We start from the raw sequence: 110,221 nt of genomic DNA, 5'->3' as shown, positions 1-110,221 counted from the left end.
GAGGGCGATTTTTCGCGCCGCGTCACGACCGCAGGCAAGCCCGAGGCGCTGGCGCGTATCGCCGAGGGCATCAACAGCATCAACGCGCTGGTCGAAGATGCCGTCGGCGAATTCGCGGACGTTCTGGGCGGGCTCGCCGAGGGCGACCTGACGCAGCGCATGAGCGGCGATTATCGCGGCCGCTTCGCGCAGCTCAAGCAGAGCCTCAACGGCACGCTGGCGCATCTGGGCGAGACCGTCGCGACCATCCAGTCCACGGCCGGCAACGTTTCGCGCGCCGCGACCGAGATCAACGCAGGCGCCGGCGATCTGGCCAGCCGCACCGAACAGACGGCGGTCAATCTCGAGGAAACCGCAGCCACGACCGAAGAACTTGCGGCCTCCGTCAAGCAGAGCGCGGCCCGTTCGCGCGAGGCGACGGCGCTTGCCGGCGAGGCGGCGGACGTCGCCAGTGACGGCAAGGCCGTGGTTGCGCAGACGGTCGGTGCGATCGAGCGGATCGAGACGTCCTCGTCGCGGATTTCCGAGATCGTCGGCGTCATCGACGAGATCGCCTTCCAGACCAATCTGCTGGCGCTGAATGCGGCCGTGGAAGCGGCTCGGGCGGGCGATGCCGGCAAGGGCTTTGCCGTGGTCGCCTCCGAGGTGCGCGCGCTGGCGCAGCGTTCGAGCCAGGCCGCCAAGGACATCAAGGGGCTGATCGCCAGCTCCAACGAACAGGTGGGCGAAGGCGTCCGCTTCGTGCGCAGCACCGGCGAGGCGCTAGATCGCATCGTCGCGGCGGCCGGGAAAGTCTCGGCCACCGTGGTCGAGATTTCGTCGGCCGCCGCCGAGCAGGCGCATGGCATCGAGGAAATGAGCCGCACGGTCGCGCATATGGATGAGACGACGCAGCAGAATTCGGCGCTCGCCGAGCAAAGCGCGACGTCGGCCAGCGCGCTGATGGACGAGATTGCAACGCTGGAAACGCTGGTCGCCTTCTTCCGGACCGAGACGGCCTCGGCGTTCGGGGCCGGCCGCGGCGTCGGCGAACTGGCACGCGTGCAGCGCTTCGCCGCCGCCGAGTTGGCCGAACAGGCCCGCCCGGCGTCCCGCCGGACCGAAACGCGCCGGCCGGAGCCGGTTGTGGCTGCGTCGCGGCAGGAGCCGCGCCGGCGCGCCATCGCCGGCGGGCGCGCAGATAATTGGGCGGAGTTCTAATATTAATGTCGAGATCCAGTGCCATGCCCGCCCCCCAGGCCCTCGCCGACGCGACGTTGACGCGCGACGATATGGGGTTCATCGCCAAGCTCGTTTACGAGCAGGCCGGCATCGTCATCCGTGAACACAAGGAAGCGATGACGCGCGGGCGTTTGGCGCGTCGCGTCAAGGCGCTCGGTCTCGGTTCGGTCGCCGAGTACTGCGCCTATCTGAAGACGCCCGGTGCGGTTGACGAGATCCCCGAACTGATCAACGCCGTCACCACCAACCACACGGCGTTCTTCCGCGAGCGGCATCATTTCGACCATCTGCGCAAGGACGTGCTGCCGAGGCTGATCAGCGAGCGCAGCGGACGTCGCGGGCGCATCCGGATCTGGTCATCGGCCTGCTCGTCGGGCGAGGAGCCCTACAGCATCGCCGCGACCTCGCGCGACGTCATCGGATCGCGCAGCGACGTCGATTTCCGCATCCTGGCGACCGATATCGACACCGATATCTTGGATCGCGCGGAGGCCGGCCTCTATCCGGCGGAGCTGTTCGAGCGGTTGCCGCCGGATTTGAAGCCGCTGCTCAAATTCGACGGACCGGCCGGCCGAAGCGAGGTTCGCATCAGCGACGACCTGCGCCGGCTGATCGCCTTCAAGCGGCTGAACCTGATCGAGAAATGGCCGATGGGTGGGCCGTTCGACGTCGTTTTCTGCCGCAACGTCTTCATCTATTTCGATACGCAGACCAAGGCGTCGATCCTGGACCGGTTCGTGACCCTGCTGGCGCCGGGCGGATTCCTCTATCTCGGCCATTCGGAATCGCTCCCGCAGCCGCATCCGCAACTCCGGTTGATCGGCCGGACCATCTACGAGAGACTCCCATGAGCGTCGCCCGGTCCTCTCGCCGCTATTTCGACCCGCGCTTCGAAGCGACGATCATCACCGTCGCGCCGGGCGAACACGAGATCACTGCCGCCAAGGACGAGATCGTCGCCACCGTGCTTGGCTCCTGCATCTCGGTGTGTATGCGTGATCCGGTCGCCGGGGTCGGCGGCCTCAACCATTTCCTGCTGCCGAAGAACAATGGCGGCTCCGACACCAGCGCCGGCGAACGCTATGGCGACACCGCGATGGAAGTCCTGATCAACGGCCTGCTCAAGCGCGGTGCCAAGCGCAGCGGGCTCGAGGCCAAGGTCTTCGGGGGTGCGCGCGTCCTGTCTGGCGCGACGATGCTGGCGATCGGCGACGGCAACATCGCCTTCGTCACCGAATTCCTCAAGGTCGAAGGGATTCCCGTCGTCTCCCAGGATGTCGGCGGCACGCGCTCGCGGCGCATCCACTACCAGCCCTCGACCGGCCGCGCCTGGGTCCAGCACGTCCAGTCGACCTCGCGCGACAGCGGTCACGAGCAGGAAGTCGCGTATCTCAATCGTCTCAAGACCCAGCCCGTCGCCGGCGAAGTCGAGGTCTGGTGATGAGCACGCAAACCGCCTCCGCCAGCCCGGTCAAAGTCCTGGTCGTCGACGATTCCGTGCTGATGCAGAAACTGATGACGCAGATCATCAATTCCGCGCCGGGCTTCAAGGTCATTGGCGTCGCCGGCAGTGCCGAGGAAGGCTGGGATGCGATCCAGGAGCTACGGCCCGATGTGGTCACGCTCGACCTCGAACTGCCGGGCCGCCATGGTCTCAAGCTCCTGGCCCGGGTGCTGAAGCAGGATCCGTTGCCGGTGCTGATCGTCTCCGCCTTCGGAGGCCCCGGCGCCGACAATACGATCCAGGCACTGGAACTGGGCGCGATCGACTTCATCGAGAAGCCCGACGGCACCACGCACACGCTCGACAGCTTCATGAAGCATCTGGTCTCGGCGCTGTCGCGGGCCTCGGCCAGCCGTCGCATGTTCGCGGCCAGGCGCGAGACTGCCCCAGTGCGTCCAGTGATGGCCCGCGAGCCGTCGCGCGCGGCGGGCCGCCCTTCGCTGATCGCGATCGGCGCTTCGACCGGCGGCGTTCCGGCCGTGCAGGTGGTGATGCGCGACCTCGCCTATCTGCGTATCCCGATCGTCGTGGTCCAGCACATGCCGCCGGGCTATACGGCGAAGTTTGCGGCCCGACTTGCCAGCGCCACGGGCCTCGACTGCAAGGAGGCCGCCGATGGTGACCGGCTGAAGCCGGGCACGGCTGTGGTGGCTCCGGGCGGGCCACGGCATCTCGAAATCGAGGAGCGCCGCGGCGAACTGGTCTGCGTTTTGAAAGAGGGGCCGCTCGTCAGCGGTCACTCTCCATCGGTCGATGTGATGTTCCATTCGGTCGCCCGCAGCTTCGGCGCCCATGCGATCGGCGTGCTGCTGACGGGAATGGGTCGCGATGGCGCTGACGGTTTGTTAGCCATGCGAAAGGCAGGGGCCGAGACGTTAATCCAAAGTGGGGAAACCTGCGTGGTAAACGGGATGCCGAAAGCGGCGTTCGAGATCGGAGCCGCCGACCGGGTTGTCGCGCTCGACCAGATCGGCGCCGCCGTCGGCAATCTGATCGGCGAACGCCCCCATCTGCGCACCGCTTGAGGAGAGCGTGATGAAAGCGAGAAGCGAATACAGGATCCTTGTGGTCGATGACCAGAAGAGTATGCGCGGGCTCGCGACATACTTCCTGAAGCAGATCGAGTTCCAGGACATCGACGAGGCCGAGAACGCGCGCGAAGCCCTGATGAAGATGCAGAGCAAGCGCTACGATCTGCTGCTGCTCGACTGGAACATGGACGGCATGAGCGGCATCGACCTGCTGCGCGCGATCCGCTCGGTTCCCGAGCTGAACCAGATCAAGATCATCATGGCGACCTCCGAGCGTTCGGTGGACAAGATGGACGAGGCGACGACGAACGGCGCCGACCATTACGTCGTGAAGCCCTATGAGCTGCGCGACCTCGAAGTCCGGGTGAAGAAGGTTCTCGCCTGCTGATGTCCGGCGCGACCTGAGCGCCGTAGCTGTATTCTGCCTGCGGAAATCCTTGCGCCCCACTGCCATCGGCCGTGGGGCGCTTCCGTTTCCGGTTCGGGTCATGGACGACGGCATCTGCCAGTGCCGTGCACGCATAGTCAGAATTGCAGGTGGGCCGGGCGCCGGTCGCATGACGCCTGAATAGGCGGCTGGCACCGTTTTCGCTAAGGCTGCTCGCGCCGTGGCGGCTTGGCCCGACACTGGCCGTGTCTGCAATCGTCCGCCCCTCGAGGTTCCATGTCGCGCATCCTGACCGTCGCCGCCGCCCAGCTCGGGCCGATCCAGAAAGCCGAGACGCGGGAGCAGGTTGTCGCCCGAATGCTCGCACTTATGGAGCAGGCCAAGGCGCGTGGCGCCGACCTGATCGTCTATCCGGAACTGGCGCTGACGACCTTCTTCCCGCGCTGGTATCACGAGGACCGCGCGCAGGCCGATCCGTGGTTCGAGGCGGCGATGCCCAGCCCGGAGGTGCAGCCGCTGTTCGACAGGGCGCGGGAGTACGGCATGGGGATGAGCTTCGGCTATGCCGAGCTGACGCCGGAGGGCCGGCATTTCAACAGCTCGATCATCATCGACAGGGCCGGCGCGATCGTCGGCAAGTACCGCAAGATCCATCTGCCGGGCCATGTCGAGCTGGACGAGACGCGCTCGCACCAGCATCTCGAAAAGCGTTATTTCGAGCCTGGCGATCTCGGCTTCCCGGTCTGGCGGACGATGGGCGGGCTGCTCGGCATGTGCATCTGCAACGACCGGCGCTGGCCCGAGACCTATCGGGTCATGGGGCTGCAGGGCGTCGAGATGATCGTGCTCGGCTTCAACACGCCGTCGGTGAACTCGCAAAAGGGCGGCGAGGGCATTGCGCAGCGGCTGTTCCACCACCGGCTGTCGGTGCAGGCCGGCGCCTACCAGAACTCGTGCTGGGTCGTCGCCGTGGCGAAGGCCGGCGACGAGGACGGCAACCACCTGATGGGGGGCACGCTGATCGTCAATCCAGACGGCGAGATCGTCGCGGAGCTGGAGGGCGAGGCGGACGGCATCATCGTCGTACCCTGCGATCTCGACGATACCCGCTTCGGCAAGGAGACGATCTTCGACTTCGCGCGGCATCGCCGGATCGAGCATTATGGCCCGATCACCGGCCAGGTCGGGGTCGTCGAGCCGGAATGAGCGCCGCCATGACCGACTTCACCGCCGCTTCTGCCGATCTCGACCCGCGCGAGCGCTACAAGCTGCTCTGCGCCAGCGTGACGCCGCGCCCGATCGCGCTCGTCACCTGCGTCTCGCCGCAGGGCGTGGTCAATGCCGCGCCCTTCAGCTTCTTCAACGTGTTCTCGGAAGCGCCGGCGTTGGTCGTGCTCGGCCTGCAGCACAAGCCGGGCAACCATCCCAAGGACACCAGCCGCAACATCGCGGCTGCGGGCGAGTTCGTCGTCAATCTGGTCGACGAGGCGCTGGCCGAGGCAATGAACATCTGCGCCATCGATTTTCCGCCGGAGGTCAGCGAGATCGATGCGGCGGGGCTCTCGCTGTTGCCGGGCATAAGCGTTTCGGTGCCACGCATCGCGGAGGCGCCCTTCGCGCTGGAATGCCGCAAGCATACCGCGATGAGCTTCAGCCCCACGCGCGAATTGCTGATCGGCGAGGTCGTCCGCATCCATGCCCGCGCCGGGCTGGTCGATCCGGCGACGCTCAGGGTCAGCATGACCGACTACAAGCCGGTCGGCCGCATGTTCGGCGACGGCTATTCACGCCAGAACGACCGTTTCGACCTGCGGCGCGGGACGTATGCGGAGTGGGTTGCGAAGCAAGGGTGACGCCTCGGGCAGGTTCACCCCTTCGGCTTCTGCCCCGGCCTGAACGCCACGATAACGGCCGGGTCGGTCTCCAGAAAGGGCCCCTCGATCAGGTCGATGCAGTAGGGGATCGCCGGCATCACGGCGTCGAGGCACTCAGTGATGGCACGCGGGCGGCCGGGCAGGTTCACGATCAGGGATCGGCCGCGGATGCCGGCGGTCTGGCGCGAGAGGATCGCGGTCGGCACCTTTGCGAGGCTGACCTGGCGCATCAGTTCGCCGAAGCCCGGCATCGGCTTCTCGATTACATCCACCGTCGCTTCGGGCGTGACGTCGCGCGGGGCAGGACCCGTGCCGCCGGTGGTGACGATCAGGCAGCAGCCCTCGTCGTCGGCGAGCGCGATCAGCGTTTCAGCAATGCCCTTGCGGTCGTCGGGGATGATTCGGGCGACGGGCGTCCAGGGCGTCGTCAGCACCTTGACGAAATAGGCCTCGATCGCCGGGCCGCCCTCGTCGGCATAGATGCCGGCCGAGGCGCGGTCCGAAACCGTGACGATGCCGATCCTGATCTGCGCGCTCATGCCGTCCGATCCTGCCCTGCCGATGCGTGCCAGATGTGGCCGATCGGCCGGGCCGGCGCCACTGAAAATACGAATGAACACCGACGTCGTTCCGGGGCTTCGCGCAGCGAAGAGCCCGGAACCCATATGCATTGCCGATGTCGGATAAATTGACGACGCTGGGCACTTTTATCGAGGCGAGCTGTGGTTATGGGTTCCGGGCTCGGCCCTGTGGGCCGCCCCGGAATGACGGCGGTGCCTGCCAGCGTCGTTCGCAGACGCTCAGCGCTTGAGGCGGGTGCGCAGCCGGCGGAGCGCCTTGCGGGCGTGGGCGGCGATTTGCGGCAGGCATTCGCGCCGCCGTCCGAGCCCGATGACGGCGTTTGCCATCGTTCGGCGCTCGCCCCAGACATAGGTCGAAGGATCGACGCCGTCGCCGGCGCCGCTGTCGAAATGAACGGGCGGTCGGCCGGCGAAATCGGCGCGGATCATGGCGATCGTCAGGGCGCGGCCGGGCGAATGGCGGCTTTGCGTCTCGTCATAGGCGATCTTGAGGAAGTGACGGCTGCCGGCGCTTTCGATCAGCACGCCCATCGCGATCGCCTGGCCGCCGAGCAGCAGCGTGTCGACCTGAAGCGCGTCCTGCGCGGCGAAGAGCGCGACGAGCTTGCGGAAATAGGCCGCATCCGCCGGCAGGCAGGCAATCGCGGTGCCGGCTTTACCCTTCCAGCCGGCCGCCTCCAGCGTCAGGAAGGTCTCGAAGGCCTCGCGCGCCTTCTCGGTGCGCAGCCGCCGGACGGTCACCTCGCCGTCGCGACCGATGGCGCGGAACTGCTGCATGCGCTTCTTGTAGCCCGGGCCGAGCGAGCGCCGGATATAGCGCTCGGCATCGTCGCCCGGCTGCGGCAGCATCATCGGGCGGGACCAGGTCTCGTAGGTCGAGAGTTTGCCCGCCACGATGCGGCAGGCTTCCGCGAGCGCCTCGTAGACCGGTCCCTCCAGCGGCAACAGCGGCAGGGCGAGGATCTTGGGGAGGTCGCGCGAGGCCTTGACGTGCCGCAGGAGCGCGCAGGCGACATCCTCGGCATGGTCGCGGTCGAGCACCGGGCCCGACGAGACCTCATAGAGCGGCAGAAGCGGGGCCGAGAGCACGGCGGCAAAGCCGCTGCGCCAGTCGCGCTGGCGGCGCAGCACCCAGATACCGGCGAGCCGCTCCGACCCCAGCGCCTCGCTCAGCCAGGCGGCGAGGATAACGATCGCGCCGTCATCGACGAACAGCCCGGCGGCTTCGACGGCGGCGGGCGCCATATGCGGGTTGGGTTCGGGCGCGCGCCTTGCCAGTTCGGCGAAGGCCGCGCTGAATCCGGCATAGTCCGCCGGGCTGATGCGTCGAACGACGATCGATGTGGTCAAAGCGCTTTGCCGCCCTGATTGCCGTGCCTCGCCGTCGCGTCGCGCATCTCGCCGCGCAGCGAGAGCACGAAGGCAATGACCTGTGCCACGGCGCGGTAGAGTTCTTCCGGAATCTGGTCGTCCAGCTCGACGGCGGAGAGAGCCTGCGCCAGCACGGCGTTTTCCTCGATCGCGACGCCATGCTCGCGGCCGGTGTCGACGATGCGCTGGGCGAGTTCACCACGGCCCTTGGCGGTGACGCGCGGTGCGCCCTGGCCGTCATATTCGAGCGCGACGGCGATCTGGCGCGGTGTTGGCGTGGTCATGACAGCCGGTCCAGGAATTGGCCGGCGGTGGGCTGCATCACGCGCGGATGGCCGGTGTGGATGTCGAACGTGCCGGGCTCGAACTGGGCATCGACGAGGGCCGTTTCGAGCCCCGGCGTGGCGGCGCGCAACTGTTGGCTGGTGCCCTCGCGTTCGGCCCAGAGCGTCACGCCGACGCTGCGACCCTGCAAGGTCACGATGCCCTGAAGCGGCCCGAGCGGCTCGACATCGAGCGCGAAACGCAGGCGCCAGAGCGGCGGCTCGCCGGCAGGCGCATCGCGGCGCGGCGGCTCGCGCTCGATCTGCAGCGGCAGGATCGCGGTGCCGGCCTGGAAGGCGAGGGGCAATTCGGTAAGCCAGCGCTGGCCCTGCTGGGCGTCGGCCCGTGTCCCGTCGGGCGGCAGCGAGGCGTATTGTCCAAGGGTCAGCCGGTCGATCGCCGCCTCGGTCTGGTCGAGCAGAGTCTGGGCGATGACCAGCGGGCGGTCGCCTGCGGAAAGGCTCGGCTCCACGATCGGCTGGGGCGTGAGCGTACCGTCGCGGCGCGGCGGCGCGGGGCGGAGATGGGTGGCCTCGGGGTTAGCGGGAAGCGGTACTTCGTCCGCGGCCTGCGCCGCATCCGGGCGGGCGTGCGCGCCGATCAGCGGCTCCAGCACGTCGCGCAAGGCGAGCAGCCCGGCCTTGAGATCGCCCTGGGGCGTGGGCCGCTGGACGCCGGCCTCGACCGCTTCGTGGAAAAGGCCGGATTTGGCCACGGCTTCGCGCAGCACCTGTGCGGTCAGGGGCTTGCGCTCGACCGGGATCGCCTGAGCCAGAACCTGGCCTATCAGCGCCAGCAGCGGTCGCGGCAACGTCAAGGCGACCGAGCCGGAGGCGAGGCCGCGCATATTGGCGAAGAGCGGGGCGAGGCTATCCTGATGGGCGAGTGCCGAGCCGATCAGCGGGCCGGCCAAAGCGCGCGGCGACGCGACGACACCCGGCTGCGCGATATCGGGCGACGCGATGGCGGCCTGCCGGGGCTGTAGCTGCGGCGCAACCTCGGGACGCTGCTGTGCGAGGCCGGTGGCTGGGCCCGTGCCTGCCGCCAATGCGGAGGTCGCGGGGGAGACGATGACCGTGTCGGCTGGAAGCGCGGCGGCGGCGGCTGCCGGCGCGACCGGCGGGGCGAGGGCGGGCGCCCTGGGCATCGCCGACAGGGACGGATCGGGGGGCGGGCGGGTCTCGATCAGGGTGGCGCGCAGAGCAGCGCCCGGCGTCTCCGGCGGATCGAGCCTGAGCGTCAGGGTAGCCCCGGGCTGGAGTGCGGCCTGCCTCGCTTCAGGACCGGCGAGTTTCAGCGAAACCGGGATGCCCTCGACCAATGCGGTCGCCGTGCCGTCGCCGTCGATCGAGACCAGTTGTGCCGCGATCGTCTTGCCGGCGACGAGCCCCGTCGCAGGCGCCAGCGCCTGCAGTAAGGTGGCCAATGTCTGGCTCTGAACCAGGGTTGCGATGTTCATCGAAGTCGACCGGGGTCTGCAATACAAAACCGTGACATAGAAGGTTAAGCATTTCCTTGCCGGCCCGGATTTTTGCGTGAACCAGCTGCTTCGGGCGCGGGCCGCAGGGCGCGGCTGCGTTGCCGGTGCTGGCGCAGCGGCAGCGCCTCGGGCAGGCTGACCGCACACGCAAGGAGCAGTTTCGATGGATTATCGCCAACTCGGCCGGTCGGGCCTCAAGGTTTCGCCGTTGTGCCTGGGCACGATGATGTTCGGCGGCGCGACGGACGAAGTGCAGTCGCGCGAGATCATCGACCATGCCCATGCCGCCGGCATCAATTTCATCGACACGGCCGACGTCTACAATGAGGGGCGTTCGGAGGAGGTCACCGGGCGCGCGATTGCGGAAAAGCGGCATTCATGGGTGCTAGCGACCAAGGTCGCCAATGCGATGGGTTCCGGACCCAATCAGGTCGGACTCTCGCGCAAATGGCTGATGCAGGCTTGCGAGGACAGTCTGCGCCGGCTCGGCACCGACTTCATCGACATCTATTACCTCCACAAGGAGGACCACACGACACCGCTGGGCGAGACCGTGCGGGCGATCGGCGATCTCGTCGCGCAGGGCAAGATCCGGCATTTCGGCGTCTCGAACTATCGCTCCTGGCGGGTCGCCGAAATCTGCCGGCTCTGCGACGAGCTCGGCATCGACCGCCCGGTCGTCAGCCAGCCCTATTACAACGCGATGAACCGTATGCCGGAGGTCGAGCATCTGCCGGCCTGCGGTTTCTACGGGCTCGGCGTCGCCTCCTATTCGCCTCTGGCGCGGGGCGTGCTGACAGGAAAATACGAGCCCGGACAGGCGCCGCAGCAGGGCACGCGCGCGGCACGCGGCGACAAGCGCATCATGCAGACGGAATGGCGCGAGGAGAGCCTCGTGATCGCGCAGACGATCAAGGTCCATGCGGAACAACGCGGCTTGACGCCGATCCAGTTCGCCGTGCGCTGGGTCCTGAACAACGCCTTGCTGACGGCGGCGATCGCCGGGCCGCGCACCCTGGAGCAGTGGCAGGCCTATCTCTCGGCGCTGGATGTAGACTTCACCGCCGAGGACGAGGCGATCGTGGATTCGCTGGTTCCGGCCGGGCACCCCTCGACGCCGGGCTACAGCGACCCGGCCTATCCGCTGGAGGGGCGGCGGGCGCTGGTGGGGTGAGGCGACTGATCGCTCTCAGTTCCCAGGCAGAACGATGATCGTCGGCTGGGCGGGGAGGGCGGCCTTGGCCAGCGTGATCGTCGGCTCGCCCTTGCGTTCCGTCGGCCAAAGGCCTTCCGTGCGGCTCAGGAAGCGCGCGAGACTGGAGCCGCCGAAGAAGTGCATGGGTATCATGACCTTGGCCTGCAGCGTCTTCAGCACCTCCAGCATGCCCTCCTGATCCAGCGTGTAGCTGCCGTCGACGGGGAACAGCACGACATCGACGCGGCCGAGCGCGCGCAGATGGCCGGGCTCGAGAGGATGATGCAGATGGCCGAGATGGGCGATGCAGAGATCGCCGATCTCGAAGACGAACATCGAATTGCCGTCGAAATCGGTCGCGCTGGAATAGGAGCGGATATTGGTCGGGACGTTGCGCACGCGCATGTCGCCCAGCGTCAGATCATGCTTTGCCGCGCCGGCGCCTGTCGGATCCCAGCCCGGCAGGACGTGCTTGATCGCAGGGTCTGGACTGCGGGAATTATGCGTCGAATGTGCCTTGTTCATGGTGGCGATGTCGGGCGTTTCGCGCGGCCGGACATAGTCGTTGTAGTCGGTCACGGCCTTGATGCCGGCGGGCGTCTCGATCACGAAGCTGGCATGGCCCACAAAGGTCAGCCTGACCTCGTCCTTGGCGAGCGCAGCGCGCTGGATGGGCAGGCGCAGCGAGGCCATTTCAGGGCGGCAGCCGGGTTCGTCGGACTGGGCGCGGGCGGGCAGAACGGGCGGGAGGATGGCTCCAGCCAGAAGAGCCAGCTTCACAAGGATCTTGGGCAGCCTCATCCGACACTCCCGCATTCGTCCCAGCAGATCAAGCTTAGGCAATTGCCGGGCCGGGGAAAGCGTGCAGATGCGAGGCTGGCGCGTTTGTGAAGCGCAAGGCAAGCTCGCGCGGCGCGATGTGGGAGCCAATCTCCCGCTCACCGTCGATTTGAATGTCGCGTCAGTGCAGCGGGTCGAGGAACGGGGTGTCCCGGCTGCTGACATAGAAGATCACGACCTTGGTCAGCTCCGTAGTGCTGCGGTTGTAGCCGGTCATCTCGACGAGCGGCGGCTCGACATAGGCTTCGCCGGCTTTCACGACGACCGGCGGCTTGCCCTTGAGCTCCAGCGTAAAGGCGCCTTCCAGCACATAGACCGTCACGGGGAAACGATGGGTATGGTGGACCGTCTTGTCGCCGGGCTGGAAGGTCGCGGTCAGCACCCGTACTTCCTGCCCGGACTCCCGCGGCATGGCCTCGACGAGTTGCCGCAGGACGAGATTGGGCTTGGCGAGGCCGGCTTCCTGTGCCTGCGCGGCTGCACCTGCGAGCAAGCCGACACCCAGCATTGCGGTTGAACAGAATGATTTGCGCATGGCGCCTTCCTCCCGTGACAGGCGTCGACAGCATGTCGATGCAGCCGGAAGGGTAGGCCTGTGCCGCGGAGTGTGGCAGCCTCAGCTTTGCGTCGTGGGGCCTCAGGACTGCAAGGTCATCGGCAATGTTCGACTGGAACGACCTGAAGCCCTTCCTTGCGGTCGCGGAGCACCAGAGCATGATCGCAGCGGGGCGGGCGCTCGGTCTCAGCCAATCGACGGTGCAGAGACGCCTGTCCGAACTGGAACGGCGCATCGGCCGCAAGCTGGTCGTCAGGCATACCGCCGGTTATCGGCTGACCGAGGACGGGCAGAACCTGCTTCCGCTCGCGCAAGGCGTGGCGCGCGCCGTCGCCGAACTCGAGCATCATCTCGACGACACGGCGCGCGAGCTCGAGGGCGTGATCAGGGTGACCTGTCCCGAGCCGATCGTACTTCGTATCGTCCGGTCGAAGCTGCTCGACACGTTCCATGCGCGGTACACCAGGCTGCGCGTCGAATTCGTCACCAGCGACCGCTATCTCGACCTCGCCAAGGGCGACGCGGACGTGGCTTTTCGCTCCGGCGATACCGACGACGAACTCGTCGGGCGCAAAATCGCGGACTCGCTTTGGGCGATCTATGCCAGCCCCGACTACATCGCGCGACACGGCCGGCCGGCGAGCGTACAGGAGCTGGCCTTGCACCCACTCGTCGGTTTCGAGGCCACGCTGGCGGATCATCGGATGCTGACATGGCTCAAGGAGGTCGCGCCGGCGGCACGTTTCGCGGTGCGTAACAACAGCGTCCTCGGACTGGTCTCTGCAGTAAAATCCGGCGTCGGCATCGGACCCTTGCCGACCGCGCTCGGCGACGCCGAGGACGGTCTGGTGCGCGTGCTCGGCCCGATCCCGGAGCTGACGCGCAGCTGGCGGATCCTGGCGCATCCCGATGTGCGGCGGACGCCTCGCGTTGCGGCGTTCTTCGATTTCATCCTGGAGCAACGGGCCGTTCTGAAGGGCATTTTTACCGGATAGCAGACGTCGTTCGTCGAAGCCGTCTGACAAGCTTCATACGGCCCCGGTTGCGGCTTCCGCGCCGCCTCGCTACATACGCGCCATCATTCCCGACACGCCCGAACGCTTGTCCGTCAGCGGAGCCCGCACGCCCATGTCCCGTCAGTTCATCTACCATATGCGCGGCCTGTCGAAGACCTATCCGGGCGGCAAGCAAATCCTCAAGGACATCCACCTGTCCTTCTATCCCGATGCCAAGATCGGCGTGCTCGGCGTCAACGGCGCGGGTAAATCCACGCTGCTCAAGATCATGGCCGGCTTCGACAAGGAATGGACCGGCGAGGCCTGGGTCGCCGAGGGCGCGCGCGTCGGCTACCTGCCGCAGGAGCCCAAGCTCAATGAGGAGCTGAACGTCCGCGACAACGTCATGCTTGGCGTCGCCCCGCAGAAGGCGATCATGGATCGCTACAACGAGCTGGCGATGAACTACTCCGACGAGACCGCCGACGAGATGACCAAGCTGCAGGACGAGATCGAGGCCAAGGGCCTGTGGGATCTCGACTCCAAGGTCGATCAGGCGATGGATGCGCTGCGCTGCCCGCCCGACGACTGGGAGGTCTCCAAGCTCTCGGGCGGCGAGCGCCGCCGCGTCGCGCTCTGCAAGCTCCTGCTGGAGCAGCCGGAGCTTTTGCTGCTCGACGAGCCGACCAACCATTTGGACGCCGAGACCACCGCATGGCTCGAAGGGCATCTGCGCTCGTATCCGGGCGCGATCCTGATCGTCACCCATGATCGCTACTTTCTGGACAACGTCACGAGCTGGATCCTGGAGCTCGATCGCGGCCAGGGCATCCCCTATGAGGGCAACTACTCGGCCTGGTCGGTGCAGAAGCAGAAGCGTCTTGCCCAGGAAGGCCGCGAGGACGTCGCCCGGCAGAAGACGCTGGAGCGCGAGCAGGAATGGGTGCTGGCCTCGCCCAAGGCGCGCCAGGCCAAGAGCAAGGCGCGCATCCAGCGCTATGACGAGCTCGTCCAGAAGGCCAACAACAAGGGGCCCGACGGCGCGCAGATCATCATCCCGATCGCCGAGCGGCTCGGCAACAACGTCGTCGATTTCGAGGACCTGTCGAAGGGTTTTCAGGACAAGCTGCTGATCGACGGGCTGTCGTTCAAGCTGCCGCCGGGCGGCATCGTCGGCGTGATCGGCCCCAACGGCGCCGGCAAGACCACGCTGTTCCGGATGATCACCGGGCAGGACAAGCCCGATTCCGGCACGATCAAGATCGGCGAGAGCGTCACGCTGGGCTATGTCGACCAGAGCCGCGACTCGCTCGACGACAAGAAGAACGTCTGGGAGGAGATCTCGGGCGGCAACGACATCCTCTATCTCGGCAAGCGCGAGATCAATTCACGCGCCTATTGCTCGACCTTCAACTTCAAGGGCGGCGACCAGCAAAAGAAGGTCGGCTCGCTCTCGGGCGGCGAGCGCAACCGCGTCCACCTCGCCAAGATGCTGAAGGCGGGCTCCAACGTCCTCCTCCTCGACGAGCCGACAAACGACCTCGACGTCGACACGCTGCGGGCGCTGGAGGAGGCGCTGGAGGACTACGCCGGCTGCGCCGTGATCATCAGCCATGATCGCTGGTTCCTGGACCGGATCGCGACCCACATCCTCGCCTTCGAGGGCGAGAGCCATGTCGAGTGGTTCGAGGGCAATTTCGCGGAGTATGAGGAAGACAAGAAGCGGCGGCTGGGGATCGATTCGACGATCCCGAAGCGGATTCAGTACAAGAAGTTCTCGCGCTGAGGGGTTTGGCGGCGTTTGGCGTGATGTGGTACGGTCGATGCTCCATCGCAGATGTTCGGAGCGCTGCCATGACCATTCAAACCCGAGTCACGATCGAGGAAGCGCAAAGCGGCCTAGCCCGGCTGATCGAGCAGGTACGCCAGGGCGAAGAAATCGTGTTGCTGAAGGATGGCGTCGAGATTGCTCGGCTCCTGCCGCCACACTCGTCCGCGTCGGAGACAGGTGACGGGGAAGCCGGCCAAGCTTGGCGGACGCCGGGCGCGCTTGCGGGCCTGATCACCGAAATCGACCCCGACTGGTGGAAGCCGGATGACGAGATGGCTGATCTGTTCGAAGGTAGCGATAGCTTCGAAGGTGCTCGAGGAAATTGGGGGAACCCGACTGAATGAGGCTTCTCCTCGACAGCCATGTGATGCTGTGGTGGACGGGCTTGTATCCGGGTTTTATCAGCCAACGGCTTCATGATGCGATGGCCAAGGCCGACAGCGTCGCCATCAGTGCTGCAACGATCTGGGAGCTTGAGATCAAGCGCAACGCCGGCAAGCTTGCGCTCCCCGCCGATGCCTGGGTCCGCGTTACGGGGCTTGGGATCGCATGCCTGCAGATCACGCAGGAAGACGCAGTCGCGGCAGGCGGCCTTCCGCCGATCCACCGCGATCCGTTCGACCGAATGATCGTCGCGCAAGCCATACGGCGCGATCTCGTTCTGGTGACGGGCGATGCTATCCTCGCAGATTATAGCGTCGCGCTCATCCGGATTTGACCATCACCGCACCCGCCGCTGCCGATTGCCGTCTACAAGAATACGTCCATCGACATCGCGTACATCGCGCAGCCCGCACAGCGCCATGGTGATGTCGAGCTCCTTCCTGATGATGTCGAGGCAGCGGGTGACGCCTTCCTCGCCCATCGCGCCCAGCCCGTAGAGAAACGCGCGGCCGATGAAGGTGCCGTGGGCGCCGAGCGCCAGCGCCTTGATCACGTCCTGGCCGGAACGGATGCCGCCGTCGAACAGGATTTCCATGCGGTTCCCGACCTGCTCGACGATCGCCGGCAGGGCGGCGATGGAAGAAAGTGCGCCGTCGAGCTGGCGGCCGCCATGGTTGGAAACGATCAGGGCATCGGCGCCGCTTTGGACCGCCATCTCGGCATCCTCGGGGTCGAGGATGCCTTTCAGAATCAACTTGCCGCCCCATTGCTCCTTGATGCGCTTGATGTCGTCCCAGTCGAGCTTGGGGTCGAACTGGTCTGCGGTCCAGGAGGAGAGCGAGGACATGTCGGCGACGCCGCTGACATGTCCGACGATGTTGCCGAAGCTGCGCCGCGGCGTGTCGAGCATCTTCAGGCACCAGCGCGGCTTGGTGGCGAGATTGATCAGGTTGGCCAGCGTCGGCTTGGGCGGGGCGGACAGGCCGTTGCGGATGTCCTTGTGGCGCTGGCCGAGGATCTGGAGGTCGAGCGTCAGCACGAGGGCGGTGACGCCGGCGCGCTTCGCCCGCTCGATCAGGCGGGCGCTGAAGTCCCGGTCCTTCATCACATAGAGCTGGAACCAGAAGGGATTGCCGACGTGGTTGGCGATATCTTCGAGCGAGCAGATGCTCATGGTTGAGAGCGTGAAGGGTACGCCCGCCTTGGCTGCTGCCCTGGCGGCGAGAATCTCGCCATCTGCGTGCTGCATCCCGGTCATCCCGGTGGGCGCGATCGCGACCGGCATCGCCACTTTTTCGCCGATCATGGTCGATTCGAGCGTGCGATCGGTCATGTCGACGGCGACGCGCTGGCGCAGCTTGATGGCTGCGAAATCGGTCTCGTTGGCGCGATAGGTGCTCTCGGTCCAGGCGCCGGAATCGGCGTAGTCGTAGAACATGCGCGGCACGCGACGCTTGGCCAGCAGGCGCAGGTCTTCGATGGTCAAGGGCTGGGCCATGGTCGTCGCCTCCACGCTTTGGCTTCGGAGCGGAGGAACCATGGAATTCTGCCCGAGGCAACCAGCCTCTACGACACCCCCATATACCGCCCCGGCTTATGGTTGATCGCGAGGATGAGGTTCAGCACGGCGGCGCCCAGCAGCGAGACCAGCACCTTGTCGGGCGGCAGCAGGAAGAGCGCCCCGCACAGGATCAGAATGTCGACGCCGAGCTGAAACCAGCCGGCGCGGATGCCGTGCTTCTCTTGCAGGTAGAGCGCCAGGATGTTGACGCCGCCGAGCCCGGTGCGGTGGCGAAACAGCGCAAGCAGCCCCAGCCCCATCAAACTGCCGCCGGCGAGCGCGGCATAGATCGGATCGACCGTCTCGATCCTGAGCCACCCCGGCGTCGCCCAGGTGAAGGTGGAGACGAGCCCGACCGCGATGAAGGTACGGGCCGCGAAGCGCCAGCCCATGCGGCGGATCGCCAGCCAGTAGAAGGGCAGGTTGATGGCGAAGAACAGGATGCCGAAATTGATGCCCGTGGCCGCCTGAAACAGCAGCGCGAGGCCAGCCGCCCCGCTCGTGACCAGCGTCGCCTTGGTGTAGAGAACGATGCCGATGCTCACCAAAAGGGTGCCGAGCAACATGGCGAAGACATCTTCGTAGAAGCGATGGCGCTCGCCTGTTTCCATCGCAGTGGTGGCATCCGTCATCAAGACATCCCGATCTTCCGGCCCGGTGCGACATGATGCAACGGTTGAGCCATGCCGGGCGATCCTGTAGGGCCGGTTCGTCGTCTCCGCCAGCCTTGCGAGAACCTGTTCCATGATGTTGCGGCTCGTCGCTGCCTTGCTTGCCTGCCTCGCTTTGCCGCTCGCGGCCCTTGCCGATGATGCCGTCGCCTGGAAGACCGGCCGTGAAGCCGCGGCGATCGAGCGGCGGATCGATGCGCTGATCGGCAAGATGACGCTGGAGGAGAAGGTCGGCCAGCTGCATCTGTCGGGGCGCGGCGACGGTTTCGACATCGGGCAGATCAAGGCCGGCCGCATGGGCGCAGTGATGAACTTCGTCGTGCCCAGCGAAGTCCTCGCGGTGCAGAAGGCGGTGCGCGAAACGCGGCTGAAGATCCCGCTGATCATCGGGCTCGACGCGGTCCACGGCTTCTCGACCTATTTCCCGCTGCCGCTCGGCCAGGCCTCGACCTGGAATCCGGCACTGATCGAGCAGGCGGCCTACTGGACCGGCCGGGAAGCGTCTGCGGCCGGCATCAACTGGACCTTCGCGCCGATGGTCGACATGTCGCGCGATCCGCGCTGGGGTCGAGGGTTGGAGGGCGCGGGTGAGGACCCGTATTTCGCCTCGGTCGTGGCGGCGGCGCGCGTCCATGGCTATCAGCGCGGCGGGGTCGCGGCCACAGTGAAGCACTTCGTCGGCTATGGCGCAGGCGAGGGCGGTCGCGACTACAATTCGACCTGGATCCCGACGAGCCAGCTGCACGATTTGCACCTGCCACCATTCAAGGCCGCGTTCGAGGCCGGGGCGATGACGGTGATGGCGGCGTTCAATGCGCTGAACGGGCTGCCGGCGACCGCCCATCGCGGGATGTTGACCGATCTTCTGCGTGGCAAATGGGGCTTCCGCGGCTTCGTCACCTCGGATTTCGGCTCGATCACGGAGCTGAGACTGCACGGCATCGCCAAGGACGATGCCGAGGCGGCGCGCAAGGCGCTGCTCGCCGGCATCGACATGGATATGATGGGCGATGTCTATCTCAAGCATCTCGGCAACGAGGTGAAGGCCGGGCGCGTGCCGGTGAAGGCGCTCGACGAGGCGGTGCGCCGGGTACTGCGGGTGAAATTCCATCTCGGCCTGTTCGAGCGCGCCGATGTCGACCCCGCTGCGGCGCCTGCCCTGATGCAGACGGCGGAGGCACGCGAGGTCGCGCTGCGGGCTGCACAGGAAAGCGTCATCCTGCTCAAGAACGCCGATGGCACGTTGCCGATCGCGCCGACGGTGAAATCCGTCGCGGTGATCGGCGCGATGGCGCGCCCGGAAGACGAGCGGGTCTGGACGGACCCTGCAGGCCTCGGCCGCCGCGTCATCCAGGCGCTGCCCGAGGCACTGAAGGAGCGGCTGCCGGGCGATGTCGTGGTCGCCTACGAGCCGGCCTTCACCAAGGCCTGCGGCACGGAGTTCGCCGACAAGGACGCGGCGCTAAGGACGGCAGCCGCCAGCGATCTGATCGTCGCCATGCTGGGCGAGGATTGCGAATTCATGGGCGAGGGTGCCTCGCGCACTCATCTTGGCCTGCCGGGCGTGCAGCAGGAGCTGCTGGAGGGCCTGGTCGCTACGGGCAAGCCGGTGGTGCTGGTGCTGGCGACCGGCCGGCCGCTGGTGCTGACCTGGGCGGATGCGCATGTCGCGGCGATCGTCCAGACCTTCCATGGCGGCACCGAGGGGCGCACCGCCGTCGCCGACGTGCTTTCGGGCAAGGTCAACCCGTCCGGGCGCACGCCGATGAGCTTTCCCCGCTCGGTCGGACAGATCCCGGTTTATTACAATCAGCTGCCGACCGGCCGGCCGCAGAAGATCCGCCAGCGTTATGAATCGATCTATATCGACGAGGCCAACGAGGCGCTCTACCCGTTCGGCTTTGGCCAATCCTATTCGGGCTTTTCCTACGCAAATGCGCGTGTCGCGCAGGGAACGGTGCCGCTGAACGGCACGATCGAGGTCTCCGTCGACGTCAGCAACACCGGCACCAGGGACGGGCAGGAGGTCGTGCAGCTCTATATCCGCCAGCCGGTCGCCAGCCGCTCGCGCCCGATGCGGGAGCTGAAGGCGTTCGACAAGGTCATGATCCCGGCAGGGCAGATGCGGACGGTGCGGTTCCGGATCGAGGCGTCGCGGCTCGGCGTCCATGACGATGCCGGGCGCTATCTGGTGGAGCCCGGCGCGGTCGAGATCTATCTCGGCGGCTCCTCGACCGCTGCGACGAAGACTGACGTGCTTCTGACCAAGTCTTGACCGTCCGGGTCTGCGACATGCCTTCCCTTTGGTCTCGACAAGAGTGAGGTTTCGGTCAATTCTTGAGCCGTTCGGCCTTCGGACGCTTTAATCCATCGGTCGGCAAGACGCGTTGGCTCCAAAGGATGCGGCTATGGCGACCGGAACCGTAAAGTGGTTCAATACCGAGAAGGGCTTTGGTTTCATTCAACCAGCGGATGGCGGCAAGGACGTGTTCGTGCACATCACTGCCGTAAAGGAAGCGGGATTGATGACGCTGACCGAAGGACAGAACGTCTCGTTCGATCTCAAGACCGAACGAGGCAAGACGGCCGCGGGTTCGCTGCAGCTGCTCTGATCCTTCCGGCCTCATTGACGGTTCCGGCGATCGCGCCCATTCAGCCGCGATGACGTATCCTTCTGTGCCCGGCGTCGTTGCCGGGATTTTTACGGCGACCGGGGTAGTCCCCAAGCCGCATGACTTCGTAACGACCGCCGTTCTGTCGCTGCAACTCGACCTGGCCGGCATCGTCGGCGACCTGCATTCAGGTGCGACGCGGGCCTCCGGCCCTCGCGAGCCGTGGCTGCCGCGCGGCACGACCCTGCGCAACGACAGACAGCTTTCGGCGCTCTGCCCGGCCGAGCTCACCGAGGTCGCGGGGCGGCTGGGTATCGTCGAACTCAGGACCGAGTGGCTCGGCGGCAATCTGCTGATCGAGGGTCTGCCTGCCTTTTCGCGGATCGCTCCGGGCAGCCGGCTTGCGATCGGCGGCGCCTGGGGCGGCAAGGGGCGTTTCGATGGCGGGGCCGTGCTGCGTGTCGAGGGCTACAACAAGCCATGCCGGCAGGCGGGGCGGGCGCTTGCCGCCGCCGTGGGCCAGCCGGATCTCGAATTCGCCTTCGTCAAGGCTGCGGCCAGCCTGCGTGGACTGGTGCTGTCGGTTGACCGCGCGGGTGAGGTGATGTCGGGTGACGCGGTCATTGTCATTCCGCCGACAGTGCCGAAAAGTTGAGGTCTGCGATCGGCCTCAGCGGGGTGCCGCGAAGCGCTTGGCTCCGGCGACGCAGAGCGCCACAGCCGCCGAGACCGCGACCATCTGCCAGCTGACCGCTTCGTGCAGCAGCGCGGCTGCAAGGGCCAGCCCGAAGAAGGGCTGCAGCAATTGCAGTTGCCCGACGGCCGCGATCCCGCCCTGGGCGAGGCCGCGATACCAGAAGACGAAGCCGATCAACATGCTGAACAGCGAAACATAGCCTAGCCCGAGCCATGCCGGCCCGCCGACGCCGGCAAGGCTCGACGGCATGGCGAAAAGCGCCAGTACCAGCATGACCGGCAGCGCCAGCACCAGCGCCCAGGAGATGACCTGCCAGCCGCCGAGCCGGCGCGACAGGGCGGCGCCTTCCGCGTAGCCGAGACCGCAGACGATGATGGCGGCGAGCATCAGCAGATCGCCCGACAGCGACGGGCCGAAGTCCTTGCTCAGGGCGAATCCCGCGACCAGCGCGCTGCCGAGGCATGAGAACAGCCAGAAGGCGGGCCTTGGCCGCTCGCCGCCGCGCAGCACGCCGAACAGCGCCGTCGCCAGCGGCAGCAGTCCGATGAAGACGATGGAATGCGCCGAGGTGACATGCTGCAGCGCCAGTGCGGTCAACAGCGGAAACCCGATGACGACGCAGAGCGCGACGGTCGCAAGTGGTGCGATATCGGCCCGTGCCGGGCGCTTCTCGCGGAAAGCGAGCAGCAGCGCGAGCCCGACGAGCCCGGCGATGGCGGCGCGCGCGACCGTCAGGAAGACCGGATCGAAGGCGGCCACCGCCACCCGCGTCGCCGGCAGCGAGCCGCTGAAGATCAGCACGCCCAGGAATCCGTTGATCCAGCCGCTGGCTGTCTTGTCCATAATCGGTGCTCCGCTTGTGCGGTTGCATCTGATGGAGTTCGCGGATTGTCCAGAACATTTCGATACAGTTCGAGCCAAGCCTTCGCGGAGTGATGCGTTGGGCCTGTCGAAGCCCAACGAGCGGGGTCATCATCTTCCGCGTCGCCGATCGTTGGCTTGCTCCGGTCAACCGTGCCGAAGCAATGACGCCGTCAGTCGGTGCAGCCGTCGGTACCAGTCGATCACCAGGCTTGCGTTCATGGCAAATTTGACATAAACATATCTTTATATCTGTTTTGCACAGTCTCGGAGATCACGCGCTTGCGCCAGCTTCCTACGCTCTCGTCGGGCGTCCTGCTCGCCGGTCTGCGGGCCGCGGGGGAAGAAACGCGTCTGCGCATCTTGGCGTTGCTGGCAGAGGGCGAGCTTTCCGTTTCCGACCTGACCGACATTCTCGGGCAATCGCAGCCGCGCATCTCGCGCCATCTCAAGCTGATGGCGGAGGCCGGGCTGGTGCGGCGGTCGCGGGAGGGGGCGTGGGCCTTCTTCCGCCTCGACGAGACCGGGGCGGGCGGCGCGTTCGCGGCGTCGCTGGCGGCGTGGCTCGACCGGCGGGACCCCGTCCTGACCGCCGACCGCGAGCGGCTCTCTGCGGTGCGGGCTTCGCGGGCTGAGGTGGCGCAGAGCTATTTCGCCAGTGTCGCGCGCGACTGGGACCGGCTGCGGACGCTGCATGTGCCCGACCATGCCGTCGAAGCTGCCGTCGAGGCCGCCGTCGGCGAGGGGACGCCGGGCGGCGTGCTCGATCTCGGCACCGGCACGGGGCGCATGCTGGAGCGGATCGCGCCCAAATTCGGGCGGGCCGTCGGCGTCGATGCCAACCACGCCATGCTCGCGGTGGCGCGGGCCAATCTCGAAAAGGCGGGGCTGTCGCGCGTCGAGTTGCGCCAAGGCGACATCTATGCGCTGCCCTTCGCGCGCGGCGCCTTCGACGTCGTCATCATTCACCAGGTGCTGCATTTCCTCGACGATCCGGGCCGCGCGGTGCGGGAAGCCGCCGCGATGCTCAGCCCCGGGGGGAGGCTGATCGTGATCGATTTCGCGCCGCATGAGATGGAATTCCTGCGCAGTGAGCATGCCCATCGCCGGCTCGGATTTTCGCGAGCGCAGATCGAAGGCTGGTTTTCCGAAGCCGGGCTTGCCTGCGACCTCGCCGAAGAGGTGACGCTCGCCGGCGGCGGGTCCGGACAACTGCCCGTCATGCTGTGGCGCGGGCGCGACCGGCGCGTGCAGGGCGACCTGCCGCTGCGCCAGAACAATCTTGAGGTGGCCTGATGAATGCGTTTCGCCCCAGTCGGCACGGCACCCGCCGGCCGAAAGTCTCCTTCGAGTTCTTCCCGCCGAAGACCCCGGAGATGGAGACGTCGTTGTGGGAGAGCGTGCGCCGGCTCGAGCCTTTGGGGCCGAGCTTTGTCTCGGTGACCTATGGGGCCGGCGGCTCGACGCGCGAGCGCACCCATTCCACCGTCAAGCGTATGGTCGAGGAGACGGCCCTGAAGCCGGCAGCGCATCTGACCTGCGTCTCGGCGTCGCGCGACGAGGTCGACGAGGTCATCCGCGCTTATTGGGACGCTGGCGTACGTCATGTCGTGGCGCTGCGCGGCGATCCGGCCGGCGGGCTCGGCACGACCTACGAGCCGCATCCGCAAGGCTATCACCAGACTTCGGATCTGGTCGCCGGCTTGAAGCGCATCGGCGATTTCGAGGTCACGGTGTCCGCCTATCCGGAGAAGCATCCGGAGGCCGCTTCGCTGGATGCCGACATCGACGCGCTGAAGAAGAAGGTCGATGCCGGGGCGACCCGCGCGATCACCCAGTTCTTCTTCGATAACGACGTCTATTTCCGCTATCTCGACAAGGTGCGGGCGGCGGGGATCGATATCCCGATCCTGCCCGGCATCGTGCCGGTACAGAACTTCAGGCAGACTGCGAATTTCGCCCGCAAGACCGGGGCGAGCGTGCCGCAATGGCTCGCCGACCGCTTCGAGGGGCTGGAGGAGGATGCGGCGACGCGCCGCTTGGTGGCCGCCGCCGTCTGCGCCGAACAGGCGCTAGACCTGATCGATCGTGGCGCGGGCGACCTACATTTCTACACGATGAATAAAGCCGATCTCGTCTATGCCATCTGCCATCTCGTCGGGGTAAAACCCGAAGCTGCCGCAGCGCGGGCCGTGGCCGCAGAGTAGTTTTACAAGCCCTCATCCTGAGGAGCCGCCGAAGGCGGCGTCTCGAAGGATGCTCCAGATGTTTCTGGAGCATCCTGGAGCATCCTTCGAGACGCGCTCTACGAGCGCTCCTCAGGATGAGGGCTGAGGGAAGCATAGGGCGATGGGGAAGATCGAGCACATGAGCCTCAGCGAATTGTTCGCGTTCAGGGAGCGGCTCTGGGCCGAACCTGTCGCGGCGTCTTCCGAATTGGTCGCAAGCTGGCGCACGCCGGCTGTCGAGAAATTCATCCAAGGCGAGGCAATTCTGGTTCGCAGCCTTGCCAATGGACTGACCAAGCGCGTCGCAGCGCTGGAGAGCCGCGTCAAAGCTCTCGAAACCGAGCATTGAGATCGAAAGCCATCGACATGTCAGACTTCCAACCCACACCCGTCGATGGCGCCGAGATCGAGCGTGCTCTGCGGCAGTCCGCGTCCGAGCGTATCCTCGTACTCGATGGCGCGATGGGCACGCAGATCCAGAACCTCAAGCTCTCCGAGGCCGAGTTCAGGGCTGAGCGCTTCAAGGGCTGGAACCACGATCTCAAGGGCAACAACGACCTTCTGGTGCTGACCCAGCCCGAGGCGATCCGCGACATCCACCTGGCTTATTTCCAGGCCGGTGCCGACATCGTCGAGACCAACACCTTCTCCTCGACCCAGATAGCCCAGGCCGATTACGGCATGGAGGCGCTGGCCTATGAGCTGAACGTGGCCTCGGCGAAGCTGGCGCGCGAAGCGGCCGTGCTGGCGCAGAAGGCCGATGGCCGGCGGCGCTATGTGGCCGGTGCGGTCGGGCCTACCAATCGCACGCTGTCGATCTCGCCCGACGTCAACAATCCCGGCTTCCGCGCCGTGACCTTCGACCAGGTGCGCGAATCCTATGCCGAGCAGGTGAGGGGGCTGATCGATGGCGGCTCCGAGATCATCCTGGTCGAGACGATCTTCGACACGCTCAACGCCAAGGCCGCGATCGTCGCGATCGAGAATGTCTTTCACGAAAAGGGCATCCGCCTGCCGGTGATGATCTCCGGCACGATCACCGACCTGTCGGGCCGTACCCTTTCGGGCCAGACCACTGAAGCGTTCTGGAACGCGATCCGGCACTCCGCACCGATGACGGTCGGGCTCAACTGTGCGCTCGGCGCGCGCGAGATGCGCGCCCATATCAAGGACCTGTCGCGCGTCGCCGACACGCTGATCTGCGCCTATCCTAATGCCGGCCTGCCCAACGAGTTCGGCCTGTATGACGAAAGCCCCGAGGCGACGGCTGCGATGCTGGCCGAATTCGCCGATGCGGGCCTGGTCAACGTCGTCGGCGGCTGCTGCGGCACGACGCCGGGGCACATCAGGGCGATTGCTCAGGCGGTCGCGGGCAAGGCGCCGCGCAAGGTGCCCGAGATCAAGCGCTATCTGCGGCTGGCCGGCCTGGAGCCTTTCACGCTCGACGAGACGATCCCCTTCGTCAATGTCGGTGAGCGCACCAACGTCACCGGCTCGGCCCGCTTCCGCAAGCTGGTCAAGGAGGGCGATTTCGCCGCCGCGCTCGATGTCGCTCGCGACCAGGTCGCCAATGGCGCACAGGTCATCGACATCAACATGGACGAGGGCCTGCTCGACTCGCAGGCGGCGATGACCGAGTTCTGCAACCTGATCGCCTCGGAGCCCGACATTTCGCGGGTGCCGATCATGGTCGACTCGTCGAAATTCCATGTCATCGAGGCCGGGCTGAAGACGATCCAGGGCAAGCCGATCGTCAACTCGATCTCGATGAAGGAGGGCGAGGCCGCCTTCCTCGAACACGCACGCATCTGCTGCAACTACGGCGCAGCCGTCGTCGTGATGGCCTTCGACGAGACCGGCCAGGCGGATACCTATCAGCGCAAGATCGAGATCTGCTCGCGCGCCTACAAGCTGCTGACGGAGGAGATCGGGTTCCCGCCCGAGGACATCATCTTCGACCCGAACATCTTCGCGGTGGCGACGGGCATTGAGGAGCACGACAATTACGGCAACGATTTCATCGAGGCGACGAAGACGATCCGCGAGACCCTGCCGCACGCCCATATCTCGGGCGGCGTCTCGAACCTGTCCTTCTCCTTCCGCGGCAACGAGAAGGTCCGGGAGGCGATGCATTCGGTGTTTCTCTACCACTGCATCAAGGTCGGCATGGACATGGGCATCGTCAATGCGGGCCAGCTCGGCTCCTATGACGGGCTCGATCCTGAGCTGCGCGAGCTCTGCGAGGACGTCGTCCTCAACCGGCGCAAGGATTCGACCGAGCGGCTGCTCGACGCTGCGCCGCGCTTCAAGGGCGACGGCTCCGTCGTGTTCTCCGGCAAGGACATGGCCTGGCGCGAGGAGCCGGTCGAGAAACGGCTGGAATATGCGCTGGTCAACGGCATCACCGCCTTCATCGACGTCGATACCGAAGAGGCGCGGGCCAAGGCCGAGAAGCCGCTGCACGTCATCGAAGGGCCGCTGATGGCCGGCATGAATGTCGTCGGCGACCTGTTTGGCGCCGGCAAGATGTTCCTGCCGCAGGTGGTGAAGTCGGCCCGCGTGATGAAGCAGGCGGTCGCCTATCTGATGCCGTTCATGGACGAGGAAAAGCGCCTGAACGGCGGCGGCGAACGCTCGGCCGCCGGCAAGGTGCTGATGGCGACGGTGAAGGGCGATGTCCACGACATCGGCAAAAACATCGTCGGCGTCGTGCTCCAGTGCAACAATTACGAGGTCATCGATCTCGGCGTGATGGTGCCGACCCAGAAGATCCTTGATGTCGCGCGCAAAGAGAAGGTGGATATCATCGGGCTGTCGGGGCTGATCACGCCTTCGCTCGACGAGATGGTGACGGTGGCGTCGGAGATGGAGCGCGAGGGCTTCGACATACCCCTGCTAATCGGCGGCGCGACGACCAGCCGCGTGCATACGGCCGTGAAGATCCATCCGGCCTATGAGAAGGGGCAGACGGTCTACGTCACCGATGCCTCGCGCGCTGTCGGCGTCGTCTCCAGCCTGCTGTCGCAGGACCAGAAGCCGGCCTATGTCGAGGGCATCCGGGCCGAGTACGCGAAGGTCTCTGCCGCGCATCGGCGCTCCGAGGCCGACAAGCAGCGCCTGCCGCTGGTGAAGGCCCGCGCCAATGCCTTCAAGCCCGATTGGACGAGCTATGTGCCGCCCAAGCCGAGCTTTCTCGGCACCCGCGTCTTCCGGACCTACGACATCGCCGATCTCGTGCCGGTGATCGACTGGACGCCGTTCTTCCAGACCTGGGAGATGAAGGGGCGCTTCCCGGCGATCCTCGAAGACGAGAAGCAGGGCGAGGCGGCGCGCGCGCTCTGGGACGATGCGCAGGCGATGCTCAAGCGCATCGTCGAGGAGCGCTGGTTCAATCCCAAGGCCGTCATCGGCTTCTGGCCGGCCAATGCGGTGGGCGACGACATCCGCCTCTATACCGGCGAGAGCCGGCAAGAGCGACTGGCGACCTTCCACGGCCTGCGCCAGCAGCTTTCCAAGCGTGACGGCAAGCCGAACATGTGCCTGTCGGACTTCGTCGCGCCCGAAGGCATCGAGCGGCCCGACTATGTCGGCGCCTTCGTAGTCACGTCGGGCGCCGAGGAAGAGCGCATCTCGGAGAAGTTCGCGCGCGACAATGACGATTACCGTTCGATCATGGTCAAGGCGCTGGCCGACCGTTTCGCCGAGGCGATGGCCGAGCGCATGCACCAGAAGGTCCGCACCGAGTTCTGGGGCTATGCGACCGACGAGAACCTCGCCAATGAGGACCTGATCCGCGAGGAGTATCGCGGCATCCGGCCGGCGCCGGGCTACCCGGCCCAGCCCGACCACACCGAGAAGGCGACCCTGTTCGAGCTGCTGCAGGCGGAGCGCCGCGTCGGCGTGAAGCTGACCGAAAGCTTCGCGATGTGGCCCGGCTCCTCGGTGTCGGGCATCTATCTCTCGCATCCGGACGCCTATTATTTCGGCGTCGCCAAGGTCGAGCGCGATCAGGTCGAGGATTACGCGGCCCGCAAGGGCATGGCGATCCACGAGGTCGAGCGGTGGCTGGCGCCGATCCTGAACTATGAGCCTGCGGCCTATCGGCTGGAGGCGGCGGAATAGAGCGCAAGCCGCCGAGTTCTACCCGTCTGAAGAGATGGCGCTTGTTTTACAGCCCGCTCGCGTTGAATTCCCGGCCCGGCTCGTATAGGCGATCCGGGCCGGGCTCGACCGGCATTTCGTGCTGCACGGGGCGGACATGGCCGGCGATAACGACGACTACGTCTATGACGAGGTGACGGGCGAGTGGCGCCCGGCTTCGGAGATGACCGCTGCGGCGGCGCCCCAGCGCGCCGAAGTCAGGGACGCGGCCGGGAGCGTGCTCGCCGATGGCGACTCGGTGGTCCTGATCAAGGATCTCAAGGTCAAGGGCGCTGGACAGACGCTGAAGCAGGGCACGGTGATCAAGTCGATCCGCCTGACGGACGATCCCGAAGAGATCGACTGCCGGCATGAGGCGATCAAGGGGCTCGTCCTGCGCACGGAATTCGTCCGCAAGCGCTGAGATGGCAGTAGCCTCCGTCCCCATTCGCAAGGCGACCCCAGCCGATCAGCCCCGCATCCACGCGATCCGGATGGGCGTGAGCGAGAACGTGCTCTCCGATCCGTCCAAAGTGACGGATGAAGAGGTCGCCTGGTATCGCGAGCAGGCGATTTTCCTGGTCGCGGAGAAGGCCGGGGTGGTGGTCGGCTTCGCCTGCGCCAACCATCAGACCGGGCTCGTCTGGGCGCTTTTCATCGATCCTGCGCATGAGGGGCGCGGCCATGGCCGGGCGCTGCTCGATGCGGCGCTGGCTGGACTGAAGATGGCCGGCCACGCTCAGGCCTGGCTCACCACGGGCGCCGGCACGCGGGCGGAGCGCTTCTATCGCGCCCATGGCTGGCGCGACATGGGCCACAGCCTCGACGGGCAGGTCGTGTTCGTCAAGAATCTGTAGCGTCGCGGCGGACATGGTGGGCTTAGCGGACACGGGTTTACCCGCCGCCATCGCTCGCGCCGACATAGCGCTGAACCGTCTCGCGCCATTCTCGGCCCTGGGTGATCATCAGCAAGGTGCGGTTGATCTTCTCCTTGACAGCGCTGTCATGGGGAAAGGCGAAGGCATAATCGCGCACGGCCAGCGTCTGCGGCAGCACGACCAGATCCTTCCAGCCATATTCCTTGATCATGTAGCCGAGGATCGGGCGCTCGAAGACCAGCGCCTCGACCTCGCCCCGGCGCAAGGCCTTGCTGGCCTGGATCACGAAAGGATAGCTGCGCGCCGTCATCCCCTGGAGGCCAAGCCATTGCTCGCCGATGGTTCCCGAGACCGCCGCGATCCGGGCGCGCGGCAGGTCGGCGGGGCCGGTGATGCCGGTCCTGAGCTTGCCGACGACGAAGGAGGAGGCCAGCGTCGCAGAGAACAGGGCGATGCAGAAGATGCTGGCGAACATCCAGACCAGCCCGATGCTCCGGCCGCGCCAGGTCAGCGGCGTTTTGTCGCCATAACCCGTGGTGGTCATCGTCACGGCCGCCCACCAGACGCCATCGGCGATGCCATGGGCCGGGCGCGGATCGAAATGCTCCGGGTTGCGCCGTCGCTCGAACAGCCAGATCAGCGCACCGACCGTCACCAGCAGGCACAGAAGGCCCGCGACCGAGGCGAGCGATTGCCAGGTGACGATGCTGGCGAGCGAGGCGAAAATGCTGCGCTGCGGTTCGACCTTGACGGCGATGCCCAGCCCGGCGGCGAAATAGGGATGGGAGTAGTCGAAGCGCTCCTCGCCTTCGGGCGTTACCGGCAGGGCCGCGACGGCTATGTCGATCTCCTTGCGCTCGACCGCGTTCAGCAGGCCGTCGGGATCGTAGTCGAATTCACGCAGCTCGTAATCGACTTTCAGCGCGGTCGCGATCTGCTGCCAGAGCTCGATGCTGAGCCCGCTCCAGACGCCGTCATCGCCGCGCAGAACGAACGGCGGCGCTCGCATCGTGCCGACCACGAGCTTGGCCTGCGGCAGCGAAGGCTCGGGCTTGGCTGGCGCCTGCGCATGTGCGCTGCTGCAACCCAGCCAGAACAGGATAGCGACGGCGAGCAGGCAGGCAGGCCATCCAGGGGCCGTGGCAGATGGCTGGCGCAGGCTCATCGCGATGCTGCCTGGAGGGGGACATAACCGGCGCGCTGGATCAGCGCCTGCCCGGTCTGGCCGGCACAGGAATCGATGAAGGCGCGGGCGGTTGACGAGACGGTCCCGGCGACGCCGAAGGAGAGTTTGCGGCCGAGCGGGTAGGTGCTGTCGCGCAGCGTCGTGGGGGTTGGCATGACGGCGGCCGAACCAGCGTCGATGCTGAGTGCGACGAGCTTGATCCGGTTGCCGGCATTGCGCACCGCGCCGAGGCTGGTGTAGCCGATCGCGTCCGGTCGCGCCGCCACCTCGGCCACGATCGCCTCGTTGGTGGCGAGCTTCCGGGCGCCGAGCACTTCCGCGGCGCCGTCGAGAACGTGGTCGGTGAAGAGCGTGGCGGTCCCCGACCCGGCGGCGCGGGCGAAGACGAGGATGGCACGATCATCGCCGCCCAGATCGCGCCAATTGCCGACAGCGCCGGTGAAGATCGCCTTTAGCCGGTCAATCGACAGCGCCGTCAATGGGTTGCCGCCATTGACGATGACCGCGATGCCGTCGATCGCGAGGTCCGACATCGCCAGATCGATACTGCGCGTCGCCGCGAAATCGCGTTCCTTGTCGAGCAGCGGGCGCGATATCATGCCGATATCGACCATGCCGTTCAGCAGGGCCGCGACACCATCGCCCGAGCCGCCGCCGCGCACGACGATGTCCGCCTGCGGATTGCGCGTCATGAAGGCCTCGGCGCAGGCCGTGACGAGGGGGCGCATCGTTTCCGAACCGAGGATCTGCAGCGAGCCGGAATCGGGGGCGGCATTGCCGCCGTCGTCCAGCAGATAGACCGCCGCCAACGCGGCGATGGCGAGCAGCGGCAGGGCCAGAAGAGCGGTGCGCCTGAGGAGGCGGACATCTTGGCTTGCCGTCGTCTGCGCAAGTTCGGGCATCTGCGCAAGTCCGGATTATGGTGAAGCGGGGCGACGCGCCTGGGGCACGGCGAAAAGCGAACGGGCGGCCCGATGATGAGCCGCCCGCCTTGTCGTTGCTTCGATCAGGCCGGGACCGCAGCCCCGAAACCGCCCGCATTGCGCGCCTGTTCGCCGGTGGCGGCCGTAGCCGGTACCGAACGCGACACCGATTTGCGCTCGGAGTCGATCCGCTCGATCAGGTAGAAGGCGCGCTCGGCGCTGCCGAGCAGGGCCAGGATCGCGCCACGCTCGACCCAGGGAAGCTCCGCGCCCAGGCGCAGGCAGCGCTCGCGCAGTTCGAGCAGACCCTTGAGGCGTGGTTCCGCGTCGGCGGTGACCGGCGGGTTGACCTGGTCGATCGGGATGATCGCGCGCAGGGCGTCGGCGACCTGGTCGACGACCGTGTCGACGAGGCCCCGGCCGATCTCGCCGAAGGGCTGGCGCTCGATCCGGCGGGCGATCTGGTAGAGCGTCTCGCCGAGGCTCGCGGTCTGATCCTCTTCCTCGATCAGGCTCGCGACGAGATCAGCCCGGGCATAGGGCATGTCGGCCTTGAACATGCCCGAGGTGTAGGAGCGGATCTCGCGGTTGAGGATGTCGATCGCGGCATAGTGCTCCTCGATCTTGTCAGGCGCGTTGGGCGTGCCCTTGGCGATGTCGAGGAACTTGCGGGCGGCTTCGAGATAGCGCCCGGTTTCGCGCTGCACGGCGGGAACCGCCGTGGCCGGGTCGCTGGCGGCGGCAGCCGTGAGATACATCGGCTGGGTGTAGTCTTCCTCCTCGTTCGTCGCGGTCGCGCCGACCTTCATCAGAATCCGCTCGAAGACACCAAGGAAGGGAAAGAGCAGGGCGGCGTTGAAGATGTTGAAGAAGGTCGAGTACAGGCCGATCGCAACCGGGATCAGCGGGAAGGTTTCCTTGCCGCCGACGATGACGGGAACACCAGGATCGCCGCCGAACCACTGCATCGCCCAGGTCAGGATGTCCATCGAGACGAAGAACAAGGGTATCGTGATGGCGACGCCGATGATGTTGAAGGAGATATGGAAGTATGCCGCTCGTTTGGCGTTCTTGGTCAGGTTGAGCGAGGCCATCCAGGAGGTGATGGTGGTGCCCAGATCGGCGCCGAGCGAGAAGGCGACGGCCGTCTTCCAGTCCAGGATGCCGGCGGCGCCGAGACCCATGACGATACCGATCGTGGCCGAGGAGGAGTGGATCATCGCCGTGATGCCGGCCGCGATCAGCACACAGTAGAGCAGGCCAAGATAGCCGTCGGCCTTGAGCGACGAGATCACGCCCATGACTTCCGGCATGGCGCGCAACGGACGCAGGCCGCCGGTCATCAGGTTGAGGCCGTAGAAGATCAGCGCGAAGCCCATGCAGGCGAGCGAGATGTTCTTGACCTTTTCGGATTTGGCGAAGATGTGCACCAGCGCGAAAATGCCCGCGAGAAACAGGCCGAGCGGGCCGAGCGGCAGCGCGATCAGGCCGTTGCCGAGCGTGGTGCCGATATTGGCGCCCATGATTACGCTGATCGCGGGCCGCAAACCGATGACGCCGGCATTGACGAGGCCGACGACCATGACGGTCATCGCGGTCGAGGACTGGATGATGCCGGTGATGAAGGTGCCAGCGAGCACGCCCTTGACCGGCGTGCCGGCGATCTTGGCCAGCAGCGCGCGCATCTTGTTGACGGCGAGGTTCTGAATGCCGTTGCTCATGAACTCTAGCCCGAGCATGAAGATGCCCAAGCCTCCGATCACCGGCACGATGACCTGCGTGAATATGTCGATCTGCATCTCGCGTTTCCCTGCCGAACGGGCGCGGCGGGCGCCCGGTTAAGCCTTGACCGGGCAGCCGTCCGTTTTCCCGGTGGGGCCGGGTCGGGAATGGCTCTCGATGTCCAGCACGTGGTCCGGGGGAATTTCTACCGGTTCCGTTGCGACAGTCGTGTGACTGCGCGCAGCATTATGACAAAAGGTCGATCATTGCGCAGGTGCCCAATCGATGCTGCACGGCCGCAATGGGCTCGGCATTGCGGTCGTCATGTGCTGACAACATCTTGGCGTCGCGAAACGGCTTCCCCTTACTGAGGTTCGACCATGACCAAGATCGCCATCGTCTTCCATTCCGGCTACGGCCACACCAAGAAAGTCGCCGAGGCCGTGCAGGCCGGCGCGGCCTCGACCGGCGCCGACGTCGATCTCGTCCCGATCGATGCAGAGGGCAATCTGCCGGATGCCGCGTGGGAGACGCTGAAGGCCGCCGACAGCATCATCTTCGGTTCTCCGACCTATATGGGCATGGTGTCCTGGCAGTTCAAAAAGTTCGCCGATGCCTCCAGCAAGCCCTGGTACACCATGGACTGGAAGGGCAAGGTCGCGGCGGGCTTCACCAATTCGGCGACGCTGAACGGCGACAAGTTCTCGACGCTGGCCTATCTCTCGACGTTCGCCGCCCAACACAAGATGCTGTGGACCGGCACCGGCATGCACCCGTCCAACGCCAAGGCCTCGACCCGCGACGACCTCAACAATCTCGGCGGTTATCTTGGCCTGCTCGTGACCTCGCCGTCGGATGCCGGCGTCGACGAGATGATCCCCGGCGATCTGAAGACCGCCGAAGCCTTCGGCAAGAACGTTGCCGAGGTGGTCAAGAGCGTGAAGGGCTGATCGGCCTCACGGCCTGCCTCTCCCGATTGGGCCGCGATGCGAGAGCGTCGCGGCCCTCATTGCGTCCGAGGCGATGGACTTAGTTGAAGCGGCCGGCCGATAACGGCGTCTGCGGTTTCCTGGGCGGAAGAGCGTCTTCGACCGCACCGTCGAAGATCCGGACGCGTCTGCGGCCTGCCGTTTTCGCCAGGAGCAGGGCCGAGTCGGCTTCGGCGAAGAGTTTCGTCGGGTCGTCGCGATGCGTCGGAGTCAGGATCGTCGCGCCGATCGAGAGCGGAACTTCGATCGAGTGGTTGTTCCACTTCAGCGGGCGGGACAGAAGCTGCAGCGCTGCGTTCAGGATCGGCGCAAGCTGCGAATGGCTGGACGGTAGGCGCAGCAATATCGCGAACTCGTCTTCACCGATGCGCGCAACCAGCATCGCATCACCGAAAATGCGTTCGAGTCGGCCCGAAATCTGGCGCAGGCATTCATCGCCGGCGGTGCGGCCGAAGCGCTCGTTGATCGTCGCGAACCGGTCGAGATCGACCACGACGAGTGCTGTCGTGCGATCGTCCTCGAAGGCGGCGTCGCGGAAGGCGGCATCGAAGCCCGGGCGGTTGGCGAGGCCGGTCAGCGGATCGCGATGGGCCATGCGGGCAAGCGCGTCCCACATCTCCTTCTCATGGGTGATGTCCTGCTTCGCGCCGAAGATCCGGACCGGGCGACCATGTTCATGAGCGATGTCGGCGCTCAATCGCATCCAGCGATCAATGCCGGATGTCGTTCGAATTCGGGCATCGAGCGTAAAACCCTGGCCGGTGCCGATCATGGTGGCGCGGAGACGCTCCATCCGGGCGCGCGAGGTGTCATGATAGAGATCGACGGTCGAGGGTCGGTGCAGGGTCGTGCCGCGCTTGAAACCGAAGAGGTCGTAGACGCCGTCCGTCCAGGTCAGATTCGTGGTGGCGAGGTCGCACTCCCAGGCGCCGATGCGCGCCAGACCGGCTGCCTGGTCGTAAAGTCGTTTGGCGTGTGCGATGGATGCTATCTCGCTGCTCACCGGCGCCAGGTCTCCTGCCCACCCCGGCGGTCCGCAATCGGTCCACGCCGTATCGGCGGGACGCTAGGCGAGAAGGGTTAATCTTGGATTGCTGTTGCCGCGTCCGGCCGGTCGAAGTCCGCCGGGCTATTCGCGCCTCAGCGCCTCGATCGGGTCGAGGCGTGCCGCCTGGCGGGCCGGGTAAAAGCCGAAGAAGACGCCGATCAGGCCCGATACGCCGACCGCGATCAGGATCGTCTCGATTGAGACCACGGACGGCCAGCCGGCTATGCGTGCGATCGTCAGCGCCGCGCCGATGCCGAGCGCGATGCCGACGGCACCGCCGATGGTCGCCAGCGTCGTCGCCTCGATCAGGAACTGGGCCAGCACGTCACGCTGGCGGGCGCCGACGGCGAGCCTGAGCCCGATTTCGCGGGTGCGCTCCGTCACCGAGACCAGCATGATATTCATGATACCGATGCCGCCGACCAGAAGCGAGACCGCCGCGACCGCTGCGAGGAGCCAGGACAGCGTGTTGGCGGCGGCGGTGGCAGTGTTGGCGATCTCGGTCAGGTTGCGGACGATAAAATCATCGTCCTGCTCGTCTCCGAGGCGGTGGCGCTGGCGCAGCAGCGAACTGGTCGAGGCGATGCCGGGACCAATCGCCTCCTCGCTTGCGAATTTCACCATGATGGTCTGGACCGAGCGATCGCGTGCGTAGTTCCTGCCGACGATGCGGCGGCGGCCGGTATCCAGCGGCACGAAGATCACGTCGTCCTGATCCTGTCCCAGCGCCGACTGGCCCTTGGGCGCCATCACGCCGATGACCTTGAAGGGGACATTGCGGATACGGAACTGCTGCTCAAGCGGGTTCTGCTCGCCGAACAGGTTTTTCGCCACGGTCTGGCCGATGACAGCGACGATCTCGCCGCGGCGCAATTCCTCGGGCTCGAACAGGCGACCTTCCGCAATGTCCCATTCGCGGGCGGCGAAGAAGTCGAGATCGGTCGCGGTGATCTGGGTCGACCAGTTTGTGCCCTGATAGACGGCCTGGGCGCGGGTCACGAGGACGGGCGCGGCTGCGACGACGTCGTCGATCTCCTTGAGGATCGCGGAGGCGTCCTCGTCGGTGAGGGTCGACGATGCGCCGGCGCCGAGCCTGACGCCGCCCTGCGTGACATTGCCGGACTGAATGATGGCGAGATTGGCGCCCAGCGACTTGATCTGCGAGGTGACGCGCTCGCGTGCGCCCGAGCCGATCGCGACCATGGCGATGACGGCGGCGACGCCGATGATGATGCCGAGCATCGTCAGGGCCGAGCGCAGCGCGTTGGCGCCGATCGCCGACAGAGCCGAACGGATGGCTTCGAGGATGCTCATGCGGCCTCCGCCGGGTGGGGGGCATCGAGCCGTGCGAGCGCGGCACGGGCGTCGGCCGCATCCTGGCGCTCGTCGGAGAGCAGGTGGCCGTCGCGGAAGCGGATGACGCGGCGGGCATGGCGCGCGACCTCGGCGTCATGCGTCACGATCACGACGGTGACGCCCTCGCGGTTGAGGTCCTGGAACAGGGCCAGGATCTCGAGCGCGGTGCGGCTGTCGAGCGCGCCGGTCGGCTCATCGGCGAGCAGCAGGCGGGGCTGGTTCACGAGGGCACGCGCGATGGCGACGCGCTGCTGCTGACCGCCCGAGAGCTGCATCGGGCGGTGATGGGCGCGCTCGGTCAGGCCGACCCGGCCGAGCGCGGCAAGCGCACGTTCGCGACGCATCTTGCGGTCGGTCCCGGCATAGACCATCGGCAGTTCGACATTGGCGCAGGCATCGACGCGCGGCAGCAGGTTGAACTGCTGAAAGACGAATCCGAGCTTGCGGTTGCGCAGTTCGGCCAGACCGTCGCTCGAAAGCGTCTCGACGGCGACATCGTCGAGCCGGTAATGCCCGCCGGTCGGCCGGTCGAGGCAGCCGATCAGGTTCATGAAGGTGGATTTGCCCGAGCCGGAAGGACCCATCACGGCGACGAGTTCGCCGGCATCGATGTCCAGCGAGATGCGGTCGAGCGCCGTGACGCGGCCGGAATCGAGGTCGTAGACGCGAGAGAGTTCGCGCGCTTCGATCAGGGGCATGGGAGCGATCCCTCTGTCATTCCGGGGCGTCGCGCAGCGGCGAACCCGGAACCCACGACCGGGCGCAGCAGTCTCCGCAGCCGGTCGATCGCGCTCACCCTGTCGTGGGTTCCGGGTTCGGCCCTTCGGGCCGCTCCGGAATGACGAGGGAGGTCGGTCGCGCGCGCCATCAGAACAATCTCGGGCCGCCGCGGGGCGGCGGGCCGGCTGCCGGGGTTGCGGCCGGGCGGGGCCCGCCGCCGATGACGACCTGCGTGCCATCCTTGAGCTCGCCCGAGACGATTTCGGTGAAGGCGCCGTCGGTTGGACCGAGCATGACCGGAACGGCCTTGGGCTGGCCGTCGGCGTCGAGGATGTAGGCGCGGCCGGGCACGCCCTGTTGCGTGGCGGCCGACGGGCGGCCCTCGTTCATAAGCGCCTCGAACTTCGCTTTACGCTCGGGGTCGAGCGCGGCAGCGATCTTCGTCATCATCTCGGTGCGGGCGGTGCGGAAGGCGGCGCGACGCTCCTCTTCCGCCAGTCCGGCCATGGCCTCGCGGCCGCCTGTGCGCCGCTCCTGCAAGATGGCGGCGATGGCCTGCTTCTGCTCCGGCGTCGGCTGCAATTCGGTCTCGATCCGCTCGCGCAGGGCTGCGGCGCCAGTGCGACCGCCGCTGGTCCGCGGGCCTGGTGCGGTGGCGGGAGCCGCGGCCGGAGCAGATCCTGCCGCCACTCCGACAGGCCGGAAGCGCAGGGCCGCGTTGGCGACGCGCAGCACGTCGCGGCGGTCTTCGGTGACGACCTGGAGATTGGCGGTCATGCCCGGCAGCAGGGCCATGTCGCGGTTTTCGACGCGGATCACGCCGGTATAGGTGACGACGTTCTGGATGGTCTGGGCGCCGAGCCGCACCATCTCGACGCGGCCCTCGAAGGTGCGGCTCGGATAGGCGTTGACGGTGAAGGTCGCGGGCTGGCCGGGCTTCAGCCGGCCGACATCGGCCTCGTCGATATTGGCGTAGATGTCGATGACACGCAGATCCTGCGCGATCTGGAACAGGGTAGGGGTCGAGAGCGAGGCCGCGACCGTCTGGCCGAGATCGACCTGCCGGAGGACCACGACGCCATCGACCGGCGAGCGGATGTCGGTGCGTTCGAGATCGATCAGGATGTCCTTCAGCTTGGCGTCGCGCTGCAAGATCAGGGCCTCGCCCGACTGGACCTGGCCCTCGGCCAGCAGGATGTCGGCATCGAGGCCGTTGAGCTCGGCCTTTGCCGAGGCGATCTGGGCCTCGCTGGAGGCCAGCGTGGCGATCTGGACCTCGACCTGGGTGCGGGCGGTGTCCAGGGCCTGCTGCGAGCCGGTGCTGCGGCTGAAGAGTTCGTTCTGGCGCTCGAAGGTGCGCCTGGCATCGGCAAGCTGGGCTGCGGTGCGGTCGCGCTGGGCTTCGAGGTCCTTGACCGTCGAATTGGCCCTGATGCGGGTCGATTTCGCGCGGTCGAGCTGGGCGCGCTTGACCATCAAATCGGCTTTGGCCTGGGCGACGTCGGCGGCGGCCGCATCGCGCCGGGTCTTGATCTGGTCGCTGTTCAGCCGAGCGACGACCTGGCCGGCTTTAACCTGCGAATTGTAGTCGGCCAGGATCTCGACGATCTGGCCCGAGAGCTGGGAGCCGACGAGGACGGTGGTGACGGGGGTGAGCGTGCCGCTGGCCCTGACGGCGGCCGTGATCTGGCCGCGATCGACTGCCGCCAGCCGGTAGGCGGCGTCATTGGCCGAGCCGCCGCTTGGACGCAGTGTCCAGTAGCCTGCGGCGACGGCCGCCAGGGCGATGCCCGATCCGATCAGCCACTTGCGCAAAGCTCGTCCCCTGGTCCTGCGGGCCCGCCTACAACGCAGGGCTCCAACGCTCGCAGAATGCCAGAATCCCTACCCCGCCGCGAGTTAACTTACTGCAATGTTGCGGAGAGGTTCGCGTGATGCCTTGAGGGTCGGAAGCAGAAGCCTGGGGCATTCCTTCACTGATGAAGCGGTCGCACTACCCGAGTTGCGCGAGCGCGGCATCTGCCACCACCACCGGGTCGTTGAACGTCCATCTGGGGATCGTGCGCATCCGGTCGAGCCCGGCGAAAACACCGGCGAAGCCGCCATCGGGAGATATCTCGCGGAGCACCGCATCGAATGCCTGGCCAAATCCCTCGAAACCGTCTGCTCCGACCTCGCAGAGGTGGATCTGGTTCCAGTCGATCGTCAGCGCAGGGTCGCGGTAGATCACCGCCGCCGTCTCCATCGTCCTGAAGGTCCCGACCTTGTCGGCCGCGACGAGTCTCGCGGCGGCAGGGCCGATATAGCTCCGCATGATCGTCCTGTATTCGTTCAAAAACTTCGGCCTCACGTCGATATATTCCAGCGACACCTGTCGTTCGGGGCGGTTGGCTGAGCCTGTCCATGCTCGCGGCATCACGAATGCCCCGGGGGTGGTCAAAAGGATCTCTGCTCGCAGCAACTGGATGTCAGCCGGCTGCTGCTTGACGACGAGGTCGTGAATGGCGTCGGCCGGAACGATATGGCGAAAGTAACTCAGCTCAAGATGGCTCCAGAGCGGCGCGTCCGACGCATTCTGAAACACCGAGCGATGCTGATAGAGCGCGTGCCCGAGGCATGTCTCGCCGTATCGAGCCCGGTTGAGCGCTGCGTCCTTCAACGTCGTTTCCGACGCGGGGCCATCCGCCTGCAATGTGCGAGCGAGAACGACAAGGCGCTCTTCGGGCTCGATCCGGGCCAGATGCGTCAAGTCAAAGGGATGCGTACCGTCAGCCATTGCAATTCCCCCGGCTTGGCGAGCAGCACTTTAGGCCTAACGGGAATGACTGTAATATGTCGTTAGCGGAAGCTCGGCCGGGCACCCGCAGCATGGTTGTTTGCGAGCCGAGTATCAGGGCGCCTTCGTCTAGACATTTCGAGCTCGTCAGATGCCTTGTGGGTTCAGCAATACCCATAGGCCGGCGATCTTGCCATCTACGATCTGCGCGGCATCTGCGCCGGTGACAGAAATGGGTCCTCCCTCGGGACCGGCCTCCCAACGAAGCACGCCGAGCCCGTGATGTCCGACGCCTTGGCCGACAGGAGTGAATCGGAAGCTGGGGCCAAACTGTTCCAAGAGCTTCCCTGCCACGGCCGAGATTGCTGCTTGCCCCCTAACCACATTGTCGGGCTCGTACATGACTGGATCGGCACTAAAAAGTTCGTCGATAGCTGCGGCGCGCCGACCAGCATTCCGCTCGTTGAAAACTCGCTCAAGATTTGCGCGCAGGAGGTGATCGTAATCAGTTTCATTGATGGGCATGAGGACGGTCCTTAGCTTGGTTCTTGGAGGGCCAGCAATACAGGCGACCTGCCGCCGCAGTGGGGTTGATAGCCATAGCAGAGTGGGTCGGCTATGGGTCGCAGGGGAAACTTACTTGGCGGGCGTCTCAGATGAGCCTCACCCCGTCCGCCCCCCTTGCGTCGCCGCCAGCAGATCGCGCAGCGTCGTGATCGTCGAGGCGTCGGCGACGCCGTCGACCTTGTCCTGGCGCCAGTGGCGCTGGAAGGCGGCGACGACGGCCTCCAGCTTCTCGTCGAAGATGCCGTCGACCGCGACGCCGTAGCCCAGCATCGCGAACATCGCCTGCAGCGCCTCGACCGGTTGGCCGCCGTCGCCCTTGGCGAAGAAACGGCCGCCGCGGATCGGTGCCGGCCCGCTCCAGAGGCCGACGCCGCCTTGCGCGAAGTGCCGCCAGGGAAATTTCTCGCCGGGATCGATCTTGCGGCCGGGCGCGATGTCGGAATGGGCCAGCACGCGTTCGGGCGGGATCTGCCAGCGCTCGCAGATGTCGCGGCAGAGATTCAGCGTCGCGGCAATCTGATCGGGCGGGAAGTCGGGGAGGCCGCCGGGATGGCCGGGATTGGCGATTTCGATGCCGACCGAGCAGGAATTGATGTCGGTCTCGTCGGCCCAATGTGAGGCGCCGGCGTGCCAGGCGCGACGCGCCTCGGGAACGAGCTGCAGGGTGTGGCCATTCTCGAAGACGAAATAATGCGAGGAGACCTGAGAGGCCGGGTTGCATAGCCATTGCAGCGCTGCTCCCGCATCGGCCATGCCGGTGTAGTGCAGGATCAGCATGTCGGGCTGCCGTCCGGACTTGCCATCTGACGATGTCCGCTCGCCGTGGTTGGGGGAGGGGAAGATCTTGGCGGCGAAGCGGCTGTCGGGTTCCAGCGTGACGCTCATGCGCTCTGGCCGGCGACGGCGAGGCTGCGCTCGCGCTCGATAGCGTCCCAGGCGGCGTTGATCGCGGCGAGGCGCCTTGTGGCGATGGCGATGGCCTCCTTCGGCAGGCCACGCGCGATCTGGCGGTCGGGATGGGTTTCGATCACCAGCTGGCGGTAATGCCGCTTGAGGGTCGCGTCGTCGGTTTCGCGTGAGACGCCGAGCACGAGATAGGGGTCGTCGGGCCGGCGCATGTGGCGGGCCTCGATGCGGGCGAAATCGGGCTCGGAGACGCCGAAGATGGTAGCGACGTCGCGCAGATAGGCGTGCTCGTCCTGATGGATCGCGCCATCGGCGGCGGCGATCAAGAACAACCCGTCGAGCACGCCCTCCAGCAGCGCCGGCTCCTCGCGAAAAGCCTCGGCGATCTGCGTCGCATAGGCCTCAAAGCCGGCGCTGGTCTGCTTGGCGAGGTCGAACAGGCGCTCGATCCCGGCTCGCTCCTCCGGCGGCACGATGACGATGCGCTGGAAGGCGGCGACCTCGTCGCGGGTCACCACGCCGTCGGAGCGGGCCATCTTGGCCGAGAGCGCGACGAGGCCGGTGGTGAAGACGAGTTCACGCGGAGCCGGGCCGAAGGGCGCACCTTCGCGGTCGATCAGCACATGGCCGGCGAGCGCGCCGATCAGCGCACCGAGCGGGCCGCCGAGCGCAAGACCCAGCCCTCCGCCGCTCAGCACACCCCAAAAAGACGAAACCATGATCGAGTTAGCTCCCGGGACGGTCGTGGCTGCCAGCATAGCGCCGCAGGTAAGGGGCGGACAGGCCGGGCCGGGGCATTGATTGTGCCTGTAACGGTGGAAAAGCGACATTGTGACGGCAATGTGGCAGTTGGGGAGGCCATGTTTTGGAGCCGGCTCGATATTGCACCCGCGCGGCGCGAGTCGGTGCAAATACATGATGATTACTTTTTAGTTTAGTACAGCATAGTTTCCTGTTGATGGCCGGAGTCGACCGTTTTTCTGTACTCACGGTCAGATTCTGAACATATTTACTGGTCACATCCCTCGACCCTTCAGCCATGTTCGGGAACGAAGGGTCCAGTTGATTATGAGATATACCTCCAGTTGCGTCGCTGCATCGCTCGCGATTTGCCTCGTTGGGCTCCAGCCGGCCCAGGCTACAGTGATCAACGATGAGACGGATGCTCGCTCCTTCGCCGTCCGCGAAGGCGAACTGGCTCGCGAAAGGGCCGCAGCAGCTGCGGGTCAGACATCGCCCAAGGCCGAGGAAAAGACCAAGGGTGCCACTGTTCCCGTCGCCGAAGCCGGCAAGGTCTCGACTCGTGCGGCTCGCGCGCTTGCAGCGCCGGCCGGCTCAGACGGCCTTAAGGCGCTCGTCGCGCGTCACGCGGCCGCCAACGGCGTCCCCTTCAGCCTTGCCGATGCGATCGTGCGCGTCGAGAGCCGCTACAATCCGCGCGCATCCAGCGCTGGCAATTTCGGCCTCATGCAGATCCGTCACCAGACGGCTCGCGGGGTCGGCTACTCGGGCGGGGCGGGCGGCTTGCTCGACGCAGAGACCAATGCCCGCTACGGCATGAAATATCTCGCGCAAGCCTACAAGCTGGCCGGCGGCGACACCTGCCGCACCATCATGAAGTACCAGAGCGGCCATATGGCCATGCGCATGAGCGGGGCCAATCGGACCTATTGCGCCAAAGTCCGGACCATTACCGCTCACAACTGAGCAGGTCGGCGAAGGTTCCCCGTCGCTTGACGTTGCGCGGTGGAACGCGCACTAGCCGCAACGCCAGTCGGCCGGACGGCCGCTCCCGCGAGAGCTCAGGTTCTTTTGGGGGAGGAAAGTCCGGGCTCCACGGAAACACGGTGCCGGATAACGTCCGGCGGGGGCAACCCCAGGGAAAGCGCCACAGAGATCGAACCGCCCGCCTTCGCCCCTTGGGGCTTCGGCGCGACAGGCCCTCGGGCTTGCCGTGCCGTAGCAGCGCAAGCTGCGAAGGCAGGTAAGGGTGAAAAGGTGCGGTAAGAGCGCACCGCGGACCCGGCAACGGGGACGGCATGGCAAGCCCCACCGGGAGCAAAACCGAATAGGGACGATGCTTTTCGCGCAAGCGGGGAGGGGCCTGTTTCTGGGCCTTGTCGTCCGGGTTGGTTGCTCGAGGCGCGTAGCAATGCGCGTCCCAGAGGAATGGCCGTCACGTCGGGGGAGAAATCTTCCGGCCATCCAGAACCCGGCTTACAGGCCGGCTGGCACCTTGATCTTTTGCACAACAATGGGGTCATCCCGGGCGACCGCAGGGAGACCCGGGATCCATGCCTGAACCGTTCAGGAATGGATCCCGGATCAGCGCGTCTTTGCCGCTTGTCCGGGATGACGCCCTGCGTTTGGATCAGCAGACGATCACGCGACCTGCAGATCGACCGGGATGTTGCCCCTCGTCGCGTTCGAATACGGGCAGACGATGTGAGCCTTCTGGACGAGGTCCTCGACGACGGCCTTGTCGACGCCCGGCACCGAGATTGTGAGCTTCACTTCGAGTCCGAAGCCGCCGCCATCGTCACGCGGGCCGATGCCGACATCGGCGCTGACCTTGGCGTCATCGGGGATCGTCACCTTTTCCTTGCCGGCGACAAACTTCAGCGCGCCGAGGAAGCAGGCGGAATAGCCCATCGAGAACAGCTGCTCGGGGTTGGTGCCCTCGCCGCCGCCGCCGCCGAGCTCCTTCGGGGTGTTCAGGACGACGCTGATGTTGCCGGTGTCGGTCGCGGCCTTGCCTTCGCGGCCGCCGGTGGCGGAACCATGCGCGGTGTAGAGAATTTTCATCGTTGAACTCCTTGCAGTCCGTCGCGGACGCATCGTCCGCGAACTCCGATCGTTCACTTGCACGAAGAGATTAGATCGTGCACAATTGAATTGTCAACGATCAAAGTCGATTTCACGCGGAGTTGATCGAGATGCGACTCGGGTAGGGCTGGGCGGTCCAGCTTGATCAGCGCGAATGCAGGGGATGCGATGTCGACAGCGACAGGTTCCGAGCCGGACGCGCTCAAGCTCGACGGGCAACTGTGCTTCGCGATCTACCAGGCGAGCCATGCCTTCAACCGCGTCTATCGGTCCGTGCTGGCCGATCTCGGCCTGACCTATCCGCAATATCTGGTCATGCTCGTGCTGTGGGAATGTGACGGTCTCACCGTGAAAGCGATGGGCGAGCGGCTGATGCTCGATTCGGGCACGCTGACGCCGCTGCTGAAGCGCCTGGAGGCAGCCGGGCTGATCCGGCGCGAGCGCAGCCGCGAGGATGAGCGGCGGGTCCGGCTGCATCTGACGGCGGAAGGCGCCGCGCTGCGGGAGAAGGGGCGCTGCGTTCCCGACGCCATCGGCTGCGCCATCGGCCAGTCGTCGCAGCAGAATGCGCGGCTGCTGACGGATCTGCTCGCCTTGCGCGACGCGCTGCTGAAGGCGGCCGGGCCGACTTGAGCCAAGTCGGAAAATATTTTCGCGCAAATCGCGTGACCCGCAACGACTGAGGCAACGCTCCGTGCTCGCACGGGCGGCAAATCACCCGCGCTTACGGATACTTAACCTTAACGGGTTGTGATGCTGCGGCGAGCTTGCGCCAACCGCTTGGCGCGTCCGATTCCATTGACGCCCATATAGGCCCATGCTATCCCAAATTATCCCGTCGAAGCCGGCAGGCGATCGTCAGACCAGGGTCCGTGTGCCGCGCGGATTTCGGCCGATGCTTTCGCTTTGCCTGCTTCGACGGGAGGCTTCGACTCCGCCTGCTCCGCGGTGCGACGGGAGTGTGAAGAGCAGGCCGGGAGGCGGCGTTGACGGACCGCTTCGTCTCGAACTTCACCAACCGGCTCGACGCCAAGGGCCGCGTCTCGATCCCTGCAAGCTTTCGTGCGATCCTGGCCAAGGACGGCTACGAGGGGCTCTATGTCCATCGCGCCATCGACCTGCCGGCATTGGATGCCGGCGGCCATGCTCTGCGCGCGACGATCGACGACATCCTGGCGCGCTTCTCGCCCTTCTCGGACGAATGGGAACTGCTCTCGACGGCGCTGAACGGCGCCTCGGAGGTGCTCAAGGTCGACCCAGAGGGCCGCATCATGCTGAGCGAGGCGCTGAGAACACATGCCGGCATCGGCGAGGCGGTGACCTTCGTCGGGCTCGGCCACAAATTCCAGATCTGGGATCCGGAGCGCTTCCAGGCGCATCTGGAGACCGCACGGACGCGGTTGCGCGACGTCAAGCGCGTGCTCGGCTCGCAGCCGCTTTCCGTGCCGCCTGCCGGGACGGCGACCTCATGAAGGGGCGGGTGCGGCGGGACGAGGCGGCGGTCGATCCCGATGCGCGGCACGTCCCCGTGCTGCTGGCCGAGGTGCTGCAAGCGCTCGCGCCCAAGGCAGGCGGGCGCTATCTCGACGGCACCTTCGGGGCCGGCGGCTATGCGCGCGCCATCCTCGACAGCGCATCCGACATCACTCTGCTCGCGCTCGACCGCGATCCGACCGCGATCACCGGCGGCGCCGATATAGTCGCTGCCATGGATGGTCGCCTGACGCTGGCGCAGGCCCGCTTCGGCGAGCTCGCCGAAGAGGCGCAACGTTTCCAGATGGCGCCGCTCGACGGCGTCGTGCTCGATATCGGCGTGTCCTCCATGCAGATCGACGAGGCGCAGCGCGGCTTCTCCTTCCGCTTCGACGGGCCGCTCGACATGCGCATGGCCCGCGAGGGCCAGAGCGCGGCTGATCTCGTCAACGAGGCCGAGGAAGGCCTGCTCGCCAACATCATCTATCACTATGGCGAGGAGCGGCGCTCGCGTGCGGTGGCCCGGGCGATCATCGAGGCCCGGCGCAAGGAGCCGCTGACGACGACGAAGCAACTGGCCGATCTGGTGGCGAGCATCGTTCGCGGTGAGCCCGGCGGCGCGCATCCGGCGACGCGGACGTTCCAGGCGCTGCGCATCGCGGTCAACGACGAACTCGGCGAACTGGTGCGGGCTCTTCACGCGGCCGAGACCGTGTTGAAGCCCGGCGGCCGGCTGGTGGTGGTGACCTTCCATTCGCTGGAGGACCGCATCGTCAAGCAGTTCATGTCGACCCGCTCGGGTCGTGCGCCCGCCGGCTCGCGCCACGCGCCGGTCGTCAGCGTGGCGGAACCGACGTTCAGCCTCGTCAGCCGGGGGCCTGTCGCGCCCTCGGAAGCCGAGATGCGGGCCAACCCGCGTGCCCGCTCGGCGAAGCTGCGCGCCGCTCAGCGGACGGAGGTGCCTGCCCGCGCCGCCGAAGCCGCTTTGACGGCGCTCGCGGACGTGCCCGATCCCCAACCCCGGCGGAGGCCCTGAGCGTGATCAAGCTGCTGCATGTGGTTGCCATCGGCGCGCTGGTCTCCTCGGCGCTCTATGCCTACACGATCAAATACGAGACGACGCTCGAGGCCGAGCAGCTGCAGAAACTGCGCAGCAAGGCCCAGCGCGAGCGCGACGCCATCGCGGTGCTGAAGGCCGAATGGCAGTTCCTCAGCCGGCCCGACCGGCTGCAGACGCTGGCCGACCGCCATCTCGACCTGCAGCCCTTCTCGGTGACGCAGGTCGTGCGTGCCTCCGACATCCCCAATCGCGGCCCCAAGGTCGATGCGATCGGCCGCAAGCTCGAGGATCTGGGCCTCGGCCTGCCGACCGAGACGCCGCGGGACCGCAAGGCCAGCGGCCCGACCACGCCTGGAGGCCGCCCATGAGCCGTAACACCCCCGGCGGCGCATCGCCCGACGTAACCGCATCCGCAATCGAAATGCCGTCCCGCCCGCGGCGCCTCGCCTTTCTGCGCGACGTCTTCCGGATGAGCGGCGAGAAGAGCCAGCCGCGCGTCGGCCTGGTGATCCTCGGCTTCGCTTTGCTGTTCTCTGCCATCACCGGCCGGCTCGTCATGCTGGCGACGGTGCCCAACGAACAGGTCGGCCTGCGCCGCGCCACCTCGACGGCGATCTCGGCAGCGCGGCCCGATATCGTGGACCGCGCCGGCAACGTCATGGCGACCGATATCCGCACCGTCTCGGTCTTCGCCGAGCCGCGCAAGATCCTCGACAAGGACGAGGCGACTGAACTCCTCACCGCCGTCCTGCCCGAACTCGACGCCAAGGACCTGCGCGACAAGCTCGGCACCAAGAAGGGCTTCGTCTGGGTCAAGCGCGAGATCACGCCGCGCCAGCAGGCCGAGGTCCACCGGCTCGGCATCCCCGGCGTCGGCTTCGTTCCGGAGAACAAGCGCGTCTATCCCAACGGCACGGCCGCCGCCCATGTGCTGGGCTTCGCCAATGTCGACAATGTCGGCATCGCCGGCATGGAAAAGTACATCGACTCGCAGGGGCTGCAGGATCTCAACGGCGCCGGGCTCGCGACGCAGGCCTCCGACCTCAAGCCGGTCCAGCTCTCGATCGACCTGCGCGTCCAGCACGCACTGCGCGATGAACTGTCGAAGGGGATGGAGCGGTTCAAGGCGATCGCAGCGGCGGGCGCGATCCTGGACGTCAACACCGGCGAGGTGCTGGCGCTGGCTTCGCTGCCCGATTACGATCCGAGCAATCCGGTCGATGCGCAGGAGAAGGATCGGATCAACCGGATGAGCGTCGGCGTCTACGAGATGGGCTCGACCTTCAAGGCGCTGACGATCGCGATGGCGCTCGATTCCGGCAAGGCCAACATCAATTCGAGCTATTCGACCGCCGGCGGCATGATGCGGTTCGGCCGGCAGGTCATCAAGGAATATCACGGCACGGGCCGCACCCTGACGGTGCCGGAGGTCTTCCTGCACTCGTCGAACATGGGTTCGATCAAGATGGCGCTGTCGGTCGGCGTGGAGGGCCACAAGGCCTTCCTGCGCAAGATGATGCAGCTTGACCGGATGCAGACCGAACTGCCCGAGAGCGCCGCGCCGATCGTGCCGGGCCGCTGGGGCGAAATCAACACCGCCACCATCGCCTTCGGGCACGGCCTCGCGGTTGCGCCGATCCAGGCGATGGCGGCCGTCGGTGCGCTGGTCAATGGCGGAACGCTGATCACCCCGACCTTCCTGAAGCGTTCCGAGGAGGACGCGAAAAAGGGTGGCATCCGGGTGATCAAGCCCGAGACCTCGGAAGCGATGCGCTTCATCATGCGGCTCAACGGCGAGAAGGGCTCGGCCCGCAAGGCCGACGTCGCCGGCTATTTCGTCGGCGGCAAGACCGGCACCGCCGAAAAGGTCATCAACGGCCGCTACGCCAAGAACCGCAATTTCACGACCTTCACGGCGATCGCACCGTCCGACAAGCCAAAATACCTTTTCCTCGTGATCTACGACGAGCCGAAGGGCTACGCCGAGAGCGGCGGCTACTCGACGGCCGCCTGGAACGCCGGCATCACCACAGGCAAGGTGATCGAGCGCGTCGCGCCGATCCTGGGCCTGGCACCGCGCTTCGAGCCACCGGTCGCGCCGTTCCCGCTGATGGCGCGGCTCGGGGCCTGGGGGACGCGGTAAGAGCGGCTTGCGGCGGTTCTTCCTCTTGAGCCCTCATCCTGAGGAGCGATCCGAAGGATCGCGTCTCGAAGGATGCTTCAGAAAATGCCAGCTAGCGAACTGGAGCATCCTTCGAGACGCAAGGCTTCGCCTTGCTCCTCAGGATGAGGGCTGAGATGGTCGTTTCCAGCCGAATCGAGACGTGATCATGCCCTCCTTCCACATTGGCCATCTCTTTCCCGAGGCGTTTTCGCCCGGCGAGGCCGACCGCGCCGCCTCCGGCGTCGCCTTCGACAGCCGCAAGGTTGTGCCCGGCCAGGTCTTCGTCGCGCTCGCCGGCTCCAAGGCCGATGGCGGGCGCTTCATTGCGGACGCGGTGGCGAAGGGGGCAATCGCCGTCGTCTCCGGCCAGCCGCGGCCGAGCGATCTCGACCCGGCTGTCGCCTTCGCGCAGGTCAATGATCCGCGCCTGGCGCTGTCGCTGGCTGCGGCCGTCGTCCATCCGCGCCAGCCCGGCACCATCGTTGCTGTCACGGGGACGAGCGGCAAATCTTCGGTCGCCGATTTCGCGCGCCAGATCTTCCAGGCGCTCGGCCATGAGGCGGCAAGCGTCGGGACGGTCGGGATCGTGACGTCGAAGGGCGCCAAATACGGCTCGCTGACGACGCCCGATCCGCTCTCGCTGCATGCTTCGCTCGACACGCTGGCGAGCGAGGGCGTCACGCATCTGGCGATGGAGGCGTCCTCGCACGGGCTCGACCAGCGCCGGCTCGACGGGGTGCGGCTCGCTGCCGGCGCCTACCTCAATCTCGGCCGCGACCATCTCGACTACCATCCGACGGTCGAGGATTATCTCGCCGCCAAGCTGCGGCTCTGGGAGCTTCTGCCGGCCGGCGCCCCGATCGTGATCAATCGCGACGGCGCATATGCCGCCGAGGCCGCCGCCGCCGCGGCCGGCCATCCGATCATCGGGGTGGGGCGGCAGGGCGAGACGCTGACCCTGCTCGACGTCGAGCGGGACGGATTCTCGCAGCGGCTGCTGGTGCGCGCGGATGGCCGCGACATCTCCGTCACACTGCCGCTGGTCGGCGACTTCATGGCCGGCAACGCGCTCGTCGCCGCGGGGCTCGCCATCGCGACGGGAGCGGAGCCTGCTGCGGCCATCGAGGCGCTTGCCGGCCTGACCGGCGTGTCGGGGCGGCTCGAGCGCATCGGCTCGGTCAATGGCGGGCTCGCCGTCGTCGATTTTGCGCACAAGCCCGATGCGCTGGAGGCCGTGCTTCTCACGCTGCGGCCCTATGCGACGGGTCGGCTGATCTGCGTCTTCGGCTGTGGCGGCGATCGCGATCGCGGCAAGCGGCCGGTGATGGGCGCAATCGCGGCGCAACTCGCGGATGTCGCGATCGTCACCGACGACAATCCCCGCACCGAGGATGCGGCGGCGATCCGGGCCGAAATCCTTGCCGCATCGCCCCGGCTCACGGAAATCAGCGGGCGGGCGGAAGCGATCCAGTTCGCGGTGCGGGATCTCAAGCCGGGCGATCTTCTGGTCGTGGCCGGCAAGGGCCATGAAACCGGCCAGATCATCGGCGATCGGACCTTGCCGTTCTCCGACCAGGACGTGGTGCGGACGGCAATTGCGGAGATCGCATGATTAGCGCGCCCCTGTGGAGCGGAGAAGCCCTGGTTGCGGCGATGGGCGCCAGAGCTGCCGGCGCAGTGCCGCCTGCCGTGACCGGCATCTCGATCGACACCCGCACGCTGGAGCCGGGCGACGCCTTTTTCGCCATCACCGGCGAGGCGCGGGACGGGCATGAGTTCGTCGCCGGGGCTCTGGCGAAAGGTGCGGCGCTCGCCGTGATCGACGAGGCGCATGAGGCGCAGTTTGCGGGCACCGGCGCCTGCGCGGTCGTGCCCGACGTGCTGAAGGCGATGGAGCAGGCCGGCATGGCCCGCCGCGCCGAATTGAACGCCCGCGTGGTCGCCGTCACGGGCTCGGTCGGCAAGACCGGCACCAAGGAGGCGCTCAGGCTCGTGCTGTCGCGGCAGGGGCAGACTCATGCGCCGGTCGCCTCCTACAACAACCATTGGGGCGTCCCGCTGACGTTATGTCGGACTCCAAGCTCCGTGGCATATGCGGTCTACGAGATCGGGATGAGCAATCCCGGCGAAATCCTGCCGCTGGCGAAGCTCGTCACGCCGGACGTCGCGGTCGTTACCACGGTGCAGCCGGTGCATCTGGCCGCTTTCGACTCGATCGAGGGCATCGCCGAGGAAAAAGGTTCGATCTTCAAGGCGCTGAAGCCGGGAGGCACAGCGATCGTCAATGCCGACATCCCGCAGGCAGCGCTACTGCGCGAGATCGCGGAGGCGAGCCCGGCCGGGCGCATCATCAGCTTCGGCGAGAGCGCGCATGCCGACGTTCGTCTGATCTCATGCGCGCTCAGGCCCGACGTCTCGACGGTCGATGCGGTCGTCCTCGGCCAGCCCGTGACCTACCGGCTGGGCAGCCCCGGCAAGCACATCGTGTTGAACTCGCTCGCGGTTCTCGCGGCCGTGACGGCGACGGGGGCGGACCTCGCCTTGGCCGCGCTATCGCTCGGCGATCTCAAGCCGCCGGCGGGGCGCGGCGCGCACCAGACCCTGCACGGGCCAAGCGGGGCCTTCACGCTGATCGACGAAAGCTACAACGGCAATCCGGCCTCGATGCGGGCCGCGATCGAGAATCTCGGCCGGATGCCGGTCGCGGGGCGGGGGCGTCGTGTCGCGGTGCTGGGCGACATGCTCGAACTCGGTCCGAGCGCGCCGCAACTGCACAAGGATCTCGCCAGAGTCGTCGTCGAGAACGGCATCGACAAGGTTTTTGCCTGCGGACCGCTGATGCGCGGGCTCTACGATAGCTTGCCATCTGCCCTCAGGGGCGCTTATGCCGGCCAGGCGAGCGGGCTGGAGCCCCTCGTGCTGGATGCGGTCCGGGCCGGCGACGTCGTCACGGTCAAGGGATCGCTCGGTTCGCGCATGGGACCGATCGTCAAGGCGGTCGTGGCGCGCTTCCCGGCCGTTCCAGCCGACGACTGAGAACGAGAGACGCAAAAATGCTCGTCTGGCTGGCCGATTTCTCGGGCACGTTCCCGATCCTGAACGTGTTCCGCTACATCACCTTCCGTGCCGGCGGGGCTACCGCCACGGCGCTGCTGTTCGTGTTCTTTTTCGGGCCGGCGGCGATCTCATGGCTGCGACTCAAGCAGGGCAAGGGCCAGCCGATCCGCACCGACGGCCCCGAAAGCCATCTCGCCAAGCGCGGCACGCCGACCATGGGCGGGCTGATGATCCTGTCGGGCCTGTTCGCTGCGACCTTGCTCTGGGGCAATCTGCGCAATCCTTATGTCTGGATCGTGCTCTGGGTCGCCGCGAGCTATGCCGCGATCGGCTTCTATGACGACTTCCTCAAGGTGACGAAGCAGTCTCACAAGGGTTTTTCTGGCACGGCGCGCATCCTGATCGAGGTCGTTATCGCGCTGATCGCCTGCAGCCTGATCATGCGGCTCGGGCCTCCCGCGATCTCGTCGGGCTTCGCGATGCCGTTCGTCAAGGAACTCGTCGTGCCGCTCGGCATCCTGTTTCCGGTTGTCACGGCCTTCGTGGTGGTGGGCGCCGGCAATGCGGTGAACCTCACCGACGGGCTCGACGGGCTCGCCATCGTGCCGGTGATGATCGCGGCGGCGACCTTCGGCTTCATCTCCTACCTCACGGGCAACGCGATCTTTGCCAACTACCTGCAGATCCACCACGTGCCCGGCGCCGGCGAACTCTCGGTGATCTGCGGCGCGATCATCGGGGCGGGCCTCGGCTTCCTCTGGTTCAACGCGCCTCCGGCCCAGATCTTCATGGGCGATACCGGCTCGCTTGGCCTGGGCGGCCTGCTCGGCGTCATTGCGGTGGCGACCAAGCACGAGATCGTGCTCGGCATCGTCGGCGGGCTGTTCGTGCTGGAGGCGCTCTCGGTGATCATCCAGGTCGCCGTGTTCAAGCGCACTGGCAAACGGGTCTTCCTGATGGCGCCTATCCACCATCATTTCGAAAAGCTTGGCTGGACGGAGCCTCAGGTCGTGATCCGGTTCTGGATCATTTCGGTGGTGCTGGCGCTGGTCGGCCTCTCGACCCTCAAGCTGCGCTGATGACACCGGTCACGGTTTTCGCCGGACGGCGTGTCGCGCTGTTCGGGCTCGGCGGCTCGGGGCTCGCGACCGCGCGCGCGCTGGTGGCCGGCGGAGCCGAGGTCGCAGCCTGGGACGACAACCAGGCGAGCCGCGACAAGGCGGCGGGCGAGGGAATCGCCGTTGTCGATCTCGCACAGGCCGACTGGAGCGGCTTTGCGGTTCTGGTGCTGGCGCCCGGCGTGCCGCTGACCCATCCGCAGCCGCACTGGACGGTCGGCAAGGCGAAGGCCGTCGGCATCGAAATCATCGGCGACATCGAATTGTTCTTCCGCGAACGGGCGAAAATCGCGCCTGCCGCGCCGGTCGTCTGCATCACCGGCACCAACGGCAAGTCGACGACGACGGCACTGATCGCCCATGTCCTGCGCAGCGCCGGGCGCGACGTGCAGATGGGCGGCAATATCGGGACCGCCGTGTTGGCGCTGGCGCCGCCGGCAGCAAACCGCATCCACGTTGTCGAATGCTCCAGCTACCAGATCGACCTCGCGCCTTCGATGGCGCCCAGCGTCGGCATCCAGATGAACCTGACGCCGGATCATCTCGACCGTCACGGGACGTTCGAGCATTACGGCGCGATCAAGGAGCGGCTGGTTGCCGGCGCCGACATCGCCGTGATCGGGGTCGACGACGAGCCCTCCAAGCAGATGGCGCGGCGGCGCGCGGCGACGGGGCGGCTGCTGGTGAAGATCAGCGGCGAGCAGCCACTCGACGAGGGCGTCTTCGCTGGGATCACGGCCAACGCCGGCACGCTCGACACCCGCATCGTGCAGGTGAGGGCCGGCAGGCCGAAGGTCGTGGCGAACCTCGCCGGCATCGGCTCCCTGCGCGGTTCGCACAACGCCCAGAACGCGGCAGCGGCCTTCGCCGCCTGTTTTGCGCTCGGCCTGACGGCCGAGGAGATCGCGGCCGGCTTCAAGAGCTATCCCGGGCTGGCGCACCGCATGGAGGAGATCGGCCGCATCGGCCGGGTCGTCTTCATCAACGATTCCAAGGCGACCAACGCCGACTCGACCGAGAAGGCGCTGACCTCCTTCCGCGACATCTTCTGGATCCTGGGCGGCAAGGCGAAGGAAGGCGGCATCGAGAGCCTGACCCGCTATTTCCCCAACATCGCCAAGGCCTACCTGATCGGCGCGGCTTCTGACGCGTTCGCCGCCACCTTCGATGAGGCCGGCGGCGTCGCCTATGAGCGCTCCGGCACGCTCGATGTCGCAGTGGCCGCGGCGACGCGCGACGCGCAGATGCATGGTGGGGAGGGCGAGATCGCGGTGCTGCTCTCGCCAGCCTGCGCCTCCTTCGACCAGTTCCCGAATTTCGAGGTGAGGGGAGAGGCGTTCAGGGGGCTGGTGACAGGGTTGCCGGGGTTTGTGGGGTTTGGGGCGGGGTAGGGCTGCGATCTGTGCGATCGGCGCCGTCGCTACAGCGAGGCAAGCGATGGCGCTAAAAGAATTCATTTAGGAACGACGCTGATTCGTCCGTGAGTGCGACGATCTTGTTCGTGGCTTGACGGTAGAACTTGAAATTGAGTTCGGTCTCCGGCCGACCGTCGTTCCAGTCGGTGAACTGTTTGAGTTCGCGCCTCCCCAGCCTCTGCTTCGCACGTGCGATATGCTCGATGGTCAGACTTACTCGCGGCGTCTGCCGTGCGATGCCGGGCGTTTTCTCGATCGCTTCGGCGGACGCGACTATGCCGCGCGCAACAAGACCCTGGCCGCCTTCGTTTTCGCTCGCGAACACGAAAACCGTATCGCCTCTGGCGATATGCTTGCCGCCGTACATCGTCTTTTGAGCCATGAACGCGAATGTGCTCGCTTGCGGCTCGCCGATCTCGGCCTTGATCGCGAAGGTCATGCTGTCCTCCTGCGTCTCGCAACGAATGCGGTGTTCGCCATGATATCCGCCCGCATCTTGCCAGCACATGGAATCATTCCGTTAACCCTTTGTTGACAGAGTGATTCGTCATTGAGGCGCGTCTCGCCGCGCCAGTGCTCGATAGGAAACGAAGCATGGTCTCGCGCGCCGAACCTTCTCTCAGCGGCCGCTGGTGGTGGTCGATCGACCGCGTCATCCTGTCGACGCTGGTCGCGTTGATGGTGTCTGGCGTCGTTTTATTGATGGCCGGCGGGCCGCCCGTCGCCGAGCGGCTGGGCCTCAGCACCTTCCATTTCGTCAACCGGCAGGCGGTCTATCTGCTGGCGGCGCTGGCGATCTTCCTCAGCGTCTCGTTCATGACGCCGCGTCAGGTCCGCCGAGCCGCGCTCGTGATCTTCTTTGTCTCGCTGGCGATGGTGGTCGCGACGCTCTATCTCGGCGTCGAGGTCAAGGGCGCGCGGCGCTGGCTGACGCTGGGGCCGCTCGGCTCCGTCCAGCCCTCGGAATTCATCAAGCCTGCTTTCGTCGTCATCGCCGCGTGGGCCTTCTCGGAGGGCGGCCGCAAGCCCGAGCTGCCGGGAACGATTCTGGCCTTCCTGCTGCTGCCGATGACGATCACCCCGCTGATCCTGCAGCCGGATTTCGGCCAGACGGTGCTGATCAGCCTGGTCTGGTGCGGGCTGTTCTTCGTCGCCGGGCTGCACTGGTTCTGGGTCATGGGCCTGGGCGGGGTCGGCGCGGTCGGCATCCTGGTCGCCTATCAGCTCGTGCCGCATGTCCGCGCCCGCATCGAGCGCTTCATGGACAAGGGCTCGGGCGACACCTTCCAGATCGACACGGCACTGGAGAGCTTCACGCAGGGTGGCTGGCTCGGGAAAGGGCCGGGCGAGGGCACGGTCAAGCGCATCCTGCCCGATGCGCATACCGACTTCATCTTCGCCGTCACGGCGGAGGAATTCGGCATCGTCGTCTGCATCATCCTGGTGGCGCTGTTTGCGCTGATCGTGCTGCGCTCGCTGTTCGTCGCGCAGAAGGCCGAGGATCCGTTCGTGCGCCTCGCGGTGACGGGGCTCGCGCTGCTCTTCGGCGTGCAGGCGGCGATCAACATGATGGTCAACCTGCACATGATGCCGGCCAAGGGCATGACGCTGCCGTTCATATCCTATGGCGGCTCGTCATTGATCTCGCTGGCGATCGGCACCGGTTTCCTGCTGGCGCTGACGCGCAAGCGACCGCGCGCCGAGAGCTTCGGCGATTACGGGCGCTGACGCGATGGCACAAGCACCCCTGATCGCTCTCGCCGCCGGCGGTACGGGCGGCCATCTCTTTCCCGCCGAGGCGCTGAGCCATGCGCTGCGCGAGCGCGGCGCGAGGGTCGTGCTGATCACCGATGAGCGCGCCGTCGAGTATGCTGGCGATTTTCCGGCCGAGGCGGTCCATGCCGTGCCGGCGGCGACACCCTCGGGGCGTTCCCCGATCCGGATGGCCGCTGCCGCGATCGTGCTCGCCAAGGGCGTGTTCGCGGCGCGCCGGGTCCTGAAACAGGTCAAACCCGCCATCGTCGTCGGCTTCGGCGGCTACCCGACGGTGCCGCCGGTGCTGGCGGCGTCGCTGCTTGGCATCAGGACCATGGTGCATGAGCAGAATGCCGTGATCGGCCGGGCCAACCGCTTCCTGGCCGGGCGCGTCGATGTGATCGCGACCGGGTTTTCCGAGGTCGGCGGGCTGTCGGAGACGGCGCAGGCGAAATGCCGGCAGGTCGGTAATCCGGTCCGGCCTGCGGTGGTGGCGGCGGTTTCGCCCTATCCCGAGCCGGGGACCGGTGTCGTCGAACTCCTCGTCTTCGGCGGCAGCCAGGGCGCGCGGGTGATGGCAGAGACGGTGCCGCCTGCAGTCAAGCTCATGTCCCGCGAGGAAATCGCCCGGCTGCACATCGTCCAGCAGGCCCGGACTGAGGACGAGGAGCGGGTGCGCGGCATCTATGCCGGTCTCGGCCTCAGGGCGGAGATCGCGCCGTTCTTCAAGGATTTGCCGACGCGCATGGCGCGTGCTCATCTCGTCGTCGCGCGTTCGGGCGCCTCGACTGTCGCCGAGCTCACGGTGATCGGCCGGCCGTCGATCCTGGTGCCGCTGCCGGGTTCGCTCGACCAGGACCAGGCGGCCAATGCCGCGGTGCTTGAAAAGGCCGGCGGGACGGTCCGCATCCTGCAGCCGGACTTCACGCCAAGGCGGCTGGCAACCGAGCTCTCCGACCTGCTCGCCGCGCCCAGCCGCTTGACGACCATGGCCGCAAACGCCAAGAGCGCCGGAATCCCCGATGCGGCCGATCGACTCGCCCGCCTCGTGATCGAGACCGCCGGGCTCTAGCCCGCAAGCGAGGATTTCCCTGCCATGAAGCTGCCGCCAAAACTCGGCGCCATCCATTTCGTCGGCATCGGCGGCATCGGCATGTCCGGCATCGCCGAGGTGCTGCACAATCTCGGCTACAAGGTGCAAGGCTCGGACGCCTCCGACAACGCCAATGTCCGCCGCCTGGCCGAGAAGGGCATCACCACCTTCATCGGCCATGATGCCTCGCATATCGACGGGGCGGAGGTCGTCGTGGTCTCGACCGCGATTCGGCGCGACAACCCCGAGCTGATGGCGGCGCGCGAGCAGCGCCTGCCGGTGGTGCGCCGCGCCGAGATGCTGGCCGAGCTGATGCGGCTGAAATCCTCGATCGCCATCGCCGGCACGCATGGCAAGACGACGACGACCTCGCTGGTGGCGACGCTGCTGGAGAAGGGCGGGCTCGACCCGACCGTGATCAATGGCGGCATCATCAACGCCTACGGCACCAATGCCCGCATGGGCGAAAGCGACTGGATGGTGGTCGAGGCCGACGAGAGCGACGGCACCTTCCTGAAGCTGCCGGCGGACGTCGCGATCGTCACCAATATCGACCCCGAGCACCTCGACCATTTCGGCACCTTCGACGCGATCAAGGCGGCGTTCCGGGCCTTCATCGAGAACCTGCCGTTCTACGGTTTCGCGGTGATGTGCATCGACCATGCGACGGTGCAGGGGCTGGTTGGGCAGATCGAGGATCGGCGCGTGATTACCTATGGCGAGAATCCGCAGGCCGATTTCCGGCTGATCGACATCGATCTGTCGGGCGGGCAGGCCAAATTCACGCTACTGATCCGCGATCGCAAGCGCGGCCGCGACGAGATCGTGCGCGACCTGATCATGCCGATGCCGGGCCACCATAATGCGCTCAACGCCACGGCGGCCATCGCGGTCGCCTATGATCTCGGCATTCCCGTCGAAAGCATCCGCGCGGCGCTGGCAGGGTTCGGCGGCGTCAAGCGGCGTTTCACAAAGACGGGCGAGTGGAACGGCGCGTTGATCTTCGACGATTACGGCCACCACCCCGTCGAGATCGCCGCCGTGCTGAAGGCGGCGCGCGCCTCCACGAAAGGCAAGGTGATCGCGATCATGCAGCCGCACCGCTATACCCGGCTCGCCAGCCTGTTCGACGATTTCGCCGCCTGTTTCAACGATGCCGATACGGTGATCGTGGCGGAGACTTATGCAGCCGGAGAAGCACCGATCGCGGGCGCCGACCGCGATTCGCTGGTTTCGGGCATAAAGGCGCGCGGCCATCGTCATGCGCTGGCGCTGGAGGGGCCGGAACAGCTCGCCGGCATCGTGGCGGAGCTTGCGGGGCCGGGCGACTACGTCGTGTTCCTGGGTGCGGGAAACATCACGCAATGGGCCTACGCCCTGCCGGGCGAGCTGGCTGCCATTCCTTCCTCCCGAGGGGAGAAGGGTTAGCGCGGTGCTCACCATGGCATTCCCAGACATCACCCCCGATATCCGTGCTGCGGCTCCCGAGCTGCGTGGGCGCCTTCTTCCCAATGCCGACATGTCCAGCCTGACCTGGTTCCGCGTCGGCGGGCCCGCGCAGGTCCTGTTCACGCCGGCCGACGAGGCGGATCTCGCCTATCTGCTGGCCAACCTGTCCGCCGATGTTCCGGTCACCGTGGTCGGGCTCGGCTCCAACCTGATCGTGCGCGATGGCGGCATCGCCGGTGTCGTGATCCGGCTCGGCGGCAAGGGGTTCGGCGAGATCGTGCTGGAGGATGGCGATCGTCTGCGCGCGGGCACTGCCGTGCCGGACGTCAAGGTGGCGCGCGCGGCGGCCGATGCGTCGCTGGATGGGCTCGCCTTCTATCGCGGCATTCCCGGTTGCATCGGCGGGGCGCTCCGGATGAATGCCGGCGCCCATGGCGGCGAGACGACCGACGTGCTGGTCGAGGCGCGCGGCGTGACGCGGGCGGGCGAGATCGTCACCTTCAGCCATGCCGAAATGGGCTTCACCTATCGCAACAGCGCGGCTGCGACCCATGAGATCATCTTCACCTCGGCGCTGTTCCAGGGTCGGCCGGGGGACAAGGCCGAAATTCAGGTCGAGATGGACCGCGTCACGGCGGCGCGCGAGGCGGCTCAGCCGATCAAGGAGCGCACCGGCGGCTCGACCTTCAAGAACCCGCCTGGAGGAAAGGCCTGGCAATTGATCGACGCAGCCGGCTGCCGGGGCCTTCGCAGAGGCGGGGCGCAGGTCTCGGAGATGCACTGCAACTTCCTGATCAACGCCGGCGGGGCGACGGCGGCCGATGTCGAGGGTCTGGGCGAGGAGGTCCGGCGCCGGGTCAAGGAGCAGTCAGGGTTCGAGCTTCAATGGGAGATCAAGCGGATCGGCGTGGCGGCCTGAGCCTCACGCCGCCGGCTTGTCGATCCATTCGCGCAGAGCCTCGTTGACGCGCGACTGCCAGCCCGGACCCGAGGCGCGCAGCTTCTGGACCAGATCGATGTCGAGCCTGATCGAGATCGATTCCTTGGTCTTTGCCGGGCCTCGCTTGCGGAGTTCCTCCTGAAGGACGGCATAGAGCCCCGGAAGCGCCTCCTTCATCGGGCGAAGCCCGGCGATTTCCTCGTCGGTCAGTTCGGGGCTATCAACGGCATCCCAATCGGCCTTGGTGTAGCCTCGTCCGGGCACAAATTGTTTGGTCATACGCCTCTCCTCTCCCGGTTGGAGGCAGGTCTCATGCTGATGACGGATAGCGCCTCGGCCCCCAGCGTTACAAAAACGACGGTGACCACCCCGTTCAATTCTCCGACCGCGATCAGCCGCCCATCCTTTGCCGGTCCGATCGCAGCTTGCGCGAAGAGCCCCTCATCAAGCGCGGCAAAATCAAGCCCATGCTTGTCGAGATTGACCAGCCGCTTGCGCTCGTCCCACAAGATCTTCATCAACTCGTATACACGAGATTTCTGGGCTCCGTACAATACCATCGCCACACGCCGGCCAGGTCCGCGCGCACCAGGCAATGCCTTAACGCGCTGTTAACTACGTTCGGCCGAGTTTGCGGGCGAACGGAGCAACGATCTCGATGACCAAACACGTCGCAGTGCTGATGGGCGGCTGGTCCGTCGAGCGTGAGGTCAGCTTGAACACAGGCGCCGGCTGCGCCGACGCGCTTGAAAGCGTCGGCTACCGCGTCACGCGGGTCGATGTGCAGCGCGACATCGCGCAGGTGCTTGGTGCCCTGCGCCCCGATGTCGTGTTCAATGCCCTGCATGGCCGCTTCGGCGAGGACGGCACGATTCAGGGCCTGCTCGAGATCCTGGGCATTCCCTACACCCATTCGGGCGTGCTGGCCTCGGCGCTCGCCATCCGCAAGGACCGGGCGAAGACCGTGGTTGCGGCCGCCGGCGTGCCGGTGGCACCCGGAATCAACGTATCGCGCTTCGAAGCGGCCAAAAAACACGTGCTGCCACCGCCTTATGTGCTCAAGCCGATCGACGAGGGGTCCTCCGTCGGCGTCGTGATCGTGAAGAAGGGGCGCGAGCATCCGCCCCAGGAAATCGCGCGCGAAGACTGGCCCTGCGGCGAGACGATGATGGCCGAACCCTTCATCTCCGGGCGCGAGCTGACGTGCGCCGTGATGGGCGGCAAATCGCTCGGTGTGACCGAAATACAAGCCGCTACGGGCGAGTTCTACGACTACGACGCGAAGTACGCGAAAGGTGGCTCGATCCACATCTGCCCGGCACAAATTTTACCAAAAATTTACCAGCAGATCGAAGAGTGTTCGTTAACGGCGCATCAAGCAATCGGGTGCCGGGGCGTTAGCAGGTCGGACTTCCGATACGACGACGAGAGCGACACTCTCGTCTGGCTGGAGGTCAACACGCAGCCCGGCATGACCGAGACTAGCCTGGTGCCCGAATTGGCTGCCCATGCGGGCCTGAACTTCGGTGAACTCGTCAGATGGATCGTGGAGGACGCCTCCCTGGACCGATGAAAGCGGGAATGGCCATGGCCCCCTCACGCTCGTCGCTCCCTGCCGCCGGACCGCAATTGCTGGTCGGCGAGCGGTCGAACCGCTGGTTCCGCCGCTCGCGTCGCAGCGCGGCCGCGGTTCCGCTCGCCGAGCGCCTGCCGCGCAGCGTCGGCACCTGGCTGGCGCTGGCCTTCCTCGGCATCAGCCTCGGGACCGGTGCGGTGATGGGCGGCCATACCGAAACGCTGCGCCAGAGCCAGGGCGAGACGCGAAACATGATCGCGCGGCTGATCGGGCTGGGCGTCGATCGCGTCACCATCTCGGGGATCGCCGAGCTGTCGGAGATCGAGGTGCTGGTTGCGGCCGGCATCGATCCGAAGGGCTCGCTCGCCTTCTTCGATGCCGACGAGGCGCGCCGAAGGCTGGAGGCGACGCCGCTGATCCGGCAGGCGACCGTTCGCAAGCTCTATCCCGGCGAAATCGCCATCACCCTGGTCGAGCGCGAGCCCTTCGCGCTCTGGCAGGTCAAGGGCGACCTCTTCGTCATCGCCTCCGACGGAACCGTGATCGACAAGATGGATGATGGACGCTTCGCGCATCTGCCGCTGGTCGTCGGCCCGGACGCCAACAACCGTGCTCGCGAATACATCGCGCTGAAGGCGCAGGCCGGGCCGCTGGCGGAGCGTATCCGCGCCGCGACGCTCGTCTCGGGGCGGCGCTGGACGCTGAAGCTCGACAACGGCATGGACGTGCGCCTGCCCGAGGTCGCACCGGCCGACGCACTGAAAAGGCTGGTCGCGCTGGAAAACGATTTCCGCCTGCTCGACAAGGACCTGCTCGCCATCGATCTGCGCGAGCCCGACCGGGTGGTGATGCGGCTGACGGAGGAGGGCGCCAGCGCCCGCGCCGACCAGCTCAAGTCCAAGACCAAGAAGAAGGGAGGCGAGGCGTGAACCTGACCTCCCATGGCCTGACGCCGCGGATGCGGCCGCTGTCGTCGCGCAAGAGCGCGACGCTGTCGATTCTCGACATCGGAACCAGCAAGGTCGTCTGCCTGATCGCGGAGCTGAACCCGGCCGAGGCCAATGAGCGGCTGCGCGGCCGTACCCATGTGGCGCGCATCATCGGCATCGGCCATCAGCGCTCGCTCGGCCTAAAGGGCGGCGCGATCGTCGATCTCGAAAGCGCCGAGCGCGCGATCCGCGCGGCGGTCGATGCGGCCGAGCGCATGGCCAAGGTCGAGGTCCAGTCGGTGATCGTCAACCTGACCGGCGGGCGGCTCGGCTCGCAGCATTATGCCGCCGGCGTCGATCTGCGCGGCGGTTCGGTCGGCGATAGCGACGTGAAGCGCGTGCTGGCGGCGGCGGCGACCCACGCGCTGCGGCCCGGCAAGGCCGTGCTCCATGCCCTGCCAACGGGCTACGCGCTCGACGGATCTCCCGGCGTGCTCGATCCGCGCGGGCTGATCGGTTCCAAGCTTTCGGTCGACATGCATGTCGTCGCCAGCGAGGCCTCGGCGGCGCGCAACGTCATGCTGGCGGTCGAGCGCTGCCATCTCGAGGTCGAGGCCGTGGTCGCGACCCCCTATGCGTCGGGCCTCTCCGTTCTGGTCGACGACGAGGCTGAGATGGGCGTCGTCGTGGTCGACCTCGGCGGCGGTACGACCAGCCTCGGCGTGTTCTCCGGCGGCCACCTGATGCACGCCGACGCGATCGCCGTCGGCGGCAACCACATCACCATGGACGTGGCGCGCGGGCTTTCGACCCGCGTCTCGGCGGCAGAGCGGCTGAAGACGCTGCACGGCTCGGCCATCGCCAGCGCGTCGGACGAGCGCGACATGATCTCGGTGCCGCAGGTCGACGACGACGAACGCGACATGCCCAACCATCTCGCCAAGTCGCATCTCGTGCGGATCATCAAGCCACGTGTCGAGGAGATCCTCGAACTGGTGCGCGATCGGCTGGCCAATGCCGGCTTCTCGGCCCAGGCCGGCCGCCGCGTCGTGCTGACGGGCGGAGCCTGCCAGCTGACGGGCCTGCCCGAGACGGCGCGCCGCATCCTCGGCGGGCAGGTCAGGACCGGCCGTCCGCTCGGCATCAAAGGCTTGCCGGAGGCGGGCAAGGGGCCGGCCTTCGCGGCCTCGGTCGGGCTCCTGGTCTATCCGCAGGTGGCGCATGTCGAGCATTTCGAGCCGCGCGCCAGCGGAACGTATTTTGCGACCGGAACGGACGGCTACTTCTCGCGTGTCGGGCGGTGGCTGAAGGAAAGTTTCTGACGGGTATCGATGCGCGCGGCGCTCGCCGCGCGCATCCCAAGCGTAAATCATAGCAATCGGGACGGCTCCCGCCAGGCGCCGGACAAGGATCAAAAGAGGCAACCATGGCGATGAATCTGCAAGCCCCGGACATCCGGGAACTGAAGCCCCGGATCACGGTGTTCGGCGTCGGCGGCGCGGGCGGCAATGCGGTCAACAACATGATCGAGGCCGGTCTCGACGGGGTCGACTTCGTCGTCGCCAACACGGACGCGCAGGCGCTCGCCCTGTCGCGGGCCACGCGCATCATCCAGATGGGCCTGCAGGTCACCGAGGGTCTCGGCGCCGGCTCGCAGCCTGAAGTCGGGCGCGCGGCGGCCGAGGAGGTCATCGACGAGATCCGCGACCATCTGGCGGGCGCTCACATGGTCTTCATCACCGCCGGCATGGGCGGCGGCACCGGCACTGGCGCTGCTCCCGCCATCGCCCGGGTCGCCCGCGACATGGGCATCCTGACCGTCGGCGTCGTCACCAAGCCGTTCCAGTTCGAGGGCCACCGCCGGATGCGCATGGCGGAAGCCGGCATCGGCGAGCTCAACGAGGCGGTCGATACGCTGATCGTGATCCCGAACCAGAACCTGTTCCGGGTCGCCAACGAGACGACGGGCTTTGCCGACGCCTTCGGCATGGCCGACCAGGTGCTTTATTCGGGCGTCGCCTGCATCACCGACCTGATGGTGCGCCCGGGCCTGATCAACCTCGACTTCGCCGACGTGCGCGCCGTGATGCGCGGCATGGGCAAGGCGATGATGGGCACCGGCGAAGCGCAGGGCGAGAAGCGTGCGCTGGCCGCGGCCCAGGCCGCGATCAACAACCCGCTGCTCGACGACGTCTCGATGAAGGGTGCGCGCGGCCTGCTGATCTCGATCACCGGCGGGCGCGACATGAAGCTCTACGAGGTCGACGAGGCCGCCACCCGCATCCGCGAGGAGGTCGATTCCGAGGCCAACATCATCGTCGGCGCGACCTTCGACGAATCGCTGGAAGGCATCGTGCGCGTTTCGGTCGTGGCGACCGGCATCGACAAGCCCGTCACCACCCAGGCCGAGATGGACGAGACCGAGGCCCGCATCGCCCAGGTCGCCGAGCGTCTGAAGGCGGAAGCCCGCCTGCGCAACACGACCAGCGTGCCGGTGCGTCCCTTCGCCCCCGCGCCGGAGCCGGTGATGGAGCAGCACCTCCAGCCGCTCGTCGAGGCTCCGCGCCCGATGCCGGCCCCGGTCGTCGCCAGCCTGTCGGAGGATATCCGGATCGAGCCGGCGCAGCCGCCGCGTCCCGTCATGGCTGCCGCCCCGGTTCTCGCGCCCGCCGTCGTCGAACAGCCGATGATGCATTTCGAAGACAACTTCATCGCGCCCGTGCCGGAACGGGCCCTGCGCCCGACCCGGATGCCGCGGATCGAGGACCTGCCCGTTCCCGGACAGAACCAGATCAACGCCCAGCGCAGCGCGCAGCCCGGACCGGCCCAGCCGAGCCCGGTCGACCAGAAGCGCATGTCGCTGATGCAGCGCCTCGCCTCGGTCGGCTTCGGCCGCAAGGAGGACGAGATGACCGATGCGCCCGCACCGGCACCCGTGCGTCAGGTGCCGCCGCCGGTCGCGGCCGCTCCCAGCGCCGCTCATGCGGAGTATATGCGCCGTCCCGCGGCGCCGGTGTCGCGCCCGGCGCAGGGGCAGCTCGACCCGATGGGCCGTCCGACCCCGACCCGCGCCGGCGAGGACGACCATCTGGAAATCCCGGCCTTCCTGCGCCGGCAGGCGACCTGAAGGCGGCGGAACTGCCGTTACGCAACTGCGGAACAAAGGCCCGGAGCGCACTTGCGCGCCGGGCCTTTTAACGTTTTAAAAACCATATACCTCAACGGGTTGCTTAATTTTGTATGACCACATTGGTGCTGTAACACAGCGAAAGAAAGCGTGATTTTGTCGCTTTGTCCGCAGCGCTTATGTTGCAGATGCACTAACGGGGATTTCGGCGCGAGTATCACCTCCGCCGTCATCCAGGGATATCGCAGCGATTGTGGGTTTCGGCGCTTGCGCGGGCCTTGCGAGAACGGCGATCAGGATTGGGTAACGGAATGAGTTTCGATCGGCAGACGACCCTGCGCGCGCCCGTCACATTGACCGGCATCGGCGTGCACTCCGGGGCTCCCGCCACCATCTGCCTCAAGCCTTCCAGTGCGAATTCCGGCATCGTCTTCCTGCGCAAGGGCCTGGGTGACGATCCCGCCCAGTTGATCCACGCCAAGCATACCAAGGTCAGCGCGACCGAACTCTGCACCGTGATCGGCGACAAGGCGTCCGCCTCGGTCGCGACCATCGAGCATCTGATGTCGGCCTGCTCCGGCCTCGGCATCGACAATGTCCTCGTCGAGATCGACGGGCCGGAAATGCCGATCATGGACGGCAGCGCCGCCGAGTTCGTCACCGCCATCGAAGAGACCGGCGTGACGACGTTGAATGCGGCCCGCCGCTATATCAAGATCCTGCAGCCGGTGCGCGTCGAGAACGGCCGCGCGTTCGCCGAGCTGCTGCCGTCCGATGTCGACGGTTTCCGCCTCGACGTCGAAATCGATTTCGATACGGCCGTGATCGGCCGCCAGCGCAAGGTCTTCGATCTGGAGCCGGCGGCCTATGCCCGCGAGATTTCGCGCGCCCGGACCTTCGGCTTCATGCGCGATGTCGAGCAGCTCTGGAAGGCGGGTTTCGCGCTCGGCGCCTCGCTCGACAACACGGTCGCGATCGGCGACGACAAGGTGATCAATCCCGAGGGCCTGCGCTACGGCGACGAGTTCGTGCGCCATAAGGTGCTCGATGCGATCGGTGATCTGGCGCTCGCCGGCTATGCGATCATGGGCGAGTTCCGCTCCTATTGCGGCGGCCACCGCCTCAATGTTCGGATCCTGGAGGCGCTCTTCGCCGACCGTGCCAACTATGCCATCGTCGAGGCGCTGCCGGCCTATGTCGCGCCGCGCGCCGTGCAGATGGCCGCTGCCGCGCCGGCCGCCTTCGCGCCCGACGTACACTGAGCATCGGCGGAAGGTCGCAGCCAGGCGACTCACCGAAAGTTGGTTGGCGGCAATGCGTTGCGCCATCCAATTGCCCGTTTCCTGTCGAATAAACGCTGCCTTGGCCGCAGAACGCCGCCGTTTCGACAGTGGCGCAAGCACTGCGTCTGAGGTAAGGCATTCGTCCCCATGCGTGGGGACGACCGAAGGAGGACGGACGAGGTGAGCGTCATGCGGCTGAACAACCCGATATCCAACAGCGCCCCATCGACGCGCGAGAGCCCTGCTGCGCGCACAAGCCTTGCCCGGTACCGGAATCTCGGCCTGATCCTCGGCACCGCTATCTTGCTCGGCGGCTGCGATACGCTGTCCTCGCTCAATCCATTCGACCGGCCTGAGGTCTACAAGCCCGAGGTGGTCGAGGTCGTTCCGGCCGACAAGCTCTACAATGAGGGTCTGGCGCGGGCGCAGAACGGCGACAGCGAAGGCGCCGCCAAGAAGTTCGACCAGATCGACAAGCAGTCGCCCTTCTCGCCCTATGCCAAGAAGGGGCTGATTCTCACGGCCTATACGAATTATCAGGCCGCCAAATGGGAGGAGGCGATCACCGCCTCCAAGCGCTTCATCGCGCAGAACCCGGCGAGCCCGGACGCGGCCTACGCGCAGTACATCATGGCGATGTCCTACTTCAACCAAATCCCGGACGCGACGCGCGACCAGGAGCGCACCGAGCGCGCGATCGCAGCGCTGCAGGAGCTGATCGAGAAGTATCCCCGGTCCGAATACGTGCTGGACGCCAAGGAAAAGCTCCTGATCGCGCGCGACCAGCTCGCCGGCAAGGAGATGAATGTCGGGCGGTTCTATCTGGAGAAGCGCAACTATACCGGCGCGGTCAACCGCTTCCGCGACGTGATCACCAAGTACCAGACCACCCGCCATGTCGAGGAGGCGCTGATGCGCCTGACCGAAGCCTATATGGCGCTGGGCATCACCAACGAGGCGCAGACGGCGGCCGCGGTGCTGGGGCACAATTTCCCCGACAGCCCGTGGTACAAGGATGCCTATGTGCTGCTCGAAAGCGGCGGCCTGCAGCCGCGCGAGGATCGCGGTTCCTATATCAGCCGGGCTTTCAACGGATTCTCGAGGGTCGTGACCGGCATCGTCGGGTTCGGAAAGATCTAGGCGCTCAAAGCGTAAAGGCCGTCCGCCTATGCCACGACGTCCAGGACCGCCGCAGAGACATGACGGGACGATGATGCTCCGCGAAAGCCGGCTCCCGCTTTTCGCCGTCATGCTCTGAGCGCCATGCTGGTGCAGCTCTCCATCCGCGATATCGTGCTGATCGACAGGCTGGACCTGTCGTTCAGCGACGGCCTGAGCGTGCTCACCGGCGAGACCGGTGCGGGCAAGTCGATCCTGCTCGACGGTTTCGCGCTGGCGCTGGGCGGTCGTGGCGATGGCGGGCTGGTGCGTCATGGCGAGACGCAAGGGCAGGTCAGCGCCGTCTTCGACCTTCCCATGGACCATCCCGCGCGCCGGCTCGCCCAGGCGCAGGAGATCGACACCGATGGCGACCTGATCCTGCGCCGGGTGCAATATGCCGACGGTCGCACGCGCGCCTTCGTCAACGACCAGCCGGTCAGCGTCCAGATCCTGCGGATGATCGGGGCTGCGATCGTCGAGATCCATGGGCAGCATGACGATCGCGCCCTGACGGACCCGGCCCAGCACCGCGTCATCCTCGACGGTTTCGGCGGTCTCGACGTACATGCGGAAGGCGTCGCGAAGGCGAGCGAGTCGCTCAAACGTGCGAGGCAGGCCTTGCAGGCCCAGCGCATGAGGGTCGAGGCCGCGCGCAAGGAGGCCGACTTCCTGCGCCATGCCGTCGATGAGCTTGGCAGGCTCAAGCCGCAAGCCGGCGAGGAGGAGGCGCTGGCCGCCGCCCGCCAGGGCATGATGCAGGCCGAGAAGGTGGCGCGCGACCTGATCGACGCCTATGAGGCGGTGGGCGGGCAGGCCTCGCCGGTGCCGGCGCTGGCGGCCGTGCTGCGCCGGCTGGAGCGGCGGGCGGGGCAGGCGCCCGATCTGGTCGATCCGTCATCGGCGGCGCTCAACACCGCGATCGTGGCGCTGGAGGAGGCCGGCGAGGCGCTGGCCACCGCGATGCGCGCCGCGGAATACGACCCGCGCGAGCAGGAACGGGTCGAGGAGCGATTGTTCGCCTTGCGCGCGGCGGGCCGGAAGTTCGACGTGCCGGTCGATGGGCTCGACCTGCTGGCGCAGAGCATGGCGGCCGATCTTGCCGCGCTCGACGAGAGCGAGACTTCGCTGGCGCGGCTCGAGACGGAGCTGAAGGCGGCGGAGACCGATTTCCTGGCGCTGGCGAAGCTGTTGAGCGCGGCGCGCAAGGCCGCCGCCGCCCGGCTCGACGGCGCAGTGAAGCGCGAATTGCCGCCGCTGAAGCTGGAGCGGGCGCGCTTCATCACCCAGATCGATTCCGACGAGGCGGCGCGTGGGCCGGAAGGGTTCGACCGTGTCGAATTCTGGGTCGAGACCAATCCCGGCACGCGGCCCGGGCCGATGATGAAGGTCGCCTCGGGCGGCGAGCTGTCGCGCTTCATGCTGGCGCTCAAGGTGGTGCTGGCCGAGCGCGGCTCGGCGCCGACGCTGGTCTTCGACGAGATCGACACCGGCGTCGGTGGCGCGGTGGCCGACGCGATCGGCGAGCGGCTGGCGCGGCTGGCGACGAAGGTGCAGGTGATCTCGGTGACGCATGCCCCGCAAGTCGCGGCCAAGGCCGGCCAGCATTTCCTGATCGCGAAATCGGCATTGGCGGGCGACGCCGCCTCGCGCACGGTGACGCGGGTAACGGCACTCGAGGACCAGGCCCGGCGCGAGGAGATCGCACGGATGCTGGCGGGAGCGAGCATCACCGAAGAAGCAAGGGCGGCCGCCGGGCGTTTGCTGGAGGCGGCGGGCGTGCGGGGGTAGGGCGGTTCTTGCCGCTAAAAGCGCTGGAAAACCTTGCCTGAAAAGGAGAATCGGCCGAGCGCGAACCCTTCTCCCCCTGCGGGAGAAGGTGGCTCGGTGAAGCCGAGACGGATGAGGGGTCGCGCTGCGATATCCGCATTCCACCTGCTTGAAAGGGCACGACCACCCCTCATCCGCCGCCTCTTCCCTTCTCCCGCAAGGGGAGAAGGGAAGAGGCGGCGGTGATTCCATCAAAAAACTTATCCCCGGCTCGCAAACCTCACCTTAAATTGCCACCACCTCATCCCCGAGGGGCAGCCATCCGGAGGTATGCCGTTGGTGGGGATGAGGTCGGCGCCTGCGGCTGGTCTTACACGCCAGACTCGGGAGGCTTCGGGGCACCGCCCTGGGGGTACTACGGCCCCTGTGCGAGGAGCTCGCTATAAGGACGACGGGACGACGAACTGCCGGCGAAGGTCGCGACAAGCCTCAGGCGAACTGGCACCCAAGCTGGCAGATCGAACTCCCGAAATCCGAATAAGCGCGGCCCGAGGTCCGAAATCGCCGACGAGCGGAGCGCCACGGGGCGTGCGGGCAGTGGCTTAATCTGCCCGCGCCGCTTCTGGCTCAATGAAGCGGCTCTATACCAACCTGCGCCTCGCGGCGCTCCGCTCGCCCCTCATGATCAACCGACGCGGAGACGCGGGCGGGGATTTGGCGCGCGCTTCGGCTTGATCGCCATATCGGCGGTGGCTAAGGTCGCTCATCCATTCGGACCCGGTGAGAATCCGGGTGGCTCTTTCGGCCGCCGATCCGCCGAACCCTGCAAGACGTCTCTTCCGTCGGCACGCGGCTTGCCTCGCGCGCCGTCCCGGCGGCGTGCTGTGCGAGATCCCCATGACGTTGTCGTCCTATCGCCGCGAGTGGTCGGTCAATCCGGTGCGCGAACTGCTCGCCGGAGCGGTCGCGACCTTCGCGCTCATTCCCGAGGTCATCGCGTTTTCCTTTGCGGCGGGCGTCGATCCGCAGGTCGGATTGTTCGCCTCCTTCGTGATCGCGATCGTCATCGCGTTTGCGGGCGGGCGGCCGGCGATGGTTTCTGCGGCGGCCGGATCGGTGGCGCTGGTCGTGGCGCCACTCGTGCACGCGCATGGCCTGGCCTATCTGCTCGCGGCCGGTCTGTTGGCCGGGCTTATCCAGATCATCTTCGGCCTGCTGCGGCTGGGCGTGCTGATGCGGTTCGTCTCGCAATCGGTTCGCACGGGGTTCGTCAACGCGCTGGCGATCCTGATCTTCGCCGCCCAGATGCCGCATATCCTGGGCGAGGGCTGGCTGACCTATGGCGTGCTGGCGGCGGGGCTCGCGATCATCTACGCCGTGCCGCGCCTGACGACGGCGATCCCGTCGCCGCTGATCTGCGTCGTCGTACTGACGGTTGCCGCCTCATTGCTGCAGCTTCCGGTCAAGACGGTCGGCGACCTCGGCCTGCTGCCCGATGCGCTGCCTGTCTTTGCCTGGCCGAGCGTGCCTCTGACGCTGGATACGTTGCGGATCATCATCGGGCCGGCTGTCGCCATCGCCATGGTCGGGCTGCTGGAATCGCTGATGACCGCCAGCGTCGTGGACGACCTGACCAATACGACGAGCTCGAAGAACCGGGAATGCACCGGGCTCGGGCTCGCCAATGCGGCGTCCAGCCTGTTCGGCGGCATCGCCGGCTGCGGCATGATCGGGCAGACCGTCAGCAATGTGAAATATGGCGGCCGCGGCCGGCTCTCGACGCTGTTTGCCGGCGTGTTCCTGCTCGTGCTGATGGTGGCGCTGAAGCCCTGGGTGTCGCAGGTTCCGGTCGCGGCGCTGGTCGCGATTATGGTTATGGTCTCGATCGACACCTTCAACTGGTCGTCGCTGCGCTCGGTTGTCGCGCATCCGAAGATGTCGAGCGTGGTCATGCTTGCCACGGTCGCCGTGACGGTCGCGACATCGAATCTCGCTCTGGGCGTGACGATCGGCGTGCTGCTCAGCGGCGTGTTTTTCACCTTCAAGGTTGCCCGTCTCCTGCGCATCGAGGTCGAACCAACTGCGGCCGGGCGACTGACCTATCGCGTCTCGGGCCAGGTCTTCTTCGCCTCGGCCGATGCCTTCATCGAGGCCTTCAGGATCGGCGAGGCCGACGAGGTCGGCGTGCGGATCGACGTGTCGCAGGCGCATTTCTGGGACGTCACGGCGGTCGCGGCGCTGGACAAGGTCGTCGAGCGCTACAAGGCCAACGGCATCGCAGTCGAGGTCACGGGGCTCAACGCGGCCAGCGCGACGCTGATCGAGCGGCTCGACGGGGCGTGATTACGGGTTTTCGAGCGTCGTCACCGCACTCCATTCCCTTTTGCGCCGATCTGCTCTATGAGCCCTGTTCAACCGATGGCTGCGAACCGGCTGCATTTCCGCGCCGCGTCCTCCGTCGCCCGCATTCCTGCGCCGCCTCGTCTTCAAGCGCCTTAAACCCCAGGCCCGATAACCCATGTCCTTTCTTCCCACGAGCCCGCCTCTCGCGCGTGCGCTCGAAGAGCGCAACTATTCCGATCCGACGCCGGTGCAGAACGCCGTGCTGGAGCCGGCCGCTGCCGGCCGCGACCTGCTGGTCTCGTCGCAGACCGGCTCAGGCAAGACGGTCGCCTATGGGCTGGCCATCGGCTCGACGCTGCTCGGCGACGCCGAGGCCTTCGGCCGCGCGGGCCAGCCGCTGGCGCTGATCATCGCGCCGACGCGCGAGCTGGCGCTGCAGGTTCAGCGAGAGCTTGCCTGGCTCTACAAGCACGCCAATGCCCGCATCATCGCCTGCGTTGGCGGTATGGATCCGCGCCGAGAGGCCGCTCTGCTCGACGAGGGCGCCCACGTCGTCGTCGGTACGCCCGGCCGTCTGCGCGACCATATCGAGCGCCATCGCCTCGACGTCTCGGCCTTGAAGGCCGTCGTGCTCGACGAGGCCGACGAGATGCTCGATCTCGGCTTCCGCGACGATCTCGAATTCATCCTGAAGACGACGCCGCCGGAGCGGCAGAGCCTGCTGTTCTCGGCGACGCTGCCCAAGGCGATCATTACGCTCGCCCGAAGCTATCAGCGCGATGCCTTGCGCATCGAGGTCGCCGGTACGCCCGGCGGCCATGCCGATATCGATTACCGCGCCATTCGGGTCTACCCGAAGGAGGCCGAGCTCGCCGTCGTCAACCTGTTGCGGTTCCACGATTCGCCGTGCTCGCTGGTATTCTGCAACACCCGCAACGCGGTGCGCCATCTCGAGGCGATCCTGCTGGAGCGTGGCTTCCAGGCCGTGGCGCTGTCTGGCGAGCTTTCACAGAGCGAGCGCAATTCGGCGCTGCAGGCGCTGCGCGACGGGCGGGCGCGGGTCTGCGTCGCGACCGACGTCGCCGCGCGCGGCATCGATCTGCCCGGGCTGACGCTGGTCATTCATGCCGAGCTGCCCAACGACCCCGAGGTCATGCAGCATCGCTCGGGTCGGACCGGACGCGCCGGCAACAAGGGCACCAGCGTGCTGCTGGTCCCGGTCTCGCGCCGCCGCAAGGCCGAGATGCTGATCGCCGAGGCCAAGATCGAGGTGGTCTGGGCCGGTCCGCCGACGCAGGACGAGATCCGCGCGCTCGATCAGGAGCGCTTGCTCAACGATCCGATCCTGACCGGCGAGCCGGGCGAGGAAGATGCGGCCATGGTCGAGGCGCTGCTGGCTGGCCGTTCGGTCAACGAGATCGCGGCGGCGCTGGTGCGGGTCTATCGTTCGCGCCTGCCGTCGGCCGAAGAGGTCGGCGATCCGAATTTCGGCCGCGACGAGCGCAGGCCGGCGCGGGCGCGGGAGGATTACGCGCCGCGCGAAGGCGCGCGCTTCGGCGAGAATCGCGACGACAGCCCGCGCTCTGACGCACCGCGCCACAAATCCGGTCCTCGCGGCGACACGGTCTGGTTCCGGCTGAATATCGGCCGCAAGGACGGCGCAGATCCGCGCCAGCTGCTGCCGATGCTGTGCCGGCGCGGCAAGATCACGCGCGACGAGGTCGGCGCGATCCGCATCTTCGACAGTGAGACCAAGGTCGAGATCGACGCCGATGTCGCCGAGCGCTTCTACGAACTCGCAAAGGCGGTCGATCGCGACAAGATCGTGATCGAGCCGGTAACCGGCGAGGACGAGCGCCGCCCGGCCAAGCCCTTCGCCGAAAAGGCGAGCCATGCGCCGGCGCCCTACGCCCGGCCCGAGCGCGGCGCCGACGAGCGGCCGACGCGCAATTTCGACAAGAAGCCCTACGAGAAAAAACCCTACGAAAAGAAGCCGTTCGAGAAGAAGCCCTATGAGGGCAAGGCTCCGCGCGAGGGTGCAGCACCCTACGAGGGCAAGAAGAAAGCCTATGAGGGCAAGGGCAAGCCCTTCGGTGCGGCCCAGCCTTATGATCCGGTACGCAGCGACCGCGATGCGGTCTCGGACCCGAACGTCTCGTTCCGCCCCGGCGCGAAGAAGCCCTATGCCGGGAAGCCGGGTGGTGGAAAGCCCTTCGGCGACAAGCCGGCCTTCGGAGGCAAGCCTTTCGCGGGGCGGGCTGCGGGGGCTGGCAAGCCTGCCGGCAAGCCCTTCAAAAGCAAGAAGCCGCGTCGGGACGACCGCGGCTGATCCATCGGTTCGATACGTGCGGCCGACGGGCGCTTGATCGGCGCCCGCCTTGCCAGAACGTGGCTGTCAGCGCAGTCCGAGGAACGACAGGATCGCGAGAACGACGACGATCAGTCCAACGATATAAATGATATTGCTCATGAAAAGCCCCCGGCTTTAGGCAGGTCGTGGCGGCCTGCATGAAGATGCGTCACGCCCCGCGTGACACGATCTGAACCATGTTCGGGGGCAAAAGTTCCCGGCTCGCCGTGCACACGGCCTCAGCGCGTGTGCCGAACGGATTGCGGCGCTGGCGATCGATGTCGCGCTACCGCTCCACCACCTTGCGGTAGAGATGCCAGGTTGCGTGGCCGAGAACCGGCATGACCACCACGAGTCCGACGAGCACGGGCAGGCAGCCCAATACCAGCAGGCCGGTGACCATCAGGCCCCATTGCATCATGACGCGGGGATTGGCCTCCACGGCGGCGATCGAGGTCCGGATCGCGGTCGGCGCATCGACGTGCCGGTCGATGATCAGTGGGAAGGAGATGACCGATATCGAAAACGCCAGGATGGCGAAGAGCAGGCCGACGGAATTGCCGACGACGATCATCACCCAGCCGTCGAAGGTCGTGAACACGGCGCGCAGGAAGTCCGCGGTCGTGACGTCGGCGGGCAGGCCGAGCAGGCCGCGGTAGATGAACCAGGCCGAGAACAGCCAGCCGATGAAGAGCCCGGTCAGCATGGCACCGAGGAGGCAGATCTGCCCGATCGAAGGCGATCTCAGGACGTCCAGTGCCTGGGGCCAGCGCGAATCCAGGCCAAGTTCGCGCCGCCTGCTGATCTCGTAGAGCCCGATCGCGGCGAAGGGGCCGAGCAGGGCGAAGCCGCCGAGCAGCGGGAAGAGCAATGGGAAGATATTGTAGCTGACTGTGAGTTGGGCGAGCAGCACGCCGGCGACGGGGTAGATCAAGGCTATGAAGACGAGGTGGCTCGGCTTGGCCTTGAAATCCTCCCAGCCGCGCCTGAGCGCGTCGCGCAGATCCTGCGTCGTGATGGTCCTGATGCGCGGCAGGGCGGCATCCTGGCCGTCCTGCATCACGGTGGCGTCGAGATTTGCCATGGCGTTTCTCCCGGTTCGCGGCCCGGTTCGCCTTGGCGGTTGACGCGATCCTTGGGTCAACGGCCAGAGGCGTCGAGCTTCCAATTCCCAGCCTCGCGATGCTACGCCTAAGCGCGGCGATTGTCGCATTTTTTTGCAGACACAAGTCCGGGAGCATGGCCCGAAGGTCAGCCCGCACGGTGCTGACTTTCCCTGACCTGCCGATCTCACTTAATAGAAGCCATGACCGAGCCCGAGACTGTCCCGCCAGAGAAGCCCACCGCGCGCCAGGCCAGGGCCGAGCACAAGGCGCTCGCCGCCGAGATCGCGGCGGCCAACGACGCCTATTTCCGCGAGGACCAGCCGATCCTCGACGATGCGACCTATGACGCGAAGCGGCGGCGGCTGGTGGCGCTCGAGGAGGTTTACCCGGCGCTGAAGGGCGCCGAAGCCGTCAGCGAGGCGGTGGGTGCAAAGCCTTCGTCGAAATTCGCCAAGATCCGGCATCGCGTGCCGATGCTGTCGCTCGGCAATGCCTTCGCCGACGAGGAGGTCGCCGAATTCGTCCAGCGGGTGCGCAGCTTTCTCGGCATGAAGCCCGAGGTGGCAGGACCAGCCTTCACCGCCGAGCCCAAGATCGACGGACTGTCGCTCTCGCTGCGCTATGAGAAGGGCGCCCTCGTTCATGCCGCAACGCGCGGAGACGGCGAGGAGGGCGAGGACGTCACGCCGAATGCGCGGACGATCTCGGAGATTCCGCATCACTTGTCGGGAGCCGAGGTCCCCGAGATCGCCGAGGTGCGCGGCGAGGTCTATCTGGGACACGCCGATTTCGCCGGCATCAACGAGCGCCAGCGCGAGAAGGGGCTCTCCGAATTCGCAAATCCGCGCAATGCGGCGGCGGGTTCGCTACGGCAGCTCGACGTCTCGATCACCGCCGCGCGGCCGCTGCGCTTCTTCGCCTATGCCTGGGGCGAGATGCCCGTGCTGCCGGCGCAGACGCAATCCGGGGTGGTCGAGACCTTCAAGCGCTGGGGCTTTCTGACCAATCCGCTGATGGCGCGCTGCGAGAGCGTCGATGAGCTTCTGGCACGCTATCGGCTGATCGAAGCGCAGCGCGCCACACTCGGCTACGACATCGACGGCGTGGTCTACAAGGTCGACGATCTCGCGCTTCAGGCTCGGCTTGGCTTCGTCTCGCGGGCGCCGCGCTGGGCGATCGCGCACAAGTTTCCGGCCGAACTCGCGACGACGATTCTGGAGAACATCGAGATTCAGGTCGGGCGGACCGGGGCGCTGAGCCCGGTCGCACGGCTGAAACCCGTAACGGTCGGCGGCGTCGTCGTGACCAATGCGACGCTGCACAACGAAGATTACATCCGCGGCTTCGATTCGAAGGGCGAGACGATCCGCGAATCCGACATCCGCATTGGCGACACGGTGACGGTGAAGCGGGCGGGCGACGTGATCCCGCGGGTCGAGGCGGTCGATCTGTCGAAGCGGGCCGCCGATTCGCAGCCTTATGTCTTTCCGACGGTTTGTCCGATCTGCCACAGCGATGCGGTACGCGAGCACAATCCGCGCTCCGGCAAGGAAGACGCGGTGCGCCGCTGCACCGGCGGACTGATCTGCCCGGCGCAGGCGATGGAGCGGCTGAAGCATTTCGTCTCACGCGATGCGCTCGATATTGATGGGCTCGGCGACAAGCAGATCGAGTTCTTCCATGCCGACCCGGATCTGCCCGTGAAAGAGCCGGCCGAGATCTTCACGCTCGCGACGCGCGACGGCACCAATCTCAAGAAGCTGAAGGACAAGGAGGGTTTTGGGACGCAGAGCGTCGCGAAACTGTTCGCGGCGATCGAGGACCGGCGGACGCCGCCGCTAAACCGCTTCATCTTCGGGCTCGGCATCCGCCATATCGGCGAGACCAATGCGCGGCTGCTGGCGCGGCATTACGGGTCGTTCGAGGCGTTGCGCTCCGCGGTCGTGGCATCGGCGGACGCGGCCTCGCCGGAGCGTCAGGAACTCGATGCCATCGACGGCGTCGGACCGACCGTGGTCGAGGCGCTGATGCAGTTCTTCGCCGAGGCTCATAACGAGGAGATGCTGGAGCGGCTCCTGGCGCAGGTCACGCCGCAGCCTCTGGAGGCGGTCGCGTCGATCAGTCCCGTCGCCGGCAAGATCGTGGTCTTCACCGGCGCGCTGGAGCAGATGACGCGCGACGAGGCCAAGGCGATGGCCGAGCGCCTTGGCGCCAAGGTGGCCGGGTCGGTGTCGTCCAAGACCGATCTGCTGGTGGCGGGGCCGGGCGCGGGGTCGAAGCTCAAGGACGCCGCCAAGCACGGCGTCCAGGTGATCGACGAGGCCGGCTGGTTTGATCTGGTCGGCACATGAAAAAGCCGCCGGTCTGGACCGGCGGCTCTCGGATCGCTTGTCGGCGACAGGTCACATGTTGTTCGGCCGCACGGTGCTGCGATTGCGGTTATAGTGACGGCGATGCTTCTTGGTGGTCACCGCGGTCCTCTGGGGCACGCCGAGCACGCCCTTGACGCCGCCGGCAACGCCGCCCGCGACACCGCCGACCACGCCACCCACGGCTCCACCGACGGGGCCGGCGGCATCATTGCCGACGCGGGCTCCAGTCGCTGCGCCGCGCGGAACGCCCTGGGCATCGGCGGTCATTGGAATGGCAAGAAGCGCCAGCGCGGTCGCGCCAGCCAGAGCAAGATGTTTGATTGTCATGATACCGTATCCGTTTGCATGAACTACGGCGCCACTTTGGGGCGCTCGTCAGTCTGGAGCAGAACCCGGTACATCCGGCGTTTGTTCCGTCAGGACCGCGCCCGCGGCGCCACCGAAGAGGGCGGGGGCGTGCGCATCGCCGGCGCGAACCTGGCTCGGCGCCTGGCCGGTGATGCGCTTGAAGGCCCGGCTGAAGGAGGCCTCCGATTCATAGCCGAGGCGCCGCGCCACGACCGTGATCCTGAGCTTGTCCTGCACGAGCCATTGCCGCGCCTGATGCATCCGGACCTGGGCGACATAGCGAGCCGGCGTTTCGCCGACGACCGTGGCAAAACGCTCGGCGAAGCCGGAGCGGGACGCGCCCATCATCCGGGCCAGCGCCGCGACGGTCCAGTCCTTGTCGGGCTCGACATGGATCGCAGCCAGAACCCGCCCGATCTCGGGGCAGCGTGCCGCTGCGATCCAGCCGGTCGCGTCGCCGCAGCCGCTCTCGACCCATGAGCGGATGATGGTCGCGGCCAGCACGTCGGCCAGGCGCGCCAGGATGCCGCCAGCTCCGACCCGGTCCATCGCGACCTCGCGCGCCATCGCTTCCAGCAAATGCGGGATGCCGGGTTCGACCGCGCTGAGTTCGCAACTCCGCATCAGGTCCGGCATCATGCGCAGCAGCGGGTGTGAGGGATCGACGTTGAAGGTCATGCTGCCGCTGAAGAGCAAGGTGCGCTCGCCGTCACCGCCGCCCTTGACGTCGAAGATGTTGCCGCAGAGCGGCCGGACCTGACAATGTCCCGGTGGAGTGGCCTTTGCATCCGGCGTGCTCGCCAGGACATGCGCCGCACCGCGCGGGAGCAGAACCGCATCGCCGTCGCTCAGTTCGATCCATTCCCGGGCGGGCGTCAAAAGCCAGCAACTGCGCCGCGAGACGAAATAGAAGCGTGCCGCCTTCTGGGCCGGGAAGGCGATGCCCCAAGGCTCTGTCATCTCGCAGCGACCGTAGTCGACGCCGTCTAGTCGCAGGCCACGCAGCATGTCGGTCAGCGGGTCGTTTGAATGCACTGCAGCATTTTTGGACGAATGGTCAAGCATCGTGGTGTATATAGCATGGAAGCTCCAGGGCGCCACGCCCATCTTGCCGGCCAGTCCCTGGAGATGCTCATGTCCGATTCCGTATCCGTCGCAGCACCGCTGCTCGATCCGCCGTCCGCCGCGCATGATCGCAGCGACCCTGCCTGGGCGGCGGTCTTCTCCCTCAGTGTCGGCGTCTTCGGCCTGGTCACCGCCGAATTCCTGCCCGCCAGCCTGCTGACGCCGATGGCCGCCGATATCGGCGTCTCGGTCGGTATCGCGGGGCAGGCGGTGACGGCAACCGCCGTCGTCGGTGCCATCGCCGGGCTCGCGACGGCCATCGTGACGCGGGGCATCGACCGCCGCATCGTGATCTGGGCGCTCACCGGCTCGCTGATCGTTTCGAGCCTGCTTGCTGCGGCCGCCACCAGCCTGACCTCGCTGCTCCTGGCGCGCGTCCTGCTCGGCATCGGGCTTGGCGGATTCTGGTCGATGGTTGCGGCGACCGCCATGCGCCTGGTTCCGCCGAGCGCCTTGCCGCGCGCCATGGCGCTGGTCTTCACTGGCGTTTCGGTCGCAACCGTCAGCGCCGCGCCGATCGGCGCCTATCTCGGTGAGTTGTGGGGCTGGCGCGTGGTGTTCGTGCTGTCGGCGATCACCGGGGTCGTGGCGCTCGCGGCGCAGATCGCGACGATGCCGCGGCTGCCGGCGCAGGGCTCGCCGGATGTGCGGACGCTGTTTCGACTGCTCGGCCGGCCCAGCATTGCGCTGGTCCTGGCCGGGATCGTCGTGGTGATCTCGGGGCACTTCGCCGGCTTTACCTATATCCGGCCGTTCCTGGAGCAGATTCCGCGGCTGTCGGTCGAGGCCATCTCGCTCGTCCTGCTCGCCTATGGCGTCGGCGGATTCCTCGGCAATCTGGCCGGAAGCGCCATTACGGTGCGCAGCGCAAAGGCTTCGGTGATCTTCGGTGCGTTCTCGATCGCGGCCATGGGCGTTGTCCTGCTGCTGGTCGGTTCCTCGACGCTCGGCTCGGCCATCGCCGTCGGTTTCTGGGGCTTCGCTTTCGGGGCGTTGCCGGTCGGCTTTCAAACCTGGCTGGTGCGCGTGACGCCGGAAGAGGAGGCCGAGTCGGCCGGCGGGCTGCTCGTGGCCGCGTTCCAGATCGCGATCGCCAGCGGCGCCGTCTTCGGTGGGCTCCTGGTCGATGGTTTCGGAACGCTCGGCGTCATCGCCTATGCGACCGCGGCCACGCTGCTGGGCGGGATCGGCGTGCTGGTTCTGGGTTCCAGAAGTCCCGAGCGGATCGGCACGGGCAAAGTCGCCTCGGCGCATTGACCACAGATTGCGCCCCCTGAGAGAGGGATTGCGGGATGATCGGGCGCGTGATGCGCCCGATCACTTTTCTTCAAGACACGCTCCGACGATTGCGCTGTAACCTCTCACCATGGACACGACCACACAGAGCGAGACGCTGGCGATCAGCCCGCTCGCCACCGGCGAGCGGGCAAGGCTGTTTTCGGCCGCCCGCTTCGACGGGCTGGACTGCCTGTCGGCGACCTTCCGCAGCCATTCCTATGCGCCGCATTGCCATGACGGCTATGTCGTCGGCGTGATCGAGGCCGGCTGCGAGGCCTTTCACGTGCGCGGCGTGCGCCAGTATGCGCGGCCGGGGCAGGTCGCCTTCGTCAATCCGCTCGAAATTCATGACGGAGAGCCGCATGGGGCGGGCTACAGCTACCGCATGACATATCCGGGTCTCGCAATGATGCGCGAGGTCGCGGGCTCGCTGGCCGGGCGCGACAGCGCCGCGACGCCGTTCTTCCCGGAACCTCTGGTCAAGGATGCCGAGGGCGCCGCGCTGTTTGCCGCTGCCCACCGCGCGATCGAGCAGGGCGGCGATAGTCTCGCCAGTGAGGAGATGCTGCTGTCCTTCTATGCGCGCTGCCTTGCCCGCCATGCGCGCTGGACGGTCGGCGCGCTCGGGCGCGAAGGCGGGCCGGTTGCGCTGGCGAAGCAGGTCTTCGAGGACCGGTTCGACGAGGATCTGTCGCTGGCCGAGCTGTCGCGTCTCACCGGCCTGCCGCGCCATCACCTGATCCGGGCCTTCCGGGCCGAGACCGGACTGACGCCACACGCCTTTTTGGTCGATGTCCGGGTGCGCCGGGCGCGCGACCGCCTGCGGCTGGGCGAGGCGCCGGGCGATGTCGCGGCGGCGACAGGCTTCTGCGACCAGGCGCATCTGACGCGGGCCTTCAAGGCGCGCTACGGCGTTACGCCCGGCGTATTCCGCGCCGCCCATCTGTCCTGAGCCGCTAAACCCATGTCCTCAGCTCTCGACGACGCCCGGACGGGCTTTGGCGACATCTGGCCGGCGATGCTGGCGGCGGCGCCCTTTGCCCTGCTGTTCGGCGCGCTGGCCGCCGGCAAGGGCCTGTCGCCGCTGGAAGTCTTCCTGATGAGCGCGCTGGTTTTCGCCGGAGGAGCGCAGTTTGCGGCAGTCGAACTCTGGGCGACGCCGACGCCGGTTGCCGCGCTGGTGTTCTCGACGCTGCTGATCAATGCCCGCCATGTCCTGATGGGGACCTCGCTGGTGCCGAAGCTCGACGGCTTCAAGCCCTGGCAGCGATGGCTCGGCCTGGCCTATATGGCCGACGAGAACTGGGCGCTGGCCGAGAAGCGGGCTCGCACGCACTCGCTGACCCCGGCCTACTGGTTCGGCATGATCGTGCCCTTCGTCGGCTGCTGGCTGATTATGACGACGCTCGGCGCCGTGGTCGGCCCGGCCTTGGGCGATCCGCGCCGCTTCGGCGCAGATTTCGCCTTCACCGCGATCTTCATCGCGCTGACCGCGGCATTCTGGAAGGGCCGCGTCACGGCCTGGACGGTCGCAGCGGCGGGCATCGCCTCGGCGCTGACCTACAAGCTCGCCGGACCGCCCTGGCATGTTCTGGCCGGCGCCTTGTCCGGGCTCGCGGCGGCGTGGTGGGCGGCGGGTTCCGAGACGGCCGCCATTGCCGAGGAGCCGGGGCCGTGAACATCGATCCGCTCAACCTTCTGGCGATCCTCGGCATGGCGATTGCGACTTATGCGACGCGCGTCGCGGGGCTGGCACTCGCCGGCCGCTTCGACCTGTCGCCGCGCGCCCAGGCCGCGTTCGACGCGATCCCGCCGGCCGTGCTGATCGCGGTGATCGCGCCGAGCGCGCTGGCGACGGGATGGGCCGAGACGGGCGCGGCTGTCGCGACGGGGCTGGCTGCGACGCGGCTGCCGTTCCTGGCGGTGGTGGTGGTCGGTGTGGTGGCGGTGGTGGGGCTGCGGGCGGTGGTTTGAGCCCGCGTTCCGTCAAGGGGACAAGGCGGGATCATAGTGGCTGGCGCGCCTCTCGTAATTCCGCCGTCCTTTACAGTGCTGTTGATTTCGCCGCTGCAGTCGCACAGGTTCAGGATCAATCGATCATAGTTGTGGCTGTCAGCCAGGAGTCATGGGATGTGTTTGCCGACCGGCTACGAAAACGCCGCGTTCTATCTGTTGGCCGCCGTCGTGTTCACGACCTATTTCTTCGTTGCCAGGAAAATATTGAACGCGGCCAAGGCCAAAGCGATCGATCCGATGCCATATCGAAATTCTATGCTGATATCCTTGCAGCTCTACAAGCAAGCCAAGTTTGAAGCACAAACTTCGGCTTCAGCTGATGATCGAACGCTGATTTTGGCAACCAAGAGAAGGCTCACCCTGCTGTCGTTGGCGACTTGCGTGATCGGAGTTGGAGCTATTTTTATAGTCTTCAACTGCCAGTTCAGGGCTCTCCAATCGCGAGGTCAGAGCGTGGCTGCTCTCCTGTCAGTCGAGCCGGATGCTCACAACGGCAGGCACGCCTTCTCCAGCCAGTCCTTCGCCTCGCCCTCGACCAGCGCAGCGAGGTTGCTCCAGACTTGGGCGTGATAGGCGTTGATCCAGGCTATCTCGCCGTCGTCGAGCAGCTTCAGGTCGATCAGCGCGCGCTCATAGGGGCACCAGGTGATCGTCTCGAAGCCGTAGATGGTGCGGTCGCCGCCGGGGATGGCGCGTTCCTCGACAACGATCAGGTTCTCGATGCGGATGCCGTATTCGCCCTGCTTGTAGTAGCCGGGCTCGTTGGACAGGATCATGCCCGGCTCGAGCGGCGTGGTGCCGAGCTTGGACAGCCGCTGCGGCCCCTCATGCACCGAAAGATAGCTGCCGACGCCGTGGCCGGTGCCGTGGTCGAAATCGAGGCCGGCCTGCCAGAGCGGCAGCCGCGCCAGCGCATCGAGCTGGGCGCCCGAGGTGCCCTTGACGAAGACGACGCGCGAGATCGCGAGATGGCCCTTGAGGACGCGGGTGTAGCGGTCGCGCATCTCGTCTGTCGGCTCGCCGATCGCCATTGTGCGGGTGATGTCGGTCGTGCCGTCCTCGTATTGTCCGCCCGAATCGACCAGAAAGATGCCGGGCTCGATCGGGCGGTTGCTCGAATCCGTCACGCGGTAGTGCGGCAGGGCGGCGTTGGGACCGGCGCCGGCGATGGTGGTGAAGGAGACGTCCTTGAGCAGGCCGGTCCTCAGCCGCTCGGCTTCGAGCGCGGCGACGGCGTCGATTTCGGTCAAGCCGCCCTTTGGCGCTTCGCGCGCAAGCCATGACAGGAAGCGCACGATCGCCGCGCCATCGCGCAGATGGGCGTCGCGCGTGCCCTTGAGTTCCGCCTCGTTCTTGCGCGCCTTCATCAGCGCGATCGGGTCCGCGCCTGAGTCGGGCGTGCCGCCCGCGTCGCGGATCAGGGTCGCCAGTGCCGACGCTGCCGTGGCCGAATCGAGCCGCACCTTCGCGCCGGATGCGCCAAGCGTCTTAAGTTGGGCTTCCATGGCGGCGGGGGCTGCGATCTCTCCGACCGCGCCGATGGCATCTCCGGCTTCGTTCGTGACCTTTTCGGGTGCGAGAAAGACCGTCGGGCGGCCTTCGCGGGGGACGATGGCGTAGCCGAGCGGCAGCGGCGTGTGCTCGACATCGCCGCCGCGGATGTTGAAGGTCCAGGCCAGCGCGTGCGGGTCGGAGACGACGAGCGCATCGACCTTGGCCGTGACCAGCGCCTGCTGGATGCGGGCAAGTTTCTCGGCCGTCGTCTCGCCGGCAAAGGCGGCATTGTGGGCCTTCACGGGAGCGGTCGGCGGCGCCGGCCGATCGGCCCAGAGTGCGTCGATCGGGTTTTTCGCGACGGGGACCAGCGTGCCGCCGGCGGCTGCCGCGGCTTTTTCAAGTTTGGCGACACCGTCGACGGTGTGCAGCCAAGGATCGTAACCGAGCCGCGCTCCTTGCAACAGGTTCGCCTCGATCCAGCGCTCTAGCGGCGTGTCCTCCATCTTCGTCGGCGCAATCACTGCGGTATCGGTCTGTTCGGCCGACTGGATGGTGTAGCGTCCATCGACGATCAGCGCCGCCTTGTCGGAGAGAACGACCGCGTTGCCGGCCGAGCCGGTGAAGCCGGTGAGCCAGGCGAGCCGGGCCATGTGGGCGGGGACATATTCGCCCTGGTGCTCGTCGGCGCGAGGCACGACGAAGCCGGCGAGGCCAAGTCGTGCCAAGGCCCCGCGCAGGGCGGCGACGCGGGGGGCGACAGTCGATGGGTCGCTCGGCTCGGCGAAGGACTGGAAGTGGCAGGCGGCTGGGGCGGTGGATGACGTCATGATGGGTCCGGAAGCGGTCAATTCCGGCATGGTCGCGTCTCCCCTTGGCGAAGGCCAGCAGAAAAGCGCCGTTCGCCCCGCTTTTCCTACCGGCGCTTGCTGCACTGCAATGAGGCGGATTGCCTCTTTGCTATGCGGAAAGCGCAATCCTTAACGAAATATGGCTGTCTTCATGCGTCCAATGCATATCTCGCATCTGCGAACACCCCTTTTCGCAAGTGCGAAGAAGATACACTTTAGTCATATAAGAGAACGAGGAAGCGACCGGGACTGTCCTTCGTTTGAAAGAGGAGAGACCCTTATGACCTATGTGCTGAACCCAACCGCCTCACTGCTGGCCTCCAACGCCGAGCAGGCCGCGACCACCGCTTCGACCGGCCCCACCGTCTGGCAGCGTCTCTTCGCTGCGATGGTCGAAAGCCGCCGCCGTTCCGCGATCCGCGAGCTGCGTGCCCGTTCCTACCTCATCAACGAGGCTGAGATCGTGCTCGGCGGCTTTCCGCAGGTCGCGCTGAAAAACGACGCCGAACTGCCGTTCAACCGCTGAGTGTTCTTCCCCGCTTCCTCGTCGCGGCCGCCTCCGGCGGTGCGACAGAACCATGGACCATCATCATGATCGCGATCATCAAGCACAGCTTCGAGTGGGTTGCCGAAACAGCCAAGTTCACCGCCGCCGTCTGGCACGAAGCCCGCGCCCTGCAGGCGGAAGCCGAAGCCAAGCACGGCCATATCGGCTTCTGACCCTGCGCTTCTCCGCGAGGCCGGCCCCCTGACGCCATGGCCTGCGCTTCCGGTGCTCACGGACATCAGTCCGCTCCGCTCCGGTTCTCGACCATAGCGCCATGCGACTCAGCCTGGCGGAGAATCGCCGCTCCCTAGCTTTGCGAGCGGGTATCGAGTGCGTTTCTATCGAAGGTGGCGTGGTCTTGGGGCCGCGCCGCCTTTTTTCATGACCAGCGTCGCCCAGCCTTCGCGTAGCGACTGGCGGGCGAGATAGAGACCTTGATGCCGGTAGGTCGAGACGACGCCGGCGACATCCATCGCCAGCAGGCCCGACAGGATGACCGTGCCGTCGTCCGACAAGGCGCGGGCGATCGAGGGCGCGAGGCGCTTCAGTGGCCCGGCCAGGATGTTGGCGAAGACGAGGTCGAAATGGCGCGGCCGGTTCGCCTTGGCATGGCGCAGGCCCGGGGCGACGTAGAGATCGAGGCCCTGGGGCGCATGGTTGATGCGGGCGTTGTGCGCCGCGACCTCGACTGCCACCAGATCGATATCGCCGGCGACGACCTTGCGCTTGATCTGCTTCGCCAATGCCAGCGCCAGAATGCCCGTGCCGGTGCCGACATCGATGGCGTGGCGGGGCCGGCGTTGCTTCAGTTCGGCATTCAGCGCGAGCAGGCAGCCGGCCGTGGTACCGTGATGGCCCGTGCCGAAGGCGAGCGCGGCAGGGATTTCGATCGCGACATCGTTGACCCGCACGGCATCGCGATCATGCTCGCCATGGACGAGGACGCGGCCGGCGCGCACGGGTTTCAGCCCGTCCAGGCTGGCGGCGACCCAGTCCTGCTGGTTCACCGTCGTGAAGGGCGTCGTGTCGATGACGTCCCCGATGATCGGCCGCAGCATGTCGCGCACGGCCTCCTCGTCGGGATGAACAGCGAAATAGATCTCGACCTTCCAGGGCGCGTTGAGCGACAGCGTCGTGACGCCGCTCTCGATCTCGAAGGCCGAGATCGCGGTTTCCGTAGGGTCGAAGACCTCGCCCAGAAGCTCGGTCAGCGCGCGCGCCTTCTCGCCCGAGGTCGAGAGTTCGAGGACGGTCGCGACCGTGGAGGGGAGGAGGCCTTCGCGCATGGGCAGCGCAATAGCAGGGTGACCGGGGGATGTCATCGCCGGTCTTGGTCGCTAAGCTGGCCGGAAAGCCGGCTGGGGACGCGACGATGTTTTCGCATATTTGCGTGGGGACGAACGATTTCGACAGGGCACAGGCCCTCTACGCAGCCGTGTTCGACGTGCTTGGCCACCCGTTGCGCTTCAGCGAGCCAGACAGCGGCGCGGCCGCCTGGCAGCCGAAGGATGCCGCCAGACCGCTGTTCTTCCTGACGCGCCCCTTCGATGGCGGGTCGGCCACCGTGGGGAACGGCCAGATGACGGCCCTGCTCGCAGAAAGCAGGGCGCAGGTCGATCGCTGCCACGCGGTGGCGCTGGCCAATGGCGCGACCTGCGAGGGTCCGCCCGGACCGAGGCCGCACTACCATGCCGACTATTACGGCGCCTATGTCCGCGACCCCGACGGCAACAAGGTCTGCATCTGCTGTCACCGGCCGGAGTGAGCGAGGGCGGGCTCACCGACCTCTTGCGCGGCGATCAATGCTGCGAATTCACCATTCCGAAGACCGCAGCCAGATTGCCGTTCTGCTCGGCGAAGCGCAGCGGCTTGCAGCGCTCGACAATGACCTCTTCGGCATCGGGTTGCGTCTCGAGGATCGTCATCACCTCGGCGATGAAGTCGGCGAGCGGCATGGCGAGTGGATCGACCGCCTGCTCCGGGCCGCGAAGCTCCGTCTGGACGTAAGGTGGCGCGAGTTCGATGACCTGCGTCGACGTGTCCCGGAGCTGGTGGCGCAGCGACATCGACCAGGAATGGATCGCAGCCTTCGTGGCGCTATAGGCCGGCGTCACCGCCAGCGGCACGAAGGCGAGCCCCGACGATACGGTCATCACGGTGGCGCGCGGCTGCGCCAGGAGATGCGGCAGCAGCGCTGCCGTCAGCCGGATCGGCCCGAGCAGATTGGTCTCGACCGTCTCCTCGGCGATGGCGAGGTCGCCGCTGTCGAGAATGTCCTCATCCTTCATGATGCCGGCATTGTTGATGACGACGTTGAGCGCAGGGAAACGCGCGACCGCATCGCGGGCGAAGGCTGCGATGTCGGCCTTGTCCCGGATATCGAGCAGCATCGACGCCATGCCCGGATTGGCTTGGGTGACCTCGTCGAGCACGCGCTCGCGGCGCCCGGCGATGATGACTGTGTTGCCCTTGGCGTGCAGCGCTTCGGCCAGCGCGCGGCCGATGCCGGAGCCGCCGCCGGTGATCAAAATGGTGTTGCCTGTGATGTTCATCGCCATGTCCTTTCGCGATTGCGCCTATCGTGGTTGCGCCGACCACAGTTAGAGCCGATGCTCTCCAAACGAAAGAAGGCACCTGAAAGTTCTATAGGCACCAAAAGGAGAGTGTCAGATGCAGATGATACGCGATGCCGTCGCGGCCATGCAGGAGCAGGGCCGGCTGTCGCATCCGGAGGTCAGCCCGGCCGTCGAAGAGCTGGTGCGCGACGTGATCGCTCAGATCGCCGACAAATGGACCATGCTGGTGCTGGAGGCGCTGGAGGAGCAGGGCACGCTGCGCTTCACGCAGATCGGCCGGATCATCGACGGCATCAGCCAGAAAATGCTGACCAAGACGCTGCGCCAGATGGAATGCGACGGTTTGATCACGCGCAAGGTGCATCCGGTGATCCCGCCACATGTCGATTACACGCAGACGGAACTCGGTCGCGAACTGACGGCGGCGTTCTGCGGGGTCTGGGTCTGGGCGGAGACGTACTATGCGCAGGTCGAGGCGGCGCGGGCGGCGTTCAAGGCAAGAGAGGGGCGGTGAGGGGCGGCGGACGTTGATACCGCCGCACCGTCATCCTGGGCTTCGCGCAGCGAAGTCTCGGGATCCCTCATAGGGTGGAACAGCGCCTTATGGTGGATCCCGGAGTTGCGCCGCTTCGCGGCTTGTCCAGCATGGCGGGGAGGTTGTCGGGTTATTCGGCCGCCGGTTGCAGTGCGATGTCCGGCGCCGGAATCAACGCAATCGCATAGTTAGCCATGTCGGCGGCGATATCGGGATCGGCCTTGAGTTCGCTGGGAGTGCGGGCGCGGGGCACGGTTCTGCCCTGCTCCTCGATATCCTCAAACCACAGCGCGACGGCTTCCGGCGCATTCGCCAAAGCCTCATCGAGCGTATCCCCGGCCGAGAAACAGCCGGGGAGGTCGGGAAACCAGACGCCGACGGCGAAGTCGGGCCCTGCGTCCTCGATGATGGCGACGTAATGAGTCATGTCAGTCGCGTGGCCAGCCTGCCTGCTTGTAGATTTTCAACACGAGGCCGGGACCGAATTTCTTCTTCGGATGCGGCACCGAGATATTGTCACGGACGCCCGGCTTTTTGAAGACGTGGTGCGAGCCGACGACACGCACGCATTCCCAGCCCTCGCGTTCGAGGCGGCGAATGATCTGGCTGCTGCTATTGAGCATGGGTGCCTCGGGTCAACGGAGAAGCACCCAACTATTTATATGCATTTGTATTGCCGCGCTCAAAACGACCGGGCGTGTCCACCGCAAATCCGTAACAGATTGTAATGATTATGTTTTTTAAATCGACCATATAAGATATCGCTGCGACGATTCGCTATATCAATTTCCTTTAACCGCTAACCATATGAGAAATATCATGTTTTATTGCGCGATAGGAAATTGTGATTAAGCAAGTTCAAGATGTCGATTGTACGAACGAGTCAAGCACCATCTTCCGCCCCGCCTTGTCGAAATCGACCGTCAGCTTGTTGCCGTCGACGCTGGCGACGGAGCCTGGCCCGAACTTGACGTGGAAGACGCGGGCGCCAGTGTCGTAGGCCGAGGAGCCGGTCGATTTGGCGGTGAGCTCGCCTTCGATCAGGAGCGGGCCGCGTTGGCGGCTGCCACCGAAGCCGCCCGAGCCGAAGCCGCTGCCGCTTTCGGAGAAGCCCGAGCCGCCGCCCGCCTTCGCCTTGTTCTCCTGCGCGCGCTGCCAGCCCGGCGTGTTGTAGCTGGAGCCGAAGCTTTCCATGCGGTCGAAGCGCGAGGCGCCGTAGCCGCCCTGGCTGTAGTTCGAGGCCGCCTGGACGACCTCGACATGCTCCTCGGGCAGTTCGTCGATGAAGCGTGACGGCAGGCTCGATTGCCAGAGGCCGTGGATACGGCGGTTCGAGGCGAAATAGAGTTTCAGCCGCTTGCGGGCCCGCGTCAGGCCGACATGGGCGAGGCGGCGTTCTTCCTCGAGGCCGGCGCGGCCGCTCTCGTCGAGGGCGCGCTGGCTCGGGAAGAGGCCTTCCTCCCAGCCCGGCAGGAAAACCGTATCGAATTCCAGCCCCTTGGCGCCGTGCAGCGTCATGATCGAGACGCGGCTTGCGGCGTCGCCACTGTCGGCGTCCATCACCAGCGAGACGTGTTCGAGGAAGGCCGGCAGGTCGGGGAATTCGTCGAGCGATCGGACGAGTTCCTTGAGGTTTTCGAGCCGTCCGGCGGCGTCGGCCGAGCGGTCCTTCTGCCACATCTCGGTGTAGCCGCTCTCCTCAAGCACGAGTTCGGCGAGTTCGCCCTGCGGCATGTGCTCGGCGCGGGCCGACCAGCGGCCGAAGGCCTGGACCAGCTCGCGCAAGGAGGTGCGGGCCTTCGGCTTCAGTTCGTCGCTTTCGACGACCATCCGGGCCGACTGCAGCAGCGAGACGCCGGTCGCGCGGGCGTGGTTGTGCAGAATCTGGATGGTGGCGTCGCCCAGGCCGCGCTTGGGCTGGTTGACGATGCGCTCGAAGGCGAGATCGTCGGTCGGGCTGACGACGCAACGCAGATAGGCCATGGCGTCGCGGATTTCGGCACGCTCGTAGAAGCGCGGGCCGCCGATGACGCGATAGGGCACGCCGGTCTGGACGAAGCGCTCCTCGATCTCGCGCATCTGCGCGGAAATCCGCACCAGAACCGCGATCTGCGAGAGGTCATCCCCCTTCGCCTGCATCGCCTCGATCTCGTCCGTGATCAGGCGCGCCTCCTCCTGGCTGTCCCAGGAGCCGGTGATGGTGACCTTCTCGCCGTCGATATCCTCGGTGCGCAGGGTCTTGCCGAGCCGGCCCTCGTTGCGGGCGATCAGCTTGGAGGCGGTGGCGAGGATATGGCCGGTCGAGCGGTAGTTGCGCTCCAGCCTGACGACGGTGGCGCCCGGAAAATCGTGTTCGAAGCGCAGGATGTTGTCGACCTCGGCGCCGCGCCAGCCATAGATCGACTGGTCGTCGTCGCCGACGCAGGCGATGTTGCGCCGCCCCTGGGCAAGCAGGCGCAGCCAGAGATATTGCGCGACGTTGGTGTCCTGATACTCATCGACGAGGATGTAGCGGAAGCGCTCGTGATAGACCGCCAGCACATCGGCGTGGTCGCGGAACAGTGTCAGGCAGTGCAGCAGCAGGTCTCCGAAATCGACGGCGTTCAATGTCTTCAGCCGGTCCTGATAGGCGGCGTAGAGCGTGCCGCCCTTGCCGTTGCCGAAAACCGCAGCCTCGCCCGCTGGGACATCCCTGGGCGCGAGCCCACGGTTTTTCCAGCTGTCGATGAAGCCCGCCAGCATCCGGCCGGGCCAGCGCTTCTCGTCGATGCCCTCGGCCTGGATGACCTGCTTCATCAGGCGGATCTGGTCGTCGGTGTCGAGGATGGTGAAGTCGCTGCGCAGGTCGAGCAATTCGGCGTGGCGGCGCAGGATCTTGGCCGAGATCGAGTGGAAGGTGCCCAGCCACGGCATGCCCTCGGCGACCGGGCCGACGAGATGGGCGACGCGCTCCTTCATCTCGCGCGCGGCCTTGTTGGTGAAGGTCACCGACAGGATCTGCGAGGGCCAGGCCTTTGAGGTCGCGATCAGATGGGCGATGCGGGTGGTCAGCACCCGGGTCTTGCCGGTGCCGGCGCCGGCCAGCACCAGCACGGGTCCGTCCGTCGCCTCGACGGCGAGCCGCTGCTCGGGGTTGAGCCCGGCGAGATAGCCCGCGCTGGGCGCCGCGGCTGCACGCGCGGCGAGGCCGCCGGGGCGGGGCAGGGGGGCGGATGTGGTGCTGTGGTCGGACAAGGACGGCGCCGTTCGATCGTGATTCGTTCTGGCGTCAATATAGGGTGTCGGGCGGGGATTGCGCGGCCTTCGTCATTCCGGGCGACCCGCAGGGGCAAGCCCGGAACCCATACGAACAGGGTTGTTCTTTAGGGGCGCTGATCGTAGCGCCTCGTCTGACCGTCGCAGTGGTTATGGGTTCCGGGCTCCTGGATGCGCCAAGCCCCGGAATGACGAAGGGCTTGCGATCGCGGCGCCCCGCGAGACAGTCCTACGAATGCGCGCCGCCGGCCTCGCTGCCCCAGAGCTGGTTCAGCCGGCTGTCGCGGCCGCAGCCGGTGCGGTAGATTTTGTAGCGGATCGGGTTCTTCTGGTAATAGTCTTGATGGTAGTCCTCGGCCGGGTAGAAGGCCGTCTGGGCCACGATCTCGGTGGTGATCCGGCTCTTGAAGCGCCCGGACTTCTCCAGCTCGGCCTTCGAGGCCTCGGCCAGCTTTCGCTCCTCCTCCGAGCCGAAATAGATGCCGGCGCGATACTGGCTGCCCTTGTCGCAGAACTGGGCGTTTGCCGTCAGCGGGTCGTGGTTGCGCCAGAAGACGTGGAGCAGTTTCTCGTAGGTCACCTTGGTCGGGTCGTAGACGATCTTCATCGCTTCGGTGTGGCCGGTCTTTCCGGCCGAAACCTCGGCATAGGTCGGGTTCGTGGTGGTCCCGGAGGTGTAGCCCGACGTCGTCGAGAGCACGCCGGGCAGCGCGTCGAAGGGCGGCTCCATGCACCAGAAGCAGCCGCCGGCGAAGATCGCCGTGGCCGTCGTGGCAGGTGCCGGCTTGGCCTGTTGGCCGAAGGCCGTGCCCGAGGCTGCCAGCGCCACGAAGCCGAGCGCCGCGAGAAGAGCACGGCGTCTCACGACGCCGCGTCCGTGCCGGCCGCAGGTTCGAAGTTCATGGCCACGCCGTTCATGCAGTAGCGCAGGCCGGTCGGCGGGGGGCCGTCGGGAAAGACGTGGCCGAGATGGCCGCCGCAGCGGGCGCAATGAACCTCCGTGCGGACCATGCCGAACTTGCGGTCCTCGGTGACGCCGACGGCGCCTTCGAGCGGCTTGTCGAAGCTCGGCCAGCCGGTGCCGCTCTCGAATTTCTTGCCGGTGGTGAACAGGGGATTGTCGCAGCCGGCGCAGGTGAAGGTCCCCGCGCGCTTTTCGTAGTTCAGCGCGCAGGAGCCGGCACGCTCGGTGCCGTGCTGGCGCAGCACGCGATACTGTTCCGGCGTCAGCAATTCGCGCCATTCGGCGTCGGTGTGGGTGACCGCGAAATCGCCGGGCTCGTCCTTGTCCCGGCTGAACAGACCCATCAGGCTCATCTGGTCACTCCTCCGCTCGCAGCGATGTCAGGTTATGACCGCAATATGGGGATCATCGTCGCGAAATTCAGCTGTTGGCAAATCTCGCATATTCACGATCGCGTGGCAGTCGGGGTCCACTTCCGACAAAGCGCGTCACCCTACCGTCACGCGACTCCTCTAGTCGGCTCGCCACCGCAATGGAGCCGCGCGAGGGGCTGATGAGTATGCAGACGGCGCGCACGGTGCGGCGGGATACGACGCTCGGATTGACCTCGGCGGTCCACCGCAACAAGCCTCTCTCCAGGGCCGGGCTGCTGGAGCGGATGTTCACGCTGGCCTTTTCGGGCCTGGTCTACCCGCAGATCTGGGAAGATCCGGTCGTCGATATGGAGGCGCTCGCGCTGAAGGCCGACGACCATGTCGTCGCCATCGCGTCGGGCTCCTGCAATATCCTGTCATATCTGACCGCGGATCCGGCGCGGATCAGCGCCATCGACCTGAACGGCGCCCATATCGCGCTGGGCAAGCTCAAGCTCGCGGCGCTGGCGCGGGTGGACGACCACGCCGCGTTCCTGCGCTTCTTCGGGCAGGCGCAGTCGCCCGCCAATGTCGCGCTCTATGACGAGGCGATCGCGCCGCATCTCGACCCGGTCTCGCGCAGCTACTGGGAAGGGCGCGGCCTGAACGGACGTCGCCGGATCAACGTCTTCGCGAAGAATTTCTATCGCTATGGCCTGCTTGGCCGCTTCATCGGAGCAGGGCATCTGCTCGGCCGGGCACTTGGGCACGACCCGCGCGCGATGCTCGAAGCGCGCGACATGGCCGAGCAGCGCGTGCTGTTCGACCGGCATCTCGCGCCGGTCTTCGACCGTCGCCTGATGCGCTGGCTGGTGCGCCAGCCCGCCTCGCTCTACGGGCTCGGCATCCCGCCGGCGCAGTACAAGGCCTTGGCGGCGGATGGGCCCGACGGCATTCGCGGTGTGCTGCGGCATCGGCTGGAGCGGCTTGCCTGCGGCTTCGATCTCAAGACGAACTACTTTGCCCGGCAGGCTTTCGGGCGCGGCTACGAGCAGAGCCCGGATGCGGCGCTGCCGCCCTATCTGCAGCCGCAGCATTTCGCGGCGGTAAAGGCGCGGGTGGGGCGTGTCGGCTATCATCAGAGTGCGATCACGTCGCATCTCGCGGCGCAGCCGGCCGAGAGCTGCGACGCCTATGTGCTGCTCGATGCGCAGGACTGGATGAACGATGCCGATCTGACGGCGCTGTGGACGCAGATCACCCGAACCGCGAAGCCGGGCGCGCGCGTGATCTTCCGCACCGCCGCCGATGAGCGCCTGCTGCCGGGCCGCGTGCCGGACGCGATCCTGAACCGCTGGCACTACGAGGCGGAGAAAAGCCGCGAACTCGGCGCGCGCGACCGCTCCTCGATCTATGGCGCCTTTCATCTCTATGTGCTGGGGGCCACAGCGTGAGCGAGGCCGCCTCTCGCGGCGAAGCTGCAGGCCTGATGGATGCGATGTATCGCCATCAGCGCCACATCTACGATGCCAGCCGCAAGTTCTATCTTCTCGGGCGAGACGAACTGATCGCCGGCCTGGCGCCGCCGCGGGGCGGCAGCATCCTGGAGATCGGCTGCGGCACGGGACGCAACCTGATCAAGATCGCGCAGACCTATCCGGGCCGCGCCTGTCATGGACTCGACGTTTCGGACGCGATGCTGGCAACGGCGCGGCAGTCGGTCGCAAGGGCTGGACTCTCGGGGCGTATCGTCCTGGCTCAGGCGGATGCGACCGGTTTCGATCCGCAGGCGTTGTTTGGCCGGGCCGGCTTCGACCGGATCGTGATCTCCTATGCGCTGTCGATGATCCCGCCTTGGCGCGGGGTGGTCGAGGAGGCGATGCGCCGACTGTCTCCGGACGGTGAATTGCATATCGTGGATTTCGGCGACCAGCGGGGGTTGCCAGCGCCGTTCAGGGCGGTGCTGAACCGCTGGCTCGCGCTGTTCCACGTCACGCCGCGGGGCGAGCTTGCGGCCGTTCTGGACGATGTCGCGCGCTCCGGGGGGGCGGCCGTTCTAACCGACGCACTCTATGGCGGTTATGCCGCGCTGGCGCGGCTTCGCCGCGTAGCCTGAGCGCGAGCGTCCATCGATCCGACGCGTCAGGCTTGCCGGACTCGACGATGCGATCGGCTCCATGCTAGCGCCGGTAGGATGAGCCAACCCGGAGACACGGACGCGCAGGCTGGGTTCGGGCGCATGTGCGACCGGCTGAGGCAGCTCTATCACGGGCGCTCACGGGCCGCTTTGCGCTTCCAGATGGCGGCGGCCATCATCGATGTTCTGATCATCGCCTTTTTCATAGCGGCTCCGCTGATCCGGGACCGTCCGGCCTTTTTGTGGATCGATTATTCGATCGCAGCCATCCTGATGGTCGAGATCGCGGCCCGGATGCTCGCCTCTTCGAACGTGCTGCGGCTGCTGCGCCAGCCGACCATGCTGCTCGACCTGTTCATTCTGGCCACGCTGCTCGCCCCGCATTGGCTGGACAATTTCGGCTTCTTGCGAATCCTGAGGCTTTGGTCGCTGTCGCAGCGTGGCTCGATATGGGCGCAGCTGCGGCAGACGCGCTTTCGCGCATGGGAAGATGCCGCCAAGGCGGTGATCAACCTCGCGACCTTCCTCTTCGTGGTCACGGGCTTCATCTACAGCTTCTTCTTTGCCGGACGGCCGGGCTTAGAAGGCTATGTCGACGCCTTCTATTTCACCGTCGCGACGATGACGACCACGGGGTTCGGCGACATCGTCCTGCCCGGTATCGCGGGCAAACTCACATCGATCGCGGTAATGATCGTCGGCATCTCACTGTTCGTGCGTCTGGCGCAGGCCGTTTTCCGGCCGAACAAAGTGACATTCCCGTGTCCGCGCTGCGCCCTGCAGCGCCACGAGCCCGATGCCGTGCATTGCAAGGCCTGCGGCCATGTCCTGCAGATCCCCGATCCCGATTGAACGGAGTCAGTCGGCTGACGCCGACAAGCTGTCGCAGTCAGTGCCGCGTCTCGGTTTCGGTCTCTTGCTCGCTCGTCATGGCTTCGACCGTGATCGCGGTCTTGCGCGGCATCCCGATGATCCGTCCGATCGTGGCGGGCAGCGGCATCATGCTGTGGGCTGCCTTCATCAGCGCGATGTTGGCCAGGATGTCGGGCGGGAAGGGCGTCACCTTCCGGGTTGTCATATCGACATGCAGGGACAGGTTCTCGCTGGTGGCGGCGAGCCAGCCCTCATGGGCATGGCGCATTTCCAGATAATAATGCAGCCGCTTGTCGTCGAAGGCGATGAGTTGGGCGGTGACGCGGACCTGATCGCTCTCGGTCAGCTCGCGCTTGTAGAGGATGTGGCATTCGGCCGCGAAGAAGGAGGCGTGGCGGGTATCGACATAGCTCTGGTTGAGGCCGACCAGCGAAAAGACCTCGTCGGTCGCCCGGTCGAACAGCACATGGTAATAGGCCATGTTGAGATGGCCGTTATAGTCGATCCATTGCGGTTCGACCCGCATCATCGACGAGACAAAGGGTGCGAAGAACAGCGCCGGAGCGCGGATCTCGTCTGTCATAACCATCTCCTGCCGCCGCCGCCGGCCGGCATCCTATCCGTCGATGGCGCGGTCGCCGAAGCGGCTGCGCCTTTCGAATGCGTGTTCTATGGTGCGCGAAACGCGCCTGCCGTCTATGACGAGGCGCAGGATGATGACACCCGACTTCGCCAAGGTCGGTCGCGTGATCCTGTGGACCGCTGCGAATTCGACCAAACCCAAGTTAAGCGCCAAAATCGGACGATGACAATGAGCCTTCCCGCCGCAGACCATGACACCGCCGCGCCTGTTGCAACGCTGCCGCCATCCGCCGCGGCGGTTGCCGCCGTCACGCGGGCGCTGGCGGCGTCCTTCGGCAATCGTCTGGTCACCAGCCTGGCAGTCCGTCAGCAGCATGGCCATACGCTGACCTGGATCCCGAACCAGCCGCCGGATGCGGTGGTGTTTCCGCACAGCACGCAGGAGGTCTCCGAAATCGTCACGCTTTGCGGCCGTCATGGCGTGCCCGTAATCGCCTTCGGCACCGGCACTTCGCTGGAAGGCCATGTGAATGCCCCCTATGGCGGCGTCTGCATCGACATGAGCCAGATGAAACAGATCCTGGCCGTGCACGCCGAGGATCTCGACGTCGTCGTCGAGGCCGGCGTCACCCGCAAGGAGCTGAACGAGCATCTGCGCGACCAGGGCCTGATGTTCCCGATCGACCCGGGCGCCGACGCCTCGATCGGGGGCATGGCGGCGACGCGGGCCTCGGGCACCAATGCGGTGCGCTACGGCACGATGAAGGACAATGTGCTGTCCCTGACCGCCGTGATGGCCGACGGGTCAATCGTCAAGACCTCGACGCGGGCGCGCAAGACCTCTGCCGGCTACGATCTGACGCGGCTGCTGATCGGTTCGGAGGGCACGCTCGGCATCATCACCGAGATCACGCTGAAGCTGCACGGCATCCCCGAGGCGATCTCGGCCGGCATCTGCCCGTTCCCGTCCGTGAAGGCGGCTTGCGACGCGACCATCGTCACCATCCAGTCGGGCCTGCCGGTGGCACGGATCGAACTGCTCGACGAGGTGATGATCCGCGGCGTCAACCTTCATTCCAAGCTTGGCCTGCCCGAGACGGTGATGCTGTTCGTCGAATTCCACGGCACGGAAGCGGGGGTGAAGGAGCAGTCGGAGCGCTTCGGCGAGATCGCGGCGGAGTATGGCGGCGGGCCGTTCGACTGGGCGACCAAGGCGGAGGATCGCTCGAAACTCTGGCAGGCGCGGCACGACGCCTATTGGGCGGCGCGGGCGCTGCGGCCAGGCGTGGAGTCGGTCGCGACCGACGTCTGCGTGCCAATCTCGCAACTGGCCGATTGCGTCGAAGAGACCAAGCGCGACATCGAGGCGAGCGGGCTGATCGCGCCGATCGCGGGCCATGTCGGCGACGGCAATTTTCACACCCAGCCGCTGGTCGATCTGACCGACCCCGACGAGGTCGCGCGCGCCGAGGCCTTCATCGAGCGGCTTGTGAAGCGTGCGCTCGCCATGGGCGGAACCTGCACCGGCGAGCACGGCGTCGGCCAGAAGAAGATCAAATATCTCGAGGCCGAGCATGGTGCGCCTGCGCTGGCGGTGATGCGCCTGCTGAAGCGTTCGCTCGATCCGCAGAACATCCTCAATCCCGGCAAAATCCTCACCCTGTGACGCTTGCGCAGCCCGCCACCATTCATCATATGGCCGGAATGTCGTGATCTTGCCGCGACTTGGCGGCATAATGGCTGGGCCATGATCCTTTTTGAGAAACGAAACCTCCGGTGCGCGAGAGCCTGACAGTTCTGGCCGGTCTGCTGGTGCTGACGCTGCTCGCGGCCCTGATCGGACCGGGCTTCGTCGACTGGCGCATGTACCGTCCGCAGATCGAGCAGCGTCTCAGCACGGTGCTCGGCGTCGAGACACGCGTTGCCGGCGGCATCGGGCTGACCCTGCTGCCGTCGCCGCGGGTGATGCTGTCGGATGTCCGGATCGGCGGTGCGTCGGGGGATGCCAGCACTGCGACGGTTGAGCGATTCACGGCCGAGCTTGCGCTGTCGGCGCTGGCGCGCGGCGAATTCCGGTTCTCCGATGCGGCGGTCGAAGGCGCGACAGTCTCGCTCGTCGCCGACGAGGCCGGTGCGGTGCGGCTGCCGGTGCGGATCGGCCCCGGCCTGCCGATCGAGACCAGTCTCGACCGCCTCAGCCTGCGACGCTCGGCGCTGATCTGGCGCGAAGCCGGCCGCGAGCCGGTGACGATCGCGCCCGTGGCGGCCGAGATTTCCGCGGTCAGCCTCGCCGGGCCCTGGCGGATCGAGGGCGAGGTCGCCGGGGCGTCCCTTAGGATATCGACGGGCGCGATGGAAGCCGACGGGCGTCTGCGCACCAAGGGATCTGTGACCGGGGAAGATACGCAGGTTGGCTTCGATGGCGCGATCGTGCTCCCCGTAACGGTCGGCGGTGTGGCGCCTACTCTGGAGGGGGCCTTTACGCTGTCGCCGGGCGGGGCGCTCGTCCTGTCGGGACGGGTCCATGGCGGCAGCCGCCAACTCGATCTCGTCGGGCTCGTCGTCGATATCGCGGGCGGCGCGGCGCGGCTGGAAGGCGAGGGCCAGTTTCTGCCCGGCTCGGGCGCCGGTTCGTTGTCGCTGCGGGCGCGGCGGCTCGATGCGGACGGGCTCGTCGCCGCGCTCGGCGAGCGCAGCGGCTTCGAGCGCGGCCTGCGCGGCTTGCCCGGTATCTTCGATATCGGGCTCGATCTCGACCAGATGATCTGGCGCGGCGAGGATTTCTCGGCCATCGCGCTGCGCGGCAAACTGAACGAGGAGGGCCTGAGCGACAGCTCCGCCTCGCTGCGGGTGGCGGGCGCGCTCGTCGGCGCAACCGGCAGCGCCGGTCCTGGCGGGCTGGCCGGCAAGGTCACGCTCAAGGCCGACGACGCACGCCGCGTCGCGCTGGCGCTGCTGCGCGCGGGGCTCGATCCGGCGCTGGCGGATTTCATCGGCGGGCTCGGGGGGATCGAGGCCGAGGCGGCCGGCGGCTGGACGCCGGAACGGCTCAACCTGACGCGGATCTCCGTCAACGCTGCCTCCGGTATCCGGATCGAAGGCGCCGGAGACCTTTCGTCCCGGGCGCTGACGGCGAAGCTGACGATGAACGGGCTCGATCTCGGCTCGCTGCCGGTGGCGGATCATTTCGCCGGACTGATCGGTTCGCGTGATCTCGCACTCGATCTGGCGTTGAACCGGGCGCGCTTCCGCAATGCTCCGCCGGGTTCGGTCAATCTCGATCTGCGCCGGGATGGCGCCAGCTGGCGGCTGAGCCGTCTGGCGGTGGACGGTTTCGGGGGGGTTTCGGTGAACGGGGCCGGTGCGCTCCTGCCTGAAGGCGGTGAGATCTCCGGCCGTGTCCGTGCTCCGCGCTTCGATGCGCTGGCTGCTCTGGCCGGGCCGATTCTGCCAGAGGGCGCGCGGCAGGCACTGGGCAGGGCCGGCGAGGGGCTCTCGCGGCTGGACGGGACGTTCCGCCTGACGCGCGTTCCGAGCGGCGAAACCGGTGTCACGATGAACGGCGCGGCGCAGGCCGGGCGCCTGTCGCTCGACGGCAGGCTCGACGCGGCCGGGGCCTGGCGCAACGCGTCGCTGCGCTTCGATCTGGCCGATCGCCGCCAGGCTTTCGCGGTGCTCGGCCTGCCGACGCCGATGCTGGGCGGGCCGGGCAGCATCGTCATCAGCCATGCGCCGGGGCGGCTGGCCGGCTCGCTCGCGGGCCCCGGCCTGTCGATCGTGCTCGATGGCGACGCGACGCCGCTGCCGCGGCTGACAGTGCAGGCCGAAGGTCCCGGTCAGGTTCTGCCGGAAGGGGCGGCGCGGCTCTTGCCGGACGGTGTGATCGACGCGAATGCCGGCATCCGATTCGAGCCGGAGGCGATCAGTCTGGACGGCCTCGTCGTCAATCTAGGCCTGGACAGCGCGCGCGGTTCGCTGACGCTGCCGCGCGAGGGTGCGGTGTCGGGAACGCTTTCGCTGCAGCGGATCGATCTTCGCGCGCTGCTGGGTTCGGCGCTGGGTTCGGCACCTCCGCCGGCCGGTGCGATCTGGTCGAGCAGCCGGTTCGGCTCCTTCGCCGGCCTCGGCGAACTCAAACTGAGATTGTCGACGCCGACCCTGCTCGCCTGGGACGGGATCGTGCTGCGCGATGCGGGCTTCATGCTGGAATCCGACGCCGACGGCCTGACGGTTTCCGATCTGTCGGGCGGCTATGGCGGCGGACAGTTGGCGGGCCGGCTGCAGATGCGCCGCGACGGCGGTCTGGCGCAATTGTCCGGAAAGGCAAGCCTGACACGGATCGATCTCGCGGGGCTGACCGGCGGGGCGATGTCGGGCAGGCTGTCGGGGCAGATCGAGGCCGGTGGTTCGGGCGAGAGCCCGGCCCGGCTGGTTTCGGGTCTCGGCGGTGCGGGTACGCTGTCGCTGGCCGGCGCGCGACTGGCGCGGTTCGATCCTGCCGCCTATGGCCGGATCATCGCCGCGATCGGCGAGGATGCCTCGGAAAGCGAGGCCGCGCGCCTGCAGCAGCGGCTTACCGAGGCGCTCGACAGCAATGCCTGGCCGCTTGGGGACGTCTCGCTGTCCTTCACCCTTGCCGGAGGACTTGCGCGGCTGCAGCCTCTTACCCTCGAACGCTCGGATCTGCGGGTCGACACGAGCGGCATCGTCGATCTGCGGTCGCTGAGCGCCGATATCAAATTGGGCCTGCGGCCGCTTGGCCCCTTGCCGAAGGGGTGGCCGGGCGATGCGCCGCAGATCGGCGTTGCCTGGCGCGGGCCGCTATCGGGCCTGAAGCGCGAAACCGATGTCGGGGCGCTGTCCAACACGGTCGCGGCGCGTGCCCTGGCGCGCGAGATCGAGCGGGTCGAGGCCTTCGAGGCCGATGCGCGCGAACGCGCCGCCAATTCGCGGCGGCTTCGGGCCGAACGCGAAACCCGCGAGAACGAGCGCAAGCTGGCCGAGTTCCTGAAGGCGGAAGAGGAGCGCCGTCTGGCCGAAGAGAAGCGCATCGAGGAGGCGCGGCGCGCCGAAGAAGCCCGCCGCATCGGGGATGAGAAGCGTATGGAGGAGCAGCGGCGTCTCGACGAGGTTCGCCGTCTCGCCGAGGAAAGGCGAGCCGAGGAATTGAGGCGGGCCGAGATCGCCCGGCAGGAGCAGGAGGCGCGCCGCCGTGCGGAGGCCGAGGCGCGGGCAGCAGCGGCAGCGCGCGCCGCCGCCCAACCGCCGCAGCCGGGGCCGCTCGTGCTACCCGGCGCGCCGATCCAGAATTTTCCGGGGCCGGCGCTGTCTGTGCCGGGCGGAGCGATGCCGCTGCCACCACCGCTCGACATCCAGTCGGTGCCGAGACCTCTGTCGCGGAGCGTGGCGCCGAACTGACCTACATCTTCGCAGGGTGATTCAAGTTGCTGCGGGGTTGATTCAATCGACCCGCGCAAGTTCTTGAATGCGCGGTAGTTCCTGCCTCGGCTTGTCAGAGATCCTCGACCAGGCGCCGATAGTGCTCCAGCACGTGCAGGCGCAAAGCGGAGGAGAGGTTGGTCGCGCCACGGCGTGAGTCCACCTCGGCGACGAGGGCGGCCATGGTGCGTCCGTCGGCGGCTGCGATCTGCTTGAGGGCGTCCCAGAACGGGTCTTCGAGCGAGACGCTGGTGCGGTGGCCGGCGATCGCCAGCGAGCGCTTGCGCTCCGCGCTCACGCGGCCGATCCGTCGTCGTCCGGAAGGCGATGGCCTTCGAGATCGCGCTCGGCTTTTTCGCGGGTCGCCTCGGTGATCCGGCGCTCGGCTTTCGTGCGGCCGAATGTCAGGCGGTTCTGCTGCGCCTGCGCCTCGGCGTCCTGCCTTGCGCGCTGCTTGCGGGCGCGGCGCAGATTGACGATCTCGGCCATGCGCCCGCCTGTCAGTTTGGACCGAGCATGAGTTCCGGCCTGACCACCGTGTCGAACAGCTCGGCCTCGACGCCGGCGCGCAGGGCCTCGTCGCGCAGGGTGGTGCCGTTGTGATGGGCGGCCTTGGCGATGCTGGCCGCCTTGTCGTAGCCGACCGAGGGCGCGAGTGCCGTGACCAGCATCAGCGAGCGCGACAGCAGGTCCTGCAGCCTCTCCTCATTGGCCTCGATACCCTCGACGCAGTTGGTGCGGAAGCTGTCGGCGGCGTCGGCCAGCAGCCTGACCGATTGCAGGAACGCCGCCGCGATGACCGGCTTGAAGACGTTCAGCTCGAAATGGCCCTGGCTGGCGGCAAAGCCGATCGTCGCCTGGTTGCCGTGGACCTGGGTCGCAACCATGGTCAGGGCCTCGGCCTGCGTCGGGTTGACCTTGCCCGGCATGATCGAGGAGCCGGGCTCGTTTTCCGGCAGGCTGATCTCGCCCAGTCCCGAACGCGGCCCCGAGCCCATCAGGCGGATGTCGTTGGCGATCTTGAACAGGTCCGAGGCGAGGGCGGCGAGCGCGCCATGTGCGGCTGCCAACGCGCCGTGGCTCGCCAGCGCCTCGAACAGGTTGTCGGCCGTGCGGAAGGGCAGGCCCGAGAGCACAGCGACCTCCCTGGCGAAGAGTGCCGCGAAATCGCGGTGTGTGTTCAAGCCGGTGCCGACGGCGGTGCCGCCCTGCGCCAGGGCATGAAGCCCGCCGAGCAAGCCTTCGATGCGGCCGATGCCGAGATGGATCTGGGCGGCATAGCCCGAGAACTCCTGGCCGAGCGTGACCGGCGTGGCGTCCTGCAGATGGGTGCGGCCGATCTTGACCAGATCGGCGAAGGTCTCGGCCTTGGCGGTCAGCGACTGTTCGAGCTTGCGCAGGGCCGGCAGCAGGCGCCGCGATATCTCGAGCGCGGCGGCGATATGCATCGCGGTCGGGAAGCAGTCGTTGGACGACTGGCCGCGATTGACGTGATCGTTGGGGTGGACCGGGTTCTTCGCGCCGAGGGGGGCGCCCAACAATTCGTTGGCGCGGTTGGCCAGCACCTCGTTGACGTTCATGTTGGTCTGGGTGCCGGAGCCGGTCTGCCAGATCACCAGCGGGAAATGCCCGTCGAACTTGCCGGCAAGCGTCTCGTCGGCGGCACGCGCGATGGCGCCTGCAACCCGCTGGTCGAGCAGGCCCAGCCGCGTGTTCACATGGGCTGCCGTCTTCTTGACCAAAGCGAGGGCATGGATGAGCGGCAGCGGCATTCGCTCGCTCTCGCCGCCGATCTTGAAGTTCTGCAGCGAACGCTGCGTCTGTGCGCCCCAATAGCGATCCGCCGGCACGGCGATGGGTCCGAAGGAATCGGTTTCGGTGCGGATCTCGGACATGGGGTGCCTTGTCAGGTCTTCTTGCGGAACGCGTCGAGGCTGACGACTTCGGCGCTGGCGCCTTCATCGGCGTCTTCGGTCTCGGCCTTTTTCGCCGCAGCCTTGCCGCCTGCTTTCGCGGCCGGTTCGGCGTCGCGCTCGGGCGTCTTGCCCTTAAGGGCCGGCACGCCGGCCGGCGTCACCCGCGCCGGCAGCGAGATGGGGGCAGCGAGCGCCAGGCTGGGCTCGGAGCCCGCGCCGCGCGGCGTTTTGCCGGCGCCAGCCGGGGCATCGCCGTTGGCGGCGTCGTCGGGCGCCTCCTGGGCCTCGAACTTCAGGCCGAACTGCACCGACGGGTCGAAGAAGGTGGTGATCGAGTCGAACGGCACCAGCAGGCGCTCGGGGACGCCGGAAAATGACAGGCCGACCTCGAAGGCGTGCTCGCTGACGTTCAGATCCCAGAACTGGTGCTGGAGCACGACCGTCATCTCTTCCGGATGCTTCTCCCGCAGGCGCTGGGATAGCCTGACGCCGGGCGCGGTGGTGCGGAAGGTCACATAGAAATGATGGTCGCCCGGCAAGCCGTCGCGGCCCGCCTCGGTCAAGATCTTACGCACGACGCCCTTGAGTGCCTCCTGCACCATGAGATCGTAGCGAAGAATGTCCTGTGCCATCGGCGATCCGAATTCCACTTTACCAAGCTGCGGCGGGAACGGCCGGCAGGCCCTCAAGAAAAAAGTGGAGGCTTCTGTTGCCAGGCGCCTCCGGGCCCCGCCTTACGTCGCTAAACGGAAGGACTTAGGTTTGGGAACCAGCACCGCTTACGCGGCGACAGCGACCCGAGCATTGTTGTCATTGGCAACTATGCGTTAGCCCTATAACGGCGGAACCATACCGAGCAAAAGAACGACCTTTACACCCTCGTCGATCCTATTTCGCCCCCGCCGCAGCCCTGCCGCCAACCGGCTGCAGGATGCCCCAAAGCTTGCGCCGCAGATCTCTCTGTGCTCGCGCCGCAGGGCTGTGGTGGAGGCGCCGGGTACCGCCCCCGGGTCCGAAAAGCTTATTTCGACGTCCGTTTATCGCCATAGCCGATCTTGCGAACGGCAAAGCGAATATAGGGGCTGCGAGGGCCGGGGGAAAGAGAGAATGCCAAATTCCGCTGAAATGGCTTCAGTTCAGAATGCGGCCATCCTTCGCGTCGACGTCCAGCACGACGTCGTTGCCCTCCTCGTCGCGTCCGGCGATGTGCCAGAACACGCCCGTCAAGGTGATTTCCTCGACGCGGACGATGCCGAAGCGCCAGGCGATATCACGCGCCTGCCGCTCCGGGATGGCTTTTGCGGGGTAGGCGGGTGGAGGGCTGGACGCTGCCGCACCGACCTCGCCGGCCAGTGCGATGCATGAAACGGCGAGCGTCAGCGCCGCCCCAAACCAAGCTCGAGCCATCTCAAATCTCCGGAATCGCTAAAATGTCCCGGAGCCGACTAACGTTGCGATTGTGGCAGCCTTCACGGCGAGCGTTGCCGCCAGTCTTCACGTTGCTTCGCGATCGCGTGAACGGTCCCCTCAGGGGCGGACAGCGGCCGAAGCGGGTCGTTCGCGTTCGACCTTGATCACCGTGCCGTCGGTCGCCCGCACCTTGAGCTCCATTTCGGCGCCGGTGCCGTCCCGGCCATCGACGTCCCAGACACCGTTGTCGAGCTTGATGTCGTCGACACGCATCATGCCGTTATCGGCCGCGATGCGGCGGGCCTGGTCCATCGAGATTGCTGGTAGGGCGTCCGGCCTGATAGGTGCCGGGGCCTGGGCGCCGGCGAGACCGGACATCGCCAGCAGCGCGCCCAATCCGATCATGCGGACGTGGTTAAGAATGGACATGAGCCGTCTCCCTTCCTGTTCGCTTTCAAGGCAACAGTGCGAAAATGGCTTTGTTCCGATGCGGACCTGGCGGCCGCTTGCGAAAACAGGGGATCGCGTGCCGGTCGTCCGTGCAGCGCCGCGACAATTCGCTATGCTGCCGCGCCCTGACAACGAGATTTGCGACACGCTCCGCCATGCGCCAATATCACGACCTTCTCCAACGCGTCCTGAGCGAGGGCGTCCGCAAGGACGACCGCACTGGGACGGGCACCATCGCGGTCTTCGGCCATCAGATGCGCTTCGATCTTGGCCAGGGTTTTCCCCTGGTGACGACGAAGAAGCTGCATCGCAAATCGATCATCCACGAGCTGATCTGGTTCCTGCGCGGCGACACCAATATCCGCTACCTGCAGGAGAATGGGGTCACGATCTGGGACGAATGGGCCGATGCGAACGGCGATCTCGGCCCCGTATATGGCCGGCAATGGCGCTCCTGGCCGGCGCCCGACGGGACGACGATCGACCAGATCGCCTGGCTTGTGTCCGAGATCAAACGCAATCCTGATTCACGCCGGCTGATCGTCTCGGCCTGGAATCCGGCCGATATTCCGAAGATGGCGCTGGCACCGTGCCACTGCCTGTTCCAGTTCTTCGTCGCGAACGGGAAGCTTTCCTGCCAGCTCTATCAGCGCTCGGCCGACGTCTTCCTCGGCGTGCCGTTCAACATCGCGAGCTACGCTCTGCTGACGCATATGGTGGCGCAGGTAACGGGGCTGGGCGTCGGCGATTTCGTCCATACCATCGGCGACACGCATCTCTACGTGAACCATCTCGATCAAGCGAAGCTGCAGCTCAGCCGCGAGGCCCGGCCGCTGCCGCAGCTCACGCTCAACCCAGCGGTGACGCGGCTGGAGGATTTCTCCTTCGCCGACGTGATGATCGAGGGATACGACCCGCACCCGGTGATCAAGGCGCCGATCGCGGTATGAGCCTTTCAATCCGCCCTGCCCAGCGTGAAGACGCTCGCCTTGTTCTCCGCTTCATCAAGGCGCTGGCCGAGTACGAGAAGCTCGCCCATGAGGTTGAGGCCGGCGAAGCCGAGATCGCGAACTCGCTGTTTGGCGAGAATCCGCGCGTCTTCTGCGACATCGCGGAGTGGGACGGCGAGCCTGTCGGCTTCGCAGTCTGGTTCTACACCTACTCGACCTTCAGCGGCCGGCACGGGATCTGGCTGGAAGACTTGTTCGTCGAGCCTGCGCAACGCGGGCTCGGCATCGGCAAGGCGCTGATCGCTGGTCTGGCGAAGCGCTGCGCCGATGAGGGCCTGTCGCGGCTGGCCTGGTGGGTTCTGAACTGGAACGAGCCGTCGCGGGTGTTCTACCGCTCGGTCGGCGCGGTGGCCCAAAGCGAGTGGACGGTGAAGCGGCTTGATGGCGAGGCGTTGGTGCGGCTCGGGCAGGGGGTTTAAGCGGCATGGCGGCGCTACCCCTCGTCATCGTCGCGGCCGTCGCCGACAACGGCATAATCGGCGACGACAACAGGCTGATCTGGCGGCTGAAGACGGACATGCGGCGCTTTCGCAGCCTGACGCTCGGGAGGCCGGTGCTGATGGGCCGCAAGACCTATCTGTCGATCGGCAAGCCGTTGCCGGGTCGCGAGACGATCGTGCTGACGCGTGACCAGAGCTTCGCGGCCGAGGGTGTCCATGTCGCCCATGGGCTCGACGAGGCGATCGCGGCCGGACAGCGCCTGGGCGCGGCAATGGGCGCCGATACCGTCGTGGTCGCCGGTGGTACCGATCTCTACCGGCAGGCCCTGCCGAGGGCCGACAGGCTCGAACTGACCTTCGTCCATGCGACGCCTGACGGGGACGCGGTCTTTCCCGATTGGGACAAGGGCGCGTTCGAGGAGATGTCGCGCGAAACCCATCCGCGTGGTCCCGACGACGAGCATCCCTTCAGCTTCGCGACGTTTCGCCGCCGCGCCTGAGCGGTCTTTGCGTTGACTATGAAGGAGTTGCGCCGTTGACGAATCCGTGTCCCATGCCCAAGTCAGCGCCAAGGCCCGTCAAGGGCGCTGACAAATGCCCGGCATTCGCTTAATGCACGGGCTGACACGAGCGTAAGGGAACGGCGCAAGTATGCCTTGGAGCAACCAGAGCGGCGGTGGTGGCGGGGGGGGACCCTGGGGCCAGCGCGGAGGAAGCGGCGGCGGCGGTCCGTGGGGCGGCGGTCAGAACAACGGCAGCGGCGGCGGCGGTTCTCCGCCCGATCTCGAAGAGATCCTGCGCCGGAGCCAAGACAAGATCCGGAACCTGATGCCGGGTGGGAGCCTCGGCGGGCGCGGCCTGATCCTCGGCATCCTGGCGCTGATCGTGATCTGGCTGCTGACCGGCTGGTACATCGTGCGTCCGAACGAGGTCGGTCTCAATCTTCGTTTCGGCAAGTTCGTCGGCAAGACCGGCGAAGGCCTGAACTATAACTGGCCCTATCCGATCGGGACCGTGATCAAGCCGCAGGTCACCAACGTCATCACCACCGAGGTCGGCTTCCGCACCGTCGAATCCGTGCGCACCACGCGCCAGACCGATGTCGGCGAGGAGAGCCTGATGCTCACCGGCGACGAGAACATCGTCGATATCGACGTGATCGTGCAGTGGCAGGTCGATCCGGCCCAGCCCGAGGATTACGTCTTCAACATCCAGGATCCGCCGGGGACCGTGAAGGCCGTGGCCGAGAGCGCGATGCGCGAGATCATCGGACGGCGCAACATCCAGCCGGTGCTGACGACCGACCGCGCCGCGATCGAGACCGAGGTGCGCCAGCTCATGCAGGAGACCCTTAACAGCTACAAGGCCGGCGTACAGATCCGCCTCGTCCAGCTGCAGAAGGTCGATCCGCCGCAGCAGGTGATCGATGCCTTCCGCGACGTCCAGGCGGCGCGCGCCGACCAGGAGCGCCTGCGTAACGAAGCGCAGACCTATGCCAATCGCGTCGTGCCGGAATCGCGCGGTCGCGCCGCCCAGCTCGTCCAGTCTGCCGAAGCCTACAAGGATCAGACGGTGGCGGAAGCCTTCGGTCAGGCGAGCCGCTTCAACGCGGTCTACGAGCAGTATCGCAATGCGCCGGGCGTGACTCGCGAGCGTCTCTTCCTGGAGACGATGGAGCGGATCATGGGCGGCACCGACAAGGTCATCATCGACCAGCCGAATGGCGGCCAGGGCGTCGTGCCCTATCTGCCGCTGAACGATCTCCAGCAGCGGCGCGCAGCGCCGGGTGCGCCGCAGGCAGGAGCGATCCGATGAGCGGTTCAATCCTGCGTGTCGGCGCGCTCGTCGTTCTCGCCGTCGTGGCGATCGTCTTCTATGCCGCGACCTTCGTCGTCCAGCAGACCCAGTCGGCCCTCGTCCTGCGCTTCGGCGCCGTGCGCAGCGTCGTGACCGAGCCCGGCCTCTATCTCAAGCTGCCGGCGCCGTTCGAGCAGGTCATCCTGCTCGACAACCGCATCCTCGACCTCGACCTGCCGGCGCAGGAAATCATCGCCTCCGACCAGAAGCGGCTCGTCGTCGATGCCTTCACGCGCTACCGGATTTCCGATCCGCTGCGCTTCTACCAGGCGGTCAACAGCATCCCGCGCGCCAATTCGCAGCTGGCCTCGATCGTCAACGGCCAGGTCCGTTCGGTCCTCGCCGAGGCGAGCTTCACCGCGATGGTCCGGACCGACCGGTCGCGGCTGATGAACCGGATTCGCGACGACGTGAACCGGGAGGCTGCCCGCTTCGGCATGACCGTGGTCGATGTCCGCCTGCGCCGTGTCGACCTGCCGGCGGCGAACTCGCAGGCTGTCTTCCAGCGGATGCAGACAGAGCGCCAGCGCGAGGCGGCTGAGGCCCGCGCGCTCGGCGGCCAGCAGGCGCAGGAGATTCGGGCGCGTGCCGACAGGGATTCGACCGTGATCGTGGCCGAGGCGCAGCGGCGCTCCGACGAGGTTCGCGGCGAGGGTGAAGGCGAGCGCAACCGCGTCTTCGCCGAAGCCTTCGGCAAGGATCCGGAGTTCTTCGCCTTCTACCGTTCGATGCAGGCCTATGAGGCGAGCATCAAATCGGCGGATACGCGGATGGTGCTGTCGCCGGATTCGCCGTTCTTCCGCTTCTTCAACGGGCCCAATGCGCCCCGGCGCGAGGTGGCTCCGGCCGACGCCCCGGCGGCGCCGGCTCGCCCCTGACCCTGCCCGGGCGCCGCGTATGCTGGATTTCCTCGCGGCGCTCGGGCTGGTTTTCGCAATCGAGGGCATCCTCTTCGCGGCGATTCCCAATCTGGCCAAGGACGCGC

108 protein-coding genes, 2 other RNA genes and 1 other annotated feature (2 of these 111 cut by a window edge) are annotated in these 110,221 nt (G+C 66.6%); of the genes, 67 read left to right on the top strand and 43 right to left on the bottom strand.

Going from position 1 to position 110,221, the window contains the following annotated elements; all coding sequences use genetic code 11:
- The 7 genes from AXW83_RS10660 to AXW83_RS10630 form a co-directional block, all read left to right on the top strand.
- Positions 1-1,200: the 3' portion of a methyl-accepting chemotaxis protein gene (locus tag AXW83_RS10660; protein ID WP_168166087.1), read on the top strand. 732 nt of this gene lie to the left of the window's left edge; the window shows 1,200 of its 1,932 coding nt (coding positions 733-1,932); the start codon falls outside the window, past its left edge; its stop codon occupies positions 1,198-1,200.
- A 23-nt stretch (positions 1,201-1,223) separates the two neighbouring features.
- On the top strand, positions 1,224-2,072 hold the full coding sequence (locus tag AXW83_RS10655; RefSeq protein WP_066613174.1) for a CheR family methyltransferase: 849 nt from the start codon (positions 1,224-1,226) through the stop codon (positions 2,070-2,072).
- Positions 2,069-2,662: a hypothetical protein gene (locus AXW83_RS10650; protein ID WP_066613170.1), complete on the top strand. Its 594-nt coding sequence runs from the start codon at positions 2,069-2,071 to the stop codon at positions 2,660-2,662. The genes AXW83_RS10655 and AXW83_RS10650 overlap by 4 nt, the downstream gene beginning before the upstream one ends.
- The gene (cheB, locus tag AXW83_RS10645) at positions 2,662-3,750 is read left to right on the top strand and encodes a chemotaxis-specific protein-glutamate methyltransferase CheB (protein ID WP_066613168.1); all 1,089 of its coding nucleotides are present in this window, start codon (positions 2,662-2,664) and stop codon (positions 3,748-3,750) included. Before AXW83_RS10650 ends, cheB begins: the two co-directional genes overlap by 1 nt.
- 10 nt (positions 3,751-3,760) lie before the next feature.
- Complete coding sequence (locus AXW83_RS10640; protein WP_056711844.1) at positions 3,761-4,144, top strand: response regulator; 384 nt, start codon at positions 3,761-3,763, stop codon at positions 4,142-4,144.
- A 276-nt stretch (positions 4,145-4,420) separates the two neighbouring features.
- Positions 4,421-5,350 carry an N-carbamoyl-D-amino-acid hydrolase gene (locus tag AXW83_RS10635; RefSeq protein WP_066613165.1) on the top strand — a complete coding sequence of 310 codons (930 nt, stop codon included), beginning with the start codon at positions 4,421-4,423 and terminating at the stop codon, positions 5,348-5,350.
- Between the two features lie 8 nt (positions 5,351-5,358).
- Positions 5,359-5,997, top strand: coding sequence for a flavin reductase family protein (locus AXW83_RS10630; protein ID WP_066620306.1), 639 nt, complete (start codon positions 5,359-5,361; stop codon positions 5,995-5,997).
- A gap of 14 nt (positions 5,998-6,011) precedes the next feature.
- Here AXW83_RS10630 and mog read toward each other — a convergent pair whose 3' ends face one another.
- From mog to fliK, 4 genes are all read right to left on the bottom strand, one after another.
- Positions 6,012-6,557, bottom strand: a complete 546-nt coding sequence (gene mog / locus AXW83_RS10625; protein WP_066613159.1) for a molybdopterin adenylyltransferase — start codon at positions 6,555-6,557, stop codon at positions 6,012-6,014.
- A 261-nt stretch (positions 6,558-6,818) separates the two neighbouring features.
- Positions 6,819-7,949, bottom strand: a complete 1,131-nt coding sequence (locus tag AXW83_RS10620) for a GNAT family N-acetyltransferase (protein WP_066613157.1) — start codon at positions 7,947-7,949, stop codon at positions 6,819-6,821.
- Positions 7,946-8,254, bottom strand: a complete 309-nt coding sequence (locus AXW83_RS10615; protein ID WP_066613155.1) for an EscU/YscU/HrcU family type III secretion system export apparatus switch protein — start codon at positions 8,252-8,254, stop codon at positions 7,946-7,948. Before AXW83_RS10615 ends, AXW83_RS10620 begins: the two co-directional genes overlap by 4 nt.
- A complete protein-coding gene (gene fliK / locus AXW83_RS10610; protein ID WP_066613154.1) occupies positions 8,251-9,753 on the bottom strand; it encodes a flagellar hook-length control protein FliK in 1,503 nt (500 codons plus the stop codon). The genes AXW83_RS10615 and fliK overlap by 4 nt, the downstream gene beginning before the upstream one ends.
- A 184-nt stretch (positions 9,754-9,937) precedes the next feature.
- On the opposite strand from fliK, the gene AXW83_RS10605 reads away from it, so the two are divergent.
- The gene (locus AXW83_RS10605; RefSeq protein ID WP_066613152.1) at positions 9,938-10,948 is read left to right on the top strand and encodes an aldo/keto reductase; all 1,011 of its coding nucleotides are present in this window, start codon (positions 9,938-9,940) and stop codon (positions 10,946-10,948) included.
- A 15-nt stretch (positions 10,949-10,963) separates the two neighbouring features.
- On the opposite strand, the gene AXW83_RS10600 is transcribed toward AXW83_RS10605, so the two are convergent.
- Both AXW83_RS10600 and AXW83_RS10595 read right to left on the bottom strand, forming a co-directional pair.
- Positions 10,964-11,770 carry an MBL fold metallo-hydrolase gene (locus AXW83_RS10600; protein WP_168166086.1) on the bottom strand — a complete coding sequence of 269 codons (807 nt, stop codon included), beginning with the start codon at positions 11,768-11,770 and terminating at the stop codon, positions 10,964-10,966.
- A gap of 160 nt (positions 11,771-11,930) precedes the next feature.
- Positions 11,931-12,344 carry a cupin domain-containing protein gene (locus tag AXW83_RS10595; protein ID WP_082767060.1) on the bottom strand — a complete coding sequence of 138 codons (414 nt, stop codon included), beginning with the start codon at positions 12,342-12,344 and terminating at the stop codon, positions 11,931-11,933.
- A gap of 125 nt (positions 12,345-12,469) precedes the next feature.
- On the opposite strand from AXW83_RS10595, the gene AXW83_RS10590 reads away from it, so the two are divergent.
- The 4 genes from AXW83_RS10590 (at position 12,470) to AXW83_RS10575 (ending at position 15,909) form a co-directional block, all read left to right on the top strand.
- Positions 12,470-13,360: a LysR family transcriptional regulator gene (locus AXW83_RS10590; protein WP_066613140.1), complete on the top strand. Its 891-nt coding sequence runs from the start codon at positions 12,470-12,472 to the stop codon at positions 13,358-13,360.
- A 133-nt stretch (positions 13,361-13,493) separates the two neighbouring features.
- Positions 13,494-15,146 carry an energy-dependent translational throttle protein EttA gene (gene ettA, locus AXW83_RS10585; protein WP_066613138.1) on the top strand — a complete coding sequence of 551 codons (1,653 nt, stop codon included), beginning with the start codon at positions 13,494-13,496 and terminating at the stop codon, positions 15,144-15,146.
- A 68-nt stretch (positions 15,147-15,214) separates the two neighbouring features.
- Positions 15,215-15,535, top strand: coding sequence for a type II toxin-antitoxin system Phd/YefM family antitoxin (locus AXW83_RS10580; RefSeq protein WP_066613136.1), 321 nt, complete (start codon positions 15,215-15,217; stop codon positions 15,533-15,535).
- Positions 15,532-15,909, top strand: coding sequence for a type II toxin-antitoxin system VapC family toxin (locus AXW83_RS10575; RefSeq protein WP_066613133.1), 378 nt, complete (start codon positions 15,532-15,534; stop codon positions 15,907-15,909). The genes AXW83_RS10580 and AXW83_RS10575 overlap by 4 nt, the downstream gene beginning before the upstream one ends.
- A gap of 3 nt (positions 15,910-15,912) precedes the next feature.
- On the opposite strand, the gene AXW83_RS10570 is transcribed toward AXW83_RS10575, so the two are convergent.
- The gene (locus AXW83_RS10570) at positions 15,913-17,073 is read right to left on the bottom strand and encodes an alpha-hydroxy acid oxidase (RefSeq protein WP_066620303.1); all 1,161 of its coding nucleotides are present in this window, start codon (positions 17,071-17,073) and stop codon (positions 15,913-15,915) included.
- Between the two features lie 68 nt (positions 17,074-17,141).
- Entirely contained in the window at positions 17,142-17,768 is a 627-nt protein-coding gene (locus AXW83_RS10565; protein ID WP_066620300.1) for a YitT family protein, read from the bottom strand.
- Positions 17,769-17,880: 112 nt separating this feature from the next.
- Here AXW83_RS10565 and AXW83_RS10560 point away from each other — a divergent pair, with 112 nt between their 5' ends.
- From AXW83_RS10560 to AXW83_RS10550, 3 genes are all read left to right on the top strand, one after another.
- Positions 17,881-20,082 carry a glycoside hydrolase family 3 N-terminal domain-containing protein gene (locus AXW83_RS10560; RefSeq protein ID WP_066613130.1) on the top strand — a complete coding sequence of 734 codons (2,202 nt, stop codon included), beginning with the start codon at positions 17,881-17,883 and terminating at the stop codon, positions 20,080-20,082.
- A gap of 133 nt (positions 20,083-20,215) precedes the next feature.
- Positions 20,216-20,419, top strand: a complete 204-nt coding sequence (locus AXW83_RS10555; RefSeq protein ID WP_066613124.1) for a cold-shock protein — start codon at positions 20,216-20,218, stop codon at positions 20,417-20,419.
- 49 nt (positions 20,420-20,468) lie between these two features.
- On the top strand, positions 20,469-21,074 hold the full coding sequence (locus AXW83_RS10550) for an MOSC domain-containing protein (RefSeq protein WP_066613120.1): 606 nt from the start codon (positions 20,469-20,471) through the stop codon (positions 21,072-21,074).
- Between the two features lie 15 nt (positions 21,075-21,089).
- Here the strand turns inward: AXW83_RS10550 and AXW83_RS10545 are convergent, their stop codons facing one another.
- Positions 21,090-21,959 carry a DMT family transporter gene (locus tag AXW83_RS10545; protein WP_066613114.1) on the bottom strand — a complete coding sequence of 290 codons (870 nt, stop codon included), beginning with the start codon at positions 21,957-21,959 and terminating at the stop codon, positions 21,090-21,092.
- Between the two features lie 300 nt (positions 21,960-22,259).
- On the opposite strand from AXW83_RS10545, the gene AXW83_RS10540 reads away from it, so the two are divergent.
- From AXW83_RS10540 to AXW83_RS10515, 6 genes are all read left to right on the top strand, one after another.
- Positions 22,260-23,273, top strand: coding sequence for an ArsR/SmtB family transcription factor (locus tag AXW83_RS10540; protein WP_066613112.1), 1,014 nt, complete (start codon positions 22,260-22,262; stop codon positions 23,271-23,273).
- Entirely contained in the window at positions 23,273-24,184 is a 912-nt protein-coding gene (gene metF / locus AXW83_RS10535; RefSeq protein ID WP_156639931.1) for a methylenetetrahydrofolate reductase [NAD(P)H], read from the top strand. The genes AXW83_RS10540 and metF overlap by 1 nt, the downstream gene beginning before the upstream one ends.
- Before the next feature lie 160 nt (positions 24,185-24,344).
- On the top strand, positions 24,345-24,554 hold the full coding sequence (locus AXW83_RS10530) for a hypothetical protein (RefSeq protein WP_156639929.1): 210 nt from the start codon (positions 24,345-24,347) through the stop codon (positions 24,552-24,554).
- A 17-nt stretch (positions 24,555-24,571) separates the two neighbouring features.
- The gene (metH, locus tag AXW83_RS10525; RefSeq protein WP_066613098.1) at positions 24,572-28,327 is read left to right on the top strand and encodes a methionine synthase; all 3,756 of its coding nucleotides are present in this window, start codon (positions 24,572-24,574) and stop codon (positions 28,325-28,327) included.
- A gap of 136 nt (positions 28,328-28,463) precedes the next feature.
- Positions 28,464-28,769: an alkylphosphonate utilization protein gene (locus AXW83_RS10520; protein WP_066613095.1), complete on the top strand. Its 306-nt coding sequence runs from the start codon at positions 28,464-28,466 to the stop codon at positions 28,767-28,769.
- A gap of 1 nt (position 28,770) precedes the next feature.
- A complete protein-coding gene (locus tag AXW83_RS10515) occupies positions 28,771-29,202 on the top strand; it encodes a GNAT family N-acetyltransferase (protein WP_066613092.1) in 432 nt (143 codons plus the stop codon).
- A 37-nt stretch (positions 29,203-29,239) separates the two neighbouring features.
- Here AXW83_RS10515 and AXW83_RS10510 read toward each other — a convergent pair whose 3' ends face one another.
- The 3 genes from AXW83_RS10510 to AXW83_RS10500 form a co-directional block, all read right to left on the bottom strand.
- Positions 29,240-30,388, bottom strand: coding sequence for a transporter substrate-binding domain-containing protein (locus AXW83_RS10510; protein WP_066613089.1), 1,149 nt, complete (start codon positions 30,386-30,388; stop codon positions 29,240-29,242).
- Positions 30,385-31,311, bottom strand: coding sequence for a phosphate ABC transporter substrate-binding protein (locus AXW83_RS10505; protein ID WP_066613087.1), 927 nt, complete (start codon positions 31,309-31,311; stop codon positions 30,385-30,387). The genes AXW83_RS10510 and AXW83_RS10505 overlap by 4 nt, the downstream gene beginning before the upstream one ends.
- Positions 31,312-31,415: 104 nt before the next feature.
- Positions 31,416-33,131 (bottom strand): Na/Pi cotransporter family protein, encoded by a 1,716-nt coding sequence (locus tag AXW83_RS10500; protein ID WP_066613085.1) that lies wholly within the window; start codon positions 33,129-33,131, stop codon positions 31,416-31,418.
- 303 nt (positions 33,132-33,434) lie between these two features.
- On the opposite strand from AXW83_RS10500, the gene AXW83_RS10495 reads away from it, so the two are divergent.
- A complete protein-coding gene (locus AXW83_RS10495; protein ID WP_066613082.1) occupies positions 33,435-34,004 on the top strand; it encodes a flavodoxin family protein in 570 nt (189 codons plus the stop codon).
- A gap of 79 nt (positions 34,005-34,083) precedes the next feature.
- On the opposite strand, the gene AXW83_RS10490 is transcribed toward AXW83_RS10495, so the two are convergent.
- The 8 genes from AXW83_RS10490 to AXW83_RS10455 all read right to left on the bottom strand — a co-directional run bounded on the left by AXW83_RS10490 (position 34,084) and on the right by AXW83_RS10455 (position 42,135).
- Positions 34,084-35,046, bottom strand: coding sequence for a sensor domain-containing diguanylate cyclase (locus AXW83_RS10490; protein ID WP_082767058.1), 963 nt, complete (start codon positions 35,044-35,046; stop codon positions 34,084-34,086).
- A 126-nt stretch (positions 35,047-35,172) separates the two neighbouring features.
- Positions 35,173-36,405, bottom strand: a complete 1,233-nt coding sequence (locus tag AXW83_RS10485) for an ABC transporter permease (RefSeq protein WP_066613079.1) — start codon at positions 36,403-36,405, stop codon at positions 35,173-35,175.
- Complete coding sequence (locus AXW83_RS10480; protein WP_066613074.1) at positions 36,402-37,145, bottom strand: ABC transporter ATP-binding protein; 744 nt, start codon at positions 37,143-37,145, stop codon at positions 36,402-36,404. The genes AXW83_RS10485 and AXW83_RS10480 overlap by 4 nt, the downstream gene beginning before the upstream one ends.
- 169 nt (positions 37,146-37,314) lie before the next feature.
- Positions 37,315-38,982 (bottom strand): efflux RND transporter periplasmic adaptor subunit, encoded by a 1,668-nt coding sequence (locus AXW83_RS10475; RefSeq protein WP_066613071.1) that lies wholly within the window; start codon positions 38,980-38,982, stop codon positions 37,315-37,317.
- 178 nt (positions 38,983-39,160) lie between these two features.
- Positions 39,161-39,943 (bottom strand): hypothetical protein, encoded by a 783-nt coding sequence (locus tag AXW83_RS10470; protein WP_066613068.1) that lies wholly within the window; start codon positions 39,941-39,943, stop codon positions 39,161-39,163.
- Positions 39,944-40,090: 147 nt separating this feature from the next.
- A complete protein-coding gene (locus tag AXW83_RS26505) occupies positions 40,091-40,468 on the bottom strand; it encodes a nuclear transport factor 2 family protein (protein WP_082767057.1) in 378 nt (125 codons plus the stop codon).
- 138 nt (positions 40,469-40,606) lie between these two features.
- Positions 40,607-41,395: a peptidoglycan recognition protein family protein gene (locus AXW83_RS10460; protein WP_066613063.1), complete on the bottom strand. Its 789-nt coding sequence runs from the start codon at positions 41,393-41,395 to the stop codon at positions 40,607-40,609.
- Positions 41,392-42,135: a J domain-containing protein gene (locus AXW83_RS10455; RefSeq protein WP_066613060.1), complete on the bottom strand. Its 744-nt coding sequence runs from the start codon at positions 42,133-42,135 to the stop codon at positions 41,392-41,394. The genes AXW83_RS10460 and AXW83_RS10455 overlap by 4 nt, the downstream gene beginning before the upstream one ends.
- A 349-nt stretch (positions 42,136-42,484) precedes the next feature.
- On the opposite strand from AXW83_RS10455, the gene AXW83_RS10450 reads away from it, so the two are divergent.
- On the top strand, positions 42,485-43,123 hold the full coding sequence (locus AXW83_RS10450) for a lytic transglycosylase domain-containing protein (RefSeq protein WP_082767056.1): 639 nt from the start codon (positions 42,485-42,487) through the stop codon (positions 43,121-43,123).
- A gap of 63 nt (positions 43,124-43,186) precedes the next feature.
- An RNA gene (gene rnpB / locus AXW83_RS10445) (RNase P RNA component class A) lies at positions 43,187-43,652 on the top strand.
- 146 nt (positions 43,653-43,798) lie between these two features.
- On the opposite strand, the gene AXW83_RS10440 is transcribed toward rnpB, so the two are convergent.
- The gene (locus tag AXW83_RS10440) at positions 43,799-44,221 is read right to left on the bottom strand and encodes an organic hydroperoxide resistance protein (RefSeq protein ID WP_066613053.1); all 423 of its coding nucleotides are present in this window, start codon (positions 44,219-44,221) and stop codon (positions 43,799-43,801) included.
- A 189-nt stretch (positions 44,222-44,410) separates the two neighbouring features.
- Here AXW83_RS10440 and AXW83_RS10435 point away from each other — a divergent pair, with 189 nt between their 5' ends.
- From AXW83_RS10435 to murD, 9 genes are all read left to right on the top strand, one after another.
- The gene (locus AXW83_RS10435; RefSeq protein WP_066620297.1) at positions 44,411-44,875 is read left to right on the top strand and encodes a MarR family winged helix-turn-helix transcriptional regulator; all 465 of its coding nucleotides are present in this window, start codon (positions 44,411-44,413) and stop codon (positions 44,873-44,875) included.
- A 353-nt stretch (positions 44,876-45,228) separates the two neighbouring features.
- A complete protein-coding gene (locus AXW83_RS27775; protein WP_066613050.1) occupies positions 45,229-45,714 on the top strand; it encodes a division/cell wall cluster transcriptional repressor MraZ in 486 nt (161 codons plus the stop codon).
- A complete protein-coding gene (rsmH, locus tag AXW83_RS10425) occupies positions 45,711-46,751 on the top strand; it encodes a 16S rRNA (cytosine(1402)-N(4))-methyltransferase RsmH (RefSeq protein ID WP_066613047.1) in 1,041 nt (346 codons plus the stop codon). Before AXW83_RS27775 ends, rsmH begins: the two co-directional genes overlap by 4 nt.
- A 2-nt stretch (positions 46,752-46,753) precedes the next feature.
- Positions 46,754-47,143 carry a cell division protein FtsL gene (gene ftsL, locus AXW83_RS10420; RefSeq protein WP_066613044.1) on the top strand — a complete coding sequence of 130 codons (390 nt, stop codon included), beginning with the start codon at positions 46,754-46,756 and terminating at the stop codon, positions 47,141-47,143.
- The gene (locus AXW83_RS10415; RefSeq protein ID WP_066613040.1) at positions 47,140-48,918 is read left to right on the top strand and encodes a peptidoglycan D,D-transpeptidase FtsI family protein; all 1,779 of its coding nucleotides are present in this window, start codon (positions 47,140-47,142) and stop codon (positions 48,916-48,918) included. Before ftsL ends, AXW83_RS10415 begins: the two co-directional genes overlap by 4 nt.
- Positions 48,919-49,105: 187 nt before the next feature.
- Positions 49,106-50,551, top strand: coding sequence for a UDP-N-acetylmuramoyl-L-alanyl-D-glutamate--2,6-diaminopimelate ligase (locus AXW83_RS10410; protein ID WP_066613037.1), 1,446 nt, complete (start codon positions 49,106-49,108; stop codon positions 50,549-50,551).
- The gene (locus tag AXW83_RS10405; RefSeq protein WP_066613034.1) at positions 50,548-51,975 is read left to right on the top strand and encodes a UDP-N-acetylmuramoylalanyl-D-glutamyl-2,6-diaminopimelate--D-alanyl-D-alanine ligase; all 1,428 of its coding nucleotides are present in this window, start codon (positions 50,548-50,550) and stop codon (positions 51,973-51,975) included. Before AXW83_RS10410 ends, AXW83_RS10405 begins: the two co-directional genes overlap by 4 nt.
- 17 nt (positions 51,976-51,992) lie before the next feature.
- Entirely contained in the window at positions 51,993-53,075 is a 1,083-nt protein-coding gene (gene mraY / locus AXW83_RS10400; RefSeq protein WP_066613031.1) for a phospho-N-acetylmuramoyl-pentapeptide-transferase, read from the top strand.
- Entirely contained in the window at positions 53,075-54,505 is a 1,431-nt protein-coding gene (gene murD / locus AXW83_RS10395) for a UDP-N-acetylmuramoyl-L-alanine--D-glutamate ligase (RefSeq protein WP_066613028.1), read from the top strand. Before mraY ends, murD begins: the two co-directional genes overlap by 1 nt.
- Positions 54,506-54,557: 52 nt before the next feature.
- On the opposite strand, the gene AXW83_RS10390 is transcribed toward murD, so the two are convergent.
- The gene (locus AXW83_RS10390; RefSeq protein WP_066620294.1) at positions 54,558-54,968 is read right to left on the bottom strand and encodes a hypothetical protein; all 411 of its coding nucleotides are present in this window, start codon (positions 54,966-54,968) and stop codon (positions 54,558-54,560) included.
- A gap of 155 nt (positions 54,969-55,123) precedes the next feature.
- Here AXW83_RS10390 and AXW83_RS10385 point away from each other — a divergent pair, with 155 nt between their 5' ends.
- Genes AXW83_RS10385 through murB form a run of 4 tightly spaced genes read left to right on the top strand, consistent with a single transcriptional unit; the run spans position 55,124 to position 59,745 of the window.
- Positions 55,124-56,257, top strand: coding sequence for an FtsW/RodA/SpoVE family cell cycle protein (locus tag AXW83_RS10385; protein WP_066613024.1), 1,134 nt, complete (start codon positions 55,124-55,126; stop codon positions 56,255-56,257).
- 4 nt (positions 56,258-56,261) lie between these two features.
- The gene (murG, locus tag AXW83_RS10380) at positions 56,262-57,356 is read left to right on the top strand and encodes an undecaprenyldiphospho-muramoylpentapeptide beta-N-acetylglucosaminyltransferase (RefSeq protein WP_066613016.1); all 1,095 of its coding nucleotides are present in this window, start codon (positions 56,262-56,264) and stop codon (positions 57,354-57,356) included.
- Between the two features lie 24 nt (positions 57,357-57,380).
- Positions 57,381-58,805 carry a UDP-N-acetylmuramate--L-alanine ligase gene (gene murC, locus AXW83_RS10375; protein WP_066613012.1) on the top strand — a complete coding sequence of 475 codons (1,425 nt, stop codon included), beginning with the start codon at positions 57,381-57,383 and terminating at the stop codon, positions 58,803-58,805.
- Positions 58,806-58,818: 13 nt separating this feature from the next.
- Entirely contained in the window at positions 58,819-59,745 is a 927-nt protein-coding gene (murB, locus tag AXW83_RS10370) for a UDP-N-acetylmuramate dehydrogenase (protein ID WP_066613009.1), read from the top strand.
- A gap of 3 nt (positions 59,746-59,748) precedes the next feature.
- Here the strand turns inward: murB and AXW83_RS10365 are convergent, their stop codons facing one another.
- Both AXW83_RS10365 and AXW83_RS10360 read right to left on the bottom strand, forming a co-directional pair.
- Positions 59,749-60,045, bottom strand: a complete 297-nt coding sequence (locus AXW83_RS10365) for a BrnA antitoxin family protein (RefSeq protein WP_066613001.1) — start codon at positions 60,043-60,045, stop codon at positions 59,749-59,751.
- Positions 60,042-60,284 (bottom strand): BrnT family toxin, encoded by a 243-nt coding sequence (locus tag AXW83_RS10360; RefSeq protein ID WP_066620291.1) that lies wholly within the window; start codon positions 60,282-60,284, stop codon positions 60,042-60,044. The genes AXW83_RS10365 and AXW83_RS10360 overlap by 4 nt, the downstream gene beginning before the upstream one ends.
- A gap of 140 nt (positions 60,285-60,424) precedes the next feature.
- Here AXW83_RS10360 and AXW83_RS10355 point away from each other — a divergent pair, with 140 nt between their 5' ends.
- The 9 genes from AXW83_RS10355 to AXW83_RS10315 all read left to right on the top strand — a co-directional run bounded on the left by AXW83_RS10355 (position 60,425) and on the right by AXW83_RS10315 (position 74,281).
- The gene (locus AXW83_RS10355; RefSeq protein ID WP_066612998.1) at positions 60,425-61,339 is read left to right on the top strand and encodes a D-alanine--D-alanine ligase; all 915 of its coding nucleotides are present in this window, start codon (positions 60,425-60,427) and stop codon (positions 61,337-61,339) included.
- A 14-nt stretch (positions 61,340-61,353) separates the two neighbouring features.
- Positions 61,354-62,271, top strand: coding sequence for a cell division protein FtsQ/DivIB (locus tag AXW83_RS10350; RefSeq protein ID WP_236841878.1), 918 nt, complete (start codon positions 61,354-61,356; stop codon positions 62,269-62,271).
- A 29-nt stretch (positions 62,272-62,300) separates the two neighbouring features.
- Positions 62,301-63,593 (top strand): cell division protein FtsA, encoded by a 1,293-nt coding sequence (gene ftsA / locus AXW83_RS10345; protein WP_066620288.1) that lies wholly within the window; start codon positions 62,301-62,303, stop codon positions 63,591-63,593.
- A gap of 104 nt (positions 63,594-63,697) precedes the next feature.
- Positions 63,698-65,398, top strand: a complete 1,701-nt coding sequence (ftsZ, locus tag AXW83_RS10340) for a cell division protein FtsZ (protein ID WP_066612993.1) — start codon at positions 63,698-63,700, stop codon at positions 65,396-65,398.
- Between the two features lie 311 nt (positions 65,399-65,709).
- A complete protein-coding gene (gene lpxC / locus AXW83_RS10335; protein WP_066612992.1) occupies positions 65,710-66,660 on the top strand; it encodes a UDP-3-O-acyl-N-acetylglucosamine deacetylase in 951 nt (316 codons plus the stop codon).
- A 210-nt stretch (positions 66,661-66,870) separates the two neighbouring features.
- Positions 66,871-67,821 (top strand): outer membrane protein assembly factor BamD, encoded by a 951-nt coding sequence (locus AXW83_RS10330; RefSeq protein WP_082767055.1) that lies wholly within the window; start codon positions 66,871-66,873, stop codon positions 67,819-67,821.
- A gap of 123 nt (positions 67,822-67,944) precedes the next feature.
- The gene (gene recN / locus AXW83_RS10325) at positions 67,945-69,630 is read left to right on the top strand and encodes a DNA repair protein RecN (RefSeq protein ID WP_066612991.1); all 1,686 of its coding nucleotides are present in this window, start codon (positions 67,945-67,947) and stop codon (positions 69,628-69,630) included.
- A gap of 749 nt (positions 69,631-70,379) precedes the next feature.
- Positions 70,380-70,435: a sequence feature (sul1 is cis-regulatory element that is thought to sense ions involved in sulfur or methionine metabolism; They are found in Alphaproteobacteria), on the top strand.
- A gap of 71 nt (positions 70,436-70,506) precedes the next feature.
- On the top strand, positions 70,507-71,952 hold the full coding sequence (locus AXW83_RS10320; RefSeq protein ID WP_066612989.1) for a SulP family inorganic anion transporter: 1,446 nt from the start codon (positions 70,507-70,509) through the stop codon (positions 71,950-71,952).
- 175 nt (positions 71,953-72,127) lie between these two features.
- Positions 72,128-74,281 (top strand): DEAD/DEAH box helicase, encoded by a 2,154-nt coding sequence (locus AXW83_RS10315; protein WP_066612983.1) that lies wholly within the window; start codon positions 72,128-72,130, stop codon positions 74,279-74,281.
- 307 nt (positions 74,282-74,588) lie between these two features.
- On the opposite strand, the gene AXW83_RS10310 is transcribed toward AXW83_RS10315, so the two are convergent.
- Positions 74,589-75,386, bottom strand: coding sequence for a DUF2189 domain-containing protein (locus AXW83_RS10310; RefSeq protein WP_066612981.1), 798 nt, complete (start codon positions 75,384-75,386; stop codon positions 74,589-74,591).
- Between the two features lie 222 nt (positions 75,387-75,608).
- Here AXW83_RS10310 and ligA point away from each other — a divergent pair, with 222 nt between their 5' ends.
- On the top strand, positions 75,609-77,759 hold the full coding sequence (gene ligA, locus AXW83_RS10305; RefSeq protein WP_066612979.1) for an NAD-dependent DNA ligase LigA: 2,151 nt from the start codon (positions 75,609-75,611) through the stop codon (positions 77,757-77,759).
- A gap of 51 nt (positions 77,760-77,810) precedes the next feature.
- On the opposite strand, the gene AXW83_RS10300 is transcribed toward ligA, so the two are convergent.
- Positions 77,811-78,107, bottom strand: a complete 297-nt coding sequence (locus tag AXW83_RS10300; RefSeq protein WP_066612976.1) for a hypothetical protein — start codon at positions 78,105-78,107, stop codon at positions 77,811-77,813.
- A gap of 48 nt (positions 78,108-78,155) precedes the next feature.
- Positions 78,156-79,193, bottom strand: a complete 1,038-nt coding sequence (locus AXW83_RS10295; protein ID WP_082767480.1) for an AraC family transcriptional regulator — start codon at positions 79,191-79,193, stop codon at positions 78,156-78,158.
- A gap of 69 nt (positions 79,194-79,262) precedes the next feature.
- Here AXW83_RS10295 and AXW83_RS10290 point away from each other — a divergent pair, with 69 nt between their 5' ends.
- From AXW83_RS10290 to AXW83_RS27025, 5 genes are all read left to right on the top strand, one after another.
- The gene (locus AXW83_RS10290) at positions 79,263-80,510 is read left to right on the top strand and encodes an MFS transporter (RefSeq protein ID WP_066612974.1); all 1,248 of its coding nucleotides are present in this window, start codon (positions 79,263-79,265) and stop codon (positions 80,508-80,510) included.
- Between the two features lie 109 nt (positions 80,511-80,619).
- Positions 80,620-81,483 carry an AraC family transcriptional regulator gene (locus AXW83_RS10285; RefSeq protein WP_066612972.1) on the top strand — a complete coding sequence of 288 codons (864 nt, stop codon included), beginning with the start codon at positions 80,620-80,622 and terminating at the stop codon, positions 81,481-81,483.
- A gap of 12 nt (positions 81,484-81,495) precedes the next feature.
- Positions 81,496-82,209 (top strand): AzlC family ABC transporter permease, encoded by a 714-nt coding sequence (locus AXW83_RS10280; RefSeq protein WP_066612963.1) that lies wholly within the window; start codon positions 81,496-81,498, stop codon positions 82,207-82,209.
- Entirely contained in the window at positions 82,206-82,505 is a 300-nt protein-coding gene (locus tag AXW83_RS10275; protein WP_066612961.1) for an AzlD family protein, read from the top strand. The genes AXW83_RS10280 and AXW83_RS10275 overlap by 4 nt, the downstream gene beginning before the upstream one ends.
- Positions 82,506-82,661: 156 nt before the next feature.
- A complete protein-coding gene (locus AXW83_RS27025) occupies positions 82,662-83,117 on the top strand; it encodes a hypothetical protein (protein WP_156639925.1) in 456 nt (151 codons plus the stop codon).
- Here AXW83_RS27025 and AXW83_RS10270 read toward each other — a convergent pair.
- Entirely contained in the window at positions 83,033-84,871 is a 1,839-nt protein-coding gene (locus tag AXW83_RS10270; RefSeq protein WP_066620282.1) for an aminopeptidase P family protein, read from the bottom strand. The genes AXW83_RS27025 and AXW83_RS10270 overlap by 85 nt on opposite strands.
- A gap of 301 nt (positions 84,872-85,172) precedes the next feature.
- Here AXW83_RS10270 and AXW83_RS10265 point away from each other — a divergent pair, with 301 nt between their 5' ends.
- Complete coding sequence (locus AXW83_RS10265; RefSeq protein ID WP_066612959.1) at positions 85,173-85,418, top strand: hypothetical protein; 246 nt, start codon at positions 85,173-85,175, stop codon at positions 85,416-85,418.
- Between the two features lie 65 nt (positions 85,419-85,483).
- The gene (locus tag AXW83_RS28030; protein WP_257722116.1) at positions 85,484-85,612 is read left to right on the top strand and encodes a hypothetical protein; all 129 of its coding nucleotides are present in this window, start codon (positions 85,484-85,486) and stop codon (positions 85,610-85,612) included.
- A gap of 165 nt (positions 85,613-85,777) precedes the next feature.
- Here the strand turns inward: AXW83_RS28030 and AXW83_RS10260 are convergent, their stop codons facing one another.
- Entirely contained in the window at positions 85,778-86,725 is a 948-nt protein-coding gene (locus AXW83_RS10260; protein ID WP_066612957.1) for a 50S ribosomal protein L11 methyltransferase, read from the bottom strand.
- Between the two features lie 86 nt (positions 86,726-86,811).
- Here AXW83_RS10260 and AXW83_RS10255 point away from each other — a divergent pair, with 86 nt between their 5' ends.
- Entirely contained in the window at positions 86,812-87,204 is a 393-nt protein-coding gene (locus AXW83_RS10255; RefSeq protein ID WP_066612954.1) for a VOC family protein, read from the top strand.
- 34 nt (positions 87,205-87,238) lie between these two features.
- On the opposite strand, the gene AXW83_RS10250 is transcribed toward AXW83_RS10255, so the two are convergent.
- Positions 87,239-87,991 carry an SDR family oxidoreductase gene (locus tag AXW83_RS10250; RefSeq protein WP_066620280.1) on the bottom strand — a complete coding sequence of 251 codons (753 nt, stop codon included), beginning with the start codon at positions 87,989-87,991 and terminating at the stop codon, positions 87,239-87,241.
- A gap of 148 nt (positions 87,992-88,139) precedes the next feature.
- Between AXW83_RS10250 and AXW83_RS10245 the strand changes: the two genes are divergently transcribed.
- Positions 88,140-88,529 (top strand): winged helix-turn-helix transcriptional regulator, encoded by a 390-nt coding sequence (locus AXW83_RS10245; RefSeq protein WP_236841941.1) that lies wholly within the window; start codon positions 88,140-88,142, stop codon positions 88,527-88,529.
- Positions 88,530-88,680: 151 nt separating this feature from the next.
- On the opposite strand, the gene AXW83_RS10240 is transcribed toward AXW83_RS10245, so the two are convergent.
- The 5 genes from AXW83_RS10240 to msrB all read right to left on the bottom strand — a co-directional run bounded on the left by AXW83_RS10240 (position 88,681) and on the right by msrB (position 93,122).
- Positions 88,681-88,977 (bottom strand): type II toxin-antitoxin system HicB family antitoxin, encoded by a 297-nt coding sequence (locus tag AXW83_RS10240; protein WP_066612951.1) that lies wholly within the window; start codon positions 88,975-88,977, stop codon positions 88,681-88,683.
- Between the two features lies 1 nt (position 88,978).
- Entirely contained in the window at positions 88,979-89,173 is a 195-nt protein-coding gene (locus tag AXW83_RS10235) for a type II toxin-antitoxin system HicA family toxin (RefSeq protein WP_066612947.1), read from the bottom strand.
- A 235-nt stretch (positions 89,174-89,408) separates the two neighbouring features.
- On the bottom strand, positions 89,409-91,784 hold the full coding sequence (locus AXW83_RS10230) for an ATP-dependent helicase (RefSeq protein ID WP_066612945.1): 2,376 nt from the start codon (positions 91,782-91,784) through the stop codon (positions 89,409-89,411).
- A gap of 250 nt (positions 91,785-92,034) precedes the next feature.
- On the bottom strand, positions 92,035-92,670 hold the full coding sequence (msrA, locus tag AXW83_RS10225) for a peptide-methionine (S)-S-oxide reductase MsrA (RefSeq protein ID WP_066612943.1): 636 nt from the start codon (positions 92,668-92,670) through the stop codon (positions 92,035-92,037).
- Positions 92,667-93,122: a peptide-methionine (R)-S-oxide reductase MsrB gene (gene msrB / locus AXW83_RS10220; RefSeq protein ID WP_236841876.1), complete on the bottom strand. Its 456-nt coding sequence runs from the start codon at positions 93,120-93,122 to the stop codon at positions 92,667-92,669. Before msrB ends, msrA begins: the two co-directional genes overlap by 4 nt.
- 200 nt (positions 93,123-93,322) lie before the next feature.
- Here msrB and AXW83_RS10215 point away from each other — a divergent pair, with 200 nt between their 5' ends.
- The 3 genes from AXW83_RS10215 to AXW83_RS10205 all read left to right on the top strand — a co-directional run bounded on the left by AXW83_RS10215 (position 93,323) and on the right by AXW83_RS10205 (position 96,111).
- Complete coding sequence (locus tag AXW83_RS10215; protein ID WP_066620271.1) at positions 93,323-94,576, top strand: BtaA family protein; 1,254 nt, start codon at positions 93,323-93,325, stop codon at positions 94,574-94,576.
- Positions 94,573-95,238, top strand: a complete 666-nt coding sequence (locus AXW83_RS10210) for a class I SAM-dependent methyltransferase (RefSeq protein WP_335339345.1) — start codon at positions 94,573-94,575, stop codon at positions 95,236-95,238. The genes AXW83_RS10215 and AXW83_RS10210 overlap by 4 nt, the downstream gene beginning before the upstream one ends.
- 78 nt (positions 95,239-95,316) lie before the next feature.
- Entirely contained in the window at positions 95,317-96,111 is a 795-nt protein-coding gene (locus tag AXW83_RS10205) for a potassium channel family protein (RefSeq protein WP_066612940.1), read from the top strand.
- Between the two features lie 37 nt (positions 96,112-96,148).
- On the opposite strand, the gene AXW83_RS10200 is transcribed toward AXW83_RS10205, so the two are convergent.
- Positions 96,149-96,715: a thioesterase family protein gene (locus AXW83_RS10200; protein WP_066612939.1), complete on the bottom strand. Its 567-nt coding sequence runs from the start codon at positions 96,713-96,715 to the stop codon at positions 96,149-96,151.
- 228 nt (positions 96,716-96,943) lie between these two features.
- Between AXW83_RS10200 and AXW83_RS10195 the strand changes: the two genes are divergently transcribed.
- Together AXW83_RS10195 and AXW83_RS10190 are read left to right on the top strand one after the other, a co-directional pair.
- Positions 96,944-98,380 (top strand): FAD-binding oxidoreductase, encoded by a 1,437-nt coding sequence (locus tag AXW83_RS10195; RefSeq protein WP_066612938.1) that lies wholly within the window; start codon positions 96,944-96,946, stop codon positions 98,378-98,380.
- Between the two features lie 110 nt (positions 98,381-98,490).
- On the top strand, positions 98,491-102,132 hold the full coding sequence (locus tag AXW83_RS10190) for an AsmA family protein (protein WP_066612937.1): 3,642 nt from the start codon (positions 98,491-98,493) through the stop codon (positions 102,130-102,132).
- 94 nt (positions 102,133-102,226) lie between these two features.
- On the opposite strand, the gene AXW83_RS10185 is transcribed toward AXW83_RS10190, so the two are convergent.
- The 7 genes from AXW83_RS10185 to AXW83_RS10155 form a co-directional block, all read right to left on the bottom strand.
- Complete coding sequence (locus AXW83_RS10185; protein ID WP_210179659.1) at positions 102,227-102,451, bottom strand: ribbon-helix-helix domain-containing protein; 225 nt, start codon at positions 102,449-102,451, stop codon at positions 102,227-102,229.
- Entirely contained in the window at positions 102,448-102,642 is a 195-nt protein-coding gene (locus AXW83_RS10180) for a DUF4169 family protein (protein WP_066612932.1), read from the bottom strand. Before AXW83_RS10180 ends, AXW83_RS10185 begins: the two co-directional genes overlap by 4 nt.
- A gap of 11 nt (positions 102,643-102,653) precedes the next feature.
- Positions 102,654-104,048, bottom strand: coding sequence for a class II fumarate hydratase (fumC, locus tag AXW83_RS10175; protein ID WP_066612929.1), 1,395 nt, complete (start codon positions 104,046-104,048; stop codon positions 102,654-102,656).
- An 11-nt stretch (positions 104,049-104,059) separates the two neighbouring features.
- Positions 104,060-104,701 (bottom strand): SspB family protein, encoded by a 642-nt coding sequence (locus tag AXW83_RS10170; RefSeq protein WP_066612928.1) that lies wholly within the window; start codon positions 104,699-104,701, stop codon positions 104,060-104,062.
- 63 nt (positions 104,702-104,764) lie between these two features.
- Positions 104,765-105,174: a transfer-messenger RNA gene (gene ssrA / locus AXW83_RS10165) on the bottom strand.
- A 26-nt stretch (positions 105,175-105,200) separates the two neighbouring features.
- Positions 105,201-105,476, bottom strand: a complete 276-nt coding sequence (locus AXW83_RS10160; protein WP_066612926.1) for a PepSY domain-containing protein — start codon at positions 105,474-105,476, stop codon at positions 105,201-105,203.
- 120 nt (positions 105,477-105,596) lie between these two features.
- The gene (locus tag AXW83_RS10155; RefSeq protein ID WP_082767054.1) at positions 105,597-105,908 is read right to left on the bottom strand and encodes a PepSY domain-containing protein; all 312 of its coding nucleotides are present in this window, start codon (positions 105,906-105,908) and stop codon (positions 105,597-105,599) included.
- Between the two features lie 176 nt (positions 105,909-106,084).
- On the opposite strand from AXW83_RS10155, the gene AXW83_RS10150 reads away from it, so the two are divergent.
- From AXW83_RS10150 to AXW83_RS10125, 6 genes are all read left to right on the top strand, one after another.
- The gene (locus AXW83_RS10150; protein WP_066612922.1) at positions 106,085-106,879 is read left to right on the top strand and encodes a thymidylate synthase; all 795 of its coding nucleotides are present in this window, start codon (positions 106,085-106,087) and stop codon (positions 106,877-106,879) included.
- On the top strand, positions 106,876-107,358 hold the full coding sequence (locus AXW83_RS10145) for a GNAT family N-acetyltransferase (protein ID WP_066612920.1): 483 nt from the start codon (positions 106,876-106,878) through the stop codon (positions 107,356-107,358). The genes AXW83_RS10150 and AXW83_RS10145 overlap by 4 nt, the downstream gene beginning before the upstream one ends.
- A gap of 5 nt (positions 107,359-107,363) precedes the next feature.
- The gene (locus tag AXW83_RS10140; RefSeq protein ID WP_066612918.1) at positions 107,364-107,879 is read left to right on the top strand and encodes a dihydrofolate reductase; all 516 of its coding nucleotides are present in this window, start codon (positions 107,364-107,366) and stop codon (positions 107,877-107,879) included.
- A gap of 151 nt (positions 107,880-108,030) precedes the next feature.
- The gene (gene hflK, locus AXW83_RS10135; RefSeq protein ID WP_066612916.1) at positions 108,031-109,194 is read left to right on the top strand and encodes an FtsH protease activity modulator HflK; all 1,164 of its coding nucleotides are present in this window, start codon (positions 108,031-108,033) and stop codon (positions 109,192-109,194) included.
- Positions 109,191-110,114 carry a protease modulator HflC gene (hflC, locus tag AXW83_RS10130; protein WP_066612913.1) on the top strand — a complete coding sequence of 308 codons (924 nt, stop codon included), beginning with the start codon at positions 109,191-109,193 and terminating at the stop codon, positions 110,112-110,114. Before hflK ends, hflC begins: the two co-directional genes overlap by 4 nt.
- A 19-nt stretch (positions 110,115-110,133) precedes the next feature.
- Positions 110,134-110,221, top strand: partial view of a DUF2065 domain-containing protein gene (locus AXW83_RS10125; protein ID WP_066612911.1) — the beginning only. 104 nt of this gene lie beyond the right edge of the window; the window shows 88 of its 192 coding nt (coding positions 1-88); it begins with the start codon at positions 110,134-110,136; the stop codon falls past the right edge of the window.

The sequence above is a fragment of the Bosea sp. PAMC 26642 genome (genome assembly GCF_001562255.1).
Lineage (GTDB): Bacteria > Pseudomonadota > Alphaproteobacteria > Rhizobiales > Beijerinckiaceae > Allobosea.
The sequence above is the reverse complement of the archived record's forward strand: the minus strand, read 5'-3'. Positions and strand labels throughout refer to the sequence as shown.

Excerpts from the sequence above, each read along its gene's own strand:
- fliK (WP_066613154.1), bottom strand. The coding sequence starts at position 9,753 with ATGAACATCGCAACCCTGGTTCAGAGCCAGACATTGGCCACCTTACTG.
- AXW83_RS10595 (WP_082767060.1), bottom strand. The coding sequence starts at position 12,344 with ATGCGCAAATCATTCTGTTCAACCGCAATGCTGGGTGTCGGCTTGCTC.
- ligA (WP_066612979.1), top strand. The coding sequence starts at position 75,609 with ATGACCGAGCCCGAGACTGTCCCGCCAGAGAAGCCCACCGCGCGCCAG.
- AXW83_RS28030 (WP_257722116.1), top strand. The coding sequence starts at position 85,484 with ATGATCGCGATCATCAAGCACAGCTTCGAGTGGGTTGCCGAAACAGCC.
- murC (WP_066613012.1), top strand. The coding sequence starts at position 57,381 with ATGAAGCTGCCGCCAAAACTCGGCGCCATCCATTTCGTCGGCATCGGC.
- AXW83_RS10270 (WP_066620282.1), bottom strand. The coding sequence starts at position 84,871 with ATGACGTCATCCACCGCCCCAGCCGCCTGCCACTTCCAGTCCTTCGCC.
- AXW83_RS10555 (WP_066613124.1), top strand. The coding sequence starts at position 20,216 with ATGGCGACCGGAACCGTAAAGTGGTTCAATACCGAGAAGGGCTTTGGT.
- ftsZ (WP_066612993.1), top strand. The coding sequence starts at position 63,698 with ATGGCGATGAATCTGCAAGCCCCGGACATCCGGGAACTGAAGCCCCGG.
- AXW83_RS10285 (WP_066612972.1), top strand. The coding sequence starts at position 80,620 with ATGGACACGACCACACAGAGCGAGACGCTGGCGATCAGCCCGCTCGCC.
- AXW83_RS10180 (WP_066612932.1), bottom strand. The coding sequence starts at position 102,642 with ATGGCCGAGATCGTCAATCTGCGCCGCGCCCGCAAGCAGCGCGCAAGG.
- AXW83_RS10415 (WP_066613040.1), top strand. The coding sequence starts at position 47,140 with ATGAGCCGTAACACCCCCGGCGGCGCATCGCCCGACGTAACCGCATCC.
- AXW83_RS10495 (WP_066613082.1), top strand. The coding sequence starts at position 33,435 with ATGACCAAGATCGCCATCGTCTTCCATTCCGGCTACGGCCACACCAAG.
- recN (WP_066612991.1), top strand. The coding sequence starts at position 67,945 with ATGCTGGTGCAGCTCTCCATCCGCGATATCGTGCTGATCGACAGGCTG.
- AXW83_RS10200 (WP_066612939.1), bottom strand. The coding sequence starts at position 96,715 with ATGACAGACGAGATCCGCGCTCCGGCGCTGTTCTTCGCACCCTTTGTC.
- AXW83_RS10260 (WP_066612957.1), bottom strand. The coding sequence starts at position 86,725 with ATGCGCGAAGGCCTCCTCCCCTCCACGGTCGCGACCGTCCTCGAACTC.
- AXW83_RS10460 (WP_066613063.1), bottom strand. The coding sequence starts at position 41,395 with ATGAGCGTCACGCTGGAACCCGACAGCCGCTTCGCCGCCAAGATCTTC.
- AXW83_RS10255 (WP_066612954.1), top strand. The coding sequence starts at position 86,812 with ATGTTTTCGCATATTTGCGTGGGGACGAACGATTTCGACAGGGCACAG.
- AXW83_RS10580 (WP_066613136.1), top strand. The coding sequence starts at position 15,215 with ATGACCATTCAAACCCGAGTCACGATCGAGGAAGCGCAAAGCGGCCTA.
- AXW83_RS10405 (WP_066613034.1), top strand. The coding sequence starts at position 50,548 with ATGATTAGCGCGCCCCTGTGGAGCGGAGAAGCCCTGGTTGCGGCGATG.
- AXW83_RS10500 (WP_066613085.1), bottom strand. The coding sequence starts at position 33,131 with ATGCAGATCGACATATTCACGCAGGTCATCGTGCCGGTGATCGGAGGC.
- AXW83_RS10310 (WP_066612981.1), bottom strand. The coding sequence starts at position 75,386 with ATGGCAAATCTCGACGCCACCGTGATGCAGGACGGCCAGGATGCCGCC.
- AXW83_RS10360 (WP_066620291.1), bottom strand. The coding sequence starts at position 60,284 with ATGAAGATCTTGTGGGACGAGCGCAAGCGGCTGGTCAATCTCGACAAG.
- murB (WP_066613009.1), top strand. The coding sequence starts at position 58,819 with ATGGCATTCCCAGACATCACCCCCGATATCCGTGCTGCGGCTCCCGAG.
- metF (WP_156639931.1), top strand. The coding sequence starts at position 23,273 with ATGAATGCGTTTCGCCCCAGTCGGCACGGCACCCGCCGGCCGAAAGTC.
- AXW83_RS10600 (WP_168166086.1), bottom strand. The coding sequence starts at position 11,770 with ATGAGGCTGCCCAAGATCCTTGTGAAGCTGGCTCTTCTGGCTGGAGCC.
- AXW83_RS10560 (WP_066613130.1), top strand. The coding sequence starts at position 17,881 with ATGATGTTGCGGCTCGTCGCTGCCTTGCTTGCCTGCCTCGCTTTGCCG.
- AXW83_RS10515 (WP_066613092.1), top strand. The coding sequence starts at position 28,771 with ATGGCAGTAGCCTCCGTCCCCATTCGCAAGGCGACCCCAGCCGATCAG.
- fumC (WP_066612929.1), bottom strand. The coding sequence starts at position 104,048 with ATGTCCGAGATCCGCACCGAAACCGATTCCTTCGGACCCATCGCCGTG.
- AXW83_RS10635 (WP_066613165.1), top strand. The coding sequence starts at position 4,421 with ATGTCGCGCATCCTGACCGTCGCCGCCGCCCAGCTCGGGCCGATCCAG.
- lpxC (WP_066612992.1), top strand. The coding sequence starts at position 65,710 with ATGAGTTTCGATCGGCAGACGACCCTGCGCGCGCCCGTCACATTGACC.
- AXW83_RS10290 (WP_066612974.1), top strand. The coding sequence starts at position 79,263 with ATGTCCGATTCCGTATCCGTCGCAGCACCGCTGCTCGATCCGCCGTCC.
- AXW83_RS10235 (WP_066612947.1), bottom strand. The coding sequence starts at position 89,173 with ATGCTCAATAGCAGCAGCCAGATCATTCGCCGCCTCGAACGCGAGGGC.
- AXW83_RS10170 (WP_066612928.1), bottom strand. The coding sequence starts at position 104,701 with ATGGCACAGGACATTCTTCGCTACGATCTCATGGTGCAGGAGGCACTC.
- AXW83_RS10155 (WP_082767054.1), bottom strand. The coding sequence starts at position 105,908 with ATGTCCATTCTTAACCACGTCCGCATGATCGGATTGGGCGCGCTGCTG.
- AXW83_RS10510 (WP_066613089.1), bottom strand. The coding sequence starts at position 30,388 with ATGAGCCTGCGCCAGCCATCTGCCACGGCCCCTGGATGGCCTGCCTGC.
- AXW83_RS10650 (WP_066613170.1), top strand. The coding sequence starts at position 2,069 with ATGAGCGTCGCCCGGTCCTCTCGCCGCTATTTCGACCCGCGCTTCGAA.
- AXW83_RS10410 (WP_066613037.1), top strand. The coding sequence starts at position 49,106 with ATGCCCTCCTTCCACATTGGCCATCTCTTTCCCGAGGCGTTTTCGCCC.
- AXW83_RS10265 (WP_066612959.1), top strand. The coding sequence starts at position 85,173 with ATGACCTATGTGCTGAACCCAACCGCCTCACTGCTGGCCTCCAACGCC.
- AXW83_RS10615 (WP_066613155.1), bottom strand. The coding sequence starts at position 8,254 with ATGACCACGCCAACACCGCGCCAGATCGCCGTCGCGCTCGAATATGAC.
- AXW83_RS10330 (WP_082767055.1), top strand. The coding sequence starts at position 66,871 with ATGCGGCTGAACAACCCGATATCCAACAGCGCCCCATCGACGCGCGAG.
- metH (WP_066613098.1), top strand. The coding sequence starts at position 24,572 with ATGTCAGACTTCCAACCCACACCCGTCGATGGCGCCGAGATCGAGCGT.
- AXW83_RS10435 (WP_066620297.1), top strand. The coding sequence starts at position 44,411 with ATGTCGACAGCGACAGGTTCCGAGCCGGACGCGCTCAAGCTCGACGGG.
- AXW83_RS10590 (WP_066613140.1), top strand. The coding sequence starts at position 12,470 with ATGTTCGACTGGAACGACCTGAAGCCCTTCCTTGCGGTCGCGGAGCAC.
- murG (WP_066613016.1), top strand. The coding sequence starts at position 56,262 with ATGGCACAAGCACCCCTGATCGCTCTCGCCGCCGGCGGTACGGGCGGC.
- AXW83_RS10195 (WP_066612938.1), top strand. The coding sequence starts at position 96,944 with ATGAGCCTTCCCGCCGCAGACCATGACACCGCCGCGCCTGTTGCAACG.
- AXW83_RS10250 (WP_066620280.1), bottom strand. The coding sequence starts at position 87,991 with ATGAACATCACAGGCAACACCATTTTGATCACCGGCGGCGGCTCCGGC.
- rsmH (WP_066613047.1), top strand. The coding sequence starts at position 45,711 with ATGAAGGGGCGGGTGCGGCGGGACGAGGCGGCGGTCGATCCCGATGCG.
- AXW83_RS10655 (WP_066613174.1), top strand. The coding sequence starts at position 1,224 with ATGCCCGCCCCCCAGGCCCTCGCCGACGCGACGTTGACGCGCGACGAT.
- AXW83_RS27025 (WP_156639925.1), top strand. The coding sequence starts at position 82,662 with ATGTGTTTGCCGACCGGCTACGAAAACGCCGCGTTCTATCTGTTGGCC.
- AXW83_RS10505 (WP_066613087.1), bottom strand. The coding sequence starts at position 31,311 with ATGCCCGAACTTGCGCAGACGACGGCAAGCCAAGATGTCCGCCTCCTC.
- ftsA (WP_066620288.1), top strand. The coding sequence starts at position 62,301 with ATGCGGCCGCTGTCGTCGCGCAAGAGCGCGACGCTGTCGATTCTCGAC.
- AXW83_RS10320 (WP_066612989.1), top strand. The coding sequence starts at position 70,507 with ATGACGTTGTCGTCCTATCGCCGCGAGTGGTCGGTCAATCCGGTGCGC.
- AXW83_RS10520 (WP_066613095.1), top strand. The coding sequence starts at position 28,464 with ATGGCCGGCGATAACGACGACTACGTCTATGACGAGGTGACGGGCGAG.
- AXW83_RS10605 (WP_066613152.1), top strand. The coding sequence starts at position 9,938 with ATGGATTATCGCCAACTCGGCCGGTCGGGCCTCAAGGTTTCGCCGTTG.
- AXW83_RS10550 (WP_066613120.1), top strand. The coding sequence starts at position 20,469 with ATGACGTATCCTTCTGTGCCCGGCGTCGTTGCCGGGATTTTTACGGCG.
- AXW83_RS10485 (WP_066613079.1), bottom strand. The coding sequence starts at position 36,405 with ATGAGCATCCTCGAAGCCATCCGTTCGGCTCTGTCGGCGATCGGCGCC.
- AXW83_RS10140 (WP_066612918.1), top strand. The coding sequence starts at position 107,364 with ATGGCGGCGCTACCCCTCGTCATCGTCGCGGCCGTCGCCGACAACGGC.
- AXW83_RS10470 (WP_066613068.1), bottom strand. The coding sequence starts at position 39,943 with ATGGCTGACGGTACGCATCCCTTTGACTTGACGCATCTGGCCCGGATC.
- AXW83_RS10575 (WP_066613133.1), top strand. The coding sequence starts at position 15,532 with ATGAGGCTTCTCCTCGACAGCCATGTGATGCTGTGGTGGACGGGCTTG.
- hflK (WP_066612916.1), top strand. The coding sequence starts at position 108,031 with ATGCCTTGGAGCAACCAGAGCGGCGGTGGTGGCGGGGGGGGACCCTGG.
- AXW83_RS10640 (WP_056711844.1), top strand. The coding sequence starts at position 3,761 with ATGAAAGCGAGAAGCGAATACAGGATCCTTGTGGTCGATGACCAGAAG.
- AXW83_RS10350 (WP_236841878.1), top strand. The coding sequence starts at position 61,354 with ATGGCCCCCTCACGCTCGTCGCTCCCTGCCGCCGGACCGCAATTGCTG.
- AXW83_RS10565 (WP_066620300.1), bottom strand. The coding sequence starts at position 17,768 with ATGACGGATGCCACCACTGCGATGGAAACAGGCGAGCGCCATCGCTTC.
- AXW83_RS10365 (WP_066613001.1), bottom strand. The coding sequence starts at position 60,045 with ATGACCAAACAATTTGTGCCCGGACGAGGCTACACCAAGGCCGATTGG.
- AXW83_RS10150 (WP_066612922.1), top strand. The coding sequence starts at position 106,085 with ATGCGCCAATATCACGACCTTCTCCAACGCGTCCTGAGCGAGGGCGTC.
- ettA (WP_066613138.1), top strand. The coding sequence starts at position 13,494 with ATGTCCCGTCAGTTCATCTACCATATGCGCGGCCTGTCGAAGACCTAT.
- hflC (WP_066612913.1), top strand. The coding sequence starts at position 109,191 with ATGAGCGGTTCAATCCTGCGTGTCGGCGCGCTCGTCGTTCTCGCCGTC.
- AXW83_RS10160 (WP_066612926.1), bottom strand. The coding sequence starts at position 105,476 with ATGGCTCGAGCTTGGTTTGGGGCGGCGCTGACGCTCGCCGTTTCATGC.
- mraY (WP_066613031.1), top strand. The coding sequence starts at position 51,993 with ATGCTCGTCTGGCTGGCCGATTTCTCGGGCACGTTCCCGATCCTGAAC.
- AXW83_RS10315 (WP_066612983.1), top strand. The coding sequence starts at position 72,128 with ATGTCCTTTCTTCCCACGAGCCCGCCTCTCGCGCGTGCGCTCGAAGAG.
- AXW83_RS10355 (WP_066612998.1), top strand. The coding sequence starts at position 60,425 with ATGACCAAACACGTCGCAGTGCTGATGGGCGGCTGGTCCGTCGAGCGT.
- AXW83_RS10630 (WP_066620306.1), top strand. The coding sequence starts at position 5,359 with ATGACCGACTTCACCGCCGCTTCTGCCGATCTCGACCCGCGCGAGCGC.
- AXW83_RS10215 (WP_066620271.1), top strand. The coding sequence starts at position 93,323 with ATGAGTATGCAGACGGCGCGCACGGTGCGGCGGGATACGACGCTCGGA.
- msrB (WP_236841876.1), bottom strand. The coding sequence starts at position 93,122 with ATGAGCCTGATGGGTCTGTTCAGCCGGGACAAGGACGAGCCCGGCGAT.
- cheB (WP_066613168.1), top strand. The coding sequence starts at position 2,662 with ATGAGCACGCAAACCGCCTCCGCCAGCCCGGTCAAAGTCCTGGTCGTC.
- AXW83_RS10205 (WP_066612940.1), top strand. The coding sequence starts at position 95,317 with ATGAGCCAACCCGGAGACACGGACGCGCAGGCTGGGTTCGGGCGCATG.
- AXW83_RS10145 (WP_066612920.1), top strand. The coding sequence starts at position 106,876 with ATGAGCCTTTCAATCCGCCCTGCCCAGCGTGAAGACGCTCGCCTTGTT.
- AXW83_RS10280 (WP_066612963.1), top strand. The coding sequence starts at position 81,496 with ATGTCCTCAGCTCTCGACGACGCCCGGACGGGCTTTGGCGACATCTGG.
- AXW83_RS10545 (WP_066613114.1), bottom strand. The coding sequence starts at position 21,959 with ATGGACAAGACAGCCAGCGGCTGGATCAACGGATTCCTGGGCGTGCTG.
- murD (WP_066613028.1), top strand. The coding sequence starts at position 53,075 with ATGACACCGGTCACGGTTTTCGCCGGACGGCGTGTCGCGCTGTTCGGG.
- AXW83_RS10390 (WP_066620294.1), bottom strand. The coding sequence starts at position 54,968 with ATGACCTTCGCGATCAAGGCCGAGATCGGCGAGCCGCAAGCGAGCACA.
- AXW83_RS10450 (WP_082767056.1), top strand. The coding sequence starts at position 42,485 with ATGAGATATACCTCCAGTTGCGTCGCTGCATCGCTCGCGATTTGCCTC.
- AXW83_RS10530 (WP_156639929.1), top strand. The coding sequence starts at position 24,345 with ATGAGCCTCAGCGAATTGTTCGCGTTCAGGGAGCGGCTCTGGGCCGAA.
- AXW83_RS10240 (WP_066612951.1), bottom strand. The coding sequence starts at position 88,977 with ATGACTCATTACGTCGCCATCATCGAGGACGCAGGGCCCGACTTCGCC.
- AXW83_RS26505 (WP_082767057.1), bottom strand. The coding sequence starts at position 40,468 with ATGCCCATCAATGAAACTGATTACGATCACCTCCTGCGCGCAAATCTT.
- AXW83_RS10480 (WP_066613074.1), bottom strand. The coding sequence starts at position 37,145 with ATGCCCCTGATCGAAGCGCGCGAACTCTCTCGCGTCTACGACCTCGAT.
- AXW83_RS10300 (WP_066612976.1), bottom strand. The coding sequence starts at position 78,107 with ATGACAATCAAACATCTTGCTCTGGCTGGCGCGACCGCGCTGGCGCTT.
- AXW83_RS10440 (WP_066613053.1), bottom strand. The coding sequence starts at position 44,221 with ATGAAAATTCTCTACACCGCGCATGGTTCCGCCACCGGCGGCCGCGAA.
- AXW83_RS10295 (WP_082767480.1), bottom strand. The coding sequence starts at position 79,193 with ATGCTTGACCATTCGTCCAAAAATGCTGCAGTGCATTCAAACGACCCG.
- AXW83_RS10245 (WP_236841941.1), top strand. The coding sequence starts at position 88,140 with ATGCAGGAGCAGGGCCGGCTGTCGCATCCGGAGGTCAGCCCGGCCGTC.
- mog (WP_066613159.1), bottom strand. The coding sequence starts at position 6,557 with ATGAGCGCGCAGATCAGGATCGGCATCGTCACGGTTTCGGACCGCGCC.
- AXW83_RS10570 (WP_066620303.1), bottom strand. The coding sequence starts at position 17,073 with ATGGCCCAGCCCTTGACCATCGAAGACCTGCGCCTGCTGGCCAAGCGT.
- AXW83_RS10385 (WP_066613024.1), top strand. The coding sequence starts at position 55,124 with ATGGTCTCGCGCGCCGAACCTTCTCTCAGCGGCCGCTGGTGGTGGTCG.
- AXW83_RS10455 (WP_066613060.1), bottom strand. The coding sequence starts at position 42,135 with ATGGTTTCGTCTTTTTGGGGTGTGCTGAGCGGCGGAGGGCTGGGTCTT.